The organism is Neisseria dentiae (genome assembly GCF_014055005.1).
GTDB lineage: Bacteria > Pseudomonadota > Gammaproteobacteria > Burkholderiales > Neisseriaceae > Neisseria > Neisseria dentiae.
Genome location: NZ_CP059570.1, coordinates 2,417,487 through 2,532,829, shown reverse-complemented (window position 1 = coordinate 2,532,829; position 115,343 = coordinate 2,417,487). Strand labels below are relative to the sequence as shown.

Below are 115,343 nucleotides of genomic sequence, written 5' to 3'. Positions count from 1 at the left end.
GAGAGAACATACCGTATTTTGGGTTGGGATGCTGCGGGCATTGTCAAAGCCGTAGGAAAGGAAGTACGGCATTTCGCAGTTGGCGACGAAGTTTACTATGCAGGCACAATCAACCGCCCCGGCTCATATGCCCGCTTACAGGCCGTTGACGAACGTATCGTTGCTAAAAAACCCGCCACACTTACCTTCTCCCAAGCCGCCGCCCTACCCTTAACAACCATAACCGCATGGGAAACCTTGTTTGACCGCCTGAATGTAGGCATGCCCGTTGCCGGAGGCACAAACGCCTTATTATTAATCGGTGGCGCCGGCGGTGTCGGCTCAGCCGCGATACAGCTTGCCAAACAATTAACTGATTTGAAAGTAATCGCCACCGCCTCCCGCCCTGAAAGCCAGCGATGGTGTTCGGATTTGGGTGCAGATTTCGTAATTGACCACAATAAACCGCTAGCAGAGCAAATGGCCGCACTCGATATCGGTTCGCCCTCTTTTGCCTTCTCCACCAACCATAGCGAAAGCTATTTGGAACAACTGGCCGGACTGGTCGCCCCGCAAGGACGCATCGCCCTGATTGACGACCCTGCCAAACTAGATGTTGCTCCCCTCAAAGGCAAAAGCCTGTCGCTGCATTGGGAATTTATGTTTACCCGCCCCATGTTTCAAACGGCCGATATGGCGCGGCAGGGCGACATTCTGCGGGAGGTGGCCGCTTTGGTAGATTCAGGCAGAATCCGCACCACACAAACCCGGGAAATCGCCGGTATCAACGCCGCCAACTTACGTTTGGCACATGAAATAATCGAGCGTGGCGACATGATCGGGAAAGTAACCCTGTCCGGCTGGTAATCCGCTGCACACAAACATCGAAATATTTCCGGCAACTCAGCAACGGCAGCAATGGCTGCCGTTTCGCATGATACGCACCACTTGGCACGGCAGTATGGTTTGGCGTTAGAATCAAGGCTTGCTTATCTCGACAGGCCGTCTGAAACGGTTTTTTATCGCGATTCAAAATAAAAATGATGCGGCTTTGCTCTTTTTTATTTTGAACGACTGCACACACCACTTTGAGGAGAACACCATGACCAACGTCCGCCCTTATCTGGAGCATTATCCGCAAATCGACGAAAGCTGCTATATCGACCCGGCCGCCGCCGTTATCGGCGAAGTGTCGCTGGCCGAGGGTGTGTCGGTGTGGCCGTTTGCGGTGTTGCGCGGCGATGTGAACAGCATCACCATCGGTGCGCGCAGCAATGTGCAGGATTTGAGTATGCTGCACGTTTCGCACAAAACCCCGGCCAAGCCCGAGGGTTCGCCGCTGGTTATCGGCGAAGACGTAACCATCGGCCATAAGGTGATGCTGCACGGCTGCATTATCGGCAACCGCGTGCTGGTGGGCATGGGCACGATTATTCTTGACGATGTGGTAATCGAAGACGATGTAATGATAGGCGCGGGCAGCCTGGTGCCGCCGCGCAAGCGGCTCGAAAGCGGCTATCTTTATGTAGGCTCGCCGGTGAAGCAGGTGCGCGCGCTCACCGATGAAGAGAAGGCGTTTTTGGTGTATTCGGCCGAGCATTATATGCGGGTGTCGGCCAACCATAAGAAAACGCTGAATCCGGCGGAATAACGGGCTTCAGGATTTGCGTTTGTTCGGGCCGTCTGAAATACCCGGCCGGTGCCATGCCCGGGCTTGGCCCGGGCATCTGTTATTCCGTTTTGTGCAATGAGATGCTCGGGTCTGGCCCGGGCATGACGCAGAGGTTTAACATACCGAAACAACTGGCAAAGGTCTCAGCCTGAAGTTTCTGCAAAATCGGCAACGTATCTGAAGTGTTATGCACAAACATGGCGTAAAGCCGGTATGTTCAAGCTCCGAGCCAGTTTTCCTGCCAAGCCTATCTGTATAAGTTTTTCATTTTCAATAGATTAATCAAAATCCTGCGTAAAAATTTCGCTATTTTCGTAAAGGCTATATTAGAATGCGCCCTGTTTTCAGACGGCCTGTTGCCGCTTGATAAAAACATCAAAAGAAAGAAGAGCTTTTATGAATACACAATCGCTTCATGATTTGGTTAACGCCATCAGCGGCCCTTTGTGGGAAGGATTGATTTTCCTGCTGGTCGGCACCGGCCTGTTTTTTACGCTGGCCACCGGCTTCGTCCAATTCCGCCTGTTCGGGCGCAGCATTAAAGAAATGCTGGGCGGCCGCAAAGCGGGCGACGACCCGCACGGCATCACGCCGTTTCAGGCTTTCGTTACCGGTCTCGCCAGCCGCGTGGGGGTGGGCAATATCGCCGGTGTGGCGATTGCGATCTCGCTGGGCGGCCCCGGTGCGGTGTTTTGGATGTGGGTAACGGCGCTGATCGGCATGAGTTCGGCCTTTGCCGAATCTTCGCTGGCGCAGCTGTTTAAAATCCGCGACCATAAAAACGGCCATTTCCGCGGCGGCCCCGCGTATTACATCACGCAGGGTTTGGGGCAGAAATGGTTGGGCGTGCTGTTTGCCTTAAGCCTGATTTTCTGTTTCGGTTTGGTTTATGAAGCGGTGCAGGCCAATTCGATTGTGGCCGCTGCCGAAGTTGCCTGGGGCTGGAACAAACATGCCGTGGGCGTGGGCTTGGTGATTCTGACCGCGCCGATTATTTTCGGCGGCATCCGCCGCGTGGCGCACGTGGCCGAGGCGATGGTGCCGATTATGGCAGGCTTTTATCTGTTGATGGCGCTGTATGTGATGGCGGTGAATATCAGCGAAGTGCCGCGCGTGTTCGGCCTGATTTTCAGCACGGCGTTCGACTTTAAAGCGGCCGGCGGCGGCCTGCTCGGCTCGATGATTTCTGCGGCGATGATGAACGGTATCAAGCGCGGCCTGTATTCCAACGAGGCAGGCCAGGGTTCTGCGCCGAATGCGGCAGCGGCGGCCGATGTGAAGCACCCCGTGTCGCAAGGTATGATTCAGATGCTGGGCGTGTTTATCGACACTTTAATCGTGTGTTCGTGCACCGCGTTTATCCTGCTGCTCTCCGACGTTCATACCAGCGGCTCCACACTCACCGGCGTGCAGCTCACCCAAGCGGCGCTGGTTTACCATGTGGGCGCATGGGGTGCGGATTTCTTGGCTGTCGTGCTGTTTTTGTTTGCCTTCTCAACCATTGTCGGCAACTATGCTTATGCCGAATCGAACATCCAATACCTCAACAACCACTGGCTGGTGTTGGCGGTGTTCCGCATGGCGGTATTGGGTATGGTGTATTTCGGCGCGGTAAACAGCGTGCCGCTGGTGTGGGATATGGCCGACCTGACCATGGGTACGATGGCCTTAATCAACCTGATTGCGATTCTGGCGCTCAGCCCGCTGGTGTTCCTGCTGCTGAAAGACTATTCGGCCAAGCTGAAAATGGGCAAAGACCCGGAATTCAAACTCTCGGAACACCCCGGCTTGAAACGCCGCATCAAATCGGATATTTGGTAAACCAGCCGCTGCTTATAAAAAACCGCCCGTTTCGGGCGGTTTTTTATAAGCGGGCACGGCAGAATCCAAGCATTTCAGACGGCCTGAGACCTTTGCAGAATTTATAGTGAATTAAAATAAGAATTCCGAACTTTACTCCCCCTTACCAGCAGAAAAAAATGGCCTACCCGATAGAACTCCGACAAAAAGCAATCGAATATTACCGGCAATGCCAAAATGCAAGCCAAGTCTGCCGTGTATATGGTATCAGCGACAAAACGCTGAGCAGTTGGCTGCGACTCTATGAACAAACAGGTTCACTGGCGCATCAAGTCAAAGGTGGTAATGCCACAAAAATAGACAGGCAACAGCTTTCAGACTATCTCGAACAGCATCCTGATGCCTACCTGCACGAAATCGCAGAACATTTAGGGTGCAGCGCCCCAAATGTCAGCTACCTGCTCAAAGTCATGGGCATCACACGAAAAAAAAGACCACCACATACAAAGAACAAAAACCCGAACAAGTAGCCGCTTATCAACAAGCATTGAGCCAATATACTGACTATCAAGCAGTTTTTCTTGATGAAACAGGGTTCGACACCTTTTTTTACCGCCCTTACGCTTACTCGAAAAAAGGCGTACCCGTCAAAGCACAAATCAGCGGCAGAAAATACCAACGTATTTCATTGGTTGCGGCACAAATCCAAGGTAAAGGCAGCCTGATTGCCCCCATGACCTATTGCGGCACCATGGACGGCAGCCTGTTCGAAGCATGGTTTGAGCAAATGCTGCTGCCCGAACTGACGGAGAAATCCGTCATCATTATGGACAATGCCCGTTTCCACCGTATGGCGGTTTTGACTGAAATGGCGCAGAAGCAGGGACATAAAGTATTGCCCCTTGCTCCTTATTCACCCGAGCTTAATCCGATTGAAAAGGTATGGGCGAATATTAAAAAGCATTTACGGAAAGTTTTACCTGCCGTGGGAGATTTTATGACTGCACTGCTACGTAGTTCTTATTTTAATTGACTATATTTAGGCCGTCTGAAACATCTGATTATCGTCATTCCCGCGTAGGTGGGAATCCAGCCTTTAAACCATCAAGTATTTTATTTCAATAGCTTACAAAAAAACGACTGGATTCCCACCTACGCGGGAATGACGATAATCAGATGTTTCAGACGGCCTAAATAAATTCTGCAAAGGTCTCGGCCTCAAAATGTTTTGCACAGGCCCTGGTTTTCAATTTCCGCCATCGCCGCCGATATGGTTCAGCAAACGGTATTGCACGCGGATAAACTCGTCCAGCACCGACTGCTGGATTTCCAGCCGCCGCTGCACCGGCGAAGCAAAACGCACCACGATGGTGTAAACCTTGTCGTCGTGCGGCACGCGGGTGATGCGCGGCTCGGCGGCGGGCGTGATAAACAGCTTTTGTGTCTGCACCGCCTCCAAATGCCGTTCGATAACCTTGATATAGGGAGCGCACAGGCGCTCGAGCAGTTTGCCGAGCACGGGTACGATGGCGTCGGAATCCAAATGAATCGGCACGGGGATTTCAAACGTGTGAATCACATAAATATCGAGCACGTTGTCGCGCTGCACCGAATGCGACAGCAGCAGGCTGTTGGGAAACGACACGGTTTTGCCGCTCAACTGCCCCACCAGCGGGTTGGGGCCGATCTGCATCATCAGCGTGTTGAGCAGGTTGATATCGACCACCCGCCCGCGCAGGCCGTTCACTTCGATGTAGTCGCCCACCGAATATTGTTTGGTCGAAGCCCGCAGCAGGCTGCCCGACAGGCACATAATCAGCTCTTTGGTGGCTAGCACAATCGCGGCGGCCACGGCAAACATCGACAGCGCCAGCGTTTGGATTTGCGCCGCCCAGATAATCGCCAGCCCGAACACCACCATAATCAGCGTAACGTTGCGGCTGGTTACCACCCAACGGCGTTTGTCTTCGATTTCCATCGCGGGGTGGCTGCGGAAATGCGCCTGAAGAATCACGCCGCGCAGGAGCAGTATGGCGACAATCATGATGGCGGATTCGAGCACTTCCGCTTTCACGGGGCCGTTTTGGATATATTGGTTGAGCGTTTCCCACATTTCCGGTCGGTTTTCCATAATTTATGCTTTCAGACGGCCTTTATTATAAGGCCGTCTGAAAAATAATGAAGCGGCAAACTTATCGGCTATAATGCTTTCTTTTTGCAGGCGGCCCGCCGCCCGCGATTTCAAAAGGAACCGCCATGCTCAGCCCCGAACAAGTCAAAGCTATGATCGAAGCCGTGGTGCCGTGCGAATATGTGGAAGTGGAAGGCGACGGCCACCATTTCTTCGCCCGCATCGTTTCGTTTGCCTTTGAAGGCAAACCGCGCCTTGCCCGCCACCGCCTGATTAAAGACGGCCTGGCTGAAAAGCTCGCCAGCAACGAGCTGCACGCGCTCTCGATTGCCGCCGCCGCCACGCCCGCCGAATGGGCGCAACAGCGGTAACAACCGGAAACCTTTGCAAAAATACCGCAAGGCCGTCTGAAATATTCAATTGTCGTCATACTCTGGTCAAGCCCGAGTATGACGGAGGTTTTTTTGAATGGAAGGTATGAATGCTGCAAGGCTTCAGGCCGAGACCTTTGCAAGTCGTTCAGGCCGTCTGAAAATGAATTTCGCTTTTCAGACGGCCTTTAAGGTAGTTTTGCAAAGATCCCAACCGGTTTTATGCCGTTTTAAATAAAGGCCGTCTGAAATATTATTTTCAGACGGCCTTTCTCATCGATACAACCGGTTATTGGGATTCGAAGCGTTTGGCGGCTTCGTCCCAGTTCACCACGCTCCAGAATTCTTTGATGTAGTCGGGGCGGCGGTTTTGGAATTTCAGGTAGTAAGCGTGTTCCCACACGTCCAAACCGATAATCGGGTAGCCTTTGCAGCCGGCAATGGCTTCGCCCATCAGCGGGGTGTCTTGGTTGGGGGTGGAAACCACTTTCAAGCGGCCGCCGTCCAACACCAGCCACGCCCAGCCCGAGCCGAAACGGCTGGCTGCGGCTTTTTCGAATTCGGCTTTGAACGCGTCAACCGAACCGAAATCGCGCTCGATGGCTTCCTTCAGCGCGCCTTTCAATTCGGTGCCTTTTTTCAGGTTTTTCCAGAAGAAAGTGTGGTTGACGTGGCCGCCGGCGTTGTTGCGCAACACGGTTTGCTTGTCGGCGGGCAGTTCGTTCAGGCGCGAAATCAGCTCTTCGGGGCTGAGTGCGGCGAATTCGGGCAGCGACTCCAGCGCGGCGTTGGCGTTGTTCACATAAGCCTGATGGTGTTTGGTGTGGTGGATGTTCATGGTCATTTCGTCGAAATGCGGCTCCAGCGCATCGTAGGCATAGCCGAGTTCGGGCAGGGTGTAGGCCATTGTGTTCTCCTTGAGATTGGAATACGGGGACTGTGGGCTTGGAAACGTGCGGGCACGCTCCGGCGAGCTGTTGATACTAGTAATTATCGGGCGGTGCTGCAAGCGGGAAAGCCCTTATGTTTTACAGGGTTTTTCCGGCGGCCTGCGGTGGCGGCTGTTTTCAGACGGCCTGCTGCCCCAAAGCGGGTTTTATGCACTGATCTGTTTATTTTTGTTTAAATTCAAAGTGATACGGTTAAAATAACATGGCGGTGTATTTATTTTTGTTTACAAATCGTTCATTCCATTATAAAAAACACCCGTAGTCTTTCCGGCTTCCGCATAAAAATAACGATACGCCGCTTCAGGAAGCACTCAACGAAAACCGACATTGCACTCACGAAATAACCAAACTAAGGAGCCAACATTGTCTGTTCAACATCAAAACCAACCCGATTCCGAACGCATCAAATTCCGCTACAAACCCGCGCACCAGAGAATGTCTTACCGGCATTTGGGCATGTTTGACGCCGACAAAAACTTCCAACCGCACGGCACCACCGACTCGCCCGACACGCGTATCGACAAATTCACGTTTTTCGGCGTGCTGTTGATTCTGTTTGCCATTACCGTGCCGCTGGTGGTGTTTCCGCAGCAGGGCGCCGACTGGGTGGCGCTCACCAAATCTTTCGTTACCGGCAAACTCGGCGTGGGCTATCTGGCTTTCGGCGTGCTGGCGTTTATTTTCGTGGTTTACATTTCGTTTTCCGACATCGGCAACATCAAACTGGGTAAGCCCGAAGACGATGTGGAATTCAAAACCGGCTCTTGGGCCGCCATGATGTTTTGCGGCGGCATCGGCTCGGGCGTGATGTATTGGGGCATCGTCGAATGGGTGTATTACTGGCAGGGGCCGCCGTTCGGGCTGGAACCCGGCTCGCCCGACGCCGTGCGCTGGGCCAGCACCTACGGCCTGTTCCACTGGGGGCCGGTGGCTTGGGCGATTTATCTGGTGCCTTCGGTGGCCATCGCCTATTTCGCCCATGTGCGCAATTCGCCCGTGCTCAAAGTGAGCCAGAGCCTGATGCCGCTCTTGGGCGAACGCTTTACCAAAAGCAACTGGGGCAAAATGATAGACGTGTTTTTCGTGTTCGGCATGATAGGCGGCGGCGCCACCTCGCTGGGCCTGGCCTCGCCGATGATAGGCGAAGGGCTGTATGAGCTGTTCGGTATTCCCAACGGCCTGCTGATGCAGCTGGCCGTGCTGCTGGTTACCACCTCCATCTTCGCTTATAGCGCCTATCAAGGCTTGCGCGGCGGCATTCAAAAGCTCTCGAACATCAACTTTTATTTGGCCATCGCCTTTTTGGTGTTCGTGCTGGTTGCCGGGCCTACCGTGTTTATTTTAAACGTTGGACTGGAAAGCCTCGGCCGCTCGCTCACCCAGATGGCCACCATGATGACGTGGACGGAATCGTTTGCCGGCTTTGAAAAACAAGGCTTCAAAAACACCGGTTTTCCCAAAGACTGGACGATTTTCTACTGGGCATGGTGGCTGGTGTTCGCCCCCACCATCGGCCTGTTTATCGCCAAAATCTCCAAAGGCCGCACCATCCGCCAGATGACCGTAGGCTCGATGTTTTACGGCTCGCTCGGCTGTGCGGTGTTTTTCATCATTTTGGGCAACTACGGCATGTATCTGCAATTAACCGGCGCGCTCGATGTGGTGTCGGTGTTGAACGATAAAGGCGCCACCGCCGCCATCTTCGCCGTGTTGAACACCCTGCCGATGGCCAAAATCGCAATCGGCGTGTTCGTGGTATTGGCCGTGCTCTTTACCGCCACCACCTTCGACAGCATTTCCTATATTCTCGCCTCGGTAGTGCAGCACGAAGTGGACGGCGAACCGCACCGCTGGAACCGGCTGTTTTGGGCGTTCACCCTGTGCATCTTGCCCGCCGCGCTGATGTTTATCGGCGGCCTCAACACTCTTCAGACGGCCTCTATCTTCGCCGGCGCGCCCCTGCTGATTATTATGAGTATGCTGATGCTCTCGGTGATTAAGGCCGCCAAATACGATTTGTATTACCAGCCCGACTATTCGCTAAAAACCATCCACATCGAAGAAATCCCCGCCAACGCCCCGTGGGAACACGGCGAAACCACCCAGGCGCCCGAAGGATCGGTGTTGGCTCAGCAGGCGGTGTATGAAGAATTGCGGCAGGGCGGCGAAGAAGAAACAAAAGAAACAAGCGCCTGAATCCGCACGGCAGAAACCGCACTTTAAATGACGGGACTTAAGCATTTCAGACGGCCTCAGAGTAGTTTTACACAGGTATCGGGCCGTCTGAAAACAAAACAGGCCGCAATTGCTTGCGGCCTGTTTTGTTTATGTTGGTGGGTCGTGAAGGATTCGAACCTTCGACCAACGGATTAAAAGTCCGCTGCTCTACCAGCTGAGCTAACGACCCGAAAGAGTGCGCATTATAAAAATGCCGTTTCGGGCTGTCAAGCACTTTTTGGCGGTTTTTTTGATTTTATTCGGGCAATATCCGGAATGTGGTTTTAACCGGCGGCGGATATGCTATTATTTTGTCCATTCCGGCGCACGGTGCCGGTAGATTCCGATATTTCAAACACAAGGATAAACCCGAAATGAAAAAATTTCTGATTGCCGTTGCAGCCGTTGCCGCCCTGGCCGCCTGTTCGCAAGAAACCAAACAAGCGGCCCAAGCCGTGGCTTCTGATGTGAAAACCGATGCGGCCGCCGCCAAAGCCGAAGCTGCCTCTGCCGTGAGCGGTGCCGTGGATGCGGCCAAAGAAGCCGGTGCGAAGGTGGAAAATGCTGCCTCTAATGCGGCGGAAGCGGGTAAAGAAGCGGCCGCTGCCGGCAAGGATGCGGCCGCCAGCGCGGTAAACGCGGCTAAAACCGCTGCCGAAGATGCGGTAACCGCGGCCAAAGAAGCGGCCGCCAAAGCGAAAGAAGCAGCCAAATAAACGGCAACCGCTGCTTATTGGTAACAACAAAAGGGCGGGCGCGGTTGCCTGCCCTTTTTGCCGTTTGAGGCCGTCTGAAACCCCGCCGGCCCAAACCTTGGCGGTTGGAGCCGCTATACCCGGTTAATCAATGCGCCGTATAAATCCTGTACAATTGCGTTTTCCCGTTCTCCAGCCCGCCAATGCGGATGCCGTTATGCGCACGCCAGCCGTCAATCCTAAAATCATTGCCACGCTGCCGATTTTTTTCAGCGTGTTTATTGCCACCACGTTTATTTGGTATTTCAACGTGCCGAAACTCACCACACCGTTTGTGCTGGGCATTATTGCCGGCGGTTTGGTGGATTTGGACAACCGTTTGACAGGCCGTCTGAAAAATATCGTGATAACGGTGGTGTTGTTTTCGATAGCCTCGCTCTCGGCACAAATCACCTACGGCGCGGGCTTGCAGTTTATTCTCACGATGACGCTGCTCACGTTTGTGTTTACGCTGCTGGGGGCGGTGGGCCTGCGTTACCGCACGTTTGCGTTCGGCACGCTGGCGGTGGCCACCTACACAACATTGTCGTACACACCCGAAATGCCGTGGGTGGTCAACCCGTTTATGATTTTGTGCGGCACGCTGCTATACAGCACCATGACGCTGATTCTGCATATTGTTTTCCCACACCGCCCCGTGCAGGAAAACATGGCGGCGGCCTACTCGGCGCTGGGCGGTTATCTGGATGCCAAGGCCGAGTTTTTCGACCCCGACGAAGCCGAACAGTTGGAAAACCGCCAGATTGACCTGGCGATGAAAAACACCGCCATCATCGAAGCCTTCAACCGCTGCCGCAGCGCGCTGTTTTACCGTATACGCGGCCAGCACCGCCACCCGCGCACCAGCCGGATGCTGCGCTATTACTTCACCGCGCAGGATATCCACGAGCGCATCAGCTCCGCCCATATGGATTACCGCGAGCTGGCCGAAAAGTTAAAAAACACCGATTTGATCTTCCGCATCCACCGCCTGCTCGAATTGCAGGGGCAGGCCTGCCGCGATGTGGCCGAAAGCCTGCGCAGCGGCCAACCCTACCAATACAGCAAGCGCTTGCAACGCGCCATCGAAGGCTGCCGCCAATCGCTGAAACTGTATGCCGAAACCCACGGCGGTAGCGAAGTGCATACCCTGCAAAGGCTGTTGGAAAACCTGTTCAGCGTTGATTACCAACTCTGCCACATCGAAAGCGGCGATAAAGAAGCGGAAGAAACGCCGTCTGAAAAACACCGCATCGCCGGCATGGAAAGCGGCGGCCTGCGCAACGTTTGGCGCACCGTGCGCAGCCAGCTCAATTTCGAATCGGCGGTATTCCGCCACGCCGTGCGGCTGGCCATCGTAGTGTTTACCGCCTGCACCATCGTTGAGGTGTTCCATATCCATTTCGGCTATTGGATTCTGCTCACCGCCCTCTTCGTGTGCCAACCCAACTATTCGGCCACCAAAAGCCGCATCAACCAGCGTATCGCCGGCACGGTTTTGGGCGTGCTGGTCGGCTCGCTGGTGCCCTATTTCACGCCTTCGGTCGAAACCAAACTGTGGATCGTGCTGGCGGCCACCACGCTGTTTTTCTTTTTCCGCACCTTCAAATACAGCTTTTCCACCTTTTTCATCACCGTACAGGCGCTCACTGCGCTGTCGCTGGCGGGTGAAGACGTGTTTTCGCTCACCTGGCAGCGCGTGGCCGACACCTTAATCGGTTCGGCCATCGCCTGGGTGGCGGTGTCGTATCTGTGGCCCGACTGGCGTTACCTCACACTCGAGCGCACCGCCGCCCAGGCCGTGAGCCGCAACGGCGTTTACCTACGCCACATTCTCGGCCAACTGCAAAACGGCGGTTCCGACGACATGGCCTACCGTGTTGCCCGCCGTCAGGCACACGAAGCCGCCGCATCGTTGAGCAGCACGCTTTCCGACATGAGCGGCGAGCCGAAAAAATACGGCGCCAAGCTGCAAGACGGTTTTACCCTGCTCAAAACCAGCCATGCCCTGATCGGCTATATTTCCGCCCTCGGTGCCTACCGCAGCCAGATGGCGCAGGGGTGCGCGCCCGAATTCAGCGAAAATTTCTACCGCACCGCCTACCAGACAGCCGATATGCTGGAAAATCTCGCCGCACAACCGCCCGAAGTGTTTCAGACGGCCTTGGCACAGGTGCGGCAGGAGCTGGCGCAACTGCACGGCCAAATCGGCGACGACCGCCAAAGCAGCATACTTTGGCAGCAGCTGAGCCTGATCGCCCGCCAACTCGAACCGTGCTACCGTATGCTGCACAACACCCAAGCAAGCGGTTTGGAAACGGCGGCGGCCTAACGAAAGGCTTTTATATAAAGAAACTTTTGGTGATGTTTTTTTGAATTTTGCAAATACCCCGGGCCGTCTGAAAAGATTGAACTGCACCCCAAAAATTGGACACCCCCTCCAACTTTAAAAGGTGCAGTTTTCTTATGTCCAAATATAACCTACACTTCAAATACCGAGCCGTACTCCATTACCACCAAGTGCACAGCCAACAGCGCACCGCAGAGCACTTCAACGTCTCACGCACCCACCTGCGCCGTTGGATAGCCGCCTATCGGCAAGGCGGTATTGCCGCACTTCAACACCCGCAGGCTACGTTTATGAAGACTATGAAGACCAAACGCAAAAACCCGTTTATCGTCGACAAACCCGACCACGAAAAAACCCAGGCGGAACTGATTGAAGAGTTACGTTACATGAGAGCGGAGAACGACTACCTAAAGCACATGAAAGCCCTCAACGAAAAGAACGCCGCCAAAGCTGCGAAACCGTTCAAACGTTGAGGGCGAAACACCCGCTGAAATATCTGCTGCACAGTGCCGGCATTCCCAAAAGCAGCTTTCATTACCATATCGGCAAAGCCGATCCCGATGCGGCGGCCAAAACCGCAGTGAGTGAAGTCTATCGCCGACACAAAGGCCGTTACGGTCATCGGCGGATTGCCGCCGTATTGTCGTGGAACAAAAAGAAAGTGCAGCGCATTATGGGTTTGTTGGGACTAAAAGCCAAAGTCCGCAGTAAAAAAACCTACCGTCCGCAAGCAGTAGGAGAGGCTTCGGACAATATTCTCAATCGAGAGTTTACCGCCGGCAAACCGGCAGACAAATGGCTGACCGATGTGACGGAGTTTAAATGCACAGACGGGAAGCTGTACTTATCGCCGATATTGGATGTGTTTAATCGGGAGATTGTGGCCTATTCTTTAGGCCGCAGAGCAAACAGTAAAATGGTGGCGCAAATGTTGGACCAAGCATTCGGCCGTCTGAAAGGCCAAACGCCGCTGCTGCATTCCGACCAGGGTGTGCTTTACCGCACCGAGGCTTATCGAACGAAATTGGCTGAGAAAGGGATTGTGCAAAGTATGTCGCGCAAAGGTAATTGCTGGGACAATGCGCCGATGGAGAGTTTTTTCGGTACACTGAAAACGGAGAGTTTCTATCAGGAAGGTGCGCTGTCGGTGGCGGAGCTGACGGAGGTAATAGATGATTACATACATTACTACAATCATGAACGGATTAGTTTAAACTTGAAAAAGCTGAGTCCTGTCGGCTACAGAACCCAGCTTGAAAAGGCTGTTTGAGAAAGATTCTTAACTTGTCCAAGTATTGGGGGACAGTTCAGATTTTTCAGACGGCCCGGGGTATTTGCAAGTTACATCGGTATGTTAAAGCTTTGCGTTATGCTCGGGCTTAACCCGAGCATGGCGATGGTTGGATATTTCAGACGGCCTCAATGAATTTTGCAAAAGTTTCGGCCCGATTGGATATTGCCAATTCCCCCCGCACAAACCGCCGTCTTTTCCCACCCTAGCGCATGATTTTCACAAACACATCTTCCAAATCCGTTTCCGGCAGCGCCAAGTGTTTTACTTCCACCCCGGCATATTTCAACGTTTGCAAAACGAAAGCCAGCTGGTCGTAGCCATCGAGTTTGAGCAATATCCTGCCGTTTTCTTCCTCTGCAACCCATTGCCGCAGGTTTTCGGGCAGGGCGCCGCCAAGCAGCAGCTCCGCGCGCACGCCCTGCTCGCTGTGCAACAGGTTTTCGGTTTGGTCCAACGCTGCCAGCCTGCCCTGTTTGAGCATGGCGATGCGGTGGCACAGGCTTTGCGCTTCTTCGAGATAGTGCGTGGTTAAAATTACGGTGTGGCCTTCGCGGTTAAGTTCGGCGATAAACGCCCACAGGCTTTGGCGCAGCTCAACATCCACCCCCGCCGTCGGCTCGTCGAGCACAATCACGCTCGGGCGGTGCACCAGCGCCTGCGCCACCATCAGCCGCCGCTTCATGCCGCCGGAAAGGTTGCGGGTGTTGGTGTCGGCCTTATCGGCCAAACCGAGCTTGGAGATGATTTCGTCTATCCACCGGCCGTTGTTGCGGATGCCGAAATATCCCGACTGAAAACGCAGGGCTTCGCGCACGGTAAAAAAGGGGTCGAACACCAACTCTTGCGGCACCACGCCCAAACTCATGCGGGCAGCATAGGTGTCGCGCACCACATCGTGCCCCATCACGGCGATGCTGCCCGACGTGAGGCGGCTGAGGCCGGCCATGGCGGAAATCAAGGTGGTTTTGCCGGCGCCGTTGGGGCCGAGCAGGCCGAAAAATTCGCCCTGCGCCACATCGAAGCTGACATCGTTCAGGGCGGTGAAGCCGTTTTTATAGGTTTTAACGGCGTTGCGGATGCTGAGTGCGGGCTGCATGGTGGTTTCCGTGGGTTGCAAACAAACGGGGATAACAAGGCCGTCTGAAAATAAAAAGCCGATTATATAGCGAAAAAATGTTATCTATCGCAACCTGTTGCGGCCGCCTCCGTTTTCAGACGGCCTGTGCGGCAATCGGCACGATTTATGATGAAAAAACAGCAATATCGGGCGGATATGTTAGAATGCCGCTTTTTTCGCAACCCTCACATTTTTAGGAATCCAACAATATGGTCGAACACCCTTCAGTCGGCACACCCTTGTTTTACGGGGTATTTTTCGCCGCCATTTTAGTGATGATTGCCGTCGATATGCTTTCGCTCAAGAAAACCGGCGCGCACAAGGTCAGCGTGAAAGAGGCGCTGGCATGGTCGTGCGTGTGGGTGGCGGTGTCGTGCGCCTTTGCCGGCTGGCTGTATTTCGAGCTGGCGGGCAACCCGCTCTACGGCCACGATATCGCCAAACAGAAAACGCTGGAATTTTTCACCGGCTACGTGCTGGAAAAATCATTGGCGGTAGATAATATCTTCGTGTTTCTAATGATTTTTTCTTATTTCAAAGTGCAGCCGCAATATCAGCACCGCGTGTTGCTCTACGGCGTGTTCGGCGCTATCGTGCTGCGTATGATCATGATTTTTATCGGCGCGGCGCTGGTGAGCCGTTTCGAGTGGATTCTGTATGTGTTCGGCGCCTTCCTGCTCTACACCGGCGTGAAAATGATCAAATCTGGCGGCGACGACGATGAAGAAGATTTATCGAAAAACAAACTGCTCAATTGGGTAAAAGGCCACATTCGGGTGAGCGAAAATTTCCACGGCGAAAAATTCTTCACCGTTGAAAACGGCAAACGCATCGCCACTCCCATGCTGCTGGTTTTAATGATGATCGAAATGAGCGATGTGATTTTTGCGGTGGACAGCATTCCGGCGATTTTTGCCGTCACCACCGATCCGTTTATCGTGCTCACTTCTAACATTTTCGCCATTCTCGGCCTGCGTGCCATGTATTTCCTGCTGGCCGACATTGCCGACCGCTTCGTGTTTTTGAAGTTCGGCCTGGCTTTCGTGTTGAGCTTTATCGGCATCAAGATGCTGATTATGCACTGGGTGCATATCCCCGTGGGCGTATCGCTTTCGGTGGTGTTCGGCGCACTGGGCGTATCGATACTGATTTCGCTGATGTATAACCGCCGCAAAAAAAACGGCCAAGCCTCCTAACCGGCCTTGCGTCCGAACAAAAAAAGCAGATGTTTTGAAGCATCTGCTTTTTTGTTTTCTCAGGTTCAGGCCGTCTGAAAAAGAAAAAACGGCTGCGACCTTTGATATTTGAAGAGTTATAACGGCCCGCCCCCGGCCAAAACCGAACGCAACGCCTCCTGCGCCTCCGCCCCCAGCCTCGGCGCAGCCAATGCCAGCGTGGATAGCGCAAACATACGGTATAACTGCCGCTCGTCGCCCGACAGCGCAGCCAGGTGCGCCGCCACGGTAGAATCATCGCCGCGCACCACCGGGCCGGTTAGCGCCTGCACCGGCGGCAGGCGCGAGAGATTGTCCACACTCTGCCGCAACAGATTGCAAACCAAATCGCGCGCCAGCGGCTCGGGCAGATTTAAAGGCCGCAGCAAATCTTGGGCAAATGCCGCCAGTGTTACCGAAAAATTGGAAGCCGCCGACAGCGCCGCATGGTAACGCGCCTTTTGTGCCGACGGTATTTCAAACGCCCGCAGGCCGGCCGCATCGGCCAAGTCGCGCAAAACCGCCATCGCCGCCGCACCGTCCGCCTCCAACGCACACAGATTCCCGCGCAGCAGCCGCACCGACTGCGCCACATCGGCAAATGCGAAAACAGGGTGCAAACTGCCGATTGTCGCACCGCATTTGACAACGGCATTTAATGCGCCTATTGTTTTCGCACCGCTGAAATGCACCACCAAAGTTTGCGCAGAAAGCCACGGCAGCCGCGCCAATTCCGCCGCCGCCTCTTCGATGGCATTGTCGGGCGTGCACACCAGCACCGCGTCGGCACGCGGCAGCAAGCCGATACGGGGAACTATCGGGCAGACGGCATGGTCTTCCCGCACACCGCCGCCGCTTCGCGACACCGCGCAAGCCAAACGCCAGCGGCCGCTTTGTGGTATTACGGTTGCAAAAGTCTGCCCCACGCGCCCCAAACCGATTATGTGGAAGCTTTTTTTCATTTCAGACGGCCTTAACGGATTGAATAGCTAAGATTAACACGGTAAACTTAGCCCCATTAAATTTTTTTATGACTGTCTTACCAAAAATGAAACCAGCTTTTGATGTGAAATCGGCACGCTTAGACGTGCTTTCGGTGCAGTTGCATACTGCTGATTTAGGGGAATTGGAAGAATTTTTACAACAGCGCGTGAGCCAGCACAAAGAGCTGGGCAGCATGCTGTTTTTATTGGATCTGCAAGAATTCGCCAACCCCGGCGAATTGAGCATCGCCGCCATCGTGTCGCTGTTTGCCCGTTACGGCCTGCAAATCATCGGCCTGCGCCATGAAAACGAAGCATGGGCGGCGCACGCCGAGGCCTACCATTTGACGTTCAGCCGCAACGACCCGAAACCGGAGGCGCCGGCCAAACAGGCGCCGGCTCCCGAGCCGGTGGCCACCGTAATCAGCAAACCTACCGTGCTGATAAACACCCCCATCCGCACCGGCCAGCAGGTGTATGCCGAAAACGCCGACCTTATCGTAACCGGCATCGTCAACGAAGGTGCGGAAATCATTGCCGACGGCAATATCCACGTTTACGGCGCCATGCGCGGCCGCGCGCTGGCCGGCGCAACCGGCAACCGCAACGCACGGATATTCATCCACTCCATGCAGGCGGAGCTGGTGTCGGTAGCGGGCATTTACCGCAATTTCGAACAAAGCCTGCCGGCACACCTCAACAAAAAGGCCGTGCAGGTGTCGCTTCAAGAAAACCGTCTGGTTATCAGCGCCATCGACGGAGACTGACCGTTTTGGTTTTAAACGATTTTTAAAAGGAAACATCGTGGCAAAAATTATTGTAGTAACTTCAGGTAAAGGCGGCGTAGGCAAAACCACCTCCAGTGCCAGCATCGCTTCAGGCTTGGCCATCCGCGGCCACAAAACCGCCGTTATCGATTTCGACGTAGGCTTGCGCAACCTCGACCTGATTATGGGTTGCGAACGCCGCGTGGTGTACGACCTGATTAACGTAATCCAAGGCGAAGCCTCGTTAACCCAGGCTCTGATTAAAGACAAACACTGCGACAACCTGTTTATCCTGCCTGCTTCGCAAACCCGCGACAAAGACGCCCTCGACCGCGACGGTGTAGGCCGCGTGCTCAAAGAGCTGACCGACGAAATGAACTTCGAATACGTTATCTGCGACTCACCCGCAGGTATCGAACAGGGTGCGCTGATGGCCCTGTATTACGCCGACGAAGCCATCATCACCACCAACCCCGAAGTGTCCAGCGTACGCGACTCCGACCGCATCTTGGGCATTCTGCAAAGCAAATCGCTCAAAGCCGAAAAAGGCGAAACCGTGAAAGAGCACCTGCTGATCACCCGCTACTCGCCCGAGCGCGTCGAAAAAGGCGAAATGCTGTCGGTGCAGGATATCTGCGACATTCTGCGTATCCCGCTGATCGGCGTGATTCCCGAATCGCAAAACGTGTTGCAGGCCTCCAACTCAGGCGCCCCCGTTATCCACCAAAACGACGTGGCCGCCGCCGAAGCCTATAAAGACGTGGTATCCCGCCTGCTGGGCGAAAACCGCGAAATGCGTTACCTGGAAGCCGAGAAAAAAGGCTTCTTCAAACGCCTGTTCGGAGGTTGATCATGTCATTGATTGATTTACTGTTCGGCAGAAAAAACAAAACCGCCGCCGTTGCGCGCGACCGCCTGCAGATCATCATCGCCCAAGAGCGTGCCAAAGAGCAGGCTCCCGACTACCTGCCCACCCTGCAAAAAGAGCTGCTGGAAGTGTTGTCTAAATATGTGCATGTATCTTTGGAAGACATCCGCATTTCCCAAGAAAAACAGAACGGCTTGGACGTGCTTGAACTGAACATTACCTTGCCGGAGCAGAAGAAGGCCGAAGAAGCATGACCTTAACCGAATTGCGCTACATCGTTGCAGTGGCGCAGGAGCGCCATTTCGGACGCGCCGCCCGCCGCTGCTTCGTCAGCCAGCCCACCCTTTCGATTGCCATTAAAAAGTTGGAAGAAGAGCTGGCCGTATCGCTGTTTGACCGGAGCAGCAACGACATCATCACCACCGAAGCGGGCGAGCGTATCATCGCCCAAGCCCGCCGGGTGTTGGAAGAGGCCGATTTGATCAAGCATCTGGCCAATGAAGAGCAGAACGAATTGGACGGCGCCTTCAAACTCGGCCTGATTTTCACCGTTGCCCCCTATCTGCTGCCCAAACTGATTATGTCGTTGCGCCAGAGTGCGCCGAATATGCCGCTGATGCTTGAAGAAAACTATACCCAGATTCTCACCGAATCCCTCAAGCGCGGCGATTTGGATGCCATCATCGTGGCCGAGCCTTATCACGAGCCGGGCATCGTTACCGAGCCGTTATACGACGAACCGTTTTTTGTGATCGTACCCAAAGGGCACCATTTCGAAGAGCTGGACACCGTTACCCCCGCCATGCTGGCCGAAGAACAGGTACTGCTGCTTACCGAAGGCAACTGTATGCGCGATCAGGTTTTGGCAAGCTGCTCCGAACTGGCCTCCCGCCAAAAAATACAGGGGCTGACCAACACCCTGCAAGGCAGCTCCATCAACACCATCCGCCACATGGTTGCCAGCGGCCTTTCCATCAGCGTGCTGCCCGCCACCGCCCTCACCGAAAACGACCATATGCTGTTCAGCATCATTCCGTTTGAGGGCAGTGCCCCGCACCGCCGCGTAGTATTGGCCTACCGCCGCAACTTCGTGCGCCCCAAAGCCCTGTCGGCCCTGCGCAATGCCGTGCTGGCATCGCAGCTGAACGGCGTGAGCTTCGTAGAAACCCAAGCCGCCTGAAACCGGCTGCTCCCGCAAACCGAAAACGGCTGCCTGCTTCAGAGCAGCCGTTTTGCTTACGAAAGCAACTTAACGTTTACAGTTTGATATAGCGGAAAACCGACTTAGACACGAAACAGTAAAATCCCCTATCCCGATTTTCGCACGATAACCCGACAGCCCGGCGCCGTATCATTCCTAACTGGGCAAATATAAATTTCAGGCCGTCTGAAACATTAACCGATGCTTTCAGACGGCCCCAACCACCACCATACCGCATACCGAAATGACCGGATTTTCCACCCTGTTTAAAAAAGAAATTCTGCGCTTTTGGCGGGTAGGCATACAAACCATAGCCGCCCCGATGCTGACCGCGCTGCTCTACCAACTGATTTTCTCGCATGCCGTCGGCAGATATGTGGAAGCCCTGCCCGATGTGCCGTATCACGCCTTTCTGATTCCCGGCCTGGCAATGATGAGTATGACGCAGAACGCATTTGCCAACACATCCAGCAGCCTGATCCAATCGCGTATCACCGGCAATTTGGTGTTTATCCTGCTGCCGCCCATTTCCACTTCGGCCTTTTTCTCGGCCTATGTCGGCGCATCGGTAGTACGCGGCCTGCTGGTCGGCGCGGGCGTGGTGGCCGTTACCGCCCCGTTCGGCCTGCCGATGCCGCACAATACACTGTGGATACTCGTTTTTGCGCTGTTGGGCTGTATGATTATGGGTATGCTGGGGCTGTTGGCGGGCATTGTGGCCGAAAAATTCGATCAATTGGCGGTGTTTCAAAATTTCCTGATTATGCCGCTCACTTTTTTATCGGGCGTGTTTTATTCGATCAACAGCCTGCCCGAATTTTGGCGCGGCGTGAGCCACCTGAATCCGGTTTTTTATATGATTGACGGCTTCCGCTACGGCTTTTTCGGGGTAAGCGACACATCGCCGTGGCTGTCGTTCGGCGTGGTCGGCGGGTTTACCATAGGGCTGGCCGTGTTGGTGTTGGGCATTTTGAAGTCGGGCTGGAAGCTGCGCAGTTGATATAAATTGTATTTGAATTTGAAATAACAATCCTACAAAGATTTAGAGGCATCTGAAAATTTTTTCAGATGCCTTTATGCTATCAATTAAACCTACCAAATCAAGTGCTGCGGATCCGCTTCAACACTTCTTCTTTGCCGATTAGGGCCAACACCGCGTCCACGCTGGGGGTTTTGGCCGTGCCGCATACGGCCAGGCGCAGGGGCATGCCGAGTTGGCCCATTTTGATGCCTTCGGCTTCGCAGAAGGGTTTGAATAAATCATGGATGGCCTCGGCATTCCAATCGGGCAGCGCTTCGAGCAGGTCGGCGAAGCGGCGCATACGCGCGGGGGCTTCTTCGCTCCAGTGCTTCTGCACATCTGCTTCGGCGGGCACGGCTTTTTGGTAGAAATACACGCATTCGTCGGCCAGCGTATTCAAATCTTGGGCACGGTCTTTCACCAATGCCAGCACGTCTTCCAGCGCGGGTTTGTCGAGCACTTCCACGCCGCGCACTGCCAAGCGGGGTTTCACCAGCGCGGCGAGCGTGTCGTTGGGGGTGATTTTGAGGTGTTCGCCGTTAATCCAATAGAGTTTTTTTAAATCCATGCGGCTGGGAGAGGGGGAAACGTCTTTCAAATCAAACCATTCGACAAATTGCTTCATGGTAAAAAATTCGTCGTCGCCGTGCGCCCAACCCAAGCGTGCCAGATAGTTGAGCATGGCTTCGGGCAGAATGCCCATTTGGCCGAAATCGGTGATGGCCACGGTGTCGCCGCTGCGTTTGGAGATTTTTTTGCCGTGCTCGTTCAAAATCATCGGCAGGTGGGCATATTCGGGCAGCTTGGCGCCGATGGCTTTTAAGATGTTGATTTGCTTGGGGGTGTTGTTGACATGGTCGTCGCCGCGGATAACATGGGTGATGCCCATGTCGCAATCATCCACCACCACGCAGAAGTTATAGGTGGGCGTGCCGTCGGCGCGGGCGATGATGAGGTCGTCGAGCGCTTCGTTGGGGATGCTGATTTCGCCTTTCACCAAGTCGTGCCATTTGGTTACGCCCTCCAACGGGGTTTTGAAGCGGACAACCGGTTCGCGGCCGGCGGGGATTTCGGGCAGGGTTTTGCCAGGCTCGGGGCGCCAGCGGCGGTCGTAGGTGGCGGTGCCTTCTTTTTCGGCTTTCTCGCGCATGGCTTCCAGCTCTTCTTTGCTGCAATAGCAATGGTAGGCGTGGCCTTGCGCCAACAGCTCGGCAATCACTTCTTTATAGCGGTCGAAGCGGCGGGTTTGGTAGATAACGTTGTCAGCGTTGTCGTAATCGAGGCCGACCCAGTTCATGCCGTCTAAAATGATGTTGACCGATTCGGCGGTGGAGCGCTCCAAATCGGTATCTTCGATGCGCAGCAGGAATTCGCCTTTGTGTTTTTTGGCAAAAGCCCATGAAAACAGGGCGGTGCGCACGCCGCCGATGTGCAGGTAGCCGGTGGGGCTGGGGGCGAAACGGGTTTTAACAGTCATGATGTGGCTCTCGGTTATTTCGAAAAGCTTTATTGTAATGTAAGGGGCTTGGAGGCGCTATAAGTTAAAGGCCGTCTGAAAACGGGCGGTGCGGCAAAGGCTTTTCAGACGGCCGGAGACCTTTCGGTTTGAGCAGCATCATGGTATCCCGCCGACATTTGCGGCTATAATATGACGGATAACCGCCGTTTCGGCAGGTTTGATTTTTAAGAAAGGAATGCCTTATGAAATTAGCTACTGTTTTAGCAGCTTCGGCTTTAACCCTGCTGGCGGCCTGCGCACAGCCCGGCCACCACAAACAGCAGCCGCACGACAACCGTGCGCCTGCCGCTGCGGCCGCGTTCGATTGCGACAATATCGGTTTAACCGCCCAAGTGCGCCGTTTGAGCAACGACCGGATCGAAATCCGCATTGATGACCGCACGGCCGTTTTATCGCAGGTGCCTGCCGCATCGGGCGAACGTTATGCCGGCAGCACCGGCCTGTGGGGGCACGGCGGCGAGTGGCATCAAAAGGGCGACACGGCCGTCTTTTCCTACACCGGGCTGCACGGCAACCAAGCCGAAGTGGTTTGCCGCCGTGCCCGCTAACCCCGATTGAAAACCGATTGAAAGGCCGTCTGAAAACATATTCAGACGGCTATTTCTTTATTTTTAATAAAAATCAATAAATTGGTATGTGTTTTGAGCGTTTTCAAAACGGTTCGCCCGCCACCTGCTGCTTGCGGAGTCAGATAACTGTATTGGCGGCTCTCCGCCTACGGTTGTTGTTTTTACCCGATAAAATACCTGTCTGAAAACTTTCAGCCAGACCCAAGTTCGTTTATTACAGTAAAAAAGGGAACCAAACCCCGCTCATGCCCACTTACTTTAAAACATTCGAAAAGCGCGCCTCCTAATGAACATACTCCTGCAAACCCTACTGGAACGTAAAACCGAATTGCTCGATGCCACGCTGGAGCATTTGCTGATTTCACTGGCTGCGCTCGTGTGTGCGGTGGCGGTTGCCGTGCCGCTGGCGGTATGGTTTTCCGGCCGCCGCAAGCAGGCGGAAACGGTGTTGCAGTTTACCGGCGTGTTGCAAACCATTCCTTCGCTGGCCATGCTGGGTTTGCTGATTCCGTTTGTCGGCATCGGTACGCCGCCGGCGCTGATCGCGCTAACACTTTACGCCCTGCTGCCGATTTTTCAAAACACCTACCTCGGCTTTTCCGAAATCCCTCCCTCGATTAAAGAAGCGGCCACCGCTTTCGGGCTGTCGCGTTGGCAGAAACTGGTGCGGGTAGAGCTGCCCTTGGCGCTGCCGGCGATGATTTCCGGCATCCGCACCGCCGCCGTGCTGATTATCGGCACCGCCACGCTGGCTGCATTGGTGGGCGCGGGCGGCTTGGGCAACATCATTTTGCTGGGCATAGACCGCAACAATACGGCGCTCACTTTTATCGGCGCGGCCGCTTCGGCCCTCCTGGCGGTGGGGGTGAGCGGGCTGGTTTATTGGATGCAACGCAAAAAAGCCGGCCATGCGCTGGGCGTGGGCGTTGTGCTGGTGGCGCTACTTCTCGGCGCGCAATGGTGGAACAGCCAAGCCGGCGGCCGCCAAGTGGTGATTGCCGGCAAACTGGGCAGCGAGCCGGATATTTTAATCAATATGTATAAACTCTTGATTGAAGCGGAAAACCCGGATGCTCAAGTGGTGTTGAAGCCGAATTTCGGCAAAACCAGTTTCCTGTTCAACGCGCTCAACAGCGGCGAAATCGATATTTATCCCGAATTCACCGGCACCGTATTGGAAAGCCTGGTCAGGCGGCCGGCCGGGCAGGAGGGTCGGATTCTGAATCCGCAAGAAACTTATCTGCTGGCCAAAGACTTGTTGGCCGAACAATATCAGATGGTATTTCTGGCGCCGATGAAATATCAGAACACCTATGCGCTGGCGGTGCCGCAGGCTTATGCGCAACAGCATAGGCTGGCCGCCATTTCCGATTTGGCCAAAGTGAAAGATAAGATACGCGCCGGTTTCACGCTGGAGTTCATCGACCGGCAAGACGGCTACAAAGGCCTGTCTGAAACCCATCGTATCCCCTTGAAAAATGTTTCCAGTATCGAGCCTGCACTGCGCTACACCGCACTTTCAGACGGCCGCATCGATTTGGTCGACGCCTATTCCACCGATGCCGAAATCCGCCGCTACCGCCTGCAACTGCTGAAAGACGATTTGCAGCTGTTCCCCTATTATCAAGGCGCGCCGCTGATGAAGGCCGAATTTGCCGAGCAACACCCGCAAGTGGTGCAAGCGCTCAACCGGCTGGCGGGCAAAATCAGCGAAGAAGAAATGTCGGAAATGAACGACAGGGTGAAAAACAACGGCGAAGCGCCGACCAAAGTCGCCGCCGAATACCTCGCCGCCCACCAATTGCTAAACAAGAAGGAGGCTCCATGAATGCGATTGTCGAATTTCGCGAAGTCGGCAAGCACTATGGCGACAAACACGTCATCAGCGGGCTGAACCTCAGCATTCGCGAAGGCGAGTTTTTCGTGATGGTCGGCCCCTCCGGCTGCGGCAAAACCACTACCCTGAAAATGATTAACGCGCTCACCGAGCCCAGCGAAGGCGACGTATATTTCAACGGCCGGCGCATCAAGGATTACGACATCCGCCGGCTGCGCCACCGCATCGGCTACGTTTTGCAGCAGATCGCCCTGTTTCCCACCATGACCGTACAGCAAAACATCGAGCTGATTCCCGATATTTTGGGCTGGAGCAAAAGCGAGCGGCGCCGGCGCAGCGGCGAACTGCTCGAAATGGTCGGCCTGCCGCCGGCGAAATACGCCGCCCGCTATCCGCACGAACTATCCGGCGGCGAACAGCAGCGCATCGGCATTTTGCGCGCGATTGCCGCCAAACCCGACGTGTTGCTGATGGATGAACCCTTCAGCGCGCTCGACCCGCTCTCGCGCAACGCCTTGCAGGAAATGGTGGCCGACATCCACCGCCGCCTCGGCACCACCGTCGTTTTCGTTACCCACAACATGACCGAGGCCCAGCGCCTGGCCAGCCGCATCGCCGTATTGCAAGGCGGAAAATTGCAGCAATTGGACACGCCCGAAGCATTGCAAACCCAACCGGCCAACGAATTCGTCCGCTCGTTTTTCCAAAGCGAAAACGCCGACTACGGCAAAATCAGCCAGATTACCGATTTTCTGCCGCTCAGCGGCGATAATCTGCCGGAATTGCAACCCGATGACAACGTAGCCGAACTGTTTCCCCTGCTCGGCCGCCACCCGAGGGTACGCATCCGCGGCTTGGGCGAAATCGACGGCAGCCGGGTGTTCGATTATCTGCACAACCGGCAAAATTAAAGACCGAAACCTTTGCAAACCTCCAGATGCGGATGCCGTTCAAGGCGCAGCAGCGCAGCGAGTTGTAGACACAAGCACAAGGCTAAGCGAGCGAACAGCACCCTAAAGGGCATAAACGCACAACGCAGGAATACGCCGCAGATGAGAGGTTTTTGCAAAGGTCTCAAACTGTCTTGGCGCGCTACACACCGTGAATCAACTTGATTTCCGTCACGGCGTTACTGTGCCTTGCCCATACCGATATACCGCCAGCAGCTTGCCGCCGCGTTCGTTAACCCCGATTGAAAACCGATTGAAAGGCCGTCTGAAAAATCTTTTCAGACGGCCTTTGCGCATAGTAAAAACAGCCGAAAGCGCGTAGAATACCGCCCAAAATTCAACAGCATCAGGCCGCGCGTGCCTGCATTTTTTTGGAAACTCCATGAGCGAACAACATACTCCCCACACCGAAGAGCCGCAGTTGAGCGAAAACCAAATCATCGCCCTGCGCCGCGAAAAACTCAACGAAATCCGCAAACAAGGCATCGCCTTCCCCAACCAATATCAGCGCGACGCCTTTGCCGGCGATTTGCAGGCGCAATACGGCGCGCTGGAAAAGGCCGAACTCGACCCGCAGGAAATCCCCGTCAAAATCGCCGGCCGCATGATGCTGCAACGCGCCATGGGCAAGGCCAGCTTCGCCACCGTGCAAGACGTGAGCGGCCAGATTCAGGTGTATGTGAACAATCAGGGCGTGGGCGAAGAGGCGCACAACGCCTTCAAACATTGGGATTTGGGCGACATCATCGGCGTGGAAGGTACCTTGTTCAAAACCAACCACGGCGAATTGACCGTGCGCGCCGCCAAGCTGCATTTGCTAACCAAATCGCTGCGCCCGCTGCCCGACAAACACAAAGGCTTAACCGACCAAGAGCAGAAATACCGCCAGCGCTATGCCGACCTGATTACCAACGCCGATTCGCGCGACACCTTTATCAAACGCAGCCAAATCATTCAGGCCGTGCGCAACTATATGGTGGGCGAGCGCTATCTCGAAGTGGAAACCCCGATGATGCACCCGATTCCCGGCGGCGCCACGGCCAAGCCCTTCGTTACCCACCACAACGCGCTCGATATGCCGCTTTACCTGCGCATCGCCCCCGAGCTGTATCTGAAACGGCTGGTAGTGGGCGGCCTGGAGCGCGTGTTTGAAATCAACCGCAGCTTCCGCAACGAAGGCATGAGCACCCGCCACAACCCCGAATTCACCATGATGGAATTCTACGAAGCCTTCTGCACCTACGAGCGCATGATGGAAATGACCGAAGGCGTGATCCGCCATGCCGCAAAAGCCGTGTGCGGCACCGCCAAAATCAGCTACAACGGTAAAGAAGTCGATCTGGAAAGCCCGTTCGAGCGCCTGACCATTCTCGAAGCGATAAAAAAATACAACCCGCACTACACTAACGAGCAATTGAACGATGCCGAATGGCTGAAACAGGAAATCGTGAAACACGGCGAAAAAATCCCGCCATCGCCCGGCATCGGCAGCCTGCAACTGGCCTTGTTTGAAGGCTCGGCCGAAGGCAAGCTGTGGAACCCCACCTTTATCATCGACTACCCGGTGGAAGTATCGCCGCTGGCGCGCGCTTCCGACACCAAGCCCGGCTTAACCGACCGCTTCGAGCTGTTTATCGTCGGCCGCGAGCTGGCCAACGGTTATTCGGAATTGAACGACCCCGAAGACCAAGCCGCCCGTTTCAAAGCGCAAGTGGCGCAAAAAGACGCGGGCGACGACGAAGCTATGCACTACGACGCCGACTACATCCGCGCGATGGAATACGGCCTGCCCCCCACCGGCGGCAGCGGCATCGGGCTGGACCGCTTGGTGATGCTGCTGACCGACGCGCCGTCTATCCGCGATGTGATTCTGTTCCCGCAAATGCGCCCCGAGTAGGCAGCACCGCATTGCCGATAAACCGCAGGCCGTCTGAAATCTGTTTTCAGACGGCCTGCGGCCTTTGCAAAAATACCCTGAATGCCGTCTGAAATGCTTAAATTCCGTCATTCCCGCGTAGGCGGGAATCCAGCCTTAAAACTATCAAGCATTTTATTTCAATAACTTATAAAAAAAACGACTGGATTCCCGCCTACGCGGGAATGACGGGAAATAAATTTTTTGTGATGTTTTTTTAATTTTGCAAAGGTCTCGGCCTGCGGCCTTTGCAAAATTTCTGCCAACATCTTAAAACTCTGCGTCATGCCCGTGTTCAACCCGAGCATCTTTTTGCTTCAAAAGAAATAACAGATACTCGGGGCAAGCCCGAGTATGACGAAGTAAAATATTTTTAGGAATAAGCCGGCTTTGTGCAAAAGTCTCGGCCTGAATAACCTGCAAAAGCCCCAATCCGAAACCCGACAGAAACTGAATTTGATGCAGAATATGCCACCGCAACACAAAAGGCCGTCTGAAATGAGTGCACAAGATAAAGCCGGGCTGCGCCGCAGCCTGCGCCGCGCCCGCCAATCGCTGGGCAAAAACGAACGCGCCCGCGCCGAGCTGGCCGCCAACCGTTTTTTGAAACGCCATATCCGCCGCAACGGCCGCATCGGCATTTATTGGCCGATAGGCAGCGAGCTGCGCCTAAACGGCTTTATTCAGACGGCCTTAACGCGCGGCGCCAAGCTCTATCTGCCCTATATCGAACCGCACTCGCTGCGGCTGTGGTTCACCCCCTATCAGGCCGACGGCCGCAAGGCGGAACGCAGGCACAGCCGGGGCAGCTTGGCGATTCCGCAATTTAGCGGCAGCAAAATCCGCGCCCACCGCCTCAACGTTTTGCTGGTGCCGCTGGTGGGCATCGACCGGCAGGGCTACCGCTTGGGCCAGGGCGGCGGTTATTACGACGTTACGCTGGCGGCTTTGAAAGGCCGCTTGAAACCGCACACGGTGGGCGCGGGCTTTGCCTGCCAGTTGTGCGGCAGCCTGCCGCACGAAGCGCACGATATTGCGCTCGATGCGTTTGTGAGCGAAGCGGGCATCATGAGGTTTTCCGCCCAAACGCCCGCTTAACCGCCCTGCCCGCCCTATTTCTTCAAACTGCCGTAATCCACCAACAAATAACGCGCGCCGCGCTGTTTTTTCGCGCTGCCTTCGTCGCCCATCAGCAGCAGATAAGGCTTGCCGCCCACGTTCACCGGCGTTACCGCTTCGATGTTTTTCAGCTCCGCCGCTGCGGGCAGGTTGAGCATAACGGGCGCCGAGGCGGCGCGGCCGTTCCATGTCCACAATTGCAATTGGCCTTTGCCGTTGCTGCCGGTGATTTCGTTGGCGATCAGATAGGTTTCCAGCACGGGATCGTAGGCAAGCGAGCGGATGCCGCCGCCGTTGAGCTTCAACACCACGGTTTCGCCGAACTGGGGCGCGGCGCCTTTGCCGAACACCTCTTGCGGGTTATCCACCGCCACAATCAGCGGCAGCGGGTCGCGCAACGCCAGCAGCAGGCGTTTGGCGGCGGTGTCGTAATGCAGCCCTTCGATATTCATGGTGTGGAAATCAATCCGGCGGCCGCCGGTTTGGGCGGCGATACTGCGGTGCACGCTTTCGCTTTGCAGCAACGCATCTTTCAGGTTGGGCGCATAGCTGATCCCGGCGGCGCGGTTGCCTCGGATTTTAAAGCGCAGCAAATGCTCACGCCCGGCCTGCCGCTCGTTTTGTTTGGTTTCCGAATGCGAAGAAGCGGCATAAACCCAGCCTTCGCCGTCTTGGGCGAGCGCTTCCAAATCGCTCAGCTCGCGGTTGAACGAGGCCAGCAGCTCGGCATCGGCGGCTTCGTTTTCATGCAGGCTGCCGTTTTTAAGATCCAGCAGGTTGAAGGCGCGTGCCGCTTCGTCTTCCACCGCCAGCACGCGGCCGTCGGCAAGCTGAACCGCGCCCGAAGGCTCGAAAACCTGCCGCAACTGCTGCAAACCGCCCGTATCGGCGGCGCAGGCGGGCAACGCGGCGCACAACAGCAGTGAAGCGCAAAGGCGGCGGAACAATAAAGGTTGGGTCGTCATATCGGTTCTCTCTCACATATTTAGAACTTTGCAAAATCCGCTTGGGCCGTCTGAAAATATCCAACACCGTTTTTTCAGACGGCCTCATATGGTTTTCGGGTAAAACGCGAATGTACGTGTTTTTCTGCCGAACGGCGATAAAATAATGATAATGCGCCGATAGCGGATGCCCACGCCCAAAGGCGCAGCAACGCCGCAGCGCAAGCCAGGCAAACCCACCATAACTTCACCCACAGGCCGCCTAAACATGAAAAGCCGCGTTATCCGCGTAAGCGCCCGCAACACCGTAACCATACGCCGCATCATGATGCGGCAGAGCATGGCCGGGCGCATCGTGTCGGGCAGCAAAATCCTGCCGCAGCCCCAACGCGACATCCGCATCGCCGCGGGCGAAATATTCTGTTTCGAGCGGCGCAGCGAATGGCAGATTATCCAGCAGGCCGCGCTGGGCAAACCCTACACGGCCGAACTGCTGCTGATTAGCCAAAGCGACATCGACGCCTTCGCCGCGCAAAGCCCCGCGCCCCGCACCTTCGCCTTTCACACCCGCCCCGATGCCGCGCTGGCCGCCGTTTGGCAGAAACTGGTGCAGGCGGCCGAACCCGGGCGCGCCGACGTGCTCTACCTGCTCGCCCTGCTCGATGCGCAAGGCTGGCGGTTTTCGCAAGGCGAAACCCTCACCACCGCCGAAAAACTCGAACGCCTGCTCGCCGCCCAACTGCACCTGCCGTGGACGCAAACCCAAGCCGCCGCCGCGCTCGGCCTGAGCACCAGCACCCTCAAACGCCGCCTGCTCGCCGAACACACCAGCTTTGCCGTGCTGCTGCGCCAACTGCGCATGGAAAACGCCCTGTTTCTGCTGATGGGCCAACCGATTAGCGTCGGCAACGCAGCCACCGCCTGCGGCTACCGTTCCTCCGGCCGTTTTGCCGCCGCGTTCAAACAGCATTTCGGTTTTCTGCCTTCCGAATTGCAAAATTGAGCCAATCGGGCTAAAGGCCGTCTGAAAAAACACCTATGCTGCGGCATTCACTCTAACATCCGAAAATTAGCACGATATTAGGAAACCCATGCCAAACAACACCCCCAGCCAACACTGGCAGGCCGACGCCTATGCCCGCAACGCCCGTTTCGTAGCCGACTACGGCACACCGTTAATCGACCTGCTCGCCCCGCAGCCGCACGAACGCATCTTGGATTTGGGCTGCGGCGACGGCGTGCTCACCCAAAAAATCGCCGATACCGGCTGCGACACCGTCGGCCTCGACGGCAGCGCCGAACTGGTGGCCGCCGCCCGCACCCTCGGCCTCAACGCCGTGCAGGGCGACGGTCAAAAACTGGCGTTCAAACACGAATTCGATGCCGTATTCTCCAACGCCGCCCTGCATTGGATGACCGACGCCGAAGCCGTGGTGGCCGGCGTGGCGCAAGCCCTGAAACCGGGCGGGCGCTTCGTGGGCGAATTCGGCGGCAGCGGCAACATCGCCGCCTTTCAGACGGCCTTGCGGCAAGCCCTGCACGCACGCGGCCTGCAAGCGCGCGAATGCTGGTATTTCCCCACCGCCGAAGCCTACCGCGCTCTACTCGAACAACACGGCTTCAGCGTGCCCCATATCGCCTTGTTCCCCCGCCCCACGCCGCTGCCCACCGGCGCCGCCGGCTGGCTGGACACCTTCGCCGAGCCGATGCTGCCCGCCATGAGCAACGCCGAACACGCCGCCGTGCTGGCCGAAGCCGCCGCCACCGCCGAAACCCTGCTGCCGCACGAAAACGGCCAAACCATCGCCGACTACGTGCGCCTGAGATTTGTGGCGGTTTACGGCGGGTAGCGTCGGGTAAGGCCGACGGGGTTTGCCGAACCTGCAAATAACCCCGCCATATTCAAAACAATCCGTCATACCCGGGTTTGACCCGGGTATCTTTGTGGTTTTTCTTAAGTAAACACAGATGCCCGGGTCAAGCCCGAGTATGGCATGGGTATTAATTGTTAAGGCCGAGACCTTTGCAAAATTCATTTAGGCCGTCTGAAAAGCTGCTTGACAGGGTTTCAGACGGCCTTGTTGGATTTACAGGCTGGTTCGCATTGTGAGCGGTAGGATGTGTGGCGTAAGCCACGCACGCGGTGGGTGGAAAATCAAACAACGCGTGCGCGCCGAAGGCGCACACCCTGAGACCTTTGCAAAAATACCTTAAGGCCGTCTGAAATGTTTAAATCCCGTCATTCCCGCGTAGGCGGGAATCCAGATGGAAATATTGAAGCATTGATTAAACAAATACTTGGATGCCAAGCGTCTGGATTCCCGCCTACGCGGGAATGACGGAGTTCGGATTTTTAGATGGCAATTTGAATTTTGCAAAGGTCTCACCCTACATATGCAGGCTGCGCTGGCTTATACCGTTAGGAGCTATCGAAACGCCAAAAGCCCTCTCCCCAACCCTCTCCCACGGGAAAGGGAGCAGATTGCGGATGGGTTTAAGACGGCAGGCAGAATCAGGTGTTTGCCAAAACCCGCCAATGAAAACCCGACAGCCGCGGTGCGCCCTCCCCCGTGGGGGAGGGTTGGGGAGAGGGCGGCAAGCCGCAAGGCTTGTTTTGTTTGGCAAACGGCGGCTGTTTTTTCAGACAGACATTGCTTGTTTAAGACGGCTTTTTGTTGGCCAAATCGGCTATCTTATCCAACAGGTTAACGATTTTATCTGAGGCCATATCGTCTTCTCTGCCGTCGGCGGCCTGATGATGCTCTTGCGCCTGCGCCGACAGCAAACGGTTGCGGATTTGGGTAAAGGTTTCCTGCACATAACGGTCGGCTTTTTCAGGGTCGCCCATGCTGGCGGCGGCGTGTTGCGAGGCTTCGAGCAGGCCGCTGTATAGCTCGATTTGGTGTTTCATCATTGAGAAATGGCGGACTTCGTTGAGCAATTTTTTGGAGAAAATTAAATAATATAGTGGCTATCAACATCATGGAAAGAAAGGAAATAGTTCTGAAAATTTTCTTTAATTTTTCATTTCAATCCATTACTTACTATAATATTTTTCTAATGTACTTAACTGCAATTCTTCTAATTTTTATTAATCCTTCTACCTACGAAATTCACGCCCCATTTGGAAAGTATAGGCAAAAGGACTGGTGTTTAAAGGTGAATCCATAATGGGAGCACGAATCTGTTTTCTACTAAATGCAAGAATTGCCCCTGCTGTCATTTGAACATTAATACTTGGGACGTATGGTGCTAATGATGGTATTTGGTTCGCCATTCCTGCAATTGAAGATGGAAGACCAAAGAGGCTTAAGCGCTCTAGAATATCTTGAAAATAACTTTTCAAAGAGTCAAACCGCGTACGAATTTTATTCTCCTGGAATAGTCTATTCAAATCATATAAATCTTGATGTATCTCCTGAATTCTTTTTTGATATTCTTTCCCTGATTCCTCTGCATTAATTATAGAGATATAAATATCGTCTAAATGGTTTCGCAATTGCAATAATTCATCTTTTCTTCTATCCTTAAATTCAAGAATTTCATGAATAGGAGTTGAGTCAACTGGTACAGGCAGAGTATTAAAAAGATTAAACTCAACAACTCTTTTCATTTCTGTTTTATCTTGTGGTAAATATAAATCATCTATTTCTTGTGCAAGAGTCCATTGTCCAGGATTTTGTTTATCATGAAATTGAAAAGCTTGCAGCTGTACTTCCAGCATCATACTTGCCATATCAGAGTATCCACCTATCAGCTGGCAAAAAGTACGAGTTAATATGCCTTGCTCATGAAGTAATATTAAATCATCGTCAGCCAAGGCAGTACTTACAATATTATTATTTGGAAGATCTATTTTATCCCAATATACTAGATATTTAATAATATCTTTACCTGATAATAGTCCTTCCAAACGCACTCCACTTGCTACTCTTCGCTGCCTATAATCTAATAACTCTTCTACTATATTGCAATATTTTTCTTTAGGCAAAAATGAATAATTTGGTTTAAAAGGGTTAGATATAACCACTCCTCTTTCTTTTTGCATATTATTTTCCTTCTAAATATTTAAAATTCAATTTGTCCTTAATAAAATTAACCTACGATACCTAATTATAGTGGATTAAAATAAGAATGCCGAAGTAGGGTAAAACGATTCTTTAGCATATCGCCCAATTGCAAGTTTGAATGCAGTTATTTCATTTCGGAGTTTTTATTTGAATTCACTATATTTCGAATTCTTCAAGAATCCGACAATTCACATCTGAGGCCGTCTGAAAACAACGCATCAAACTTTCCAACTGCCTATATCTTTTTCAGACGGCCTCCAGCAAGCGTATCCTGCGTGCCTCTGCACGCACGCATTGTCAGAATCTTTGAAACTGCGTGCGTGGCTTGCGCCACACACTACCTGCAATAAACAATGAGGCCGTCTGAGAAACAGCACATCAAACCTCCCAACTGCTTATATTTTTTCAGACGGCATCGAGTAGGTCGGAGACTCGTATCCGACAACCTGCCCAAACTTCCCGCAACGCCCCACAATGTCGGATTCAAGAATCCGACCTACATCATTCGCATCTAAGGCCGTCTGAAAAATAGCGCATCAAACTCCCAAACTGCCTATATCTTTTCAGACGGCATCGAGTAGGTCGGATACTCGTATCCGACAATCTGCTTGCCGCAACGCCCCACAATGTCGGATTCAAGAATCCGACCTACATCATTCGCATCTAAGGCCGTCTGAAAAACAGCGCATCAAATCTCACAACTGCCTACCCTTTTTCAGACGGCCTTTTTTCAGACGGCCTCGAGCTTGGCAAACTTGGTATCCAGTTCTTTAATCCCTTCTTTTCCGAAATTCACGGTAAGCCGTGCGGATTCGCCTTTGTTGACGGCGTCGATGATGACGCCGGTGCCGAATTTGGCGTGGCGCACGTTTTGGCCGATGCGGAAGCCTGCGTATTCTTGCGGCAGGTCGTAGTGTTCGACGGCGGTGCGGTTTTTGGTTTTAGACACGTCGGTGAAGCTGTTGAAGCGTTTGGGCGGGGGCGAGAGGCGGTGCAGCACTTCTTCGGGGATTTCTTCGACAAAGCGCGAAACGATGCCGAAATGGGTTTGGCCGTGCAGCAGGCGATGTTGGGCCATGCTGATGTAGAGGCGTTTTTTGGCGCGGGTGATGGCCACATACATCAGGCGGCGTTCTTCTTCGAGGCCGCCGCGTTCGGCGAGGCTGTATTCGCTGGGAAACAGCCCTTCTTCCATGCCGGTGAGGAAAACGGCGTCGAATTCCAGCCCTTTGGCGGCGTGCACGGTCATCATTTGCAGGGCTTCTTCGCCGGCTCCGGCCTGGTTTTCGCCGGATTCGAGGGCGGCGTTGCTGAGAAAGGCGAGTATGGGAAACAGCGGGCTTTCGGCGGCGTTGTCGGGCAGGATTTCGAAGTTGCTTTCAGACGGCCTGAAGGCGACGGCGGCGCTGATGAGTTCGTCGAGGTTGTCGAGGCGGTCTTGGTGGTCGCCTTTTTGGGTTTTGTAGTATTCGACAAGGCCGCTGTCGCGGGTAACGGCGAGCATCATTTCTTGCAGGGATACGTTGGGGGCTTGGGCGCGCAAATCTTCAATCAGGCGCACGAAGGCGGCGACTTTGGCGGCTTTGGCGCCCATGCCGCAGGCGGCCTGCCAGAGGGATATGCCCTGCCCGGCGGCGGCGGCCTGGATATTTTCGATGGTGCGGGTGCCGATGCCGCGCGGGGGGGTGTTAATCACGCGCAAGAGGGCGTTGTCGTCGTCGGGGTTGACGGCCAGCCGCAGGTAGGCGAGCGCGTGTTTGATTTCCTGCCGTTCGTAAAAGCGCAGGCCGCCATAGATTTTGTAGGGGATACCGGCGGCGAACAGGGCTTGTTCGATGATGCGCGATTGGGCGTTGCTGCGGTAGAGCACGGCCATGTGGTCGAGCCGCCAGCCTTCGCGTTGCAGGGATTTGGCTTCGTCGATGATGAATTGTGCTTCGTCGAAATCGACGGGGGCGGTGTAGAAACGGATTTTGTCGCCGTTGTCGGCATCGGTGCGCAGGTTTTTGCCGAGCCGCTCGGCGTTGTTTTCGATTACGGCGTTGGCGGCGGTGAGGATGTAGCCGTCCGAACGGTAGTTTTGTTCGAGCTTAATCGGCTCTTCGATGTTGAATTCGCGCATCAGGGCGGTCATGTTGCCGACGTGGGCGCCGCGGAAGCGGTAGATGGATTGGTCGTCGTCGCCCACGGCGAACACGGCGGCGGTGTCGCCCGCCATTAATTTCAGCCAGGCGTATTGCAGTTTGTTGGTGTCTTGGAATTCGTCGACCAGAATATGGTTGAAGCGGTTTTGATAGTGGCGGCGCAGGATTTCGTTGGCTTGCAGCATTTCGTAGCTTCGCAGCATCAGCTCGGCAAAATCGACCACGCCTTCGCGGTTGCAGGTTTTGTCGTATTCGGCGTAGCACTCGATCAGGCGTTGGGTGTGCGGGTCGGGCGCGGTGAGCTGCGATGCGCGCAGGCCGTTTTCTTTTTGGGCGTTGATAAAGCCTTGCAGCGAGCGCGGGGCGATGATTTCTTCGGCGATGTTGAGCTGTTTGAGCAGGCGCTTGATCAGGGCGAGCTGGTCGCCGCTGTCGAGAATCTGAAAGGTGGAAGGCAGGCCGGCGTCTTTGTGGTGCAGGCGCAAAAAGCGGTGGCACAGGCCGTGGAAAGTGCCCAGCCACATGGCGCGCACGTTAACGGGAATCATGGCGCCCAAGCGGGTTTGCATTTCTTTGGCGGCTTTGTTGGTGAAGGTTACGGCCAAAATGCTGTGCACGCTTGCTTGCCCGCTTTGCAAAAGCCAGGCGATGCGGGTGGTGAGCACGCGGGTTTTGCCGCTGCCTGCGCCCGCCAACACCAGCGCGGATTGCGGCGGCCAGGTAACGGCGGAAAGTTGTTCGGGGTTCAAGCCTTGCAGCAGGCCGGCGGATGGGTTTTGGGAAAGCATAATCAGGCCGTCTGAAAAAATATTGAAGATGGGCGTTATTGTAAGGGATAAGGCCGTTTGAAAACGAAAAGGTTTGGTTTTCAAGCGGCCTTTCTGCCTGCAAACCCATCATCAACTTTAAACATTCCCGTCATACTCGGGCTTGACCCGAGTATCTCCCCTTTCTTGCGGAACCACCAAGATACTCGGGTCAAGCCCGAGTATGACGGCGGTTTTCAGACGGCCTGACGGTTTTCTAATCCCAAAGAACTAGCCCGCTAATTCAAACGCCCGCTTTTTCCTAGCCTTTTGCTGCGGCGGCAAACCCTTTCGGTGCATATTTTCCGGCGAGAGGCTGTTTTATATTCCAAAGTGTAAAAAATTATTTTTCAGACAGGCTATAGTGAATTCACTTACTTCGGTACAAGGCAGCAAGCCGAAGACAGTACAGGTAGTACGACAAGGCGCAGCAACACCGTAACGGAGTAAGTGAATTCACTATATGCCTGCCTGAAACGACAAGCCAAAGGAATACATCATGAGCCACTTTTTAGACCGCCTGAAATTCTTCAGCAAACAACACGAGCCGTTTGCCAACGGGCACGGTGTGTTAACCACCGAAGACCGCAAGTGGGAAAACGCCTACCGCAGCCGCTGGCAGCACGATAAGGTGGTGCGTTCCACCCACGGCGTGAACTGCACCGGTTCGTGCAGTTGGAAGGTGTATGTGAAAAACGGCCTGATCACTTGGGAAACCCAGCAAACCGATTATCCGCGCACCCGCCCCGACCTGCCCAACCACGAGCCGAGGGGCTGCCCGCGCGGGGCTTCTTACAGCTGGTATGTGTATTCCGCACAGCGCGTGAAATATCCGATGATGCGCGGTGTGCTGGCCGAAATGTGGCGGCAGGCGCGCAAAACCATGAACCCGATTGAAGCGTGGGCGTATATCGTGGAAGACGAAGCGCGCGCCAAATCCTATAAAACCCAACGCGGCTTGGGCGGCTTCGTGCGCGCTTCTTGGGAAGAGGCCAACGAGATGGTGGCGGCGGCCAATGCCTACACCATTAAAAACTACGGCCCCGACCGCGTAATCGGCTTCTCGCCGATTCCGGCGATGTCGATGGTGAGCTATGCGGCGGGCGTGCGCTACTTAAGCCTGCTCGGCGGCGTGGCCTTATCGTTTTACGACTGGTATTGCGACCTGCCGCCCGCCAGCCCGCAGATTTGGGGCGAACAAACCGACGTGGCCGAATCGGCCGACTGGTATAACTCGAATTATCTGATGGTGTGGGGTTCCAACGTGCCGATGACGCGCACGCCCGACGCACACTTCTACACCGAAGTGCGCTACAAAGGCACCAAAACCGTGGCCGTTTCTTCCGATTTCGGCGAAATGGCCAAGTTCGGCGACATTTGGCTCGCCCCCAAACAAGGCACCGACGCCGCCCTCGCGATGGCGATGGGCCATGTGATTCTGAAAGAATTCCACCTCGAAAACCCCTCGCCCTACTTCACCGACTACATCCGCCGCCTCACCGATATGCCGATGCTGGTGCGCCTGGAAGCCGACGGCAAAGGCTATGCGCCCAAATATTTCCTGCGCGCTTCCGAATTGAGCGGCAACTTCGGCGAAGCGCAAAACCCCGAATGGAAAACGCTGGTGTGGGACGAGCTTTCAGACGGCCTCGCCGTGCCCAACGGCTCCATCGGCTTCCGCTGGGACGGCAGCCGCAAATGGAACCTCGAAACCCTCGCGCAAGGCAAAGAGGCGCAGGCCGCGCTGTCGCTGAAAAACAGCGCCGACGAAACCGCCAGCGTGGGCTTCACCTATTTCGGCGGCGAACACGACGACATGATCTACCGAAAAGTGCCCGCCAAACGCATTCCGCTGGCTAACGGCGAAACCGCGCTGGTGGCCACCGTGTTTGATTTAATGGTGGCCAACTACGGCATCGACAACGGCTTGGGTTGCGAAAACTCGGCCAAAGATTACAGCGAAGACAAACCCTACACCCCCGCCTGGCAGGAAAAACACACCGGCGTGAAACCCGAGCTGGTGGTTCAGGTAGCCCGCGAGTTCGCCCAAAACGCGCACGACACCGAAGGCCGCAGCATGGTCATCGTGGGCGCCGGCCTCAACCACTGGTATCACATGGACATGGCCTACCGCGGCATCATCAACATGCTGATGATGTGCGGCGCCATCGGCAAATCCGGCGGCGGCTGGTGCCACTATGTGGGGCAGGAAAAACTGCGCCCGCAATCCGGCTGGATTCCGCTCACCTTCGCCACCGACTGGCACCGCCCGCCGCGCCAGATGAACGGCACCTCGTTCTTCTATGCCCACACCAGCCAATGGCGGCATGAAAAAGTGGGCGCCGACGAAATCCTCGCCCCCAATGCCGACGGCAGCATGGGCAGCATTTCGATGATCGACTACAACGCCAAAGCCGAACGCATGGGCTGGCTGCCCAGCGCGCCGCAACTGGGCGCCAACCCGCTCGACATTGCCGACGAAGCCGCAGCCGCCGGCGCCGATGCCGCGCAATATGTGGCAGGCCGTCTGAAAGACGGCTCGCTCGACATGGCCTGCAACGACCCCGACAACCCGCAAAACTTCCCGCGCAACCTGTTTGTGTGGCGCTCCAACCTGCTCGGCTCATCCGGCAAAGGCCACGAATATTTTCTGAAATACCTGCTCGGCACCCAAAACGCCGTGTTGGGCGACGAAAACGACGAAGACTGCATCAGGCCGTCTGAAATCACCGTGCGCCCCGCCGCCGAAGGCAAGCTCGACCTGCTCACCGTGCTCGATTTCCGCATGTCCACCACCTGCCTCTACGGCGACATCGTCTTGCCCACCGCCACCTGGTATGAAAAAGACGACCTCAACACCTCCGATATGCACCCCTTCATCCACCCCCTAACCGAAGCCGTGCAGCCTCTGTGGCAGAGCAAAACCGACTGGGAAATCTACAAAGGCTTCGCCAAAAAATTCAGCGAGCTGGCCAAAGACTACCTCGGCGTGCGCAAAGACATCGTCTTAACCCCCCTCATGCACGACAGCCCGCAGGAACTCGGCCAACCCTTCGACCCGAAAGACTGGAAACACGGCGAATGTGACCCCGTTCCCGGCAAAACCATGCCCGCCGTTACCGTGGTTGAGCGCAACTACGGCGCCGTTTACGAAAAATTCACCAGCATCGGCCCCCTGCTCGAAAAAGTGAACAACAACGGCAAAGGCATGGCGTGGGACACCAAACACGAAGTCGAATTTCTGCGCAAACTCAACGGCGTGCGCGAAGAAGGCGCCGGCGCCGGCCAGCCGAAAATCGACACCGCCATCGACGCCTGCGAAATGGTGCTCACCCTCGCGCCCGAAACCAACGGCCACGTGGCCAAAAAAGCCTGGGAAGCCTTGGGCAAAACCACCGGCCGCGACCACACCCACCTGATCAACAGCAGCGAACACACCGCCATCCGTTTCCGCGACATCGTCGCCCAGCCGCGCAAAATCGTAACCTCGCCGATCTGGTCGGGCGTGGAAAGCGAAGAAGTGTGCTACAACGCCGGCTACACCAACGTACACGAACTGATTCCGTGGCGCACCCTTACCGGCCGCCAGCAGTTCTACCAAGACCACAAATGGATGCGCGATTTCGGCGAACACCTGTGCGTGTACAAACCCGCCGTCGATTTCAAAACCACCCAAAAGCTATTGGGCAAATACCCCAACGGCAACAAAGAAATCACCCTTAATTTCTTAACGCCGCACCAAAAATGGGGCATACACAGCACCTATTCCGAAAACCTGCGCATGCTCACCCTCTCGCGCGGCGGGCCGCACGTTTGGATCAGCGAAACCGATGCCAAAAAAGCAGGGATTGTTGATAACGACTGGGTGGAAGTGTTCAACGCCAACGGCACCATCGCCTGCCGCGCCGTGGTCAGCCAGCGCATCCCCGAAACCATGATTCTGATGTACCACGCGCAGGAAAAAATCGTCCACACCCCCGCGGCCGAAGTTTCCAAAAAGCGCGGCGGCATCCACAACTCGGTTACCCGCGCCATCCTGAAGCCCACCCACATGATCGGCGGCTACGCCCAACTGGCCTACGGCTTCAACTACTACGGCACGGTAGGCTCCAACCGCGACGAATGGGTGATTGTGCGCAAAATGAAAAACATCGATTGGATGGATACGCCGGCGAAATAAGGCCGTCTGAAAAGCACAATGCCTGCCTGAAAAATATTTTTCAGGCAGGCATTTTTCGCAGGCAAGGCGCAGGGCAAAGCCGAACTTCCGGCAAATGTGCCCGCGTCGGCAAAATGACATTCAGCTAAAACATAAGTTATTGTTTTTAATTAGAAATTTTCTATTATTATACAGCCCTTTCGAATATCAAGTTCGAGGGCCGTGACGAACAAAATTATTTAGCTGTCAACCTACAAGGTGGTGTAGATTACTCTTTTCACGGGTAATTATTTTTAAGAAAACGGTGAAATTGTTTTTGACATGAAGAGCAATAGGGTAATAGGCATATATTTTTTCGATCATCTCACCCCATTGTTTTAGTTGGGCACGACGGCATCAGGGGTTTATAGAGATAAACTGTGTTAGCTTACTTAGGTTGGGGTTGATCACCCAAACAAAAATACCCGGGTTAAACCCGGGTATCGCGCATTTGGCGCGCCTGCCTCAACACTTCGCTTCGGCATTTTTTCGGGCGTAATACCACCAGTTCAACACCAAACACACCACATAGAAAACGATAAAACCGATTAATGCGGCGTTGACGCTGCCGGTTAAATCTATCGATGTTCCGTAGCTTTTGGGGATGAAAAAGCCGCCGTAGGCCGCGAAGGCGGCGGTAAAGCCGATGACCGCCGCGCCTTCTTTGGTGGCGTTCAGGCGCGCCTGCTCTTCGCTTACCAAGCCTTGTTGGGCGAATTTTTGGTGCATATTGAGAAAAATCACCGGCACCTGCATAAAGGTGGAGCCGTTGCCCAGGCCGGTGAGGGCGAATAAGGCGAGGAAACAGGCGAAAAAGCCCCAGAAACTGCCGCCTTCGCCGTTGGCGGGCAGAAAGGAAATCACGCCGATAACGGCGGCAATCATACCGGCGAACACGAGTTGGGTAATCAGCGCACCGCTTTTGATTTTGTCGGACAACCAGCCGCCGAGCGGGCGTGCCAGCGCGCCCACCAGCGGGCCTAAAAAGGCATATTTAACGGGGTCGATGCCGGGAAACTGGCTTTTGGTGAGCAGCGGGAAGCCAGCGGCGAAACCGATAAACGAGCCGAAGGTGCCCAGATAGAGTATGCACATAATCCAGTTGTGCTTGCGGCTGAAGATCACCGCTTGTTCTTTAAAACTGGCTTTGGCGCTGGCCAAGTCGTTCATGCCGAACCAGGCGGCCAGCGTGGAAAGAATGATGAACGGCACCCAGATAAAGCCGGCGTTTTGCAGCCACATCTGTTTGCTTACATCGTCTTTTACCCAGATTTGCGGCTCGCCGCCCAAGGCGCCGAACACGCCGGCGGTAATCACCAGCGGCACCACGAACTGCACCGCCGACACGCCCAAGTTGCCCAAACCGGCGTTTAAGCCCAGCGCGGTGCCTTTTTCGGCTTTGGGGTAGAAAAAGCTGATGTTGGCCATGCTGGATGAGAAATTGCCGCCGCCGAAGCCGCACAATAAGGCCAGCACCATCATGGTGATATAGCTGGTATTCGGGTCTTGCACGGCAAAGCCCAAGCCGACGGCGGGCAGCAGCAGGCTGACGGTGGAGAGCGCCGTCCATTTGCGGCCGCCGAAAATCGGCACCATAAACGAATAGAAAATCCGCAGGGTGGCGCCGGATAAGGCGGGCAGCGCGGCCAGCCAAAACAATTGGTTGGGGGTGTATTTGAAGCCGATATTGGGCAGGTTCACCACCGCCACGCTCCACACCTGCCAGATGGCGAATGCCAAAAGCAGCGCGGGAATGGAAATCCACAAGTTGCGGGTGGCGGTTTTTTTGCCGGTTTTCTGCCAGAAATCTTTGTCTTCGGGCTGCCAGTGTTCGATTAAATGCGACATGGTGTATTCCTTGTTGAGACTTTTTCAGACGGCCTTGATAAAGCGTTGGGGCCGTCTGAAAACATTCAGCCGTTGCGTTTGGCTTTAAACGAAAAGTGCATCCAAATCAGCGACACGCACACGGTGCCGTAGAGCAGCATAAAGCTGGTGGAGCGGATGCCGGTGAAGTCTTCGAGCGCGCCGAACATAATCGGCAGCAGAAAGCCGCCCATGCCGCCGGCCAGCCCCACGATGCCCGAAACCGCGCCGATGTTGTTCGGATAATCGTCGGCCACGAATTTGAACACCGAAGCCTTGCCCACCGCCATCGCCACGCCCACGGTAAACATCAAAATGGTGAACAGCGTCACGTTGAGGCCGATGTGCAGGCCGAGCGTGCCATAAGTGGTTTTAATCAGCATGTCGGTTTGCGGGTAGGAGAGCAGGAAAAAACACACCCAGCACACCCACATCACCGCCCAAGTTACCTTATAAGCGCCGAATTTGTCGGAAAGATAACCGCCGAGCGCGCGCAAAACGCCGCCGGGCAGCGAGAAGCAGGCAGCCAGAAAGGCGGCGGTTTTCAAACTCATGCCGTATTCGCCCACATAATATTTGGTCATCCACAAGGCCAGCGCCACATAGCCGCCGAACACCACCGAATAATATTGGCTGTAACGCAGCACACCCGGGTCTTTCAACAGCGCGAGCTGTTCGCGCAGGGTAACGCTCGAAGAAACCAGATGCTTGGGATCGTGATAGCTGGTGAACCAGAAAATCACCGCCATCGCCAGCATAATGGCCGAATACACGGTGGGCACAATCTGCCAGGTGCCGTAGGTGGTAATCAGCCAGGCCGCCAGAAATTTATTCACGGCAGAGCCGGCATTGCCCGCGCCGAACACGCCCATCGCCATGCCCTGCTGGTGTTTCGGAAACCAGCGCGCCACATAAGGCGTGCCCACCGAAAACGAGCCGCCGGCCAAGCCCATCAGCAGGCCGATAATCAGGAAATGCCAGTAATGGGTGGCATAACTCATCAGAAAAATCGCCGGCACCGAAATCATCATCAGCGCAAACAACACGACGCGGCCGCCGTAGCGGTCGGTGAGTATGCCCAGCGGCACGCGGATTAACGAGCCGGACAACACCGGCAGCGCAATCAGAATGCCGTATTGGGTTTGGTTGAAGCCCATTTCCTCCTGAACTTTGATGCCCACCACCGCCAGCATCATCCAAATCATAAAACACACGGTAAACGACAGCGTGCTGGACACCAGCACCGAATAGCGTTTATAGGTTTCAGAGGCCATGCGCCCCATCCTTTCTTTATCGTAATCGGGTAAACAAAAATATTTTCGGCTGAGCATACCTTACGCTTTCCGGCGCACACTGCGTATGCGCTTGAAGGAGAAAGCGCACAAAGCATTGGGCATAGGCGGCATAGGCCGAACAGTGCAAAAAGATAGTTATTTGGTAGTAAGCAGAAAAAAAGCACACCGTAAAGGTGTGCGGATAATGGGGAACACAGGATTTCAGACGGCCTATTCCCTCTCCTGAGGGAGAGGGCTTGGCAGAGTTTAAGCAACTGTTTCCCGAGCGGCAGGTGTTAAGCCCTCTCCCCGGCCCACCCCCGCAGGGGAGGGAGTACGGTTACCGTTGGGTATTAAATGAGTGGTAACGCCATGCGTTTGGGTTAAATATCAGGCCTGTCTGAAAATATTTTCAGACAGGCCTCAGTATTTATAAGCAAGCCGGGAAAGAACACCCGTTATCCCCGGGCTTGCCCCGGGCATCTTTATTGTTTGCAAAGAAACAGCAGATACCGGCAGGCTCGAGTATGACGGAGCTGTTGCCAAGTAGTTTGGCTATCCCGGCCTCAATCTGCCGCCGATGCGCGGGCAAACAACACCGTGTTTTCTAGTTCGATATGATCCTGCAAATCGCTGACCAGCGTTTGCAATGCGGCGTATAAACGCTGCCAGCTCGGGCAGGCTTGGGCCGGCGGGGTAAAATGATCGGTAAGCGCCAACAGGCGGGCGATGGCTTGTTCGTGCTCTTCGTGCTCGTGCATCATCACGCGGATAGGCATGGCGGCGTGCTGTTTCATACCGTTGGCCAGCATGGGAAACAACACCTGCTCTTCTTTTTGCATATGCGAGAGCAAATCGGCCTGCATGGCTTGCAGCAGGGGCAGGATTTCGACCGGAAACTCACCGGCGTGCACCGAAGCGACTTTTTCGGCCAACGGCAGGATTTCCAGAAACTGGTGGCGGTGGGTTTGGTGGTAGCGGGCGAGAATATGCTCGATTAGGGCGGCATCGCCGCTGTTTTGCCAAATAGAAAAATCTGCCACGGTAATTCTTTCGCTATCGGGTTTCAGACAGGCCTATTCTATAAAAACCATGCTTTTTTTGCGTTAGGATTAAGGGGTAAGCGCCATCGGCCGGAAGGATTATGGCGGCGGGGAAACGCAATCCGGCAGCCTGAAACCTTTGCGGAAATACCCTTAAGGCCGTCTGAAATGCTGAAATCCCGTCACACTCGGGCTTAGCCCGGGCATCTGTTATTTCTTTTGCAAAAAAAAGATGCCCGGGTCAAGCCCGGGCATGATGCGGAGGGTTTAAGATATTGGGAGAAATTTTGTAAAGTTCTCAGCCTGTCTTCCGCCGCGCTCAATCCTGCGGCTGCGGCACGTTGTGCTGCACGGCATACACCGCCGCCTGCACGCGGCTGGTGAGTTCGAGTTTGCGCAGAATGTTCTGCACGTGCACCTTGATGGTGGATTCGGCCAAATCGAGTTTGCGCGCAATCACCTTGTTGCTGCGGCCTGCGGCCAGATGGCCGAGAATTTCAAGCTCCCGTTGGGTGAGGCTGTCGAGCGCGCCGGCCACGGCGGGTGTGCCGGGGTTGATTAAAGACTGCACCAGCCGCGCGGTCATTTCGGGGGAAAACACATTGTCGCCGGCGGCGGCTTTTTTGATCGATTCGATTAAAAACTCGGCATGGATGTTTTTGAGCAGAAAACCGCGCGCGCCCAAGCGCATACATTCGGTTAAGTCTTCGCTGTCTTCCGAAACGGTGAGCATCACCACGGTTTGCTCGGGGCGGCTGCTGAGTATCTGCGCCAGGGCTTCGCGGCCGTTCATCACCGGCATATCCAAATCGAGCAGCACCACGTCGGGCGCGGCCTGTTCGACCAGCTTCACGCCGCTGAGGCCGTCCGAAGCCTCGCCGATCACTTCAAAGCCTTCCTGCCGCGCCAGCAGGGCCTTGATGCCGCTGCGAAACAGGGTGTGGTCGTCGATTAACACGATGCGGATGGGTTCGGTGGTGTGTTCGAGGGTCATAATAAAACTCTTTCTTGTTGCGGCAGGGTGAGGCGGATTAAGGTGTGGCTGCCGGGCTGCGAATCCAGCTCCAGCCGGGCGTTGATGCGCAAGGCGCGCTCGCGCATGATGCCGAGGCCGACGTGGTTGCCGGACAGTTCGTTCAGACGGCCTGTGTCGAAGCCTTTGCCGTTGTCGCGTATGCTCATGGCGAAATCGCGGCTGTTATCGAATTCTATATCCACTTGCGTGGCTTGTGCGTGTTTGCGGATATTCGACAGGCTTTCCTGCAAAATAAAAATAAACTGCAACTGCTGCTCGCTGCTCAGATCGGGGCCGTCGCCCCGCCAAACCGTGTTCACTTCAACCTGCGTTTGCTGCTCGAAACGTTTGCTCAGGGTTTGCACGGCTTCGGCGAATTCTTTGCGGCTGATTTTGGTGCGGAAGTTCAGCAGCAGCTCGCGCACGTCTTCATAGCATTCCTGCACGCCTTCTTTGATAAATTGCAGGTTTTCGCTGATTTGCGCCTGCTCCTGCGCCGCCAGCGCGCTCTCGAGCATCTGCACTTGCAGGTTTAGAAACGTGAGGGTTTGGGCGATGCTGTCGTGCAGCCCCTGCGCCATCAGGTTGCGCTCCTGCAAAACGGCAAGCTGGCGGCTTTCGTCGGCCAGGCGGATATTGCTCAGCACGCCGGCAAGCTGGTTGCACAAGGTGTCGAGCAGCTCGCGCATGCCCGGCTCGAGTTCGTAGGCTTCTTTGAAATAGAGCGTCATCAGCCCCAAGTCGACGCCGTTGTAGCGGATATCGAACACTTGAAGATAGTGGAAGCCCGATTTTTCGCAACCGGCCAGCTGCTGCCCGGCTTCGGCGGGGCGGGTGAAGGTAATCGGCTGCCAATCGTGCTGCGCCACCGCGCGGCCGCAGAAGCAGTCTTCCAAACGGCGGCAGGCTTCGGCGGTTTGCAGGTTTTCGGGCAGGCCGCGGTGGGCAACCAAATCCATGCGTTCACGCTCGAAATCGAGCAGGCGTATGCTGCCCGCGTCGGCGGGCACAAGGTTCATGATTTTCTCTAAAAAGGTTTCGCCCGCTTCGGCGGCCGTCTGAATGCGGTTGAGAAAGCGCGAGAAAAAATAAAGCGTGCCCAGCGTGTAGTTTTTTTCGGCCAAATCGCGGGTTTTTTCGGCCACTTCCTGCTCCAAATGGGCGTATAGCTGTTGCAGGCGCAGGCTCATCTGGTTGAAGCCTTTATCCACTTCGGCAAATTCGGCCGAGCCGTCTATCGGCACCTGCACGCCCAGTTTGCCGTCGTGTATGTCGCTCACGCCCTGCTGCAATTGGTCGAGCGGGCGGATAATCCACAAATAAAGCAGCACCACCATCACCATCGCACCGGCCAGCACCAGCACCATCAGCCCGCTTTGGAAAAAGCGCAGCCATTTGGTGTGGCGCGCGTTCACCGATTCGGCCGACAGCACCAGCGCGTCGATCGAATCGACAAACTGCTCCAGCCTCTGCTCCGGCACGGTACCGCCGCCCGCTGCCGCCCGTTGCAGCATCGGGCGGATTTCGTTTTGCCAGCGGCGGGTGAGCGTTTGCATCTGCTCCTGCACTTCGGGGGTGTCGGGCAGAAACAGCGGCCGCGCCGGATCGCCCTGCTTCAATTGCGCGAGCGTGCGGTCGAAACGCTCGATACGCTCCAGAGCCTCCGCGCTGCGGCGCTCGCTGATCAGCAGCCCCAAACGGTAGGTTTGCATGCGCAGGCTGCCCGCATCGTTAATCGCCGCCCCGCCGCCTTCCAAACGCCACGACAGCAGCAGCGTCAGCACAATCGAGCCGACCGCCGCCGTTACCCATAAAACGGTGAGCAGTTTGAGGCGGGACGACAGGCTTTTGGGGTGTTTCATAACAGCGCATAACCGGAAACGGGGTGATAGAAAGACTGCTTTCAAACAGAAAGGTTTTATTATCACTATGAACGAGTTTATGTTGAATGAAAATAGCCCGACTGTGCTTTCGGGCTAATTCTTTAGAACTAAAGGCAATCAAACAGGCCGTTTTTTTGCAAAAACACCTTACAAGGCCGTCTGAAATGCCCGATGCAACCATACCGTCATACTCGGGCTTGACCCGAATATCTCTTTTTTTAAATCTCTGAAACCAAAAAGATACTCAGGTCAAGCCCGAGTATGACGGAGCGGTGCTGAAACACAGTAGTGTCAAACAGGCCGTCTGAAACCTTTCAGACGGCCTGTCGCATGATTTCAAACAATCAAGGCATCAACGCCGGCGCACCACCTGCCAAGCCCGGCCCAAATAGGCCACGCTGGCAAAGCCGCTCCAAACGTGCACCATGCGGGTAAACGGGAAGATTAAGAAAAACGTCATGCCCATGAAAACGTGCAGTTTGAACAGGATATTGGCGTCGGCAATGTAGTTGGCCGCTTCGCCGCGGAAGGTAACGATGTGCTGTGCCCATTTCATCAGCTGCACCATTTCATGGCCGTCGGTGTGACCGAGGCTCACGAAGATGGTGGACAAGCCCAGCAGCAGGGTAATCAGAATCCAGATTAATACCAGTTTGTCGCGCCAGGTGCTGTTGGCGGCAAGGCGGTCGCTTTGGAAGCGGCGGCGGATTAAGATGATCAAACCGGCCAGCGTGATTAAGCCGAACACGCCGCCGGCCACGATGGCCACCATCTGTTTGGCGCTGTGGCTCACGCCGAGCAAGTCCCAAAACCACAAAGGTGTGAGCAGGCCGACCAAATGGCCGCCGAAAATCGCCAGAATGCCGGTGTGAAACAGGATATTGCCCAAACGCAGTTGGCCGCGGTAGATCAGCTGGCTGGAATCGCTCTTCCACGAATACTGCTCGCGCTCGAAGCGCACGAGGCTGCCGAACAGGAAAACCGAAAGGCAGATATAGGGGTAGATGCCGAAAAAGAATTGGTTGAAGGTGTTCATAATACTGCTCCTTTTTGCGCCGTATAAGCGTTCTTAGGATAAAACTGTACGGTTTCGACGGCCGGCTTCAGCAGCGGCTCGGTGCCGGCAATATCGGGGCCGAAGGTTTCCATCGCTTCGTCCATATCGCGCACCGGCGGCTCGACCAAGGGCTGCGGCGGCACGGGGCTGAGCGCGGCAATGCCTTGCAGCAGCACGGCGTAGGGCGAGCCGCTTTTTTCGAGTTTGCCGCCGATGTGGGCAATCACGTGCACGGCATCGCCCAGCAGTTTTTGCGCGTGGTCGGCGGGTACTTGGGCAAAATATTCCAGCAACACCGGCAGATAGTCGGGCAGCTCTTCATCGCCCAGCTCGAAGCCGCGGCTGCGGTATTCTTCGAGCAGATCCACCATCGCGCTGCCGCGGTCGCGGTCTTCGCCGTAAACGTGCTCGAAAAGATACAGCGCATGGTTGCGGTTGCGGTCGAACGTGGCCACATATTGTTCCTGCAATTCGCGCAGGCTGTGGCTTTGCAGATAATCGAGAAAACTTTTCAGACAGGCCTGTTGCGCGTTTAACTCGGGCCATTCGTTTAAGGCCGTCTGAAACTCGGGCAAAGCTTCGATTAAGTCGGCTTCGGGGTAGCACAGCAACGCCGAAAACCATTGGTAAACGGGGTTGGCATCCATCAGCGCACCCCTTCTTCGCGGTTTTTCTCGGCGTCTTTGCGCAGGCCGTGGAACACAATCGGCGTGCCTTTGCGTTTGCCGAACAGGCTCTCGCTGCTTTCGCCGCCCGAGCAGCCGTTGCCGAAAGTGAAGCCGCAGCTTGATTTGTCGTCGAAGCTGTTTTCCACCATTTCTTTGTGCGAGGTGGGGATTACGAAGCGGTCTTCATAATTGGCAATCGCCATGATTTGATACATTTCCTCCACCATCGCCGGGGTGAGGCCGGTGCCTTGCAGCGTTTGCTCCAAGGTTTCGCCGTGCACCACCTGGCCGCGTTTGAAGCGGCGCATGGCAATCATGCGCTCCAATGCAAACTTAATCGGCTCCACCTTGCCGGCGGTGAGCAGGTTGGCCAGATAGCGCAGCGGAATGCGCATTTCGTCCACGCTCGGGATAATGCCGTTTTCGCCCACCAGGCCGTTTTCGATGGCCGACTGAATCGGCGACAAGGGCGGGATATACCACACCATCGGCAGCGTGCGGTATTCGGGGTGCAGCGGAAAGGCCACTTTCCATTCCATCGCCATTTTGTAAACCGGCGATTTTTTGGCCGCATCAATCCAGCTTTGGCTGATGCCCTGCTTCAGGGCTTCGCGTTCCACTTCCGGGTCGTTGGGGTTGAGGAACAGCCCCAGTTGCTGTTCGTATAAATCCTGCGGGTTTTCCACCGATGCCGCCTGCTCGATTTTGTCGGCGTCATACAGCAGCACGCCCAAATAGCGGATGCGACCGACGCAGGTTTCCGAACACACCGTCGGCTGGCCGCCCTCGATGCGCGGGTAGCAGAAGGTGCATTTTTCGGCTTTGCCGCTCGTCCAGTTGTAATAGATTTTTTTATACGGGCAGCCCGAAACGCACATCCGCCAGCCGCGGCATTTGTCTTGATCGATCAACACGATGCCGTCGTCTTCGCGCTTGTAGATGCTGCCGGAGGGGCAGGAAGCGATGCAGGTGGGGTTTAAGCAGTGCTCGCACAGGCGCGGCAGATACATCATGAACGTCTGCTCAAACGCCGCGTGCATTTCTTTCTGAATGCCTTCAAACAAAACGTCTTTGCCGCGCTTTTCAAATTCTCCGGCCAAATCGTCTTCCCAGTTCGGCCCCCATTCGACTTTGTCCATTTTCTTGCCGGTGAGCACCGAAACCGGCCGCGCCGTCGGCGGCGTAGGCATCTGCGGCGCGTTTTGCAGATGCTCGTAGTCGTAGGTGAACGGCTCGTAATAATCGTCAATCTGCGGCATGTTCGGGTTGGCAAAAATATTCGCCAGAATCTTCAGCTTGCCGCCCTGCTTGGGCACGAGCTTGCCGTCGGGCTTGCGCACCCAGCCGCCGTTCCATTTTTCCTGGTTTTCCCAGTTTTTCGGAAAACCGATGCCCGGCTTGGTTTCCACATTGTTAAACCACGCATATTCCACCCCGTCGCGCGAAGTCCACACGTTTTTGCAGGTAACGGAGCAGGTGTGGCAGCCGATGCATTTGTCCAAGTTCAGAACCATGCCGACTTGTGCCCTGATTTTCATGATGGTGTTCCTTTTGGTTTACCGGTTTCAGACGGCCTGTTTTCGAATGAGCGGAAAAACTTAGTTTTGTCGCAAGGCGCAACAACACCGTGGCGGAAATAACGTTTTTCTGCGATAAGGCCGTCTGAAAGCAGTTTGTTCAGCGGTAGCGGTAGCTTTATTTCAAACTTTTTTACAGATAAAAGCTTAGTGGAGGGCGGGCAAGAAAAATATGCGCCGAAAGCGCAAAACCCGGGGGAAAAGTGAGGGGATGCGGCTAGCTGAAAAGACGGGGCGGGATAGTTCTTTGGGAGTATGACGCGCCTGCCCGGTCGTAACAAAACATGATCAGCTTGAAACACCCAGCATGAAAATATATACTGTTTATATATATTTTTTAAGAAGGAGTGGTGCCATGACCACCGCAAAATTATTTTGGAACGGCAATTCGCAAGCGGTCCGTCTTCCCAAAGAATTCCGCTTTGAAGGCAAAGAAGTCAAAATCAGTAAGCAAGGAAATCAAGTGATTATCGAACCTTTAGTTACCGATTGGGATTGGCTCGACAGCTTGGGTGAGCCGGATGCCAGTTTTGAAACCGCCGTTAATGAGATACGGGTAGAAGCAGCACAAGAGCGTGATTGGAGTGTTTTTGAATGAAATACCTGCTCGACACCAACGCTGTAATTGCCATCTTGAACCGCAACACTGATTTCATCCAACGCTTAAAACAACACACCCCTGCCGATTTCGCCCTTTCCGCGATTACTTGGTTTGAACTGCACTACGGTGCGCACAAAAGTCAAAAAGCGGCAGAAAATCTGGCCAAGCTGGAAAAACTTGCTTTCAATATCCTGCCGTTTTCACAGCAGGACGCACAAACAGCCGGAAAAATCCGCAGCGATTTAGCCAAACAAGGCACTCCCATCGGCAGTTACGACATCTTGATTGCCGCCCAAGCCTTATCAAATCAACTGGTTTTGATTACCCATAATGTGCGCGAGTTTGAGCGGGTGGAAGGGTTATGGGTGGAGGATTGGGAGTGAAGGCAAATGTTACTGAACATAAAATGCAAATTGAGAAAGAGGTTGGTTGTTTATGAATAACCAGAATATTACTGAATTTTTGGAATATTATTTAAATTTGCCTCAATCACCCGAATATGCAGTGATGATTGATGCGCCGTGGGGAGCTGGCAAGACTTATTTTATAAGGAATTTTTTGGAAAAATATTACGAAAATAAAGATTCTAAAAAGGAAAGATTTCTCTGGGTCAGCCTTTACAGATTGTCCTCTATTGAAGAGATTGAAGCCGCTATTTTTGCTCAATTACATCCTATGTTATCCCATAAAGGTATGGCATTAACAGGTAAGTTATTGAGAGAAGGTTTAAAAGCAGCTATTAATCTTGATTTATCGACTATCAAGATTCCAGACTATTTGAAAGATATAGACAATACTGTATTGATTTTTGATGATGTAGAACGCTGTTCAATAGAGATGAACAAGCTGCTCGGCTATCTGAATCATTTTGTTGAAAACCAAAATCATAAAATGATTTTAATCGCCAATGAACAAGAAATAGAAACTCATTCAGAGCAATATAAAAAAATTAAAGAAAAATTGATAGGAAAAGTTTTTAAATACGAAGCTTCTTCTGTTGAAAAGATTCTATCAGATTTCATAAAAAATTATTTTAATGATAAATCACCAATCACTCTGTTCTATATTAATCATATTAAGCTTATCGTTAGAATATTTAACTTGGCCGATTATTCTAATATACGCGTTTTGAAACAGGCTTTACAGGATTTCGAGAGGCTTTATAAAACTCTTGATCAAGAAATATTGGATCAACCTGAATTAATGAGTAGCCTGCTAAGGGTTTTCTTAATTTTATTTTTTGAAGAAAAAAGCTCCGGTTACTCGATTGAAAAGATTTTTTTTGATCGATCGCGATTCGTGAAAGAGTATAGCAAAAATGGGAAAGAAAGCCTTTCAGAAGAAGAGAATAAGCTGAAGAAAATCCATGATAAATATCAAGATATTGTAAATTTCAGTTGGTCGGATATCCTGTTGGGTAACGATATATGGTTGGCTATTGTCCAATCGAATATCATCAACCAAAAAGCCATTAACTTATCCTTAAAAAACAGCCGTTATTTCCAGTATGAAAACCGTTCCGGCTGGTATCGTTTGTGGGATTATCAGTTATTAGCAGAGGATGAATTTAATCAAACATTTAATAATTGTTTGCAAGAGATCGAACAGAATAAAATTTCCGAGTTGGGAGAGTTGCAACATTATTTTGGACTATTCTTATTTTTTTCAGAGAATAATATTAGAAAAGCTGAAGCTGAAGAAGCGATGGAGCAAATCCAGCATTGGATTGGAGAATTGGCAGAAGATAAGAAATTACCGGATACATCGGAGTATCCCTCTTGGTGGGGAGAAAGTTGGGATAATCGTAGAGTAACATCTAGTGAACAGGATAGATATAAGGAGTTTTTAGATTTTGTGAAAAATAAAATTCAAGAACAGGAAAAATCGATGTATCCGGATAAGGTAGCCGGCCTTTTAAAAGATATGGTCGATGATGTTCATGCTTTTTCAGAAAAATTAATTGCAGATACCAAAGGGACATCAATTTATCGGAAAAACCCGATCTTGGCGCATATCGATATTGAAGAGTTTTTTGATAAGTTTTACCTTGCGATTCCTGAAAACCGCTATCGGATTATTTCTGCTCTTGAACGTCGTTATGAATATTGGGGTCGAAACAAAGAGCTTGAACCCGAAAAGAAATGGCTTCAAAATTTATTGAAAAAGATAAACGGGCAAAAGCTAAAATTTCAAGATCATCAGCACCTGATTTTTCTGAATAGATTGGAGTTAGTGGTTGAAGAAATCGTAAAAAATTGGGAATCTTGATGCTTTATAACAAGGCCGTCTGAAAATAGTGGGCCGCACAAAAGCAGGACAAATTCCAGCTCAACTAAGGTTCGGTTTTCTTAATGAATCAATACAATCTACACACACTCTCCCTATTTACAAGATTTACAAATCTACCCCGTTACCCAATGCAGCAGGCGTGGATTTGTAACCCGAAATATTGCTTTTGCATTAAATCCCTTCTAACGCAAGCGCCGCCCCGTTTCGGCATCGATAATCCGGCTCGGCGCTTTCTCGCCGCCGATGCGCCCGCCGACCACCCGCACGCGGCGGCCGAACAACCGCCGCACCTCGTGTTCGGTCTTACACGGCCTGCCGCCCGAGCGGTTGCAGGATGTGGAAACCAGCGGCGTGCCCAACGCCCTGCACAACTGCTGCGCGCCCGTATGCGCGGGTACCCGCACCGCCAGTTTGCTGCGCCTGCGGCCGCGCAACAGCGGCGGCAGGCGGCGGCAAGGCAGCAGAAACGTGGTGGGCGCAGGCCATTCGTTTTCCAGCATGGCCATGGTGCTTTCAGACGGCCTGTCCAACAGATTGCGCAACTGCGCCAAACTGCTGCCAATCACAATCATGCCTTTGCTTTGCGGGCGTTTTTTCAAACGGACCAATTTATCCAACGCCCGGATATGGCGCGGCAGGCAACCGATACCGTAGCAGGATTCGGTGGGATACGCCACCAAACCACCCTTTTTAAGATGGGCAGACAATCCCGCGCGGGCAGCCGCCGGGAGGGTGCGGGCAGTTTTCATAACAGGCGGCGTGGTTTTGTTTTTCATTTATTATCAAATTGTTGCATGAAAATAATCTTAAAATGATTGTTTTGTCATGCTCAGGCTTGGCTTGAGTATCTTGAGTTTCAGCAATATGAGATACCCGGGTCAAGCCCGAGTATGACGCATGGGCTTTTTATTAAGCTTATTTGCTAAAAAGGCCGTCTGAAACCGTTTCAGACGGCCTGAAGCCGCATAAGGCAACACTTAACGGTTAACCGCCTTATCGGCAATATCCGTTCGGTATTGCATACCGTTAAAGCGGATTTTCTCCAAAGCCTGATAGGCCCGGGCTTTGGCTGCGGCCACACCGTCGCCCAAGCCGACCACGCACAATACGCGGCCGCCGTTGGTGAGGATTTCGCCCGCTCCGCCGGCGGCGGTGCCGGCATGAAATACTTTGCCGATCCGGTCTGCTTCTTGCAAGCCGTTGATAACGTCGCCTTTTTTCGGTGTTTCGGGATAGTTTTCCGCCGCCAGCACCACGCCGACTGAGGTTTGCGGGTTCCATTCGGCAGATACGGTATCCAGCCTGCCGTCGATGGCGGCGGCCACCAAATCCGACAAATCGCTGTCGAGGCGGCTCATAATCGGCTGGGTTTCGGGGTCGCCGAAGCGGCAGTTGAATTCGATGGTGTAGGGCGCACCGTCGGCAGCAATCATCAGGCCGGCGTATAAAAACCCTGTAAATTCATGGCCTTCTGCCTTCATGCCCCGCACGGTGGGCAGAATGATTTCGTTCATGGCGCGCTCGTACACGGCGGGCGTAACCACCGGCGCGGGGCTGTATGCGCCCATACCGCCGGTGTTGGGGCCGTTATCGCCGTCGAGCAGGCGTTTGTGGTCTTGGCTGGTGGCCATCGGCAGCACGTGTTCGCCGTCCACCATCACGATAAAGCTGGCCTCTTCACCCTGTAAAAAGTCTTCAATCACCACGCGTGCGCCGGCATTGCCTATTTTGTTGCCCAGCAGCATATCGTCGACGGCGGCATGCGCTTCATCAGCAGTCATCGCCACAATCACGCCTTTACCCGCCGCCAGGCCGTCGGCCTTAATCACAATCGGCGCGCCTTTTCGCTTGAGATATTCGTGGGCTTGTTCCGCGTTATCAAAGGTTTGGTATTGCGCGGTGGGAATACCGTATTTTTTCATAAAGGCTTTGGCGAAATCTTTCGAGCTTTCCAGTTGCGCGGCATAGCGGCTGGGGCCGAAGATTTTCAAACCGGCGGCGCGGAAATCGTCCACGATACCGGCGGCCAGCGGCGCTTCAGGGCCGACCAGCGTGAAGGCGATGTTTTCGCGCCGGCAGAAATCAATCAAATCGGCATGGTCGGTAAGGGCGAGATTGCGCAGCTTAGGTTCGGTTGCCGTGCCCGCGTTGCCGGGGGCGACGAAAACGGTTGCCACTTTGGGCGATTGCGCCAATTTCCAAGCCAGGGCGTGTTCGCGCCCGCCGCTGCCGATAACGAGTAATTTCATGATTATTCCTTGATTAAAAACAGAATTTTAAATAGGTTTGAGCATCGGATTATAACCGATTTGAGGCCGCTGCCGCAGCATAAAAGCCGGAATCTTTACCGCCAAAGACCTTTGAAAATATCTTACAGGCCGAGACCTTTGCAAAAATACGTTTTAATCCTGAATTTATTTATGTTTCGTCATACCCGGGCTTGACCCGGGTATCTGTTATTATTTCTTTTGAAACAAAAAGATGCTCGGGCCAAACCCGAGCATGACGCAGAAGTTTTAAGATACCGAAAGGAATTTTGCAAAAGTCTCCGTCCGCCAATATTTTCAGACGGCCTCTTCAAGCCGCACCTCAATCGCGCGCGTCTGCTCCCAAGCAGCCAGACAGGCGGTGTAATTTGCCAGCGGTATGCTCACTGTTAAGCGGCAGTCGAGCTGCAAATCCTGCGCCACCACTTCCGCCTGATGCTGCCGGGCGATGCGGATGGCGTCGTTCAGATGCGGGTAGCCGCAACGCAGCCAAACCGTTTTTTCAATGTTTTTTTCTAATTTTTCAGCCAGTTGCAACGCTTCGGCGGCGGAGGTTTTGTAGGCATGAATCAAGCCCGGCACGCCCAGCAGCGTGCCGCCGAAATAGCGCACCACCACAACCAACACATCGGTTAACCCCGCCGAATCAATCTGCCCCAAAATCGGGCGACCGGCGCTGCCGGAAGGTTCGCCGTCGTCGTTGGCGCGGAAAGTGTTGCCGTCGGTGCCCAACCGGTAGGCATAGCACCAATGGCGCGCCTTGTGGTGTGCCTCGCGCAGGGCATCGACATGTTTTTTGACGGCCTCGGCGGTTTTCACGGGGTAAGCGAAGGCGATAAAGCGGCTGCCTTTGTCTTTGAATTCGGCCTGCACAGGCGCCGCGATGGTGTGGTAAACCGTGGCGTTCATGCTTATACCGCCTCCGCCGCCTGCCGCACCGCTGCCAACAGCGCATCAACGTCTTCTTCGCGCGTGTCGAAACTGCACACGAAGCGCGATGTGCCTTGTGCGTCCCAATCATAAAAATAAGTATGCTCGCGTACCTTGTCTGCCGCGCCTTGCGGCAGTTTCACAAACACGGCATTCGCTTCGGTGGGGTAAACCAATTCCACGCCGCCAATGGTTTGCAGACCGTCTGAAAGCCTTTTCGCCATCTCGTTGGCCTGCTGCGCCGTTTCACGCCACAAATCCCCTGCCAACAGCGCAATAAACTGTGCCGAAATAAAACGCATTTTGGAAGCCAGTTGCAGATTGAGTTTGCGCAGATATTTAAGGCCGTCTGAAACCCTGTCGGGATTCAACACCACCACGCATTCACCAAACAGCAGGCCGTTTTTGGTGCCGCCGAACGAGAGAATATCCACCCCCGCATCCGTGGTGATTTCGCGCAGCGGCGCGCCCAGCGCGGCGGCGGCATTGGCCAGGCGCGCGCCATCCATATGCAGCGCCATGCCGTGTTCGCGGCAGAACGCGCCGATAGCGCGGATTTCCTGCGGCGTATAGACCGTGCCCAACTCGGTGCTTTGCGTGATGCTGGCCGCCAACGGCTGGGCGCGGTGCTCGAAACCGTAGCCGTATGCCTCACGAGCAATAAGCTCGGGCGTGAGCTTGCCGTTTTCCGCCGCAACCGTCCACAGCTTAAAGCCGCCCACCGCTTGCGGCGCCGTGCTTTCGTCTGCATTGATGTGCGCCGTTTCCGCACACACCACCGCGCCCCAGCGCGGCAGGCAGGCCTGCAAAGCCAACACGTTCGCGCCCGTGCCGTTAAACACCGGAAACGCCTCGACCCGTTCGCCGAAATGCCGCTTTACCAGCGTTTGCAGATGTGCGGTATAAGGATCGTTGCCATACGCGCCCACATGGCCGCCGTTGGCCGCCGCAAGCGCAGCAAGAATTTCGGGATGCGCCCCGGAATAATTGTCGGAAGCGAAAGTATGCGAGCGGGGATTGTGCAGTGGAATCATGATTGTGCCTTCATGGAACATAGAGATTAAAGGCCGTCTGAAACCTTTTCAGACGGCCTGTTTCGTTGGGGTGGATTTTAACAGATTATCTAAGACGATGCCCCTGACCGGAAATCCGGCCAGGGGCTCATACATTTCTGTATTTTACGTCGCGGCACGTCTTTTAGACGGCCTTATTGTAGCAACGGCTCTCATCTCGTAATGCGACAATGGTTTGAATTATAAATTCGACCCACATGACTGTCAAATATTTATTTGTTATGTTAATTAGTGTTATTATTTTGCTTGTTTGTTAACAGCTTTATTTACAAAGGGAAAAAATGAAAGCAACTACTCACAGATATATTCTTGGTTTGGATCTAGGCATTGCTTCGGTTGGTTGGGCGTTGGTGTGGGTGGATGAAAATGAGTACCCCATCGGCCTGCTGGATTGCGGAGTGCGGACGTTTGAGCGCGCAGAAGTGCCGAAAACCGGCGAATCGTTGGCATTGGCCCGGCGTACCGCGCGCAGTATCCGCCGTTTAATCCGCCGCCGGGCACACCGCCTGTTGCGCCTGCGCCGTCTGTTAAAACGCGAAGGGCTGCTGACGGCGGCAGATTTTGCTGCCGACGGCCTGCCCGTTGCCATGCCGGTAGATACTTGGCAGCTGCGCGTACAAGGGTTAGACAGAAAGCTGGCAGAAAAAGAATGGGCGGCAGTATTACTGCATTTGGTCAAACATCGCGGTTATCTGTCGCAGCGTAAAAGCGAGATGCAAACGGAAGATAAGGAGCTGGGCAGGCTGCTGGCAGGAGTGGCAGAGAATCACAAACTGCTGGCAGATAATCCCGGGCAATACCGAACGCCGGCAGAGTTGGCAGTAAAACTGTTTGCCGAGAAGAGTGGCCACCTGCGCAATAAAGGCGGCAACTATTCCCACACCTTCAACCGCCTGGATTTGCAAAAAGAACTGCATTTATTGTTTGCTAAGCAGCGCGAATTGGGGAATCCGTTTACTTCAGTAGAATTGGAGGCGAAAGTAGACAATTTGCTGATGACGCAGCGCAGTGCCCTACAGGGTGAGGCGGTGTTGAAAATGCTGGGTAAATGTACGTTTGAGCCGTCTGAATACAAAGCCGCGAAAAATACCTACAGTGCGGAGCGTTTTATCTGGCTGACCAAGCTGAATAATTTGCGCATTCTGCACAACGGCGAGGAACGGGCGCTAAACGAACATGAGCGGAAACTGCTATTGGACGAGCCTTATAAGAAAGCCAAACTAACTTACGCACAAGTACGCAAAATATTGGGGCTACCTGAAAGCGCAGTATTCAAAGGGCTGCGCTACGGTAAAGATTCAGACGGCCTGAAAACCGAAAGTGGTGCGCTGATGGAAATGAAGGCCTATCATAAAATCCGCACGGTTTTAGAAAAAGCGGGCTTGAAAGGCGAATGGGAAAACCGTATCCGCAATCCAGAAGTGATTGATGCGATTGGTACGGCGTTTTCACTTTATAAAACCGACAACGACATTCAGACAGCCTTGGCCGGCTGGGCGCTGCCTGAGCAGGTGTTGGAGGCTTTATTAAAAGGTTTGAGCTTTGATAAATTTATCGAATTATCTTTACCGGCATTGGCCAAAATTCTGCCGTTAATGGAACAGGGGTTGCGCTATGACGAAGCCTGCGCGCAGATTTACGGCAACCACTATGGCGCAAAAACACAGCAAGATAATTTGCTGCTGCCGGTGATTCATGCCGACGATATCCGCAATCCCGTGGTATTCCGTACGCTCACACAGGCACGCAAAGTAGTTAACGCCATTATCCGCCGCTACGGTTCGCCGCTGCGTGTGCATATTGAAACGGCACGCGAATTGGGCAAATCGTATAAGGACCGCAAAGAAATTGAAAAACGGCAGGAGGAAAACCGTAAAGAACGCGAGCGCGCAGTGGCCGAATTCAAAGAATATTTCCCTCACTTTACAGGCGAACCGAAAGGGCAAGACATTCTGAAAATGCGGCTCTATAAGCAACAGCAAGGCAAATGCCTGTATTCGGGCGTGCCGTTGGATTTAGGCCGTCTGAACGAAAAAGGTTATGTGGAAATCGATCACGCGCTGCCTTTTTCCCGCACTTGGGACGACAGTTTTAATAACAAAGTGCTGGTGCTCGGCAGCGAAAACCAGAAAAAACGCAACCAAACGCCTTATGAATACCTTGACGGAGCAGAAAATAGTGAGCGCTGGCGTGAATTTCAGGCACGGGTAGCAGGCTGCCATTTTCCGTATGCAAAAAAACAGCGGATTCAGACGGCCAAACTCAACGAACAGGATTTTATTGAACGTAATCTGAATGATACGCGCTATATCGCCCGTTTTTTGTGCACCTTTATCGAACACAACCTGCATTTGGAGGGTAAAGGCAAACGGCGGGTATTTGCTTCAAACGGACAGATTACCAGCTTGCTGCGCGGTTTATGGGGCTTGTGCAAAGTGCGTGAAGAAAACGACCGCCATCACGCCTTAGACGCTGTTGTAGTGGCATGCTCCACCGTATCAATGCAACAAAAAATCACCCAAGCCATGCAACGGCGTGAATCGCTGGAAATAGTGGATACGGAAACCGGCGAGGTCAAACAGCGTATTCCGCAACCGTGGGATTTTTTCCGGCAGGAAGTGATGATTCGTGTATTCAGCGACAATCCGCGTGAAGAACTGGCGGCAAAGCTCGATGCCCGTCCGCAGACGTTACACGAATACGTTACTCCGCTGTTTGTTTCACGCGCGCCGAACCGCAAGATGACCGGACAAGGACACTTGGAAACCATTAAATCTGCCAAACGCCTGTCTGAAAATATCAGCGTGGTTAAAAAACCGCTTACTTCTTTGAAAACCAAAGATATTGAAAAAATCGTCGGCTATCCGAACCGTGAACCAGCCCTGTATGCCGCATTGCAAGAACGGCTGGCCGCATACAATGACGATCCCGCCAAAGCTTTTTCCGAGCCGTTTTACAAACCGGCAAAAGACGGGCAACAAGGCTCGTTGGTAAAAGCGGTGCGGGTGGAAGATGTACAGAAAACCGGCGTGATGGTACGCAAAGACAGCAACGGTATTCCCCAAGGTATTGCCGATAATGCCACAATGGTGCGGGTGGATGTGTTCGGTAAAGGCGGGAAAAATTATTTGGTGCCGGTATATGCTTGGCAGGTGGCTAAGGGTATTTTACCGAATCGGGCAATAATAGCATTTAAAGATGAAATTGATTGGGAACTTATTGATGAAAGTTTTACATTCAGATTTTCTTTATATTCAAATGATTTGGTAGAGGTTATCACTAAAAAAGGTCGAATTTTTGGATATTTTGCTGGTTGTCATCGTGGTACGGGCAATATCAATATTCGTATTCATGATCTAGATAATAAATTTGGCAAAAATGGCGTTTTGGAAGGTATTGGTGTCAAAACTGCCCAGTCTTTCCAAAAATACCAAACCGACCCTTTAGGCAAAGAAATCCGCCTATGTAAACCCGAACAACGCCCTGTTTTAAAAATCAAAAAATAAAGCAATCTCCAGACTATCTGAACTGTTTCAGGTAGTCTGTTTTTTATCAAGGAGAATAATCCGATGACTTGGCGCAGTATTTTAATCAGCAAACCTGCCCGCCTGTCGTTACAACAAAATCATTTGCTGATTCAACAAGACGACATTATTCCCGTGCCATTGGAAGATATTGCCGTGATTGTGGTCGAAGCACGCGAAGTAGTGCTTACAGCCCCGCTTTTATCAGCACTGGCGCAATACGGTGTAACCCTACTCACCTGCGATGAACAGTTTCTACCCTGCGGGCAATGGCTGCCGTTCGCCCAATATCACCGCAGCCTGAAAATCCTGAAATACCAGATGGAAATGTCTCTGCCGCATAAAAAACAACTTTGGCAGCAGATTGTCAAACAGAAAATCCGCAATCAGGCTTGGCTGCTGGATTATAGCGGACACGATATCGCCGCAGGCCGTCTGAACGCATTGGCCGACGGCGTTAAATCCGGTGATAAAGACTTTGCCGAAAGTCAGGCCGCCGCACTGTATTTCCGCGTACTCTTCGGCGACCAGTTCGCCCGCAGCCACGACAATGCCGTCAATGCCTGTCTGAATTACGGTTACAGTATCGTGCGTTCCGCCGTTTCCCGATCTTTGGTTCAATATGGCTTTTTACCCGCACTCGGGCTTCAACACCGCAGCGAATTGAATGCCTTCAATCTGGCCTATGACTTTATCGAACCTTACCGCCCGCTAGTGGATTTACTGGTATGGGAAAGCCGGCTTGCAGACGAACTGCCAGGCATACTTACGCCGAAAATCAAACAAAAGTTAGTGTCGCTGCTGCATTGTCAAATCAAACTAGATGGTCGCAGTTACTCTCTCTTGGCAGCAATCGATCGTACCGTTCAATCTTTTCAGGCAGCCCTAACCGGCAACTCAAAAAACTTGAAACTCCCCGAGATGCTTCCTTTAAAGGTACAAGATTATGAGTGAGGCCAAATTTATGCGCTTAATCGTATTTTTCGACCTACCTGTAACCACTGCGGAAAAACGCAAAGCCGCCAACCAATTCCGTCAATTTCTGCAAAAAGACGGTTATCAAATGCTGCAATTATCCGTTTACTCCCGCATCGTACGCGGCCGTGATGCGTTGCAGAAACACCACAATCGATTGAAAGCACACCTACCCGAAGAAGGCCAAGTACGCTATTTAGAGGTAACTGAAAAGCAATTTGCAGGCATGATTATGCTGATTGGCGAGCCCAAACCCCGTGAAAAAAAGGTCAATGCCGACCAATTATTACTATTTTAGCGTGGTTTTAAAAACGATAAAAAAGCCTGAAATCCTTATCAAATAAGGATTTCAGGCTTGAGTATTGTAGCACTACGAGATGAGAGAGGAAGCTACAACGAAATGTGCAAAGACTACGTTAAAAACGGCATTGTAGCACTACGAGATGAGAGAGGAAGCTACAACGTAGCAGCAGTAGCAGGAGTAGCGGTAATAATTGTAGCACTACGAGATGAGAGAGGAAGCTACAACTAGCGGTTAAGTTATCTACCGTATCGGCGGATTGTAGCACTACGAGATGAGAGAGGAAGCTACAACTCGCACGAAACAGCCTGAAAAATACGCAAAATTGTAGCACTACGAGATGAGAGAGGAAGCTACAACGCCTATTACACCGTAACGCCCGAACCCGAAATTGTAGCACTACGAGATGAGAGAGGAAGCTACAACTCACCACGCCGCATATCATAGCGTCATCTGATTGTAGCACTACGAGATGAGAGAGGAAGCTACAACGACCGATAAAGGCTGGGTTGAAAGCAGGTAATTGTAGCACTACGAGATGAGAGAGGAAGCTACAACTCCACGTCTGCGGGGTCGGTAAACATATCGATTGTAGCACTACGAGATGAGAGAGGAAGCTACAACCGTAATCGAGCGCAATGGCATATCACGCAGATTGTAGCACTACGAGATGAGAGAGGAAGCTACAACGCATGACCGGCGCCACCCTGAAAATTCTGGATTGTAGCACTACGAGATGAGAGAGGAAGCTACAACTGATAACCATCAGCCACCCGGAAAAAGATGATTGTAGCACTACGAGATGAGAGAGGAAGCTACAACCCGAAAGGCATCAGCATGGAAACCAAAAAAATTGTAGCACTACGAGATGAGAGAGGAAGCTACAACGTAGTAGTAGTAGTAGCGGTAGTAGTAGTAATTGTAGCACTACGAGATGAGAGAGGAAGCTACAACCAGATTGAAGCGCGTATTGGCACTATACGAATTGTAGCACTACGAGATGAGAGAGGAAGCTACAACTTGAAACGCTTGCGAGCCGCCGAACAAAACATTGTAGCACTACGAGATGAGAGAGGAAGCTACAACGCTGGACGCAGCCGCAAACCAATGAAAGGAATTGTAGCACTACGAGATGAGAGAGGAAGCTACAACACCATACGCCAGATGGCAACTGCTGCCGTCATTGTAGCACTACGAGATGAGAGAGGAAGCTACAACGCCAGCTTGATATTTACAACGTGGATAAAAATTGTAGCACTACGAGATGAGAGAGGAAGCTACAACGGCCAACGCAACGATTTGGCCGAGTGGCAGATTGTAGCACTACGAGATGAGAGAGGAAGCTACAACGTGGCCGTTGGGGTGCAGCCAGCCCTTGTTATTGTAGCACTACGAGATGAGAGAGGAAGCTACAACTTACTCAGCGGCAGATTGCCCTTGCCCTCGATTGTAGCACTACGAGATGAGAGAGGAAGCTACAACACCTGCTATGCAAGGCAGCTGTGTCCTTGCATTGTAGCACTACGAGATGAGAGAGGAGGCTACGGCCAGTCGCTGTTGCGCCATCTGAAACTCATAGTTGCAGCACTACCAGATGAAAATTTTGTATACCAACTTGATTTCAATAAAAGCCGAGCATCTATTAACAACTGATGCTCGGCTTTTACAATAACATCTGGAATATATTGTTTCACGTGAAACGTTCAACTTTTTAGGGCTGTGGTTAATTGCGGCACGATGTCGAACAGGTCGCCGACAATACCGTAATCGGACACGCTGAAAATAGGAGCATCCGGGTCTTTGTTTATCGCTACGATTACTTTGCTGTCCTGCATGCCGGCGGTGTGCTGGATGGCGCCGGAAATACCGATGGCAAAATAGAGTTGCGGGGCGACCACTTTGCCGGTTTGGCCCACTTGGGCGTCGTTCGGGGCATATTCGGCATCGACGGCGGCGCGGGATGCACCGATAGCAGCGCCGAAAATATCGGCCAACGGCATAAGGAGGGCATTGAACTGTTCGGCGCTGCCCAGCGCCCGCCCGCCGGCCACTACCACTTTGGCTTGGGTGAGTTCGGGGCGGTCAGATTGGGTGAGTTCGCGTTTCACAAAACGGCTCAGGTTTTGTGCAGGCGCGGCTTCTACTGTTTGTATTTGGGCATTGCCGCCGTTTTCTGCCGCATCAAATGAGGTGGCGCGGAAAGTGAGCACCAGTTTCGGCGCATCGCTCTGCACGGTTTCAAAAGCATTACCTGCATAAATAGGCCGGATAAATGTTTTATTATCAACAACTTCGGTTAAATCAGAAATCTGCGGCGCATCGAGCAGGGCGGCAATGCGGGGAAGCAGGTTTTTACCGAAAGCGGTGGCGGTGGCGCCGATATACCGGTAATCTCCGGCCAGCTTTACCACCAACGGGGTAATTTCTTCGGCAAGCGCTTCGCCGTAATAAGGGGCATCTGCCAGCAAAACTTTAGTTACGCCGTTGATTTGCCTGGCAGATTCGGCTATTGCGGCAGCATTGCTGCCGGCCACCAGAATATGCACTTCACCGAGTTTGGCGGCAGCGGTAACGGCGTGCAGGGTGGCGGGGTTTAACTGTTGGTTATTGTGTTCTGCAATAATTAAAACGCTCATGTCTCACCCCTTCTCAAATAACTTTGGCTTCGTTTTTCAATTTTTCAACCAGTTCGGCAACGCTGCCTACTTTGATGCCGGCTTGGCGCGGCTTAGGCTCGGCAACTTTCACAACGTTGGTTTTCGGGCTGATGTCCACACCCAAATCGGCCAGCGTGGTTTTTTCGAGCGGCTTTTTCTTGGCTGCCATGATATTGGGCAGTTTTACGAAACGCGGCTCGTTCAAACGCAAATCGGCGCTGATTACGGCAGGCAGTTTCAAAGCCAGCGTTTCTTCTCCGCCGTCCACTTCGCGGGTAACCAGCACTTCATCGTTTTCCAGCACCACTTTGCAGGCAAACGTGCCTTGCGCGGCGCCGAGCAGGGCGGCCAGCATTTGCGCGGTTTGGTTGGCATCGTCGTCAATGGCCTGTTTGCCCAGCAATAAAAGCTGCGGCACTTCTTTGTCGGCAACGGCTTTCAGCAGTTTGGCTACCGCCAGCGGCTCCAGTTTGGCATCGGTTTCCACATGAACGGCACGGTCGGCACCCATTGCCAAAGCGGTGCGCAGGGTTTCTTCGCTTTTTTTGCCGCCCAACGACACGGCCACGATTTCGCTGATCTTGCCTGCTTCTTTCAGGCGCACGGCTTCTTCTACGGCCACTTCGTCAAACGGGTTCATCGACATTTTGACATTGTCGATATCCACATCCGAACCGTCGGCTTTTACGCGGACTTTAACGTTGTAATCCACCACTCGTTTTACGGCAACCAGTGCTTTCATAAACTCTCCTTGAGCCGGGCTTCCGGCAGTAATCGGTTAAACGGTTTTTGCAGAAAAAACAAAACGTCCGTTCTGCAAAAACGGCTCGCACCGCCAAACAGAATAGGGATTATACCCGAATTAAAGTAATTGCTCTCAAGCATTTATATGATGTATGGCAAATATCGGGAAACTACACAGGCCGTCTGAAAACGGCATGATGGCAGCCCTGCTTTCATTTTTCAGACGGCCTCGGATTTGGCCCGAATACATGATAACAAGCTCTGATACACATCTTCCGCATCAGGAATCTGCGCCACATTGCCGAGATTCACCGCCCACGGCGAAACCTGTACGCCGGTTTTTGCCGGGTCGGTATCGGTATAGATGCCGACAACAGGCGTATCCAGCGCATTGGCAAGGTGCAGCAGGCCGGTATCCACGCCGATCACGCCGGCGGCATTATCAAGCAGGAAGGCGGCCTGCAACAGGTTCAGTTTGTCGCACACGCGGGCAAACGGCAGTTTGGCAGCGATGTTTTCCGCCCGCAGTTTTTCCGCTTCGTTACCCCACGGCAGGTAAACGGGGCTGCCGCTGCCATCATACAGCTTTTGCAATAAGTTGAGCCAACAATCCTGCGGCCACAGTTTGCTGTCGCGGCTGGTGGCGTGCAGGGCAACGTAATAATGTTCGGGCAGATTGTTCAGACGGCCTTCCGGCGGCACTACCAAACCGAAACGCTGCTCGGCGGGCATTTCGTAGCCGAATGCCTGTGCAAACAAAGCGCGGTTGCGCCAAACGGCATCTCTGCCCTTGGGCACGGCATAAGTTTGGTTATAGGTTAGCGCCGCCCAACGTTCGCGCGCGCTGTTGAAATCCAAGCCTTTCACAGGCGCATTGGCAGTTTTCGCAAACAGCGCGCTCTTCATCAATCCTTGGCTGTCTAACACAAAATCGAATTGCTGCCGTTGCAAAACGTTTTTCAGACGGCCTATTTCGCACCATGTTTCCGCCCGGTTCAATTGTTTGCGCCATTGCCGCCAGCGCATCGCGTGCACTTCTTTCACAAACGGATGCAGACGGGCGATGTCGGCAAAACCCGCTTCGCTCAACCAATGCAGTTCCACATCGGGGCGCATACGCGATAAATCGCTCACCGCAGGCAGTGTGTGGATTAAATCGCCCATGCTCGAGAGCCTTACCAACAGTATTTTCATTGCGCCAAATCCGTCAATAACCGTCATGTTTCACGTGGAACACAATCAAACTATTGATTTTTAATATAATCTGAAATCGCATCGGCGTTTTCCAACACCACCGCGCCGGCATCTATCATTTCGTTCCATGCCGTTTCCACGGTTTCAGGCGCGATGCCCCGGCATGCTGCCGCATTCACGACCACTTTCCAGCCGCCGCCTTTTAAAAGCTGCAAAACCGTTGTTTTTACACAATAATCCGTGGCCAATCCGCCCACAATAATGATTTCTGCCCCTTTGCTGCGCAACCATTCGAGCAACCCCGTGCTGAGCTTTTCGCCGATATCGTGAAAACAGGCGCCGTAAGGGTGGAACTCGGGGTCGACGCCTTTCCATACGCAATAATCGTATTCTTTGGCCGAGGGCAGGCCGTCGAGCAGCTCGTAGCCCCTGCTGCCCACAATCGCGTGGGAAACCCAGGTAACATCGGCTTCGGGCAGGCCGGTGGGCTTGAGCATATCGGCCGCATCCGCCACCAGCCATTTGGCAGCGGGGCTATGCGCGTCTTTCGTCATCACCCGCAAATCCGCCAATGCAGCCTGCGCATTCAGCTCCGCCACAATCGTATCGCCTTCAACCACCGGCAGCTCATTCGGGCACAACGGCGAAAAGGTTTTCTGGGCATCAACGTCTATCGACACTATCATATAAACAGGCTCTCGGTTTTCAGCAGCCGCCATTATAGCAAAGGCCGTCTGAAACCGATAACGGTGTTATGATGCGCCTTTCCAACGGCTTTTCAGACGGCCTTATGCAACACACCATCACCCCCATCGCCACCGTGCATTCCCCCTACAAGCAGAAATTCGGCGTTGCCCGCCAGCCCGGCCTCGTGCCTGCCGCCGAAGTGTGCATCGAGCTTGAGCCGGCTTTTTCCGCCGACAGCGTGCGCGGTTTGGAAAATTTCGATTATGTGTGGATCAGCTTTATTTTCCACGACGTTTTAAACGAAGGCTGGTCGCCGCTGGTGCGGCCGCCGCGCTTGGGCGGCAAACAGAAAATGGGCGTGTTTGCCACCCGCAGCCCGCACCGGCCCAACCATCTCGGCCTGTCGCTGCTGAAGCTCGAACGCATCGAAACCGCCCGCCCCGTTCGCCTGTATTGCAGCGGCGCCGACCTGCTCGACGGCACGCCCGTCGTCGATATCAAGCCCTATATTCCGTTTGTGGAAGCCAAACCCGATGCCGCAGGCGGTTTCGCCGCCGCCAAGCCAAACGAATTGTCGGTAAGCTGGCTGCCCGGCTGTGGCGCGGAGCATCTCACCCAGGCCGAGCGCGACTTAATCGGTCAAAGCATCGCCCAAGACCCGCGCCCCGCCTATCAGGATATTCCCGAGCGGGTGTATGCAATGGATATTTCGGCCTACGGTGTAAAGTTTCAAATCAACGGCAACAACGCCGTGGTGCTGGCGGTAGAAAAGCGCGGTGCGGAATAAATCTACAACAAATTGATTCGTTTGAACTTTAACCTAATCAGGCCGTCTGAATACAATTAAGGCGGAACACCTGCCAAACACCGCTCCCCGCAGCCGGTTTAAAAAACAACACCGGCCCGGTCAAAAAACCGAGCCGTAAGTTTTACCGCTGCCGCCCGTCTAAACCGATGTCTTACACAACAGTTCGTGCCGGGTTCACACCGATCCGTTTTTATGAAACCGGCCCGCTACCCCAAACCGATAAGGAGAATCCCATGAAAAAACTGCTCGCCGCTTTACTTTGCGCCGCTTCTTTCGGCGCCTACGCCCAAACCGACATCATCGTGCCTGTGTCGCGGCTCGACATCGAAAAAGGCAACGCCCCGATCGGTGAAATCCGCATCAGCCAAAGCAAATACGGCGCGGTATTCACCCCCAAACTGCAAGGCTTGAAAGCCGGAATCTACGGTTTTCACGTTCACGAAAAACCCAGTTGCGCCCCAGCCGAAAGCAACGGCAAACTAACGGCCGGCATGGCCGCCGGCGGACACTGGGACCCGAAAAAAACCGGCGCCCACAAAGGCCCGTGGGATGACGGCGGACATTTAGGCGACCTGCCTGCATTGGCCGTGGCCGAAAACGGCCATATCCAACCCGTGGTTGCCCCGCGCATCAAAAACATCAACAGCCTGCGCGGGCACTCGCTGATGATTCACGCCGGCGGCGATAATTACAGTGACCAACCCGCCGCCTTGGGCGGCGGCGGCGCACGCATGGCCTGCGGGGTGATCAAATAAACCGCACAAGGCAAAACCATTTGTTTGGCAACCTTTTCGTCATACTCGGGCTTAGGGTATTTTTATTCCTTGATACCTTTGCGAAACCATCTTGAGGCCGTCTGAAATACCCAACCGTCGTCATACTCGGGCTTGATCCGAGTATGACATGTGTACTTTTTATTCAGTTGGTTCGTATGGCTTAGGCATAATTTTTACAAATATTTCAGGCCGTCTGAAAAATATTCAGACGGCCTGAAATATTTGATAAAGCCCTTACTGCAAAATAACTTAAACCCTCACGACACCCTGGCTTACCGCCGTTTTCCCATTTATTCCGGCAAACGCTCCACAATGCCCACACCCACGGCGTTTAGGCCCAAATAAGCGCCGACCACGGGCGAAACGGGTATGCCGTGTTCCAAATGCAGGCCGGTTTTGGCGTGCAGCTTGCGGGCGAAACGCTGATAGAGTTGGTAATCGCCGCAGTAGCCGCCCGACATCACCAGATGTGCGGGGTTTTTGTCGACCGTCATCACGATAATGGCTTCAATCAGGCGCTCTATCAATTGTTCGTCGTCCTGCACGCTGGCCAGATGCGACGTGCCTTTGTGGTTGAAACGCAAAACGGTTTTCAAACCCAGCCAATCGTTAAACGCCGCGCCCATACGCAGCAGGCCGCCGGTTTTGATGAGTTGTGTCAGCGAATGCACACCGAACAGGATTTCACAGCGCGGTTTCAGCCTTTCGAGATAATCCACCACTTCTTCGGCCGTTTTTCCCGCTTTGAGCAGGCGCACGGCTTCAAGGGCGAAGAAGCCTTCGGGCATACAAGTGGTGCCGGTGTCGACCACATGAATCTTCAGCGTGCCTTCCATTACTTCTGCCGCCCGGCGGATAACGGCGGCGCTTTCGCTTAGTTTGCCGCTGATGGTGGTAACAATGGCTTCTTCATAACCCTGCGATTTCAGATATTGGAAAGTATCGAGCAGGCTTTGCATATCGGGCGGCGAAGTGGCGATTTTTTCTTCGGGGTAGGCGCGCATCCGATCGTAAAACGCTTCGGCTTTCAAGTCCAAGCCTTCGGCATAAGTTTGCCCGCCTATCTGTACGGTCAGGCGCAGCATATGGATCGGGCTGTTGCGGTCGAGTATGCTGTCGAGCATGCTGCTGGAAGTGGCTAAAATGGCGCAGCGGTAGAGTGAATATGAACCGGCCACGGTATCTCCCTTTATTATCGTTGTCAAATAATCAAAAATGAATATAAGCGGTTTCAAATAATGATAAACGGTATATTTTATTCTGTCTATGACAATAAACAAATTGTTTATTTCAAATCTGATTATTTGGCGGCCGGCCGTATGGATTTTATGTTTTTCAGACGGCCTGATGCTTTGCAAAACTGTTTTGATGCCCTGCAAACACTTATTTGCCGTCATACTCGGGCTTGATCCGGGCATGACGGGATAATAGCCGAACAGCAGCGTTCAAACTAGATTCTGCGGCCTGCCCGCTGCAAAACGGTTGATGTTTTCCACCAACATATCAAACAGGCGGTGGCGGGCTTCGGTGCTGCCCCAAGCCATATGCGGCGTAACAATCAGGTTGGGCAGGCGCGCTTTGAGCAGCGGGTTGCCGTTGCGCGGCGGCTCTTCGGTGAGCACGTCGAAGCCCGCCCCGCCCAGCGTGCCGTATTTCAACGCAGCCATCAACGCGTGTTCGTCCACCAAGCCGCCGCGCGCGCAGTTCACCAAAACCGCGCCGGGCTTCATCTGTTGCAGCTCGGCTTCGCCTATCATGCCTGCGGTTTGCTCCGTGAGCGGGCAGTGCAGCGAAATAACGTCGGCACGGCGGATGGCTTCGTCAAACGCCACATATCCTTCGCGCACGCCGTTAGCGTGTTTGTGTTCGCCGAACAACACTTCCATACCGAATGCGCGGGCATAATCGGCCAGCGTGACGCCGATGCCGCCGCGTCCGAAAATCACCAGCGTTTTGCCGTTCAAATCGCGCATGGGCGCGCCGAAATGGCAGAAAAACGGCGACTGCTCCCACACGCCGGCGGCAATATCGCGCTGATAGGCGGGCAGGTTGCGCATCAGGGCAATCATCAGCATAAATGCGTGTTCGGCCACCGAATCGTTGCCGTAGGCACGGATATTGCACACCGCCACGCCCGCTGCTTTGGCCGCCGCCACATCAACGTTGTTTACGCCTGTGGCCGCCACCGCAATCAGTTTCAATTGCGGGTTGGCGGCGATGTGCCCGGCATCAATCACCACTTTGTTGGTAATCACAACCTGCGCGCCTTGAAGGCGTTTTGCCGTATTTTGCGGCTCGGTGTTGCCGTATTCGGCCAATTCGTGTTTGAAATCAAAGCCAAACGGCTTGTCCGCCAGTGTGTCGCGGTCGAGCGCAACAACTTTCAATGTTTCCATAATTATCCTTTGCTATTGAATATTTTAATCTGATTAAATTTAGCTAATTAAATATTGGCAGAATCAAATTTCTTAACCGCCGCCGCCCCGCTATGATGCTAATCAATATCATTTCAGACGGCCTCTTATTAGGCTCTTAAAGGAACCCACCATGTTGAAAACCATCACTTTCGCCATTCTACACTTCGGCGTGGCATTCGGCGTAGCCTACGCCTTAACCGGCAGCATCGGCATTTCGGGCGCGGTGGCGTTAATCGAGCCGCTGGCCAACACGTTTGTGTTTTATTTTCACGAAAAAGCGTGGAACCGCTACGAAAAAAAGAAAAACCTGCGCGCCGGCAAAAGCCGCTTTCCGCTGCACCAATGCGTGGGCAACTGACACCCGTTTTTATGTTATGCTTGCCGCCCCAATCCGATTATAGAAAGCACAACCATGAGCCTGATTATTGAAGATATCGAAACCGGCCACGGCAAAGAAGCCGTGAAAGGCAAAGAAATCACCGTGCACTACACCGGCTGGCTGGAAGACGGCACCAAATTCGATTCCAGCCTCGACCGCCGCCAACCGCTCACCATCACGCTGGGCGTGGGCCAAGTGATTGCCGGCTGGGACGAAGGTTTCGGCGGCACGAAAGAAGGCGGCAAACGCAAGCTGACCATTCCGCCCGAAATGGGCTACGGCGCGCGCGGCGCCGGCGGCGTGATTCCGCCCAACGCCACTTTGGTGTTTGAAGTGGAACTGCTGAAGGTTTACGAATAACCGGCGTGCGGTTCAAACAAACCGTAACCTTTGCAAAGCTTGAGGCCGTCTGAAAACTTTCAGACGGCCTCAAGCTTTGCAAGCCATATCGGTATTTTAAACTTCTGCCCCGTATCCGGGCTTGGCTCGGGTATGACGGCGGCCGGATATTTCAGACGGCCTTAAACCCCAAGCTAACCGGCCGGATTCTGCGTATCCTGCTGCTGCGGCGCATCCGCCTGTGCTTCGCGCGCCAGCTCTTCGGCATAGGCTTGCGCTTCGGCCTCGTCGAACGGCTTGAGTACACCGCTGTCGTTGCGCGGGTCGAGGTCGGCAATCACGGGACCGGCGGCGGCTGGCATGTTCACGTGCATACTGCGTTTGTCTTCCGGCACCGCCTGCTGCTGTTTTGCAAACACAGCCAGCAGCGCGGCAAACACAACAAAATAAGCATAAAAACCATAGCGTTCGGCCTGGTCCATCACCAAACCCAGCAATATCGGCGCCAGCATCGAACCCATGCCGTAGCTGAACAGCAGGCTGCGGCTCACTTCAACCGTGCTCATTTCGTTGGGCAGCTGGTCGTTGGCGCGCGCCACGCTCAAAGCATAAAGCGTAAACAGGCCGATGCCGAACATAAACGCCACCGCATACTGCACCCATGCGGCAGTGATGCCCGCCAGCATCAGCCCGATGCCCGCCGCCGCACCTGCGGCCGACACCAGCGAACAGGCCAAAATGGCGGCGCGGCGGCCGTAGCGATCGGAAAGTTTCGCCACCGGCAGCTGCGCGGCGAAACCCATCACCATCGCCGTCATCAGGTAAAACGAAATCTGCCGCACGTCAAAACCCTGCTTGAGCAGAAACACCGATGCCATCGTGAAAAAACCGTTCATCAGCAAACCCGCCGTAAAACTGCCCACCAGCGCCAACGGCGCGATAGCAAACAGGCGCGGCAGGCTGATGCGCTGGCGCGGCGGCAGCTCGGGCGCATGCAGCCGCGTGAGTGCCACCGGCAGCATGGCCGCCATCACCATCATCGCCGAAACCGTGAAGATTTCGTTGCTGGAAAGTTTGAAGCTCAACAGCGCGATACCGGCGGTGAACGAGATGTAATACACCACGTTATACAAAGCCAGCACCTTCGCCCGCGCCGCCGCGGTGCTGCGCTCGGCAAACCAGCTTTCCACAATCATCAGCAGGCTGTAATAGCAGAAACCCAGCACCACCCGCAGCGCGCCCCACACCCACAGATTGTCGGTCATCAAATGCCCCAGCGCCGCAATGGCAAACACCGCGCCAAACACGCTGAAGCTGCGGATATGCCCCACGCCCGACACCACGCGGTGCGCGGCCACCGCGCTTAACGCCGCGCCCACGAAGAAAGCGGCATTCAACACGCCGATGGCGGTGTTGTTCACACCCATTTGCGAAAGCTCCACACCCGCCGAGTTGAGAAACAGGCCGAAACCGGCAAACAGAAAAAATACCGAGAAAAAGAGCGCGTTGAATTTGTCGGATTGGGTGGTCATTCTGAAGGCTTTCGCATGGGTTGGAGGGCGGATTATACGGCGGGCGTGGTATATCCGGTTCAAAAAACGGGCAGGGCAAAACACGGTTTTCAGACGGCCCCGGGGTTTATTCACACATTCCCGCATTTAACGTCATATTTTTACACAATTTCTCAAAACAGCGGTTTTATTTCGTTAATCTGTTATTTATTAACCCGCCCTTAACCGTATGCCGAAAAACTCTCGCACTGGCCCGCCGTCAAACTACAGCTTATGAACAGATAAACCGAACCGAAAGGATGAATGATGAAAAAAACCGCTTTAACTTTCGCCGCTCTGGCCGCTGCCGCCGCTTCTTTTGCCTCTGCCGAAAATATGCCGCAAACCGGCGGCGAGCAGGGCGCGTTCCCCGGCTTGCAGGAAGTGCAATACCAAGGCGTGAAATTGTCTGCCAAAAAAGACGACCGCACGAAATTTGTTTATGTGGCCGACAGCGTAACCCCCGCACCGGCCGCCCCCGCTGCGCCGGCACCCGCTCCCGTTGATCCGATGGCCGCACCGGCCGGCGAACCCGCCCCCGCCGCCGCGCCTGCCGAAGGCACGCCGGTAGCACCGCTGCCGCAAGACCCCGCTGCCGCCCAACCGTAATACGCGCCGCATTAAACCGAGGCCGTCTGAAAAGTTTTCAGACGGCCTTTGTTTTTTGCGGCAAACCCTAACGCCCGCCCCACTCCGAATACGGATGTTTGCTCAGATAAGCATTGGTAAACTTGCCGTCAGAAGTGATTTCCTCGCCCAACCATTCCGGCTTGGCAAACGCCGCATCTTCGTTCGGCAATTCCAGCTCCGCCACGATTAACGGCGCGTTTTCGCCGAAATATTCGTCGATTTCAAACACAAAACCCCGATAGTCGATTTTATAACGCCGCTTTTCGAGCTTAAACGGACACATGGTCTGCATCATCGTTTCGGCGTGCGGCAGCGGGATTTCATATTCGAACTCGCTGCGGGCAACATCCGAAATATAGCCTTTGAGCGTGAGCCACGCACGGTTGCCGATGATGCGCACGCGTATGGTGCGCTCTTTTTCCACGCTCAGATAACCCTGCCGCATGGTTTCCGGCTCGCCCGCCAGCGCGCGCCAATTGTTGTTTTTTAAAAGGAAACGGCGTTCGATTTCGATAGTCATGTTTTTCAGACGGCCTCAACGGTTAAAACGGTTTGAACACCACCAAATACAGCGCGGCAACCATAATCACTACAGGGATTTCGTTAAACACGCGGAACCATTTGTGCGAATAGCGGTTGCGGTTGTCTTGAAAATCAAGCAGCAGGCGGTAGCAATAAAAATGATAGCCCAACAGCACCACGCCCAGCGTTACTTTGGTGTGCACCCAACCCATGCCCCACCAGCCGGTAACAAACGGAATCACAAAGCCTGTCAGCACCGCACCGATGCCCAGCGGCGTCATAAACTTAAACAAACGCTCGGCCATGCCCAACAGGCGCAAGTATTCGCCGCGGTTGCCCGCCTCGACTTGGGCGAGGTTCACATAAATGCGCGGCAGGTAAAACAGCCCGGCAAACCACGAAATAATGAAAAACACATGCAGCAGTTTGAACCACAAATACATTTCAGACGGCCTTTGGAAAATAACCGACATATTGTAGCCCTAAAAACCGGCCAAATAGTTAAGATTTGTTTAAAAAGCCATTATTTTTGCTAAAATGGCGCCGCATTTTACGGAAAGGAAAACCCAAATGATCAAACAATTCGAAATCCACGGTGGCGTGAAAAAAGAGCTGCAAGCCTATCTCGACGGCCAAAACACCGATTTGAAAACCGCGATGGACAATGAAGCGCTCAACCGCAACGTAGCCGCGATTATCCACAACGGCCTGCCCGCCATGGTGCGCAAAATCTACCCGCTCGAAAAAATGCAAACGTTTTTTTGGGAAAAGAAAGACTTAATGGTCGAATTCGTTGCCGCCCGCCTGGCCGCCGCCGATAAAAAGCCCAAAGGCAGCAAAAACACCAATCAAAAAAAACGCTGAATCACCCCCGTTTTCAGGCCGGTTTCGGCCCGAATCCAAATAACACAAACCACCAATCTGAAGATTAAAGGCCGTCTGAAATAGTTTCAGACGGCCTTTAATCTTTTTAATTATTCAACAAATTTTAGAAAATAAAAACTATTTGCATTAATATTAAAACAGGAATATAACTCAACCATCTACCGGCAAGAATATGTTAAGCCTATATCGCTTTTCTGATTATGTTGCGCGAAGGCATCGAAGCCGCGCTGATTGTGGGCATTGTGGCGGGTTTCCTGCACCAGTCGGGCAACGGCCGCCTGATGCCGAAAGTGTGGCTCGGTGTGGTTGCGGCAGCCCTGATGTGCTTGGGCCTGGGGTTGGCCATCCACACCGCCACCGGCGAGATTCCGCAAAAGCAGCAGGAATTGGTGGTGGGCGTTATCGGCTTGGTGGCGGTGGCCATGCTCACCTATATGGTGCTGTGGATGAAAAAAGCCGCCCGTTCGATGAAGCGGCAGCTTGAAGATTCGGTTCAGACGGCCCTAAACAAAGGCGGCAGCGGCTGGGCGCTGGTGGGCATGGCGTTTTTGGCGGTGGCGCGCGAAGGTTTGGAGAGCGTGTTTTTTCTGCTCGCCGTGTTCCAGCAAAGCCCCTCGTGGCGTATGCCCGCCGGCGCGGTGGCGGGTTTGCTGGCGGCCGTTGCCGTCGGCGCGCTGGTTTACCGCGGCGGTATGCGCTTGAACCTGGCCAAGTTTTTCCGCATCACCGGCGCGTTTCTGATTGTAGTGGCCGCAGGGCTTCTGGCCGGTTCGCTGCGCGCGCTGCACGAAGCGGGCGTGTGGAACCGCCTGCAAACCATTGTGTTCGACATTTCCCATATCCTGCATGAAGACAGCCCGCTGGGTGTGCTGCTCGGCGGCTTTTTCGGCTACACCGACCACCCCACGCAGGGCGAAGTGCTGGTGTGGCTGCTGTATCTGGTTCCCGTGATGTATTGGTTTCTGCGCGACGGCAAACCGGCGGTTTCCCAATAGCGAATCAAAATAATTTCTTTCAACAGAAAAGAGGTATCGATATGAAACAAAAAAACATTCTTGCTTTGTCCGTGTTGTTGGCGTTCGCTTTGGCAGGCTGCCAGCCGCCCGAAGCCGAGCAAACCGCCGCTGCGTCCGGCACATCGGCCGCGCCCGCCGTCAATGCCGACGGCTCGGTCAACGTGGCCGTGAACGATGCCGCCTGCGAACCGATGGAATTGAGCGTGCCCAGCGGCAAAGTGGTGTTCAACATCAAAAACAACAGCGGCCGCAAGCTAGAATGGGAAATTCTGAAAGGCGTGATGGTGGTGGACGAACGTGAAAACATCGCCCCCGGCCTCGGCGATAAAATGACCGTTACCCTCTTGCCCGGCGAATATGCCATGACCTGCGGCCTCTTAAACAACCCGCGCGGCAAGCTCACCGTAACCGACAGCGGCTTCAAGCAGGCGGGCGGCGAAGCCGATTTGACCAAACTCGCCCAGCCGTTGGCCGACTATAAAACCTATGTTCAGGCCGAAGCCAAAGAGTTGGTTGCCAAAACCACCGCTTTCGTTGCCGCCGTCAAAGCGGGCGAAGTGGAAAAAGCCAAATCGCTGTTTGCCGACACCCGCACCCACTACGAACGCATAGAGCCGATTGCCGAACTGTTCAACGAACTCGACCCCGCCATCGATGCGCGTGAAGACGACTACAAACAAGGCCCGAAAGACCCGGAATTCACCGGCTTCCACCGCATCGAACACGCCTTGTGGGTTGAAAAATCCACCGACGGCGTGAAAGAAACAGCCGGCAAACTCGAAGCCGACGTGAAAAAACTGCAAGCCGAAATCGACGCGCTCACCTTCCCGCCGAGCAAGGTTGTGGGCGGTGCCGCCGTGCTGATGGAAGAAGTGGCCGCCACCAAAATCAGCGGCGAAGAAGACCGTTACAGCCACACCGATTTGAGCGACTTCCAGGCCAATGTTGACGGCTCGCAGAAAATCGTCGAGCTGTTCCGCCCGATGATTGCCGAGAAAAATCAGGCGCTGCTCGATAAAACCGATGCCAATTTCAAGCAGATTAATGAAATTCTGGCGAAATACAAAACCGCAAACGGCTTTGAAACCTACGACAAACTCAGCGAAGCCGACCGCAAAACCCTGCAAGCCCCGATTAACGCCTTGGCCGAAGATTTGGCGCAACTGCGCGGTACTTTGGGTTTGAACTGATTTTTGTTTGATCCAACCTTTTCAGACGGCCTTTAAAGCAGCTTGAGGCCGTCTGAAACAGAGATCAGCCCGCATCATGGATTTAACACCCAAACAAACCGCTGCCCAACTGCGCTGCCCGCACGGCAAGGAAGCCGCGGCTTTCGGGCAGATAATGAACCTGCGCAATCTCGCGCAGATTTCGGCCTGCCTCGAAACCTTGCAAATCCGCGCAGGCAGCCAACTGCTGGAAATCGGTTGCGGCAACGGCGGCCTCTTGGGCTGGATATTGTCGCAAAACGAAAACCTTCACTACACCGGTTTGGAGGTTTCCGAAGCCATGCATCGAGAAGCCTGCGGATTTAACCAAGCATTCATCGAAGCAGGTTTGGCGCAATACTGCCTGTACGGCGGCGGTAAGCTGCCTTTTTCAGACGGCCGTTTCGATATGCTGTTCAGTGTCAACACCGTTTACTTCTGGCCCGATCCCGCCGGAATGTTGGCCGAATGCGCCCGCGTGTTGAAACGCGGCGGCAGAATGTGCCTGAGTTTTTGCGAAAGAGCCTTTATGGAAACGCTGCCGTTTGCCGCCTACGGCTTTTCTCTCTATAACGCCGCCGATATCCGTGCCGTTGCCGCCCCGCTGCCGCTTAAAACCGTAGCCGAAACCCGCCGCAGCGATTGGGCGGTAAGCAAAAGCAACGGCTTGGTGCAGCGCGAAACCGTGCACCTGCTGTTTGAAAAACGATAAGGCCGTCTGAAACCAACCGCCGCCAAATAAACAAGGAAAAACCATGCCGGACAACCAACCGCCCGCCCAACCCGGAAAACGCACCCTGTTGAAAACCGCCGCCGCCGCAGGCGCAGCCGGCATTGCCGCCGCCGCAGGCGGATTCGTGTGGGGCGAAAAACAGGGCAAAACCAAACAGGAAACCGTGCAACAGCAGCATTCCCAACAAAGCTACCCCTGCTACGGCACGCATCAGGCGGGCATCACCACCCCGCACCAGCAGTTCGGCATCATGGCCGCGTTTGATGCGGCGGTGAAAAACGCCAAAGAGCTGGAATACCTGTTCCGCGTTCTCACTTCGCGCATCGAATTTCTCACCCAAGGCGGCGAATTGAACGACGGCGACGCCAAACTGCCGCCCGCCGGCAGCGGCATACTCGGCAAAACCGTCCGCCCCGACGGCCTCACCGTTACCATCGGCGTGGGCGCCGGCCTGTTCGACCAACGCTTCGGCCTGGCAGACAAAAAGCCCAAACATTTGCAGGAAATGAAAAAATTCCCCAACGACCGCCTCCAACCCGAATGGTGCGACGGCGACATCAGCATCCAGATTTGCGCCTTTACCCCCGAAACCTGCCAAAACGCCCTGCGCGACATCATCAAACATACCGCCCAACTGCTCACCACCCGCTGGAGCATCGACGGCTTTCTGCCCAAAACCGAGCCGGGCACCGCCGCCCGCAACCTGTTCGGCTTTCGCGACGGCAGCGCCAACCCGAACGTGCAAGACTCTGAAATTGCCGGTGAGGTATTGTGGACGGGCATCGCCGCCAACAGCTCGGACGAACCCGCATGGGCGAAAAACGGCAGCTATCAGGCCGTGCGGCTGATCCGCCATTTCGTTGAGTTTTGGGACAGAACTCCGCTGCAAGAGCAGGAAGCCATTTTCGGGCGCGAAAAATACAGCGGCGCCCCGTTGGGCATGAAAAAAGAGCACGACACCCCCGATTACGCGCGCGACCCGGAGGGCAAAACTATCCCCAAAGACAGCCATATGCGCCTGGCCAACCCGCGCAACCCCGAATTTCTCAAAAAACACCGGCTTTTCAGACGGCCTTTCAACTACTCGCGCGGTCTGGCCAAAAACGGCCAACTGGATGTGGGGCTGGTGTTTATCTGCTATCAGGCCAACCTTGCCGACGGCTTTATCTTCGTGCAGAAACTGCTTGATTTCGAGCCGCTCGAAGAATACATCAGCCCGTTCGGCGGCGGCTATTTCTTCGTTTTGCCCGGCGTTGAAAAAGGCGGGTTTTTCGGGCAGGGGCTGTTGTTGGGCTGATGCCGTCTGAAAAACAAACGCTTCAGTGAATCCGCTTAAGAAAAAGTACACGCGTCATACTCTGGCCTGATCCGAGTATCTCCGTTTCCTAAAAATTTCTGAAACCCAAAAAAATACTCGGGCCAAGCCCGAGTATGATGATATTGTTACCAAACAAGTGGTTTAACGATAACCGCATTTCGCCCGCGCCTTGGCCAACGCCTGATCGAGCTTTGCCGCCGTAACCTCGCCCAAAACCGTTTGTTTATAAGCGCATTTCGGCGCTTCCACCACCGTAAAGGGCAGGCCGCCCACGGTGTTGCCCAAACCTTTCATAAAACTGCGGCTGTCGTTGCCGGTGTAGCGCCAAACCGGGTAGGCCACCGGCGTTTGTTTGAGGAATTTGGCGATGTTTTCGCGGCTGTCGAGTGCGATGCCCACCATATCCACGCTGCCTTTTTTCTGCTTTTGATACCATGCCGACATGGCCGGCATTTCTTTGCGGCAGGGCGCGCACCAGGTTGCCCACAGGTTGATGATGCGCACGGGCGCTTTGAGCGACGCGGTGTGCTGCGGCGCGCTGCCGTCCCAGCTTTGCAGTTCGGCGGCGGCGGCGGTGCCGCACACGGCGGCCAGTAACAGGGCGGATAAAATTTTCATAAGTATTTCCCGTTTTCAAAACCATTTCGGCAGCATTGTAACCTTTCAGACGGCCTATTTGCTTTTTCCTGCCAACTTTATGATTTCACTCAAAATGCGGCTGGAACAACGCGTAAAGATTGGTTTACAATCAGAAAAACCGTTCAAATGTTAAGGAACTGCCATGCTGAAAACCGTTACACTCTACCATAACAACCGTTGCAGCAAATCCCGCGCCGCCCTTTCGCTGCTCAACGTGCGCGGCATAGACACCGAAGTGGTGAATTATCTCGACACCCCGCCTTCGCTCGAAGAGCTGCAAAGCATTTTCGCCAAGCTCGGCGCCGATTCGCCCCGCAGCATGATGCGCGTGAAAGATGCGCTCTACCGCGAACTGGGGCTGGACAACCCCGCTCTGGGCAACGACGATCTGCTCAAAGCCATCGCCGAGCACCCCGCGCTTTTAGAACGGCCGATTGTGGTGGCGGGCGATAAAGCAGCGGTAGGCAGACCGCTGGAAAACATCGAAGCCTTGCTGTAAAAACCACCCTTTCAAACGGCCTGCCGTTTGAACCGCAAAGGCCGTCTGAAAAACCCGCCGGCTTTCGCCAACCTGAAAAACCAACCCGCAAACCCTATGCACACACCCGCCCTACGCAGCCGCAACGGCCTACGCTACCACTTTCTGCACGGCTTGGTTTTAAGCCTGCTGCTGGTGGCGTTTGCATTCGCCTGCTGCGTGTGGTCGGTTTACCGCACCGGCAACCAAACCCTGCCCACCTATGTGCACGCCGATGCCGCCGTGGTGTTGGGTGCGGCCGCATGGGACAAACGCCCCTCACCCGTGTTTCAAGAGCGCATCAACCACGGCATCGCCCTTTACCAGAGCGGGCGCGTGGAAAAACTGGTGTTCACCGGCGGCACCCCCAAAAAAGGCTTTATGACCGAAGCCGAAGTCGGCCGCCGCTACGCCCTCAAACAAGGCGTGCCCGCGCGCGACATCCTGTTTGAAAACAAATCGCGCAACACCTATGAAAACCTGTATAACGTGCGCCCGCTGCTGCGCACCAACGGCATCGGCACCATCATCATCGTCAGCGACCCCTACCACACCGCCCGCGCCGCCGCCATTGCCAAAGATTTGGATTTGAACGCCTACACCTCGGGCACGCCCACCACCCGTTACAGCGAATCGCGCAAAAAAACCAAGTTTTTATTGCAGGAAAGCTATGCGCTGTTTCTCTATTATTTCGAGCGTTGGGGCAACAGCGTGCTGGCGTTTTTCGGCTTGAGATAACCGCAGCGCACGGCCCGCAGCCTTTTCAGACGGCCTGAAATTTTTGCAAACCGCTTAGGCCGTCTGAAATGCTTAAACCCGTCATTCCCGCGTAGGCGGGAATCCAGACGCTTGGCATTCAAGTATTTGTTTAATCAATACTTCAATATTTCCATCTGGATTCCCGCCTACGCGGGAATGACGATAATTTGGATGTTTCAGACGGCCTAAGCGGTTTGCAAAGGTCTTGGCCTTTTTCATGTAACCCCCTGTAATCATGACGCAAATCAAGCCCGCAACCGCAGCGGCTTTACCCCAAACCGCTCTTCGCGCATAATAAACCCCGATTTTTCCCATTCTCCGCAAAGGAAACCGACATGGCATTTTTGAAACTCACCGAACAAAACGTGCAGGGCAAAACCGTATTGATCCGCGCCGACATGAACGTGCCGTTTAAAGACGGCAAAATCAGCGACGACACCCGCATCCGTGCTTCGCTCGCCTCGATTCGATACTGCCTGGACAACGGCGCGGCGGTGATTGTGATGTCGCACCTGGGCCGCCCCACCGAAGGCGAATTCCACCCCGAAGACGACGTCGCCCCCGTAGCCGCCCATTTGGGCGGCCTCTTGGGCAAAGAAGTGAAAGTGCTCAACGACTGGCGCGACAACAAGCCCGCGCTCAAAGCCGGCGAAATCGCCATGCTGCAAAACGTGCGCATCAACAAAGGCGAAAAGAAAAACGATTTGGAGCTGGGCAAAGCCTATGCCGCCCTGTGCGACGTGTTTGTGAACGACGCCTTCGGCACCGCGCACCGCGCCCAGGCTTCCACCGAAGCCGTTGCCCAAGCCGCACCCGTGGCCTGCGCCGGCGTGCTGATGGCGGGCGAACTCGATGCCTTGGGCAAAGCCCTCAAAGCCCCCGCCCGCCCGCTGGCCGCGATTGTGGCCGGCAGCAAAGTTTCCACCAAGCTCACCATTCTCGAAAGCCTGGCCGACAAGGTTGACCAATTAATCGTGGGCGGCGGCATCGCCAACACCTTCCTGCTGGCCGCCGGCAAGCCCATCGGCAAATCGCTGGCCGAACACGATTTGGTGGAAGAATCCAAAAAAATCATGGAAAAAATGGCCGCCAAAGGCGGCAGCGTGCCCCTGCCCACCGATGTGGTGGTGGCCAAAGCCTTCGCCGCCGACGCAGAAGCCACCGTTAAAGCCATCGACGACGTGGCCGAAGACGACATGATTCTCGACATCGGCCCCCAATCCGCCGCCGCGCTGGCCGCCGCCCTGAAACAGGCCGGCACCATCGTGTGGAACGGCCCCGTGGGCGTGTTTGAGTTCGACCAATTCGCCGGCGGCACCGAAGTGCTGGCCAAAGCCATCGCCGAAAGCCCCGCCTTCTCGATTGCCGGCGGCGGCGACACGCTGGCGGCGATTGCCAAATTCGGCGTAACCGACCAAATCAGCTATATTTCCACCGGCGGCGGCGCTTTCTTGGAATTCTTGGAAGGCAAAGAGCTGCCCGCCGTGGCCGTGCTCGAAAAACGCGCTTAAGCTGCGTTTGAACGCAAGCAGGCCGTCTGAAAGGTTTCAGACGGCCTGCTATCTTTATTATTCCCTCTCCTGTGGGAGAGGGCAAAGAAGGCGGATATTTCAGAAACATCTGTTTTAAAATGCCGGTGTGAATCTTGAAAACCCGACCATGCTCGAAATCCTCTACCGCGACAGCCTCTGCATCGCCGTCAACAAACCCGCCGGCATGCTGGTGCACAGAAGCTGGCTCGACAGCCGCGAAACCGTATTCGTGATGCAGACCCTGCGCAACCAAACCGGCTGCCATGTGTTCCCCGTCCACCGTCTCGACCGCCCCACCTCGGGCGTTTTACTGTTTGCCTTCAACAAAGAAAGCGCCCGCGCCCTCACGCAGCAGTTCGAGCAAAAAAACGTGCAAAAACGCTATTGGGCGGTGGTGCGCGGCCATTTGTGCGGCAGCGGCCACATCGACTACCCGCTCAAAGAAGAGGCCGACAAAATCGCCGACCCTTTCGCCGACCCCGGCAAACCCGCCCAAAACGCCGTTACCGACTACCGCTGCCTCGCCCTCACCGAGCAGCCCTTCCAATCGGCCAAACGCTACGCCACTTCGCGCTATTCGTGGCTGGAACTCACCCCGCACACCGGCCGCAAACACCAGCTGCGCCGCCACCTGAAACACATTTTCCACCCCATCGTGGGCGACACCACCCACGGCGACAACGCCCAAAACCGCGCCGTGGCCGAACACACCGGCGCCACCCGCCTGCTTTTGCACGCACGCGAACTGGTGTTCCAAAGCCCCGAAAACGGCCAAACCGTTACCGTGCGCGCCGATGCAGGCGAACAATGGCAGCGGGTGGCCGAAGCTTTCGGCTGGGCGGGTTTGCCGGTGAGATAACGATACAAAATCAGTTTGGAAGCTTGGCAAATCATGCCGGCATTTTCAAACCTCTACGTCATGCTTTAGCTGGGCAAAGTGTTCCGGATATTATTGTTTTGCTGCCTGAAAAGTCATTTCACCGGCCGCTTATTCCCTCTCCCGTGGGAGAGGGTTAGGGAGAGGGCTTGGCGGGTTTTAACCAACTGTTTTCCGGACAGCAGGCGTTTGGCCCTCTCCCCGGCTCTCCCCCACAGGGGAGGGAGCGCGGTTGCCGTTAGGTTTCGAATAACCGGCAATACCATGCGTTTGGGTTTATTGGGTGCTGCAAATATCAAGCCATACCCGGGTCAAGCCTGAGTATGGCGACGATTGGGTTTTCAGACGGCCTGCGGCAACATACAAAGCATGCAAAGATTGCCACTTCCAAAATCTAGCCCTTTGATTCTATGTTAGAATGCCACCGTTTCTGCTTCGGGGCAGGCCGAAAACCGCTTAAACGGGGAACCGCGCAGCGGCAAAAATGTCTGTCTTATTCCGAACTTTTTAAAACCACGCCGTCTGAAACCCGCCGTTTCAGACGGCCTTATCACACAACACATATGAACCGCAAAACCTTTTACCGCATCGCCCTGTTGGGCATCACCGCCGCCGTTTTAGCCGCCTGCGGCACCAAAAAAAGCAAGCCCGGGCCAAGTGTGCCGCCGGTGCAGCAACCGCCCGCCCCGCCGGTAACGCAGGGCCGGCCGCTGCCCGCCGGCATGCCTTCGCCGCAAGGTTTCGTGCACACCCCCGGCGGCGGTGCCAGCTACAAAGTCGTGCCCCACAGCGCCATGCCGCAATGGAACGAGCAAAACTTCGCCGACAGCCTGCGCTCGTTCCGCCTCGGCTGCGAAAAACTGCAAGCACAGCAAAACTGGCGCAACGTGTGCGCCCAAGCCGCGCAAACGCCCTATAAAAACGCCGAAGCCAAAGCCTTTTTCGAGCAATATTTCACCCCGTGGCAGGTAAGCGCCAACGGCAATTTGGGCGGCACCATCACCGGCTATTACGAACCCGTGCTCTTGGGCGACTCGAAAAGCACCGGCAAAGCCCGCTTTCCCATCTACGGCATTCCCAACGACTTCATTTCGGTCGATCTGCCCGCCAACCTGCGCAACAGCAAAAGCACCGTGCGCATCCGCCAAACCGGCCCCAACAAAGGCGTGATCGATGCCAACGGCCCATATTCGGCCAATCTCGGCCAGTTCCCCGTCAGCGAGCGCACCCGCGCCCTGAAAGGCCGTTTCGCAGGCAGCCGCTTCGTGCCGTATTACACCCGCGCCCAGATTAACGGCGGCGCGCTCGACGGCAAAGCGCCGGTATTGGGCTACGCCGAAGACCCGGTGGAATTGTTTTTCCTGCACATCCAAGGCTCCGGCCGTCTGAAAACCCCCGAAGGCAAATATATCCGCGTGGGCTATGCCGACAAAAACGAATACCCCTACGTTTCGATAGGCCGCTACATGGCCGACAAAGGCTACCTGCCGCTGGCGCAAACCACCATGCAGGGCATCAAAGAATATATGCGCCGCAACCCGCAGAAACTGGCCGAAGTGTTGGGGCAAAACCCCAGCTACGTATTCTTCCGCCCGCTGCCCGGCAATGACGACGGCCCCGTCGGCGCACTCGGCACCCCGCTGATGGGCCAATATGCCGGCGCCATCGACCGCCACTACATCACGCTGGGCGCACCGCTGTTCGTGGCCACCGTCCACCCCGCCAACAACTACGCCCTCAACCGCCTGATTATGGCGCAAGACACCGGCAGCGCAATTAAAGGCGCGGTGCGGGTGGATTATTTCTGGGGCTACGGCGACGAAGCCGGTGCAGTGGCGGGCAAACAGAAACACAGGGGCTATGTGTGGCAGCTGCTGCCCAACGGCGTGATGCCCGAATACCGCCCTTAAGGTTGCGGATCGATTAACTGATAAAGGCCGTCTGAAATATTTTCAGACGGCCTTAAAATTTAAAATAACAAATACTTACAAAATTTCGGCTTCTTATGAAATATCTCCCCCCGCTTCTTTAAATTTCTCCACAAACGCAGCGATTTTCTCAAAAACACTTTGTTTTTTGGTCAAATACTGTGGATTAAGTGGACTCATTTTCGGCAAGACCGCATTTAAATCCGCGCCGTTTTCGCTGACATATTTGCGTTTTAATGAAACGGTGATATAGCGTTTGGCCGCTTCTTCGTTCAGATTTTCCGATGCAATCAGCTCTGCTGCTTCGCGCTGCTGCTCGCGTTGGGCAAATTGGTAAAACTGCTCCATAAGCCCCGCTTTGTCGGGAATATCGTCCAAATCCGTTTGATTGATAAAATCCACAATCAGGCTTTCTTTGGCACGGTGGCCGATACTGGCGCGGATAATGCGCCGGATTTCTTCCGTTAATTCGCTTTTGTTTTTGATTTTTTTATTGTGTTCGAAAATCAACTCTAAAATATAGTCCAAATTGATTTCCTGAGATTTGAGCAAATCCACTTCGAAAACTACGTCATCCCAATTGATGGCGGATTGCGCGGTTTCATTGCCTGCTTTTTCACGGCGCAGCCATTCCCTGATATCGTTATAGGCCGAGCGGTAATCCTGAATTACCCGCGCACCGGGGATTTTCACCGCCTGCATAGCTTGCAGGTCTTCGTCGGTCAGATAATATTTTTCTTTGAATGCTTCAACCGCCGCATGGTCTCCCGTATCCAACTGCTGAAATGCCTGTAAGGCGGCGAACTCATCATAGTTTTGCAAAATATGGTCTGCGCGCAGAAATTCACCGAACAGCTTGGCAAAATCGCGTTTGTCTTTTTCGGTAACGATATTGCCGGGATCAGGAAAACGCTGCTGCAATTCCGCCGCCACTTCCAGATAGCCCCTGCGGGCTTCGCCGGTTTGTGCATCGGTGTAGCCTTCCATGTATTCCTGATAACTTTTTTCCAGCACCACGTTTCGGGTTTGGCTGTTGCCGAACAAAGTGATGGCATCAACCGTTGCCTGCTCCAAATCGCGGAAGGTAACAATATTGCCGAAAGTTTTAGTAGCGTTGTGGATACGGTTGGTGCGCGAATAGGCTTGCAGCAGGCCGTGATAGCGCAGGTTTTTATCGACAAACAAAGTATTGAGCGTTGGCGCATCGAAGCCGGTTAGAAACATGCCCACCACGATCAGCAAGTCCACTTCCTGATTTTTTACCCGCAGGGAAAGGTCGCGGTAATAGTTTTGAAACGCTTGGCTTTCCACGCTGTAATTGGTTCGAAAAGCCGCGTTGTAATCTTGAATCGCATAAGCCAGAAACTCTTTGGCGCTGGCATCCATCGCCGAAATTTCAAAACCTTCGTCGGCAATATCGCCGACAGCGTTTTGTTCTTCATTGGCTGCAAAAGAAAAAATCGTGGCAATCTTTAAAGGCTGCGCGGCATCTTGTTGCAACTGTTTCAAAGCTTCGTAATACAGCTTGGCCGCTTCCACACTACTCACGGCAAACATGGCATTGAAGCCTTTGCCCGAAGCATTGAGACGGTGGGTTTTCTGTTTGAAACAGTTGAGAATATATTGCGAGATTTCTCGGATGCGCTCGGGATGCAGCAGCGCCTGCCGGTTTTCGGCCGCACTTAATTTCTGCTCGTCGGTTTCCTGTTCCAACGATTTGAACTGCGGGCGCACATCGTTATAATCCACCTTGAATTTCAGCACTTTTTCATCACGGATGGCATCGGTAATCACATAAGAATGCAATTGCGTGCCGAACACGCTTTGTGTGGTTTCCGCGCCCAATGCGTTTTCGGGGAAAATCGGCGTGCCGGTAAAACCGAACTGATAAAATTTTTTAAACTTTTTCTTCAGATTTTTTTGTGCTTCGCCAAACTGGGAGCGGTGGCATTCGTCAAAAATAAACACCACCTGCTGTTGATAAACCGGCAAGCTCTCTTCACTTTTCATCAGGTTATTGAGCTTCTGGATGGTGGTAACAATAATTTTATTGTCGTCTTTTTCCAGATTGCGCTTCAGCCCCGCCGTGCTGTCCGAACCGTTGGCACTATCAGGCGAAAACCGCTGATATTCCTTCATCGTTTGATAATCGAGGTCTTTGCGGTCGACCACAAAAAACACTTTATCGATAAATTCCAGCCCGGTGGCCAAACGCGCCGCCTTGAAGCTGGTTAAGGTTTTACCCGAGCCGGTGGTGTGCCAGATATAACCGCCGCTTTTTTCTGCCGCATCGCGGTTACCCCAGTTTTTCGATTGGAAGGAACCGCGTATTTTCCACAAAATCCGTTCGGCGGCGGCAATCTGGTAAGGCCGCATGATCAACAGGTTATTGCCGGTATCAAACACCGAATAATGCAGCAGCACTTTCAGCAAAGTGTTTTTCTGAAAAAACGTGGCAGTAAAATCTTTCAAATCCTTAATCGGCGAATTATCGGATTTCGCCCAATTCATCGTAAATTCAAAACTATTTTTATCACGCTGCGTGGTATTGGCGAAATAACGCGTATCGGTACCGTTGGAAATCACGAATATTTGCAGATATTTAAACAGTGAGTTTTCCGCATTAAAACTTTCCTTCGTGTAGCGGTGCACCTGATTAAACGCCTCGCGCACCGCCACGCCGCGTTTCTTCAATTCGATCTGCACCAAAGGCAGGCCGTTTACCAACACAGTAACATCATAGCGGTTGGCGTAAACGCCCTGCTGCTCAAACTGATTGATTACCTGCAAGCGGTTATGCGCCGGATTTTTCTTGTCGACCAAATAAATATTGCGGATTTGCCCGTTATCAAACACAAAATCATAAATATGGTCGTGATGGATTTTGCGGGTTTTATCAATGATGTTTTCAGACGGCCTATCGATATACTCGTCTAACAGCCGCTGCCATTCGCCGTCTGAAAACTCCACATGATTCAGATTCTGCAAAGATTCGCGCAGATTGGCCAACAGCTTTTCGCGGCTGTTCAAATCCTTGCGGTATTCATAGCCCTGATTCTGCAAATCGGCGATTAATTCGCGTTCCAAATCGCTTTCGGTTTGATAGCCCGCGCCGGATTGGTCGATTTTTTCATATTGGTCGAGCACGATAAAATGATCGGTTTCGGCGATGGGGCGGGTTTCAATCATGATGCGTTTCCTGAATTCCAAAAGTGATAATTGTCTGTCAGATGAGTTAAAAGAAATTTTACAGTTTGTTTTTCCGGCTCTGTCGGCTCGGCAACAACCTCATTAGATAATGTTGAATGGCTGGTAAATTGGATAATTCGTTTGTAATACGCCGTTTTATCATCAGGTAAAAGCTCAGACCATCTGGGATAACCTAAAAAATTAGCTGTTTTTTCATAGAGATTACGCAATATCATAAAATTATATTTTTGAATGCCATTATTTTCGATAGCTTCTTCAATCATTTGCTTTAAAAACAGATGATATGAAAAACTTTTATTAGAGTCTCCCTGCTTCTCTTCCAAGTCGAATGTTCCATCCTCATTGCGTTTTAAAATATAACCGTTTCTCAGCTGAAGCTCATTATAGAGAACATTGTAGAATAAAGGATTATGAGTGGTAACCAAGAATTTTACCTTTTGTTCGGGGCAATTCTTAACCAACTGCGCCACATTGACTGCAAGCTCAATCAAATGATTTTCATCCAACGAACTGACAGGATCATCAATAAAAATACATTCCAAATCATTAAATTGGTCTGTTGAGCGCTCACTGGGTTCTGCAATCTGCAATTCTTCGATTACCTGATTCAATAAAGTATAAAACACACTCCAAATAAAATTGCTCTCTTCTCCCTTGGAAATTTTTATGTAATTTTCAGGCGTATCATCGCCACGCGTAAAAGAGAAAGTTACTTCTGAAAAGGCTGGAATGGTTATTTCACGCCCATGATCATCGTGAGTTTTATATTCCTTATTAAAACTCGGAGTCAGCTTCTCGTCTGTATAATGCTGGAAATTACTGATAACTTGTTGTTCCAAGCCTTGTTCTTCAAAAATCCAACGAGTAAATGAATTGGGCTGTATTTTCAGTTTTGGCTCAGCATCTCGATTCAAATCATTGTCCCAATAAAATAAATCCTCAGTAAAGGCATTGTAATAAAGAATTTTTTTACGGGTTTCCCCTACCTCATCATTTTCTTCTTTGGGCGCTACCAAATTTTGAAAAGCCTTGGATAAACGCGTTTTTCCTGTGCCATTAAAGGCATAAACCAATTGGACTTTCTTCTCTGAATTCTTAAGTTCCTGAGCAATTTCAGTAAGCGTTTTCGCCATATTTTTCTCTACAATATTTTTCAGACGGCCTAAATTTTTTCAGACAAGCATTAAGGATAATGCCTGTCTGAAACTCAAGCGGCAGGCGCAAAGTTGAGCAGTTGTTCGCGGTAATATTCATATTGCCGGCGGCGCAAGGCGATTTCGCACGGCAAGCCGTCTGAAATGGATTGGGTAAGGGTGTCGAACTGATCCAGAATGGCAACGATTTTGGCTTGGATTTCTAGGGGCGGGATGGGAATTTCAAATTTTAAAAAATTCTCGGATTTAACACGAATTACTTTAGTGCCCTGCGCATATTTTTCTTTGAATTTTTGAAATTTTTCGGTTTGCAGCATATAAGTTAGATACTTGGTATTGAGTTCTTTGCTTGGGCGAAATACAAACATATCGCCTGAAAAAACAATCTCCCCACCAAGCCAGCCAACAGGTGTCATTACGTCTTCAACATTTTCACTTGTTCCTGCAATCAATACATCGCCATATTGTGCTTTTTTCAACCTTTTTGCCAATTCTGGAGACACAAAAGACTTGGTTTCTGCCGCAAATGTACCGTAGTGGGTATAAATCTGACCGTAATGCACGGCTGGCACGCCTATCTCAGTAAAGTCTTTTTTCTGCATACCATTTCCGCGAATAAGCACCCCCACCTCCCCCAACGTTTTCCACGCCACATCTTTCAGGCAGTCAGGATAAAGTTTAGCTATTACCCCCCCCCCGCGATTGTCAAAATCTAACAGCGCATTGCGGTAATATTCATATTGTCTGCGGCGTTGGGATAGTTCCGCTTCCAGCGTAGCTTCCAGCGTAGCTTCCAGCTTGGTCATTTTGTCAAGTATTTTTACGATTTTTTGCTGGGTTTCTAAAGGTGGGATTGGTATAGCCACTTTTTCTAATGCACTTTGTGATAATGCAGGAATACCAGCACCATATTGACTATCCATAAAACTACGTTCATTATTTTTTAAAAAATGATATAAATAACGATTGATAATATTTGAGTGGGGTAGAACATAGTAACAGTGAGCATTAGCCCAAAAAGGTACTTTAATAAAATTAACAAAACCAGCAGACGCTCCACCTTGACTAATAATAATTGTATCTGCTTCAACATTAAAATTGTCTGTATAACCAGAATGTCCTTTTCCTCCATTATAAGCAGGATATAAGCCTTGATCTTTTAGCTCTGTCTTATTTAATTGTTTGCCTTTTTTAATTTGGCATACTTCCCCCAGCGTCTTCCACTCCACCTTTTCCGCCTGAATCATTTGCAGTAAGTTTTGTTGAATCATCCTGTTGTCCTTAAATATAGTGAATTCAAATAAAAACTCCGAAATGAAATAACTGCATTCAAACTTGCAATTGGGCGATATGCTAAAGAATCGTTTTACCCTACTTCGGCATTCTTATTTTAATCCACTATAACTTTAGAGGCTGCCTGAAACCGTTTTCAGACGGCCTATATGCTTATCGTTTTGGTTCTGCCTATGCGGCAATATCTTCCGCCGCCGCCCGAATGATGATGTTGCCGGCCAGCCGTAGGTCGGGCATAAATGCCCGACCTACGAATTGTCGTGTACTGTAAGGCTGTCTGAAAGCGTATGAACTTTATGACTTGCTTTTCTTTTCCGGCAGCTTGCGTAATGTTTTGGCATTGTCGCTGGTAATCACGCTTTTGCCGGTTTGTTTTTCCAATTCCTGCCGCGCCACTTTGGCAACATTGCCGCCTTGTTGCGCTATCTGTTTGCTTTGTGCAAAAGTTTCAGGATTAACGGCTTGGGAAATATCTTTGGTTGACGCTTCGGCAAGCATGTTTAAAATCAGTTCAGTGCTGGTCATATTGTCGCGCAGATTCTGTTTTTTTAATCCTTTGTGTTGCTTGTATTCTTTAACGGTTTTCCCCGACCAAGCTTGGCTGATGATATTGGTTAAAACGGCGAATTGCTGATCATGTACGCCGACACGCTGCCATTCGTCGGTAAGCTCTTTGCGGATTTCTATGCTTTTCAGCCGTTGGTTAATCCAATCATCGGAATAGCCGAGGTTGCGGTAATCCTGCAAAGCTTGCCGAATGCCTAGCTCCGGATCTTGAATCTGATTCAGGCGTTCGCTGCCTGTTTGCGCCAGCCATAGTTTGACCGGCTCGGCTTTAGGGCTGGGAACAGACTGGATAAGGCGCAAAAGCTGCTCTGTATCAGCAACATCGGTCAGCCGTTGTTTGCCGTCCGCAGCAAGCATTTTCAACCGGTTACAATTTGTAACCGTTTCATTTCCTTCTTTCAACAATCTGTTTTTTAATACTTTCCAATAATTTCGCGCACTTTGATAATCCTGCTGTTCGGTTAAAACAGCAATAATATCCACAATGGAGAAATACCATTTTTCTTGTTCGTCATCCCAATGCGAACGGATTTCTTGTTGTTCAAATAATCGGATATTTGTCATTTTAGTATTCCATGGTGTTTGTTTTCAGGCCGTCTGAAACCGTTTTCAGACGGCCTTGATTTACCCGGTGTTTTAAGTTATGCCGATATTCTATTCGGGCTGCTGCTGTTTTTTGCCTTCGGTGCGGTAAGTCGGAATATTTGGCACAGTTCAGGCTTCCAGCTCGGCAATAATCTCGTCAATGCTTTGGCGCAATTCGTCAATTTTGGCCACGGTGGCTTTAATCTCGGCATTGAGTGCGGCAATATCGACGATTTCGCGGGTGTCTTCCGCTTCTACATAGCTGCTGACGGAAAGGTTGTAATCGTTGGCGGCAATGGTGCTGTTTTCCACCGATTGGGCAAGATGGGGCACGTTAGCTTTATCGGCAAAGAGTTGGATGATCCGGTCGATGTGTTCGTCGGTGAGAATGTTGTTGTTGGTTTCTTTTTTGAAAAGCTTACCGGCATCGATAAATTGGGTTTTGCTGTCGGTTTTGCCTTTGGACAACACCAGGATGTTGACGGCGATACTGGTGCCGTAAAAAAGATTGGGTGCGAGTGCAATCACGGTTTCGACATAATTGTTGTCAACCAGATATTGGCGGATTTTCTGCTCCGCACCGCCACGGTAGAAAATGCCGGGAAAAGAAACGATGGCGGCGCGGCCGCGGGTGGAAAGGTAATTTAAAGCGTGCAGGATAAAGGCAAAGTCGGCTTTGGATTTGGGCGGCAGAATGCCGGCGGGGGCAAAACGCTCGTCGTTAATCAGAGTGGGGTCGTCGCTGCCCATCCATTTCACGGAATAAGGCGGATTGGATACGATGGCATCAAAGGGTTTGCCGTCTTTTAATTTGGGGTTGAGTAGGGTATCGCCCAATTCGATATGGAATTTATCGTAGTTGATGTTGTGCAGAAACATGTTCATGCGGGCAAGATTGTAGGTGGTGTGGTTGATTTCCTGCCCGAAAAAGCCTTCTTCGATCATGTGTTCGTCAAACTGCTTTTTGGCCTGCAACAGCAGGCTGCCCGAGCCGCAGGCCGGGTCGTAGATTTTGTTGATGCGGGTTTGCCCATATGTGGCGAGTTTGGCAATCAGTTTGGAAACGTGTTGCGGGGTGAAGAATTCGCCACCCGATTTGCCGGCGTTGGCGGCGTAGTTGGAAATCAGAAATTCGTAGGCATCACCGAACAGGTCGATCTGGTTGTCTTCGAATTTGCCGAAATCCAAATCTGCCACACCTTTCAACACGGCGGCCAAGCGTTTGTTTTTTTCGGCAACGGTGTTGCCTAGGCGGTTGGATGTGGTATCGAAATCGGCGAACAGGCCTTTGATGTCGTGTTCGGACGGGTAGCCGTTGGCGGAGCTTTCGATTGCATCAAAAATAGCTTTTAAATCGGTGTTGAGCTGCTCGTTTTGATGCGCTTTGGCGGCAACGTTTTTAAAAAGCTGGTCGGGATAGATGAAATAGCCTTTGGTTTTGACGGTATCTTCTTTAATTTGGCTGAGAATCGGGCTGTTTTCGGGAAAGGTTGAATAATCGACACTTTCGTCGCCTTGTTCGATATAGGCGGCGAAATTTTCGCTGATAAAACGGTAAAACAGCGCACCTAAAACATATTGCTTGAAATCCCAACCGTCAACCGAACCGCGCACATCGTTGGCAATCTGCCAGATGCGGCGTTGTAATTCTGCTCGTTGCTGGATGCCGGTCATGGTAATGCTTCCTATATATGTAAAAACATGAAGAATGTGAAATTATACATGAGCCGATAACCGTTTTTTCTTAAAAATTATTGATTCTTCTGCTCAAAAACTTGGGAAAGCATAAAGGCCGTCTGAAAAAAATCTTTCAGACAGCCTTTATGCACATTAGAAACTGGCCGCTAAACCACTAATGCTTACGTGCCGTAACAAATTCGGCCAATGCCCGCAAATATCCGGCTTTTTCGCCGAACGGCGCCAATAAGGCCACCGCTTCGGCAACCAAATCTTCCGCATAACGGCGGGCAGGCTCCAAGCCCATCAGTTTCACATAAGTGGGTTTGTCGTTGTCGGCATCTTTGCCGGCGGTTTTGCCCAGCGTGGCGGTGTCGGCTTCGCAGTCGAGCACGTCGTCTATCACTTGGAAAGCCAGGCCGAGTTTGCGGGCGTAACCGTCTAAGCGCTGCAAATCGTCATCGCCCAAATCGGGGCAGGCCAGCGCGCCGAGTGCCACGGCGGCGCGGATTAAGGCGCCGGTTTTCAGGCCGTGCATCTGCTCCAAGCCGGCTTGGTTCATGGGTTTGCCCACGTTGGCCAAATCGATGGCCTGGCCGCCCGCCATGCCGAGGCTGCCGGAAGCCTGTGCGAGCGTGGCAACCATCTTGAGCTGGCGCGCGGCGGGCAGGCCGGTGGGACGGCTCAACACGTCGAACGCCAGCGTTTGCAGCGCGTCGCCGGTTAACAGCGCGGTGGCTTCGTCGTATCGAACATGGCAGGTGGGTTTGCCGCGGCGCAGGCTGTCGTTGTCCATCGCGGGCATATCGTCGTGCACCAGCGAATACACATGAATCATTTCCACCGCCGCCATCGCGTGCTCCACCGCGGTTTGGTCGGCTTGGCCCAATTCCGCTGCGGCCAGCACCAGCAGCGGGCGCAGGCGTTTGCCGCCGCCGAGGGTAACGTAGCGCATAGCTTCATGCAGGGTTTGCGGCACAATGTGTTCGGGCGGCATCAGCCTTTCGAGCACAAGCTCGGTCTGCGCCTGCGCTTTTTGCTGCCACGCTTTCAGATCATTCGCTTTGCTCAATGTTCAGCTCCTTCAGTTCGCCCGCATCCAGCACTTGCAGTTTTTGTTCCACTTCGGCCAGCTTGGCCTGGCAGTATTTCACCAGTTCGTTGCCTTCCTGATAGGCGGCCAGCGCGTCTTCCAGCGGCATTTCGCTGCTCTGCATGGCCTGCGTGAGCGTTTCGAGGCGTTTTAAGGCTTCTTCAAAAGATTTTGGGGCGGCTGATTTTTTCATATTGGTAAGGGGTTTGCGCAAAGGCGTTATTGTATAAGGGGGCGGCTGGAAAAGCTATATTCGGGTTTCGCTGCAGCTGATAAATGTGATGCAAACGCCGTGATATTAAACATAGTGAAAGGCCGTCTGAAAATATTTCAGACGGCCTTTGCAGAAACAGGCTTTTACACCGGTTTAGATATCATAAGTGGTGGAAGCGGTATCGCCGCCCTTGCCCGTCCAATTGGTGTGGAAAAACTCGCCGCGCGGTTTGTCGGTGCGCTCGTAGGTGTGGGCGCCGAAGTAATCGCGCTGGGCCTGCAACAGGTTGGCGGGCAGGCGTGCGCTGGTGTAGCCGTCGAGAAAGGTCAGCGCCGATGCCATACACGGCATGGGAATGCCGCATTCTATGGCTTTGGCCGCCACTTTGCGCCACGCGGGCAGGCATTGTTCGAGAATGCGTTTGAAATAGGGATCGGCGCCGAGAAACACCAAATCGGGGTTGGTTTCGTAGGCATCGCGGATATTGCCCAAAAACGCGCTACGGATAATGCAGCCTTCACGCCATAACAGGGCGGTTTGGCCGTAGTTGAGCGCCCAATCGTTCACTTCGCTGGCTTCGCGTATCAGCATAAAGCCTTGTGCGTAAGAGATGATTTTCGAGGCCAGCAGGGCTTCGCGCAGGGCTTCCACCCATTCGGCTTTGTCGCCTTCCACCGCTTTAACGGTTTTGCCGAACAGCTCTGCGGCTTCGGTGCGCTGTTCTTTAAACGCCGACACGCAGCGGGCGAACACGGCTTCGGAAATCAGGGTGAGCGGAATGCCCAAATCGAGGGCGTTGATGCCCGTCCATTTGCCCGTGCCTTTCTGGCCGGCGGTATCGAGAATCTTCTCTACCAGCGGTTCGCCGTTTTCGTCTTTAAAGCCCAGAATGTCGGCGGTAATTTGAATCAGATAGGAATCCAGCTCGGTGCGGTTCCAGATGCTGAAAATTTCGTGCATCTGCTGATAGCTCAAGCCCAAGCCGTCTTTCATAAACTGGTAGGCTTCGCAGATAAGCTGCATATCGCCGTATTCGATGCCGTTGTGCACCATTTTAACGAAATGGCCGGCGCCGTCGCGGCCCACCCAGTCGCAGCAGGGTTCGCCTTGCGGGGTTTTGGCAGCAACCGCCTGCAAAATGGGTTTAACGTGCGGCCAGGCTTCTTCGTTGCCGCCGGGCATAATCGAAGGGCCGTTGCGCGCGCCCTCTTCGCCGCCCGACACGCCCGCACCCACGAAACGTATGCCTTTTTCGGCCAGCGCTTTGGTGCGGCGGGTCGAATCGGGGTAGTTGGCGTTGCCGCCGTCGATAATGATGTCGCCTTTTTCCAAAAGCGGCACGAGCTGTTCGATAAAATCGTCCACCACGCTGCCTGCGCGCACCATCAGCATGATTTTTCTGGGTTTTTCGAGTTTATCCACCAAATCTTGCAGCGAATCTGCGCCGATAACATTGGTGCCTTTGGCTGCGCCGTTGAGAAAATCGTTTACTTTGGAAACGGTGCGGTTGAATGCGACAACTTTAAAACCTTTGTCGTTCATGTTGAGAATCAGGTTTTGGCCCATTACGGCCAAACCGATTACGCCGATATCGCCTTTCATCGGGAATCCTTTTGTTTGTGAATTGCAGCCGCCTACTTTAACCGATTAAGCGCGGTTAAACAATGTTTGCTGCGGGATTTGTACGGCCGCACAAAAGGGCGGGCTAAAACATAAAAATTTAACATTTAAATAATAAAAAGACTTTGATTTTGAAGCCCTGACACTGCTGTGGATAACCTGTTTTTACCGTTTTTTTTCAAAAAATTAAACCTGGCAAAACCTTTTGGAAAACCCGCCCCGGGTGTTGCGGAAAATTGTGGATAGTTTGCCTTGCCAAGCATTATTTGTGGAAAACGGGCGGATTGTGCACAGTTTTCAGACGGCCTTTTGCCGATATATTATAGTGGATTAAAATAAGAATGCCGAAGTAGGGTAAAACGATTCTTTAGCATATCGCCCAATTGCAAGTTTGAATGCAGTTATTTCATTTCGGAGTTTTTATTTGAATTCACTATAAATCCGGCTTCAACCGGCAGGCCGTCTGAAAAATCAGGTATAGTGCGGTTGTTCTAAAAAAATTTTTCAGCCTGAAGGAGAAGATTATGCCGTTAAAGCCTGTTTTGCTCGGCCTCTTGGCCGCGTTTTCGCTAACCGCCCATGCCTATCAGCCCGCACCCGCCGCAGAAAACCATGCGCCCGAACAGGGCACGGGCAAAACGGCGCAGCAGCTGGTTGAAGCCAAAGAGTTTATGGCGGCATCGACCAACCCGCTGGCCACCGAAGCGGGTTACGAAGTGCTCAAGCGCGGCGGCAGCGCCATTGATGCCATGATCGCCATGCAAACCACGCTGAGTTTGACCGAACCGCAGTCTTCGGGTTTGGGCGGCGGCGCGTTTTTGGTGTATTGGGACAACCAAGCCAAAAAGCTCACCACCTTCGATGCGCGCGAAACCGCACCGCAGGCCGCCACGCCGCAGCTTTTTTTAGATGAAAACGGCAAACCGCTCGAATTTATGCAGGCGGTGGTGGGCGGCCGTTCGGTGGGCGTGCCTGGCGTGCCCAAGCTGTTGGAAGACGTGCACAAACGCTACGGCAAACTGCCGTGGAAAACCCTGTTTGCCAAGCCGGTGGCTCTGGCCGAACGGGGTTTTGCCGTGTCGCCGCGCATGGCGAAATCCATCGAACAAAACCGGCAATATCTGCAACGCTACCCCGAAACCGCCGCTTATTTTCTGCCCGGCGGCAAACCGCCGGCAGCGGGCGACGTGTTGAAAAACCCGAAATTCGCCGCATCGGTGAAACTTTTGGCGGCCAAAGGCAGCGCGCCGTTTTACCGCGGCAAGCCTGCCGAAAACATTATCAAAGCCGTGAACGGCGCGAAAGACAACCCCGGCAAAATCACGGCGGCCGATTTGAGAAACTACCGCATTATCGAGCGCGAGCCGGTTTGTGCGCCTTACCGCGAATTTGAAATCTGCGGCATGGACGCGCCCAGCTCGGGCGGCATCGCGCTGGCGCAGATTTTCGGTGTGATGCGGCATTTCGACATGAAAGCCATGGGCGCAGGCAATATCCAAAGCTGGCGCGTGCTGGGTGATGCATCGCGCCTGGCGTTTGCCGACCGCGATTATTATGTGGCCGATCCCGCCTTTGCCGATGTGCCGGTGCGTGCCATGCTGCACCCCGAATACCTGAAACTGCGTGCCGGTTTGATTGCAAACAGCTACGGCGCGCTGCCGCAGGTAAGCCCCGGCGGTTTCGCCCGTACGCAGGGCAAAGGGCAGGGCATGGAGCTGCCTTCCACCAGCCATATCGCGGTGGTGGATAAAAGCGGCAACGTGGTTTCGATGACCACTTCCATCGAAAACGCTTTCGGTTCCACCCTGATGGCCAACGGCTACCTGCTCAACAACGAGTTAACCGATTTTGCGTTCAACCCCGTTGATGCAGAAGGCAAAACCGTGGCCAACAGCGTGGCCGGCGGCAAACGCCCGCGCTCTTCGATGGCGCCCACCATCGTGATGAAAAACGGCGAACCCTATATGGCCGTAGGCTCGCCCGGCGGCAGCCGCATCATCGGTTATGTGGCCAAAACCCTAACCGCCCACATCGACTGGGGCATGGATATCCAAGCCGCCATCGACCTGCCCAATATGCTCAACCGCGGCAGTGCCTATGAGTTGGAGGAAAACAGCGCAGCCGCCGCCAAAGCCCCCGATTTGGAAAAACTGGGCTACAAAGTGCAGGTGCGTGATTTGAACTCGGGCGTGCAGGGCATCGTAATCGGCAAAACCGGCCTGCAAGGCGGCGCCGACCCGCGCAGGGAAGGCCAGGTGATGGGCGATTGATGTTTGGATTAATTGATTGTTTTTAAAAAATAAGCAGGCCGTCTGAAACCATTTCAGACGGCCTGAGACCTTTGCAAAACCGCCATCTGCGGCGCATTTCTGCGTTGTGTGCTGCTCGCTCGCTTGCCTAACTCCATGTTATGTCTGCGCTCGCTGTGCTGCTACGCCTTGAACTGCATCCACATCTGGAGGTTTTGCAAAGGTCTCGGCTGTTTGCATTATTGTTGACAGCTAAAATTTAAATAATATAAAATTTAAAATATATAAAAAAGTTTTTATATAAAATAATAAGGAGAAGAACCATGAAACAAAACGTAGGCGGCATCGATAAAGCCATCCGCATCGCGGCAGGCGCATTATTAATCGTTTTGGCGGCTGCCGGCATCATCGGCTGGTGGGGCTGGCTGGGCATCGTGCCGCTGGCTACCGGCCTGCTGTCGAACTGCCCCCTGTATCGGATTTTCGGTATCAACACCTGCCGCTTGGGTAAGAAATAAATATCTGAGACCTTTGCAAAAAATACCTTAAGGCCGTCTGAAACATCCGATTATCGTCATTCCCGCCTACGCGGGAATGACGGAATTTAAGCATTTCAGACGGCCTGAAGGCAGTTTTGCAAAGGCCTCAAACCATCAGAATAAAAAGGAACATCATGAACATCCGCACCATCAGCATTGCCGACGCCCAAACCAAACTGAAACAGGGCGCGGTGTTGGTCGATATCCGCGCTGCCGACGAATACCGCCGCGAACACATCGAAAACGCCCTGCTGCGGCCTTTGCCGCAATTGCAGGCGGAAGGTTTGCCCGATGCGGCGCAACAGGCGCCGTGCGTGATTTTTCACTGCAAATCGGGTATGCGCACACAAAACGCAGCAGCAGCGCTGGAGCAGGCCGCCGGGGGAAGGGAAGCGTTTATTTTGGAAAAAGGCTTGGACGGCTGGAAAAGCGTGGGCCTGCCCACCCTGATCGATCGTTCGCAGCCTCTGGAGCTGATGCGCCAAGTGCAGATTGCCGCCGGTTCGCTGGTTCTGCTCGGCGCATTGTTGGGCTGGCTGGTGTCGCCGGCGTTTTATCTTGTGTGCGCATTTGTAGGCGCCGGCTTGCTCACGGCGGGTTTGACCGGATTCTGCGGCATGGCGCGGCTGCTGGTGCATATGCCGTGGAACCGCCGTTTGCAATAAACCGGTTTTCCGCTTTATCAGGCTGAGGTTTTGCAAGTTGTTAAAGCCGTCTGAAATATCCAACCGCCGTCATACCCGGGCTTGACCCGGGTATCTCTGTTTCTTTCGAACAAAAAATGCCCGGAGCATGACGCAGGGCTTTAAAAATAACGAAACAACTTGCAAAGGTTTCAAACCGGCTTTTCTGTTTTACCGGGGCCGTCTGAAACCGGTGCACAAAACTTTCAGACGGCCTCAATTGCCGCTATAGCGGATTAACTTAACTTTTGCTACGGCGTTGCTGCGCCTTGCCATACTATTTGTATTGTTTGCGGCTTGCTGCTTTGTATCGAAAATTAATTGAATCCGCTATACAATCGTGCTTGAATGATTTGCCGAACGGAACGCCGCCATGCAAGAAGAAATGTCCGACAAATACGAACAGGCCACGGCTTTTTTGAAGCTGCTGGCCAACACCAACCGCCTGGCCGTGTTGTGCAGCCTGCAAGACACGCGCCGCAACGTTACCGAGCTGGCCGAAATGACCGGCCTGCCGCAGGCGGCCATGTCGAACCAGCTTGCGCTGCTGCGCGAAGCGGGGCTGATTAATTGCGAAGTGAAACACCGCGAGCGTTTGTATTACATCGCCGACCCGCGGGTAAACGAAACCATCGCGCTGCTGTATTCGTTTTTCTGCGCCGAAGACGAAGAGGGCGGCGAAGGGGATTGGGATAAGGTGTTGTAGTTTTATAACTATTTGATATTTTAAATAAATAATGCCGTCTGAAAAATATTTTTCAGACGGCATTATTTGTAGAAAAATCCAGCATTGTTTATACTTTTTATTTTTGCTTGAAAACCCATTTTGGGATTTTTGAGTATTCTCAAAAACTGTACGGATTAGAATTTCCTAAGATTTTTTCAGACGGCCTGATTATATAGTGAATTCAAATAAAAACTCCGAAATGAAATAACTGCATTCAAACTTGCAATTGGGCGATATGCTAAAGAATCGTTTTACCCTACTTCGGCATTCTTATTTTAATCCACTATATATTCGTAAAGCAAAGGAATCTTTATGAAACCCTTAGCCGCATTATTAACCGCCACACTGTTATCCGCCGCAAGCCTGACGGGCTGCGGCTGGTTGGAGGAACGCATGGATATTCAAAAACAGACGGAAAAACGTTTCCGTTTAAACCCCAATCCCAAAGAAGCCTACCGCATCAGGATTAAAATCGACGGCGCACCCGGGCCAATGAAGCTGATGACAGAAATGTACACAGGTTATAAGGCATGGAACTGTCAGTACACCATCAACCATTTCGAAGGTGCGGATACGGAACCCGCAAAAGACATTCAAACACCAATGCAGTCAATCGGAGAGAACGAATACGAAACGGTGGTTTATTTTGATGCGATGCTTGACGAAGACTATTTCGGTCAGGGTGTCTGCCATTGGGAGCCTGAGAATTTCGGCGTATCGTTCAAAGCGACGGGAAAGCCTGAAGAAACGGAATTTAACGTCAGCGATGTGATGGAAAACCTGCTTAAGGAAAAAAAGCTGGTTAAGTATTATTGGAAAGGTGCTTACCCTTATCTTCTTAAAGATGACGGTTCTATTTACAATGATAACGATACGGTTAGTTTCGGGAGCAATACCCCTGATGGCTATGCTCCGGACCGACAAAAAGATTTATTTACCATAACCCTTACCCTTGAGGAGATAAAATCATGAGCAATCCCTCCCCGCAGCAATATGCCGACCTTGCCGACGACGTATACAACGACCGCCAAGTTACCAAAGACGGCGAGTCAATCAATATCGGAGGACATCGTTATAAGGTGTTGGCTGTCCATGCCAACCCGCAAAACGGCTATTACGGCGCCGTCTATCAGGATATAAAAAACAACGCCGTGATCGTTACCCACCGGGGTACGGAACCGCTGCCTGCGCAACCCGCCCGAATGTATAATCAGGCCGTTTGAAAGTTTTTCAGACGGCCTGATTATATATTCGTAAAGCAAAGGAATCTTTATGAAACCCTTAGCCGTATTATTAACCGCCACACTGTTATCCGCCGCAAGCCTGACGGGCTGCGGCTGGTTGGAGGAACGCATGGATATTCAAAAACAGACGGAAAAACGTTTCCGTTTAAACCCCAATCCCAAAGAAGCATACCGTATCAGGATTAAAATCGACGGCGCGCCCGGGCCAATGAAGCTGATGACAGAAATGTACACAGGTTATAAGGCATGGAACTGTCAGTACACCATCAACCATTTCGAAGGTGCGGATACGGAACCCGCAAAAGACATTCAAACACCAATGCAGTCAATCGGAGAGAACGAATACGAAACGGTGGTTTATTTTGATGCGATGCTTGACGAAGACTATTTCGGTCAGGGTGTCTGCCATTGGGAGCCTGAGAATTTCGGCGTATCGTTCAAAGCGACGGGAAAGCCTGAAGAAACGGAATTTAACGTCAGCGATGTGATGGAAAACCTGCTTAAGGAAAAAAAGCTGGTTAAGTATTATTGGAACGGTGCGTATCCTTATTATCGAAATGATGACGGTACTGTTTATTTAAGAAGTGACGGAACAAATTTTACTGATTTTGGCGAGCCTTTAGAATGGTTTTCCCCTGAACGTCGCCAAGATTTATTCAGCATTACAATCACCTTTGAGGAGGTTAAACCATGAATTACCCCACCACACAGCAATATGCCGACCTTGCCGACGACGTTTACAATGACCGTCGAGTAACGCCACCCAATAAGACGGTCATTATCGGCGGTAATCACTACAAAGTCCTTGCCGTCCATGCCAACCCGCAAAACGGCTATTACGGCGCCGTCTATCAGGATATAAAAACCAACGCCGTTATCGTTACCCACCGCGGTACCGAACCGCTGACTCTGAAAGACTGGCAGACCAACTGGGGCATGGTGGCCGACAAAACCAACCGTCAGGCAAATGATGCAAATAAACTAACTGAATTGGCCTTTGATGAAGTAAACAAAATATACCGTAAAGATACGAGCCGTCCTACCCCCACCATTCTCCAAAACGGCCATTCCCTCGGCGGCAACCATGCCCAAACCCAAGCCTACCGCCACGGCCAGCGGGGCGTAACCTTCAATGCCTACGGCGCCGCCGCCATCAAGGGCATTCCCGAAGGCGGCGACCGCGTAACCAACTATATCAGGGCCTCCGACCCCGTGGCTGCGGCCGCCCCGCACTACGGCAGGGAAGTCCTGCTCGCCACCGGAAACGACATTTCCAGACTGAAACAGCAAGGCTACGGCAACAGCGGCGACAATATGGCCAGCCGCGCTTTTCTTACCTCGGGTCAGTCTGTGGGGGCGCACCTGATAGGTAACTTCACCGGCCCCGATTCTATTCTGTCCGAACCCAATTATTCCCGCGCCCGCAGGCTGGCCGACGAAAACAGGCATATGATCGAGGATTACCGCGGCGATGTCGAAAAAGTGCGCGGCGGGATACACCAAATCAAGCAAAATTTCGACAAAACGCAGGAAATGTATCACAAAACCCGCGAGCTGATAGACAAAGACCCGAACAATATGTCGTACAACGACCCGCTCCAGCCGGCCTTCCTGCTGGGCCGCGCGCCCGATATTTCCCAGCCGCTGCCGCCCAACGCCTCGGATGCCGAATTTATCGATTACGCTTTCGCCGCGCTGCTCTCCGACGATGAAGAACTGCACGACAAAGCCCTCGAAAGCCTGATGGCCTCCGACCAGGCCAAGCAGTTTGAACGCGAAAGCATGCAGGCCGCTATCGACTACGACCGCGAGCAGGAAATGCTGCGCCCGCGCGGGCCTGTGATGAGCCTGTAACGGCAAAAGGGAAAAGCAAATGAATTTGGAAACGAAAATCGACCGCCTGATTCAGAATATCGTTCTGCTTCAGGGTAAAAACGACCAGCGGCAAAAATTGATTGAAACGGCGCATTGGAAAGCCAAAAGTGCGATGGATGAAGCGGGCCGCTCGTTGGGCGATACGGCGCGCAGCATCAAAGGCCTGACCGCCGGCACGGTGGCTTCGGCCGTGGAAAAACCTTTGCAGGAATTTGAGCAGGGCGTTGAAAAACTCTGCCGCGAGTTTGCCGTTATTGCCGCCCATGCGGACAAACAGCAGCGTGAAGCCGCCAAGCGGCTGAAAATATTCCAGTGGACGGCATTCGCCGCCCTGGCTGTTGCCGCCGTTATCAGCATCGGCTCGGCTGTTTTTATGATGAAATACGCCCGTCAGGAAATGATCCGCTCCGAATGGATTGCCGACATCAATAACGCCGTCGGCAAAGGCAAACTGTCCCGCTGCGCCGACGGCAGCGGCGTTTGCGCCAAAATCAAAGGAAAAACCGTTCGGCTGGACAAATAATTTCTGCCGTTTCGGGTTGCTGAAAGGCCATCTGAAAAGATTTTTCAGACGGCCTTAAGGTATTTTTGCAAAGGTCTCGGCATTTTAGCCTTTTAAGCAGCCCGCACCAATCAAGCCGCGGTGGGCAGGCGGTGGAAGGCGGCGGGCAGGTCTTCGTCGTCGGCGAATTCCACCCATTCGTAGGCGGTTTCGTCGGCCAAAACCGCGCGCAGCAGGGCGTTGTTGATGGCGTGGCCGGATTTGTAGCCCTCAAACGCGCCGATAATCGGGTGGCCGACGATGTATAAGTCGCCGATGGCATCGAGGATTTTATGGCGCACGAATTCGTCGGGATAGCGCAGCCCTTCGGGGTTGAGCACGTCGGTATCGTCGATGACGATGGCGTTGGAAAGGTTGCCGCCCAGGCCGAGGTTGTGCGAGCGCATCAGCTCCACTTCCTGCATAAAGCCGAAAGTGCGCGCGCGGGCGATTTCGTCGATATAGGATTTGCCGGCGAAATCGATTTCAAACGTGGGGTTGCTGCGGTTGAACACGGGGTGGTCGAATTCGATGGTGAGCGTTACCTTGAAACCGTTGTAGGGGGTGAAGCGCACCCATTTGCCGGTTTCTTTCACTTCCACCGGTTTTAAAATCTTCAAGAAGCGTTTCTGCGCTTTTTGATCGACGATGCCCGCATCTTGCAGCAGATAGATGAAAGGCAGGCTGGAGCCGTCCATAATCGGGATTTCTGGCGCGTTCAATTCGATTAGCGCATTATCGACGCCGTAAGCGGCCAATGCCGACATAATGTGCTCGATGGTGCCCACGCGCACGCCTGCATCGGTTACCACGGTGGAAGATAAGCGGGTGTCGTTAATCAGGTAGGGGTTGAGCGCAATCACTTCGCCCTGTTCGCCGCCCAAATCGGTGCGGCGGAACGAAATACCGCTGTTTTCAGGCGCGGGGTGGAGCGTGAGCGCCACGCGTTCGCCGGAATGCAGGCCGACGCCGGTTACGCTGACGGGCTTTGCCAGGGTTCTTTGCAGCATAGTTTTGCCTTTCACAAAATACGTTTCGGATAATACGATAAAACAGAACTGCCGACATAATATTTTTAATAGTATTTACTTATCGTTATCTTGCATAGGCCGTCTGAAAAAATGTGGACGCTTAACTGTTTATCCACAGCTTGAAAGATTATTTCAGTTTTATCCTTATTGATTTCGGATTTATACCGTTTTGCCCCACAACTTCGATTAACTCTATCCTGATGTTTTAAAAACATAAAACGAGTTATCCACAAGATAGGTCGGTTTTCTTCAAAATAATCTTTTTATATTTTAAATCAGATTATTAAAATTTTTCAGACGGCCTTTATCCGCCGCTTACTTAATTTAAATCAGATTTTGTGTAGTTTTATGAAAGTAGTGCTAGGTAGTAATTTTATTTCATGGTAAAAAGTGCCCAATCAAGCAATCAACCCGAAACCTATTGTTTTAAGGAGCAAATCGAAATGAGCATTAAAGTTGCGATTAACGGCTTCGGCCGCATCGGCCGTCTGGCTTTGCGCCAAATCATCAAAGCCGAAGGCATCGAAGTAGTGGCGGTAAACGACTTAACGCCCGCCGATATGCTGCTGCACCTGTTTAAATACGACAGCACCCAAGGCCGTTTCGAGGGCGCCGCCGAGCTGAAAGACAACGCCATCGTGGTGGCCGGCAAAGAAATCAAAGTGTTCGCCAACCCCAACCCCGAAGAGCTGCCGTGGGGCGAATTGGGTGTGGACGTGGTGCTGGAATGCACCGGTTTCTTCACCAAAAAAGACAAAGCCGAAGCTCATATCCGCGCCGGCGCCAAAAAAGTGGTGATTTCCGCACCCGGCGGCAACGATGTGAAAACCGTGGTTTACGGCGTGAACGAAAACATTCTCGACGGCAGCGAAACCGTGATTTCCGCCGCTTCGTGCACCACCAACTGCCTGGCGCCGATGGCCGCCGTGCTGCAAAAACAATTCGGCGTGGTCGAAGGCCTGATGACCACTATCCACGCCTACACCGGCGACCAAAACACGCTGGACGCGCCGCACCGCAAAGGCGACTTCCGCCGCGCCCGCGCCGCCGCGCTCAACATCGTGCCCAACAGCACCGGCGCCGCCAAAGCCATCGGTTTGGTGATTCCCGAGCTTAACGGCAAACTCGACGGCTCCGCCCAGCGCGTGCCCGTGGCCACCGGTTCGCTGACCGAGCTGGTTACCGTGCTCGAGAAAACCGTTACCGTTGAAGAAATCAACGCCGCCATGAAAGCCGCGCAGAGCGAGTCTTACGGCTACACCGAAGACCAAATCGTATCTTCCGACGTTATCGGTTTAGAAGCCGGCTCATTGTTTGACGCAACCCAAACCCGCGTGATGACCGTGGGCGACAAACAACTGGTGAAAACCGTGGCTTGGTACGACAACGAAATGTCGTACACCTGCCAGCTGGTGCGCACTTTGGAATATTTCGCCAAACTGATTAAGTAATTTTACTACTTAATTAACTTGGTGTTTTACGCTTCACAATAATCAAACCAAAATAAAGCAGGTCGTCTGAAATGTTTCAGACGGCCTTTTGTTTGGTTTTGTCGGTTTTCGAATGATTGGCAACGCCATGTGTTTGAGTATTTCAAACCGCCAAACCGCCGTTTATCCGATTCTTTTAAACGGCGGCAGGCAGGCGAGCATTTGGCGGCCGTAGTTTTGGGTTTTGACGCGGTTGTCGAGTATGGTTACGCGGCCGTAGTCGCTTTCGGTGCGGATGAGGCGGCCGACCGCCTGCACCAGCTTAATGCTGGCTTCGGGCACGGTGATTTCGATAAACGGATTGCCGCCGCGCTGTTCGATCCAGCGGTTTTGGGTTTTTTCGACGGGGTTGTCAGGCATCGCAAACGGCAGTTTGGCGATAATCACCTGCACGCAGGCTTCGCCCGGCAGGTCCAGCCCTTCGGCGAAGCTGTCCAGCCCGAAAATAATGCTGGCGCGGCCTTCGCCGATGGCCTGATGGTGTTTTTGCAGCAGCGTCGCCTTGGGCAATTCGCCCTGCACCAACAAGAGCGGCAGATAGGCTTCGGGCAGACGCAAAGCCACTTCCTGCATTTGTTTGCGCGAAGAAAACAGCACCAGCGTGCCAATAGCTTCTTCGGTAGAAACCAGTTTGGGCAGCCATTCGACGATGGCGGCGGTGTGGGCGGCGGGGTCTTTGGGGCTGGCGTGCACGGGCGGGATATACAGCTCGCCCTGTGCGTCAAAATCAAACGGGCTTTGCAGGGCGAGTGTGGTGGTTTCGGGCAGCCATTGCAGGCCGGTTTGGCGCAGAATCAGGTTGAAGCTGCCCAAGGATTGCAATGTGGCGGAAGTGAGCACGGCGCCGGCGGCGCGCCGCCACAGGTTGTTGGCCAGATGGGAGGCGCTGCTGATGGGGCTGGCGTGGAAGATGTAGTCGTTTTTGTCGTCGAGGCGGCGGGTAATCCATTTGGCCAGCGGCTCTTCGCCTTCGGCGGGCACGGTGGCGAGCAAATCCCAAGCGGCGGTGATTTGCTCGATGCGGGCGCGGAATACGCCGAATTCGCTGCTCAAGCGGTCGATTTGGGCGCTGTTTTGGTCTTTGTCGCGGCGGGCGGCGGCCAAAGCGTCGTTGAGGCTGTTGGCGTGTTTGTAGAGGCTGCGGGCGGCAACGGCGGTGTTGGATACGGTGAGTTCCAAGGCTTCGGGGATTTTGCCGTCCTGCCACAGCCACACCGATTCGTTGTTTTCAGACGGCCTCAATTCTGGCTCTTCGGAAAGGTGGAACTGCCATTCGTGCAGGCTTTCGAGCAGGGCGGCAGCGGCTTCGTCGGCCAAGTTCGCCAGCTCGGCTTTGTCGGTAAGCGCGGCGATTTTGTCGGTAACGGCGGGGAGTTTTTCCAGCGCCCACACGGCTTGGTTCCACGAGTGCTCGGCGGCGAACTGGCTGAGGGCTTTTTTGGGCAGGTGGTGCGCTTCGTCGATGCAGTAAAAGCTGTTTTCGGGTGCGGGCAGAATCACGCCGCCGCCCATGCCGATATCGACCATCAGCAAATCGTGGTTGGCCACTACCACGTCCACATTTTCGAGCGTGTCGCGTGCGAGGTAAAACGGGCATTCCGAGCGGTTGGGACAGGCGGCTTTGAGGCAGCCGTAGTTGTCGTTGTTTACCTTCATCCACACCGCATCGTCGATTTTTTCCGGCCAGGTGTCGCGGTCGCCGTTGAAACGGCGGGCGGCGAATTCGTCGGCCATATCGCGCAAGAGTTTCAATTCTTCGGGCTTGGGTTTGCTGTCCCACAGCACGGTGGGAGCTTCGAAGCCGAGCAGGTTTTGCTGGGCGTTGCTTTGGGTGAGCTGGTAGAGTTTGTAGGGGCAGAGATAGCGGCCGCGCCCTTTGGCGAGTGCGAAAGTCAGCTCCAAACCGCTTTTGGCCACCAAAAACGGCAAATCGCGGTTAACCAGCTGTTCCTGCAAGGCCACCGTTGCGCTCGACACAATCAGCCGTTTGCCGCGCGTTTGCGCCATGATGCCGCCGGCCAGCAGATAGGCCAGGCTTTTGCCCACGCCGGTGGGGCCTTCCACCACCACGATGCTTTCGCCCTCGCGCTTGGGCGCTTCTTCGCCTTCGGCGCGGGTTTGGCTGCGCGAAAAGGCGTTGGCAATGGCCGCAATCATTTCCCGCTGCGCGGCTCTCGGGCGGAACTGCGGCAGGTTTTGCGAAATGGCGCGGTAGTGGTCGCGGATGGCGTTTTTTTCTAAATCGGTGAGCATAAAGGCCGTTTGGATAAGGCGGGTTGGGCGGGAAACCGCTATTTTAGCATTTATCTGTGTAAAGGCCGTCTGAAAGCATTTATCAAACTTTCAGACGGCCTATCCGTGAATAATCTGTTTAAATTAAAATCAACGCTTACGGATTACCCTGTATTCTCCCACCTTGCCTTTTCCCAATCTGGCACATATATCGTCGCCGCATTTTATCCAATCCGCTTCGTTTATCGACTTCATCAATTCGGCATTTATTTTGTTTTGTTGGATAACCTTGGCATAATGCGTCGAAATCCAGATACCGCCCGCCAACAGCAGCAGCAGGCTTACAGAAACCGCCAACCAGCAGCGGAACACCAACTGCTTGTTTTTCTTATTTACATCATCCAAATATCTGTTGAATTCACCGGTTTGAGAAATCATCTTATCGCGGGCATTTTCCATATCCGCCACATATTTTGCCACCACTGCCTCGGTTGATTTTTTAATATCCCCGCACACCTGCTCAACAATTTCCTTTCTTTGCTCCCGCAAAGAAGCGTCTAATTTTTTCTGTACATTTTCCACCAGTATGGTGCTGGTTTGCCGGTATTTTTCTGTTAACAGCGATAATTGCGCGGCCGTTTGTTCTATAGTGGATTAAAATAAGAATGCCGAAGTAGGGTAAAACGATTCTTTAGCATATCGCCCAATTGCAAGTTTGAATGCAGTTATTTCATTTCGGAGTTTTTATTTGAATTCACTATATTTTATCGAAACCGTTCGGAGAAAAGTTCATACGTTTCCTTTCTGAGAATACCCAAATACACTTACCAAACAATCAGGAGAAAAACGAGCGCTGGTGAAAACTTCTCACTTGTTCCTGCGCTTCCCGCTCTCGGGCCAACTGTATTTCCCTTTCCTGCGCGATTCTCTGCTCTTCTGCAAACAACGCTTTGCCCAAAGCATCGATGGCCTTGGCAGCGGGGTGGTTTTCGGCGATTTCCCTGTGGTATGAGCCGTCTTCATCGTTCAGAAGCCTGTCTAGCATGGCGCTCACCCGCTTGAAATCCCGATCGAAATTGCCATCCGGTTCGTTTGCAAACGGCTTTTCTGAGCCGGATAAAGAAGCGGCATATCGGTGCGGCTGCTCTTGTTCGTTTTCGGAAAGCAGCCGCTGCAAAAGCGTGCGGTCGGGCATTTTGCCGCGTAAGGTGCGGTTCAGAGGGCTGTTCATCTGGTCGGGCATTTTTTCCAGTACGGGGATGTTTTCCAGCACGCGCAGGGCGGCTTTTTCATATACCGTAACGGTGCCGATTTTTACCCCCTCTTTATGGTAATCGATCGGGCGGCCTTTATAGATGCCGCTTTCTTTCAGCGCCTTAAAGGTAAAGTCGATGCAGCTGTTGGTGGCTAGGTTGTAGGTATGGCGGTTGAAGCCGAAATTTTCGGGACTCCTACCAAAATTTTGCAAAGCGGTATATTGCTGCTCGGTGATTTCCATGGTGCGGGCATAGTACGGGTTCCGATATTTTTTATGCTCTTCTTCTTGCATTTTCCCCGGCATATCCAGCGAATGCCAAGCTGTTCTTTCGGCATCTTCCTTAGGTGCAAACCCATAGGCGGTTTGGGTGCGCCCGCCATCTGTGCTGATAGCATAAAACATATACCCGGGCAGGGAAGTTTTCTGTTTGTTGGTTTCTTTATCAATGTCCGGCAGCCCTGTTTGGTGGTTAAACAAAGGCGTACCCGGTGCGGCCGCATAAACGGTTACAGTGTATTTTTTACTGCTCATTTCATTTCCTCTCTGTAAAAAATCAGATTATTTAGGTTCGGACGGCCAATCAACGCCGATGTCCATACTCAGTTCGGGATACTCGGGGTATTGCTGCAAAGGCGTAACCATCAGCTTGTAATAACCGCCCTGCTCTTGCACGGGGAAACTGGCGGCGATGACGTTATGAGCCAGATAAGTTTCGCCCTTGACCTGCCGCGTATCACGGGTGTCGCGATAGTCGGCAACAAAATACTGCTCATCGCTTTCAAAGCGCGCGGGCTTGCTTTTGTCCTGCCTGTTCTGCTGCAAATGATAGTACACATAATCAAGGCTGCCGCCTTCCCTCAAACCTACGGCGGTTTCTTTGCCGTTGTCGTCATAATGCCGCAGCACCAGTTTGAACTTCAGCCTTTTTTCGTCAATCAGCTTTCTATCCAATTCATCATATTTCTGATATTCGGGAATAGGCTTGCTATTATTATCAAGAGAATTTGGAAAAATAGGGGAGGCAAAAACGCTGACGGTTTTTCCCATATCCTGCGGCTTTTTAAAGCGGAAATAAAACACCTGCTCCTTATCGGGATTGATTTCCAAGGGCTGGTAGAACGGCACGGTATGGACGGGTTGGCCGTCAACATACATAGGGGGCAGTTCCTGCGGTGTTTTTTGGCAGGCGGCCAGCGGCAGCATCAGCAGCAAACAGGACGCTACGCGTTTCAGATTGGATTTTTTAAAGTTCATCATGATTGCCTTTTATCGATTTTTATGGCGGCTGTCTGAAAGTTTTGGTTTTTCAGACGGCATGATTATGGGCGGCCGCATAAACGGTTACAGTATATCTTTTGCTGCTCATTTTCATTTCCTTTCTGTAAAAATTGAATTACTTGCCTCTTGCAGGCCAACTGACACCAATATCCAGATTTAGTTCGGGATAATCGGGATACTGTTGCATAGGGGTAATCACCAGTTTGTATAGTGAATTCAAATAAAAACTCCGAAATGAAATAACTGCATTCAAACTTGCAATTGGGCGATATGCTAAAGAATCGTTTTACCCTACTTCGGCATTCTTATTTTAATCCACTATAATAGCCACCTTTTTCTTGGACAGGAAAACTGGCCACAGTTAGTTTATTGGCTAGATACCATTTTCCATTTATCTGCCGTGCATCACGAGTGTTAATACCTATTGCATTAAAATACTGCTCACTACTTTCAAAACGCGCAGGCTTGCTTTTATCCTGCCTCTGCTGCTGCAAATAATAGTAGATATAATCAACATCGCTTCCTTCCCTCAAACCGACAGCGGTTTCTTTGCCGTTGTTGTCATAATGCCGCATCACAAGTTTGAACTTCAACCTTTTATCATCAATCAGCTTACTGTCCAAATCTTCATATTCTTGGTATTCGGGAATGGCCTTAGCATTATCATCAAGATAATGAGGGAAAACTGGTACGGCCAAAACGGTAATTGCCTGTCCCATATCCTGCGGCTTTTTAAAGCGGAAATAAAACGTCTGCTCTTTATCGGGATTAATCTCCAAAGGTTGATAAAAAGGCACGGTATGCACGGTTTGGCCGTCGACATACATCGGGGGCAGTTCCTGCGTTTTTTTTTGGCAGGCCGCCAGCGGCAGCATCAGCAGCAAACAGGACAATGCGCGTTTCAGCTTGGATTTTTTACGGGTCATCATGATTGGCTTTTATGGATTTTTAAGGAGGCCGTCTGAAAGTGCCGGTTTTTCAGACGGCATGATTATGGGCGTTTGTATAAACGGTTACTGTGTATTTTTTGCTGCTCATTTTCATTTCCTTTCTATAAAAATTACATTATTTGCCTTTTGACGGCCAAGTAACGCGGATATCCATACTCAGTTCGGGATAATCGGGATATTGCTGCAAAGGCGTAACCATCAGCTTGTAATAGCCGCCCTGTTCCTGTATGAGGAAACTGGCAACAATGATATTGCTAACCAGATAAGTTTCCCCCTTTACCTGCCGTGTATCACGGGTATTCGGGCTGGTAGCATCAAAATACTGTTCATCGCTTTCAAAGCGCGCGGGCTTGCTTTTGTCCTGCCGCTGTTGCTGCAATTGGTAGTAGACGTAACTGATGTCGCTTCCTTCCCGCAAACCTACGGCGGTTTCTTTGCCGTTGTCGTCATAATGCCGCAGCACCAGTTTGAACTTCAGCCTTTTTTCGTCAATCAGCTTTCTGTCCAAATGCTTATACGGCAGATATTCGGGAATGTCTCCGTTTTTGTCAAAATACGATGGGAAAATAGGGGAGGCAAAAACGGTAACGGTCGTGCCGATATCCTGCGGCTTTTTAAAGCGGAAATAAAACGTC

Annotated in this window: 102 protein-coding genes, 1 tRNA gene, 1 pseudogene and 1 CRISPR repeat array (2 of these 105 cut by a window edge); of the genes and pseudogenes, 56 read left to right on the top strand and 48 right to left on the bottom strand. The window is 53.2% G+C overall.

The features are described from left to right. The 4 genes from H3L92_RS11830 to H3L92_RS11815 all read left to right on the top strand — a co-directional run. Positions 1 to 846, top strand: partial view of a zinc-binding alcohol dehydrogenase family protein gene (locus H3L92_RS11830; RefSeq protein ID WP_085367170.1) — the 3' portion only. Its footprint begins 168 nt before the window's first position; only the last 846 of its 1,014 coding nucleotides appear in the window; its start codon lies beyond the left edge, outside the window; its stop codon occupies positions 844 to 846. Positions 847 to 1,081: 235 nt separating this feature from the next. After that, complete coding sequence (locus H3L92_RS11825) at positions 1,082 to 1,630, top strand: gamma carbonic anhydrase family protein (RefSeq protein ID WP_085367169.1); 549 nt, start codon at positions 1,082 to 1,084, stop codon at positions 1,628 to 1,630. Positions 1,631 to 2,047: 417 nt separating this feature from the next. Continuing rightward, entirely contained in the window at positions 2,048 to 3,472 is a 1,425-nt protein-coding gene (locus tag H3L92_RS11820) for an alanine/glycine:cation symporter family protein (RefSeq protein WP_085367168.1), read from the top strand. A gap of 158 nt (positions 3,473 to 3,630) precedes the next feature. Beyond that, a protein-coding gene (locus H3L92_RS11815; protein WP_115336200.1) for an IS630 family transposase occupies positions 3,631 to 4,484 on the top strand; the annotation gives its coding sequence in 2 pieces (ribosomal slippage) (positions 3,631 to 3,946 and positions 3,946 to 4,484; 855 coding nt in all). A gap of 213 nt (positions 4,485 to 4,697) precedes the next feature. Here the strand turns inward: H3L92_RS11815 and H3L92_RS11810 are convergent. Further along, positions 4,698 to 5,564 (bottom strand): mechanosensitive ion channel family protein, encoded by an 867-nt coding sequence (locus tag H3L92_RS11810; RefSeq protein ID WP_085367144.1) that lies wholly within the window; start codon positions 5,562 to 5,564, stop codon positions 4,698 to 4,700. A gap of 143 nt (positions 5,565 to 5,707) precedes the next feature. On the opposite strand from H3L92_RS11810, the gene H3L92_RS11805 reads away from it, so the two are divergent. Continuing rightward, positions 5,708 to 5,953 (top strand): BolA family protein, encoded by a 246-nt coding sequence (locus tag H3L92_RS11805; protein WP_085367143.1) that lies wholly within the window; start codon positions 5,708 to 5,710, stop codon positions 5,951 to 5,953. A 289-nt stretch (positions 5,954 to 6,242) separates the two neighbouring features. Here the strand turns inward: H3L92_RS11805 and sodA are convergent, their stop codons facing one another. After that, positions 6,243 to 6,860: a superoxide dismutase [Mn] gene (gene sodA, locus H3L92_RS11800; protein WP_085367142.1), complete on the bottom strand. Its 618-nt coding sequence runs from the start codon at positions 6,858 to 6,860 to the stop codon at positions 6,243 to 6,245. 406 nt (positions 6,861 to 7,266) lie between these two features. Here sodA and H3L92_RS11795 point away from each other — a divergent pair, with 406 nt between their 5' ends. Beyond that, a complete protein-coding gene (locus H3L92_RS11795; protein ID WP_245945439.1) occupies positions 7,267 to 9,099 on the top strand; it encodes a BCCT family transporter in 1,833 nt (610 codons plus the stop codon). A 135-nt stretch (positions 9,100 to 9,234) separates the two neighbouring features. Here H3L92_RS11795 and H3L92_RS11790 read toward each other — a convergent pair. Then, positions 9,235 to 9,310: transfer RNA gene (locus tag H3L92_RS11790), tRNA-Lys, on the bottom strand. A gap of 184 nt (positions 9,311 to 9,494) precedes the next feature. On the opposite strand from H3L92_RS11790, the gene H3L92_RS11785 reads away from it, so the two are divergent. The 4 genes from H3L92_RS11785 (at position 9,495) to H3L92_RS11770 (ending at position 13,474) form a co-directional block, all read left to right on the top strand. Next, the gene (locus H3L92_RS11785; protein WP_085367141.1) at positions 9,495 to 9,836 is read left to right on the top strand and encodes a hypothetical protein; all 342 of its coding nucleotides are present in this window, start codon (positions 9,495 to 9,497) and stop codon (positions 9,834 to 9,836) included. Positions 9,837 to 10,032: 196 nt separating this feature from the next. Next, positions 10,033 to 12,186 (top strand): YccS family putative transporter, encoded by a 2,154-nt coding sequence (yccS, locus tag H3L92_RS11780; RefSeq protein ID WP_085367145.1) that lies wholly within the window; start codon positions 10,033 to 10,035, stop codon positions 12,184 to 12,186. A gap of 134 nt (positions 12,187 to 12,320) precedes the next feature. Beyond that, on the top strand, positions 12,321 to 12,677 hold the full coding sequence (locus H3L92_RS11775) for a helix-turn-helix domain-containing protein (RefSeq protein ID WP_085367208.1): 357 nt from the start codon (positions 12,321 to 12,323) through the stop codon (positions 12,675 to 12,677). Continuing rightward, positions 12,674 to 13,474, top strand: a complete 801-nt coding sequence (locus H3L92_RS11770; protein WP_085366301.1) for an IS3 family transposase — start codon at positions 12,674 to 12,676, stop codon at positions 13,472 to 13,474. The genes H3L92_RS11775 and H3L92_RS11770 overlap by 4 nt, the downstream gene beginning before the upstream one ends. 226 nt (positions 13,475 to 13,700) lie before the next feature. On the opposite strand, the gene H3L92_RS11765 is transcribed toward H3L92_RS11770, so the two are convergent. After that, the gene (locus H3L92_RS11765; RefSeq protein WP_085366799.1) at positions 13,701 to 14,594 is read right to left on the bottom strand and encodes an ABC transporter ATP-binding protein; all 894 of its coding nucleotides are present in this window, start codon (positions 14,592 to 14,594) and stop codon (positions 13,701 to 13,703) included. Between the two features lie 230 nt (positions 14,595 to 14,824). Here H3L92_RS11765 and H3L92_RS11760 point away from each other — a divergent pair, with 230 nt between their 5' ends. Further along, positions 14,825 to 15,811 (top strand): TerC family protein, encoded by a 987-nt coding sequence (locus tag H3L92_RS11760; RefSeq protein WP_085366800.1) that lies wholly within the window; start codon positions 14,825 to 14,827, stop codon positions 15,809 to 15,811. Between the two features lie 116 nt (positions 15,812 to 15,927). On the opposite strand, the gene H3L92_RS11755 is transcribed toward H3L92_RS11760, so the two are convergent. Next, the gene (locus tag H3L92_RS11755) at positions 15,928 to 16,791 is read right to left on the bottom strand and encodes a Rossmann-like and DUF2520 domain-containing protein (RefSeq protein ID WP_085366801.1); all 864 of its coding nucleotides are present in this window, start codon (positions 16,789 to 16,791) and stop codon (positions 15,928 to 15,930) included. A gap of 86 nt (positions 16,792 to 16,877) precedes the next feature. On the opposite strand from H3L92_RS11755, the gene minC reads away from it, so the two are divergent. The 5 genes from minC to H3L92_RS11730 all read left to right on the top strand — a co-directional run bounded on the left by minC (position 16,878) and on the right by H3L92_RS11730 (position 20,648). Beyond that, on the top strand, positions 16,878 to 17,579 hold the full coding sequence (gene minC / locus H3L92_RS11750) for a septum site-determining protein MinC (RefSeq protein WP_085366802.1): 702 nt from the start codon (positions 16,878 to 16,880) through the stop codon (positions 17,577 to 17,579). A 37-nt stretch (positions 17,580 to 17,616) separates the two neighbouring features. Then, positions 17,617 to 18,429 (top strand): septum site-determining protein MinD, encoded by an 813-nt coding sequence (gene minD / locus H3L92_RS11745; RefSeq protein WP_085366803.1) that lies wholly within the window; start codon positions 17,617 to 17,619, stop codon positions 18,427 to 18,429. A 2-nt stretch (positions 18,430 to 18,431) separates the two neighbouring features. Continuing rightward, positions 18,432 to 18,701, top strand: coding sequence for a cell division topological specificity factor MinE (minE, locus tag H3L92_RS11740; protein ID WP_085366804.1), 270 nt, complete (start codon positions 18,432 to 18,434; stop codon positions 18,699 to 18,701). Next, positions 18,698 to 19,627, top strand: a complete 930-nt coding sequence (locus tag H3L92_RS11735) for a hydrogen peroxide-inducible genes activator (RefSeq protein WP_085366805.1) — start codon at positions 18,698 to 18,700, stop codon at positions 19,625 to 19,627. Before minE ends, H3L92_RS11735 begins: the two co-directional genes overlap by 4 nt. Positions 19,628 to 19,892: 265 nt before the next feature. Continuing rightward, the gene (locus H3L92_RS11730) at positions 19,893 to 20,648 is read left to right on the top strand and encodes an ABC transporter permease (protein WP_085366806.1); all 756 of its coding nucleotides are present in this window, start codon (positions 19,893 to 19,895) and stop codon (positions 20,646 to 20,648) included. A gap of 100 nt (positions 20,649 to 20,748) precedes the next feature. Here the strand turns inward: H3L92_RS11730 and gltX are convergent, their stop codons facing one another. After that, positions 20,749 to 22,146: a glutamate--tRNA ligase gene (gene gltX, locus H3L92_RS11725; protein ID WP_085366807.1), complete on the bottom strand. Its 1,398-nt coding sequence runs from the start codon at positions 22,144 to 22,146 to the stop codon at positions 20,749 to 20,751. A 224-nt stretch (positions 22,147 to 22,370) separates the two neighbouring features. Here gltX and H3L92_RS11720 point away from each other — a divergent pair, with 224 nt between their 5' ends. The 5 genes from H3L92_RS11720 to H3L92_RS11700 all read left to right on the top strand — a co-directional run bounded on the left by H3L92_RS11720 (position 22,371) and on the right by H3L92_RS11700 (position 28,557). Further along, on the top strand, positions 22,371 to 22,736 hold the full coding sequence (locus tag H3L92_RS11720) for an MliC family protein (RefSeq protein ID WP_085366808.1): 366 nt from the start codon (positions 22,371 to 22,373) through the stop codon (positions 22,734 to 22,736). Positions 22,737 to 23,043: 307 nt separating this feature from the next. Next, positions 23,044 to 24,585: an ABC transporter permease/substrate-binding protein gene (locus H3L92_RS11715; RefSeq protein WP_085366809.1), complete on the top strand. Its 1,542-nt coding sequence runs from the start codon at positions 23,044 to 23,046 to the stop codon at positions 24,583 to 24,585. Then, positions 24,582 to 25,505, top strand: a complete 924-nt coding sequence (locus H3L92_RS11710) for an ABC transporter ATP-binding protein (protein WP_085366810.1) — start codon at positions 24,582 to 24,584, stop codon at positions 25,503 to 25,505. Before H3L92_RS11715 ends, H3L92_RS11710 begins: the two co-directional genes overlap by 4 nt. 421 nt (positions 25,506 to 25,926) lie before the next feature. Further along, the gene (gene lysS, locus H3L92_RS11705; RefSeq protein ID WP_085366811.1) at positions 25,927 to 27,441 is read left to right on the top strand and encodes a lysine--tRNA ligase; all 1,515 of its coding nucleotides are present in this window, start codon (positions 25,927 to 25,929) and stop codon (positions 27,439 to 27,441) included. Between the two features lie 516 nt (positions 27,442 to 27,957). Continuing rightward, the gene (locus H3L92_RS11700) at positions 27,958 to 28,557 is read left to right on the top strand and encodes a 5-formyltetrahydrofolate cyclo-ligase (RefSeq protein WP_085366812.1); all 600 of its coding nucleotides are present in this window, start codon (positions 27,958 to 27,960) and stop codon (positions 28,555 to 28,557) included. A gap of 14 nt (positions 28,558 to 28,571) precedes the next feature. On the opposite strand, the gene H3L92_RS11695 is transcribed toward H3L92_RS11700, so the two are convergent. Continuing rightward, entirely contained in the window at positions 28,572 to 29,543 is a 972-nt protein-coding gene (locus tag H3L92_RS11695) for a hypothetical protein (protein WP_085366813.1), read from the bottom strand. 84 nt (positions 29,544 to 29,627) lie between these two features. Next, positions 29,628 to 29,777 carry a hypothetical protein gene (locus tag H3L92_RS11690; protein WP_160149162.1) on the bottom strand — a complete coding sequence of 50 codons (150 nt, stop codon included), beginning with the start codon at positions 29,775 to 29,777 and terminating at the stop codon, positions 29,628 to 29,630. A gap of 13 nt (positions 29,778 to 29,790) precedes the next feature. Between H3L92_RS11690 and H3L92_RS11685 the strand changes: the two genes are divergently transcribed. Next, complete coding sequence (locus H3L92_RS11685) at positions 29,791 to 30,525, top strand: helix-turn-helix transcriptional regulator (RefSeq protein ID WP_160149161.1); 735 nt, start codon at positions 29,791 to 29,793, stop codon at positions 30,523 to 30,525. An 88-nt stretch (positions 30,526 to 30,613) separates the two neighbouring features. After that, positions 30,614 to 31,372, top strand: coding sequence for a class I SAM-dependent methyltransferase (locus H3L92_RS11680; protein WP_085366815.1), 759 nt, complete (start codon positions 30,614 to 30,616; stop codon positions 31,370 to 31,372). An 809-nt stretch (positions 31,373 to 32,181) separates the two neighbouring features. Here the strand turns inward: H3L92_RS11680 and H3L92_RS11675 are convergent. From H3L92_RS11675 to H3L92_RS11665, 3 genes are all read right to left on the bottom strand, one after another. Then, a complete protein-coding gene (locus H3L92_RS11675; RefSeq protein WP_085366816.1) occupies positions 32,182 to 32,436 on the bottom strand; it encodes a hypothetical protein in 255 nt (84 codons plus the stop codon). 186 nt (positions 32,437 to 32,622) lie between these two features. Beyond that, on the bottom strand, positions 32,623 to 33,570 hold the full coding sequence (locus tag H3L92_RS11670) for a DUF6236 family protein (RefSeq protein WP_115336243.1): 948 nt from the start codon (positions 33,568 to 33,570) through the stop codon (positions 32,623 to 32,625). Positions 33,571 to 34,322: 752 nt separating this feature from the next. Next, the gene (locus tag H3L92_RS11665; RefSeq protein WP_085365328.1) at positions 34,323 to 36,524 is read right to left on the bottom strand and encodes a UvrD-helicase domain-containing protein; all 2,202 of its coding nucleotides are present in this window, start codon (positions 36,522 to 36,524) and stop codon (positions 34,323 to 34,325) included. 517 nt (positions 36,525 to 37,041) lie between these two features. On the opposite strand from H3L92_RS11665, the gene H3L92_RS11660 reads away from it, so the two are divergent. After that, positions 37,042 to 40,722 (top strand): nitrate reductase subunit alpha, encoded by a 3,681-nt coding sequence (locus tag H3L92_RS11660; RefSeq protein WP_085365246.1) that lies wholly within the window; start codon positions 37,042 to 37,044, stop codon positions 40,720 to 40,722. A 483-nt stretch (positions 40,723 to 41,205) separates the two neighbouring features. On the opposite strand, the gene H3L92_RS11655 is transcribed toward H3L92_RS11660, so the two are convergent. The 8 genes from H3L92_RS11655 to narH form a co-directional block, all read right to left on the bottom strand. After that, positions 41,206 to 42,588, bottom strand: coding sequence for a NarK family nitrate/nitrite MFS transporter (locus tag H3L92_RS11655; protein WP_085365247.1), 1,383 nt, complete (start codon positions 42,586 to 42,588; stop codon positions 41,206 to 41,208). Between the two features lie 65 nt (positions 42,589 to 42,653). Beyond that, positions 42,654 to 43,880, bottom strand: coding sequence for an MFS transporter (locus tag H3L92_RS11650; protein ID WP_085365248.1), 1,227 nt, complete (start codon positions 43,878 to 43,880; stop codon positions 42,654 to 42,656). A 566-nt stretch (positions 43,881 to 44,446) separates the two neighbouring features. Next, positions 44,447 to 44,923 carry a hemerythrin domain-containing protein gene (locus H3L92_RS11645; RefSeq protein WP_085365249.1) on the bottom strand — a complete coding sequence of 159 codons (477 nt, stop codon included), beginning with the start codon at positions 44,921 to 44,923 and terminating at the stop codon, positions 44,447 to 44,449. 319 nt (positions 44,924 to 45,242) lie between these two features. Continuing rightward, positions 45,243 to 45,917: a response regulator gene (locus tag H3L92_RS11640; protein WP_085365250.1), complete on the bottom strand. Its 675-nt coding sequence runs from the start codon at positions 45,915 to 45,917 to the stop codon at positions 45,243 to 45,245. Beyond that, positions 45,914 to 47,800 (bottom strand): type IV pili methyl-accepting chemotaxis transducer N-terminal domain-containing protein, encoded by a 1,887-nt coding sequence (locus tag H3L92_RS11635; protein WP_085365251.1) that lies wholly within the window; start codon positions 47,798 to 47,800, stop codon positions 45,914 to 45,916. The genes H3L92_RS11640 and H3L92_RS11635 overlap by 4 nt, the downstream gene beginning before the upstream one ends. Before the next feature lie 373 nt (positions 47,801 to 48,173). Then, positions 48,174 to 48,857 (bottom strand): respiratory nitrate reductase subunit gamma, encoded by a 684-nt coding sequence (gene narI / locus H3L92_RS11630; RefSeq protein ID WP_085365252.1) that lies wholly within the window; start codon positions 48,855 to 48,857, stop codon positions 48,174 to 48,176. Continuing rightward, positions 48,854 to 49,525 (bottom strand): nitrate reductase molybdenum cofactor assembly chaperone, encoded by a 672-nt coding sequence (gene narJ, locus H3L92_RS11625; RefSeq protein WP_085365253.1) that lies wholly within the window; start codon positions 49,523 to 49,525, stop codon positions 48,854 to 48,856. Before narJ ends, narI begins: the two co-directional genes overlap by 4 nt. Beyond that, a complete protein-coding gene (narH, locus tag H3L92_RS11620) occupies positions 49,525 to 51,084 on the bottom strand; it encodes a nitrate reductase subunit beta (RefSeq protein ID WP_085365254.1) in 1,560 nt (519 codons plus the stop codon). The genes narJ and narH overlap by 1 nt, the downstream gene beginning before the upstream one ends. A 394-nt stretch (positions 51,085 to 51,478) precedes the next feature. Here narH and H3L92_RS11615 point away from each other — a divergent pair, with 394 nt between their 5' ends. Genes H3L92_RS11615 through H3L92_RS11605 form a run of 3 tightly spaced genes read left to right on the top strand, consistent with a single transcriptional unit; the run spans position 51,479 to position 53,992 of the window. Continuing rightward, on the top strand, positions 51,479 to 51,721 hold the full coding sequence (locus tag H3L92_RS11615; protein WP_085365255.1) for an antitoxin: 243 nt from the start codon (positions 51,479 to 51,481) through the stop codon (positions 51,719 to 51,721). After that, on the top strand, positions 51,718 to 52,107 hold the full coding sequence (gene vapC / locus H3L92_RS11610; protein WP_085365256.1) for a type II toxin-antitoxin system tRNA(fMet)-specific endonuclease VapC: 390 nt from the start codon (positions 51,718 to 51,720) through the stop codon (positions 52,105 to 52,107). Before H3L92_RS11615 ends, vapC begins: the two co-directional genes overlap by 4 nt. Positions 52,108 to 52,159: 52 nt before the next feature. Further along, positions 52,160 to 53,992, top strand: a complete 1,833-nt coding sequence (locus H3L92_RS11605; protein ID WP_085365257.1) for a P-loop NTPase fold protein — start codon at positions 52,160 to 52,162, stop codon at positions 53,990 to 53,992. A gap of 203 nt (positions 53,993 to 54,195) precedes the next feature. Here the strand turns inward: H3L92_RS11605 and H3L92_RS11600 are convergent, their stop codons facing one another. The 4 genes from H3L92_RS11600 to H3L92_RS11585 form a co-directional block, all read right to left on the bottom strand. After that, the gene (locus H3L92_RS11600) at positions 54,196 to 54,789 is read right to left on the bottom strand and encodes an L-threonylcarbamoyladenylate synthase (RefSeq protein ID WP_085365258.1); all 594 of its coding nucleotides are present in this window, start codon (positions 54,787 to 54,789) and stop codon (positions 54,196 to 54,198) included. A gap of 201 nt (positions 54,790 to 54,990) precedes the next feature. Beyond that, on the bottom strand, positions 54,991 to 56,262 hold the full coding sequence (gene purD, locus H3L92_RS11595; RefSeq protein WP_085365259.1) for a phosphoribosylamine--glycine ligase: 1,272 nt from the start codon (positions 56,260 to 56,262) through the stop codon (positions 54,991 to 54,993). Between the two features lie 315 nt (positions 56,263 to 56,577). After that, complete coding sequence (locus H3L92_RS11590) at positions 56,578 to 57,189, bottom strand: IMPACT family protein (protein WP_085365260.1); 612 nt, start codon at positions 57,187 to 57,189, stop codon at positions 56,578 to 56,580. 2 nt (positions 57,190 to 57,191) lie between these two features. Continuing rightward, positions 57,192 to 58,244 (bottom strand): threonine aldolase family protein, encoded by a 1,053-nt coding sequence (locus H3L92_RS11585; RefSeq protein WP_085365261.1) that lies wholly within the window; start codon positions 58,242 to 58,244, stop codon positions 57,192 to 57,194. Positions 58,245 to 58,564: 320 nt separating this feature from the next. On the opposite strand from H3L92_RS11585, the gene cas9 reads away from it, so the two are divergent. The 3 genes from cas9 (at position 58,565) to cas2 (ending at position 63,080) form a co-directional block, all read left to right on the top strand. After that, entirely contained in the window at positions 58,565 to 61,789 is a 3,225-nt protein-coding gene (gene cas9 / locus H3L92_RS11580) for a type II CRISPR RNA-guided endonuclease Cas9 (protein ID WP_085365262.1), read from the top strand. A 63-nt stretch (positions 61,790 to 61,852) separates the two neighbouring features. Beyond that, positions 61,853 to 62,761, top strand: a complete 909-nt coding sequence (cas1, locus tag H3L92_RS11575) for a type II CRISPR-associated endonuclease Cas1 (protein WP_085365263.1) — start codon at positions 61,853 to 61,855, stop codon at positions 62,759 to 62,761. Next, positions 62,754 to 63,080 carry a CRISPR-associated endonuclease Cas2 gene (gene cas2, locus H3L92_RS11570; RefSeq protein ID WP_085365264.1) on the top strand — a complete coding sequence of 109 codons (327 nt, stop codon included), beginning with the start codon at positions 62,754 to 62,756 and terminating at the stop codon, positions 63,078 to 63,080. Before cas1 ends, cas2 begins: the two co-directional genes overlap by 8 nt. Before the next feature lie 63 nt (positions 63,081 to 63,143). Continuing rightward, positions 63,144 to 64,631: direct repeats of the CRISPR family, unit length 36 nt; unit sequence ATTGTAGCACTACGAGATGAGAGAGGAAGCTACAAC. A 155-nt stretch (positions 64,632 to 64,786) separates the two neighbouring features. Here the strand turns inward: cas2 and H3L92_RS11565 are convergent. From H3L92_RS11565 to H3L92_RS11550, 4 genes are all read right to left on the bottom strand, one after another. Beyond that, a complete protein-coding gene (locus H3L92_RS11565; protein WP_085365265.1) occupies positions 64,787 to 65,719 on the bottom strand; it encodes an electron transfer flavoprotein subunit alpha/FixB family protein in 933 nt (310 codons plus the stop codon). A gap of 13 nt (positions 65,720 to 65,732) precedes the next feature. Further along, positions 65,733 to 66,482, bottom strand: a complete 750-nt coding sequence (locus H3L92_RS11560; RefSeq protein ID WP_085365266.1) for an electron transfer flavoprotein subunit beta/FixA family protein — start codon at positions 66,480 to 66,482, stop codon at positions 65,733 to 65,735. 221 nt (positions 66,483 to 66,703) lie between these two features. Next, the gene (waaC, locus tag H3L92_RS11555; RefSeq protein ID WP_085365267.1) at positions 66,704 to 67,678 is read right to left on the bottom strand and encodes a lipopolysaccharide heptosyltransferase I; all 975 of its coding nucleotides are present in this window, start codon (positions 67,676 to 67,678) and stop codon (positions 66,704 to 66,706) included. Positions 67,679 to 67,728: 50 nt separating this feature from the next. Beyond that, a complete protein-coding gene (locus H3L92_RS11550) occupies positions 67,729 to 68,364 on the bottom strand; it encodes a nicotinamidase (RefSeq protein ID WP_085365268.1) in 636 nt (211 codons plus the stop codon). Positions 68,365 to 68,468: 104 nt separating this feature from the next. Here H3L92_RS11550 and tsaA point away from each other — a divergent pair, with 104 nt between their 5' ends. Next, a complete protein-coding gene (gene tsaA, locus H3L92_RS11545) occupies positions 68,469 to 69,152 on the top strand; it encodes a tRNA (N6-threonylcarbamoyladenosine(37)-N6)-methyltransferase TrmO (RefSeq protein WP_085365329.1) in 684 nt (227 codons plus the stop codon). A gap of 254 nt (positions 69,153 to 69,406) precedes the next feature. After that, the gene (locus H3L92_RS11540) at positions 69,407 to 69,928 is read left to right on the top strand and encodes a superoxide dismutase family protein (RefSeq protein ID WP_085365269.1); all 522 of its coding nucleotides are present in this window, start codon (positions 69,407 to 69,409) and stop codon (positions 69,926 to 69,928) included. 311 nt (positions 69,929 to 70,239) lie between these two features. Here the strand turns inward: H3L92_RS11540 and H3L92_RS11535 are convergent, their stop codons facing one another. Further along, positions 70,240 to 71,127, bottom strand: coding sequence for a DegV family protein (locus tag H3L92_RS11535; protein WP_158088141.1), 888 nt, complete (start codon positions 71,125 to 71,127; stop codon positions 70,240 to 70,242). Between the two features lie 267 nt (positions 71,128 to 71,394). After that, positions 71,395 to 72,345, bottom strand: a complete 951-nt coding sequence (locus tag H3L92_RS11530) for a D-2-hydroxyacid dehydrogenase (protein ID WP_085365271.1) — start codon at positions 72,343 to 72,345, stop codon at positions 71,395 to 71,397. Positions 72,346 to 72,496: 151 nt separating this feature from the next. Here H3L92_RS11530 and H3L92_RS11525 point away from each other — a divergent pair, with 151 nt between their 5' ends. Both H3L92_RS11525 and H3L92_RS11520 read left to right on the top strand, forming a co-directional pair. Next, positions 72,497 to 72,724, top strand: coding sequence for a DUF2061 domain-containing protein (locus tag H3L92_RS11525; protein ID WP_085365272.1), 228 nt, complete (start codon positions 72,497 to 72,499; stop codon positions 72,722 to 72,724). Positions 72,725 to 72,778: 54 nt separating this feature from the next. After that, entirely contained in the window at positions 72,779 to 73,105 is a 327-nt protein-coding gene (locus H3L92_RS11520) for an FKBP-type peptidyl-prolyl cis-trans isomerase (protein WP_085365273.1), read from the top strand. Between the two features lie 173 nt (positions 73,106 to 73,278). On the opposite strand, the gene H3L92_RS11515 is transcribed toward H3L92_RS11520, so the two are convergent. After that, positions 73,279 to 74,616, bottom strand: a complete 1,338-nt coding sequence (locus H3L92_RS11515) for an MFS transporter (protein ID WP_085365274.1) — start codon at positions 74,614 to 74,616, stop codon at positions 73,279 to 73,281. Between the two features lie 282 nt (positions 74,617 to 74,898). On the opposite strand from H3L92_RS11515, the gene H3L92_RS11510 reads away from it, so the two are divergent. Continuing rightward, positions 74,899 to 75,243, top strand: a complete 345-nt coding sequence (locus H3L92_RS11510) for a hypothetical protein (RefSeq protein WP_176579719.1) — start codon at positions 74,899 to 74,901, stop codon at positions 75,241 to 75,243. A 67-nt stretch (positions 75,244 to 75,310) separates the two neighbouring features. Here the strand turns inward: H3L92_RS11510 and H3L92_RS11505 are convergent, their stop codons facing one another. Further along, on the bottom strand, positions 75,311 to 75,784 hold the full coding sequence (locus tag H3L92_RS11505; protein ID WP_085365276.1) for a CYTH domain-containing protein: 474 nt from the start codon (positions 75,782 to 75,784) through the stop codon (positions 75,311 to 75,313). 22 nt (positions 75,785 to 75,806) lie between these two features. Beyond that, positions 75,807 to 76,229, bottom strand: a complete 423-nt coding sequence (locus tag H3L92_RS11500) for a CopD family protein (RefSeq protein ID WP_085365277.1) — start codon at positions 76,227 to 76,229, stop codon at positions 75,807 to 75,809. Between the two features lie 127 nt (positions 76,230 to 76,356). Between H3L92_RS11500 and H3L92_RS11495 the strand changes: the two genes are divergently transcribed. From H3L92_RS11495 to efeB, 5 genes are all read left to right on the top strand, one after another. Next, positions 76,357 to 76,650 carry a hypothetical protein gene (locus H3L92_RS11495; RefSeq protein ID WP_085365278.1) on the top strand — a complete coding sequence of 98 codons (294 nt, stop codon included), beginning with the start codon at positions 76,357 to 76,359 and terminating at the stop codon, positions 76,648 to 76,650. A gap of 221 nt (positions 76,651 to 76,871) precedes the next feature. Beyond that, positions 76,872 to 77,666: an iron uptake transporter permease EfeU gene (gene efeU, locus H3L92_RS11490; protein ID WP_115336242.1), complete on the top strand. Its 795-nt coding sequence runs from the start codon at positions 76,872 to 76,874 to the stop codon at positions 77,664 to 77,666. Positions 77,667 to 77,707: 41 nt separating this feature from the next. Further along, positions 77,708 to 78,877 (top strand): iron uptake system protein EfeO, encoded by a 1,170-nt coding sequence (gene efeO, locus H3L92_RS11485; protein WP_085365280.1) that lies wholly within the window; start codon positions 77,708 to 77,710, stop codon positions 78,875 to 78,877. A gap of 76 nt (positions 78,878 to 78,953) precedes the next feature. Then, complete coding sequence (locus tag H3L92_RS11480; protein ID WP_085365281.1) at positions 78,954 to 79,607, top strand: class I SAM-dependent methyltransferase; 654 nt, start codon at positions 78,954 to 78,956, stop codon at positions 79,605 to 79,607. A 43-nt stretch (positions 79,608 to 79,650) separates the two neighbouring features. Beyond that, on the top strand, positions 79,651 to 80,925 hold the full coding sequence (gene efeB, locus H3L92_RS11475; RefSeq protein WP_085365282.1) for an iron uptake transporter deferrochelatase/peroxidase subunit: 1,275 nt from the start codon (positions 79,651 to 79,653) through the stop codon (positions 80,923 to 80,925). 162 nt (positions 80,926 to 81,087) lie between these two features. Here efeB and H3L92_RS11470 read toward each other — a convergent pair whose 3' ends face one another. After that, a complete protein-coding gene (locus H3L92_RS11470) occupies positions 81,088 to 81,564 on the bottom strand; it encodes a TlpA disulfide reductase family protein (RefSeq protein WP_085365283.1) in 477 nt (158 codons plus the stop codon). 163 nt (positions 81,565 to 81,727) lie between these two features. On the opposite strand from H3L92_RS11470, the gene arsC reads away from it, so the two are divergent. From arsC to mltA, 5 genes are all read left to right on the top strand, one after another. Next, positions 81,728 to 82,084 carry an arsenate reductase (glutaredoxin) gene (gene arsC / locus H3L92_RS11465; RefSeq protein ID WP_085365284.1) on the top strand — a complete coding sequence of 119 codons (357 nt, stop codon included), beginning with the start codon at positions 81,728 to 81,730 and terminating at the stop codon, positions 82,082 to 82,084. 96 nt (positions 82,085 to 82,180) lie between these two features. Then, complete coding sequence (locus tag H3L92_RS11460; protein ID WP_085365330.1) at positions 82,181 to 82,840, top strand: YdcF family protein; 660 nt, start codon at positions 82,181 to 82,183, stop codon at positions 82,838 to 82,840. A gap of 356 nt (positions 82,841 to 83,196) precedes the next feature. Further along, positions 83,197 to 84,372: a phosphoglycerate kinase gene (locus H3L92_RS11455; RefSeq protein ID WP_085365285.1), complete on the top strand. Its 1,176-nt coding sequence runs from the start codon at positions 83,197 to 83,199 to the stop codon at positions 84,370 to 84,372. A 148-nt stretch (positions 84,373 to 84,520) separates the two neighbouring features. Continuing rightward, complete coding sequence (truC, locus tag H3L92_RS11450) at positions 84,521 to 85,252, top strand: tRNA pseudouridine(65) synthase TruC (protein ID WP_085365286.1); 732 nt, start codon at positions 84,521 to 84,523, stop codon at positions 85,250 to 85,252. 581 nt (positions 85,253 to 85,833) lie between these two features. Then, the gene (gene mltA / locus H3L92_RS11445; protein ID WP_085365287.1) at positions 85,834 to 87,180 is read left to right on the top strand and encodes a murein transglycosylase A; all 1,347 of its coding nucleotides are present in this window, start codon (positions 85,834 to 85,836) and stop codon (positions 87,178 to 87,180) included. Between the two features lie 93 nt (positions 87,181 to 87,273). Here mltA and H3L92_RS11440 read toward each other — a convergent pair whose 3' ends face one another. The 8 genes from H3L92_RS11440 to gnd form a co-directional block, all read right to left on the bottom strand. After that, on the bottom strand, positions 87,274 to 90,390 hold the full coding sequence (locus H3L92_RS11440; protein WP_085365331.1) for a type I restriction endonuclease subunit R: 3,117 nt from the start codon (positions 90,388 to 90,390) through the stop codon (positions 87,274 to 87,276). Further along, the gene (locus H3L92_RS11435) at positions 90,384 to 91,541 is read right to left on the bottom strand and encodes an AAA family ATPase (protein ID WP_085365288.1); all 1,158 of its coding nucleotides are present in this window, start codon (positions 91,539 to 91,541) and stop codon (positions 90,384 to 90,386) included. Before H3L92_RS11435 ends, H3L92_RS11440 begins: the two co-directional genes overlap by 7 nt. Before the next feature lie 74 nt (positions 91,542 to 91,615). After that, positions 91,616 to 92,833, bottom strand: a complete 1,218-nt coding sequence (locus H3L92_RS11430) for a restriction endonuclease subunit S (protein WP_085365289.1) — start codon at positions 92,831 to 92,833, stop codon at positions 91,616 to 91,618. 316 nt (positions 92,834 to 93,149) lie between these two features. Then, positions 93,150 to 93,986: a BRO family protein gene (locus tag H3L92_RS11425; RefSeq protein ID WP_085365290.1), complete on the bottom strand. Its 837-nt coding sequence runs from the start codon at positions 93,984 to 93,986 to the stop codon at positions 93,150 to 93,152. Positions 93,987 to 94,136: 150 nt separating this feature from the next. Beyond that, positions 94,137 to 95,681, bottom strand: coding sequence for a type I restriction-modification system subunit M (locus tag H3L92_RS11420; protein WP_085365291.1), 1,545 nt, complete (start codon positions 95,679 to 95,681; stop codon positions 94,137 to 94,139). Between the two features lie 178 nt (positions 95,682 to 95,859). Continuing rightward, a complete protein-coding gene (locus H3L92_RS11415; protein ID WP_085365292.1) occupies positions 95,860 to 96,756 on the bottom strand; it encodes a polyprenyl synthetase family protein in 897 nt (298 codons plus the stop codon). Then, positions 96,740 to 96,970 (bottom strand): exodeoxyribonuclease VII small subunit, encoded by a 231-nt coding sequence (locus H3L92_RS11410; protein WP_085365293.1) that lies wholly within the window; start codon positions 96,968 to 96,970, stop codon positions 96,740 to 96,742. The genes H3L92_RS11415 and H3L92_RS11410 overlap by 17 nt, the downstream gene beginning before the upstream one ends. Positions 96,971 to 97,144: 174 nt before the next feature. Beyond that, the gene (gnd, locus tag H3L92_RS11405; protein ID WP_085365294.1) at positions 97,145 to 98,593 is read right to left on the bottom strand and encodes a decarboxylating NADP(+)-dependent phosphogluconate dehydrogenase; all 1,449 of its coding nucleotides are present in this window, start codon (positions 98,591 to 98,593) and stop codon (positions 97,145 to 97,147) included. A 542-nt stretch (positions 98,594 to 99,135) separates the two neighbouring features. Between gnd and ggt the strand changes: the two genes are divergently transcribed. The 10 genes and pseudogenes from ggt (at position 99,136) to H3L92_RS11360 (ending at position 106,451) form a co-directional block, all read left to right on the top strand. Further along, on the top strand, positions 99,136 to 100,881 hold the full coding sequence (gene ggt / locus H3L92_RS11400; RefSeq protein WP_085365295.1) for a gamma-glutamyltransferase: 1,746 nt from the start codon (positions 99,136 to 99,138) through the stop codon (positions 100,879 to 100,881). 71 nt (positions 100,882 to 100,952) lie between these two features. Further along, positions 100,953 to 101,123: pseudogene (locus tag H3L92_RS13455) on the top strand (lipoprotein signal peptidase). A 60-nt stretch (positions 101,124 to 101,183) separates the two neighbouring features. Next, positions 101,184 to 101,378 (top strand): YgaP family membrane protein, encoded by a 195-nt coding sequence (locus tag H3L92_RS11395; protein ID WP_085365296.1) that lies wholly within the window; start codon positions 101,184 to 101,186, stop codon positions 101,376 to 101,378. A gap of 155 nt (positions 101,379 to 101,533) precedes the next feature. Continuing rightward, positions 101,534 to 102,064, top strand: coding sequence for a rhodanese family protein (locus H3L92_RS11390; RefSeq protein ID WP_085365297.1), 531 nt, complete (start codon positions 101,534 to 101,536; stop codon positions 102,062 to 102,064). 391 nt (positions 102,065 to 102,455) lie between these two features. After that, positions 102,456 to 102,788: an ArsR/SmtB family transcription factor gene (locus H3L92_RS11385; RefSeq protein WP_085365298.1), complete on the top strand. Its 333-nt coding sequence runs from the start codon at positions 102,456 to 102,458 to the stop codon at positions 102,786 to 102,788. A gap of 333 nt (positions 102,789 to 103,121) precedes the next feature. Then, positions 103,122 to 103,781, top strand: a complete 660-nt coding sequence (locus H3L92_RS11380; protein ID WP_085365299.1) for a hypothetical protein — start codon at positions 103,122 to 103,124, stop codon at positions 103,779 to 103,781. Continuing rightward, on the top strand, positions 103,778 to 104,032 hold the full coding sequence (locus tag H3L92_RS11375; RefSeq protein ID WP_085365300.1) for a hypothetical protein: 255 nt from the start codon (positions 103,778 to 103,780) through the stop codon (positions 104,030 to 104,032). The genes H3L92_RS11380 and H3L92_RS11375 overlap by 4 nt, the downstream gene beginning before the upstream one ends. Before the next feature lie 49 nt (positions 104,033 to 104,081). Beyond that, entirely contained in the window at positions 104,082 to 104,747 is a 666-nt protein-coding gene (locus H3L92_RS11370; RefSeq protein WP_085365301.1) for a hypothetical protein, read from the top strand. Next, the gene (locus tag H3L92_RS11365) at positions 104,744 to 105,907 is read left to right on the top strand and encodes a Tle-like phospholipase domain-containing protein (RefSeq protein WP_085365302.1); all 1,164 of its coding nucleotides are present in this window, start codon (positions 104,744 to 104,746) and stop codon (positions 105,905 to 105,907) included. Before H3L92_RS11370 ends, H3L92_RS11365 begins: the two co-directional genes overlap by 4 nt. A gap of 19 nt (positions 105,908 to 105,926) precedes the next feature. After that, on the top strand, positions 105,927 to 106,451 hold the full coding sequence (locus H3L92_RS11360; RefSeq protein WP_115336241.1) for a hypothetical protein: 525 nt from the start codon (positions 105,927 to 105,929) through the stop codon (positions 106,449 to 106,451). Between the two features lie 110 nt (positions 106,452 to 106,561). Here the strand turns inward: H3L92_RS11360 and lpxC are convergent, their stop codons facing one another. Next, a complete protein-coding gene (lpxC, locus tag H3L92_RS11355; protein ID WP_085365304.1) occupies positions 106,562 to 107,479 on the bottom strand; it encodes a UDP-3-O-acyl-N-acetylglucosamine deacetylase in 918 nt (305 codons plus the stop codon). A gap of 464 nt (positions 107,480 to 107,943) precedes the next feature. On the opposite strand from lpxC, the gene gap reads away from it, so the two are divergent. Then, entirely contained in the window at positions 107,944 to 108,951 is a 1,008-nt protein-coding gene (gap, locus tag H3L92_RS11350; protein WP_085365305.1) for a type I glyceraldehyde-3-phosphate dehydrogenase, read from the top strand. 162 nt (positions 108,952 to 109,113) lie between these two features. Here gap and dinG read toward each other — a convergent pair whose 3' ends face one another. From dinG to H3L92_RS11320, 6 genes are all read right to left on the bottom strand, one after another. Continuing rightward, positions 109,114 to 111,243: an ATP-dependent DNA helicase DinG gene (dinG, locus tag H3L92_RS11345; RefSeq protein WP_085365306.1), complete on the bottom strand. Its 2,130-nt coding sequence runs from the start codon at positions 111,241 to 111,243 to the stop codon at positions 109,114 to 109,116. 129 nt (positions 111,244 to 111,372) lie between these two features. Further along, positions 111,373 to 111,804, bottom strand: coding sequence for a hypothetical protein (locus H3L92_RS11340; protein WP_085365307.1), 432 nt, complete (start codon positions 111,802 to 111,804; stop codon positions 111,373 to 111,375). A 253-nt stretch (positions 111,805 to 112,057) separates the two neighbouring features. Then, complete coding sequence (locus H3L92_RS11335) at positions 112,058 to 113,011, bottom strand: hypothetical protein (RefSeq protein WP_085365308.1); 954 nt, start codon at positions 113,009 to 113,011, stop codon at positions 112,058 to 112,060. Between the two features lie 27 nt (positions 113,012 to 113,038). Beyond that, a complete protein-coding gene (locus H3L92_RS11330) occupies positions 113,039 to 113,737 on the bottom strand; it encodes a hypothetical protein (protein ID WP_143824310.1) in 699 nt (232 codons plus the stop codon). Positions 113,738 to 114,063: 326 nt separating this feature from the next. Continuing rightward, on the bottom strand, positions 114,064 to 114,687 hold the full coding sequence (locus H3L92_RS11325) for a hypothetical protein (protein ID WP_143824311.1): 624 nt from the start codon (positions 114,685 to 114,687) through the stop codon (positions 114,064 to 114,066). Between the two features lie 136 nt (positions 114,688 to 114,823). After that, positions 114,824 to 115,343, bottom strand: partial view of a hypothetical protein gene (locus H3L92_RS11320; protein ID WP_143824312.1) — the 3' portion only. Its footprint extends 149 nt past the window's final position; 520 of the gene's 669 nt are visible here — the last part of the coding sequence; the start codon falls outside the window, past its right edge — the gene reads right to left on this strand; the stop codon is at positions 114,824 to 114,826.

What these genes read in the sequence shown, in the direction of transcription:
- H3L92_RS11825 (WP_085367169.1), top strand. Translation starts at nt 1,082, where the DNA reads ATGACCAACGTCCGCCCTTATCTGGAGCATTATCCGCAAATCGACGAA.
- H3L92_RS11820 (WP_085367168.1), top strand. Translation starts at nt 2,048, where the DNA reads ATGAATACACAATCGCTTCATGATTTGGTTAACGCCATCAGCGGCCCT.
- H3L92_RS11810 (WP_085367144.1), bottom strand. Translation starts at nt 5,564, where the DNA reads ATGTGGGAAACGCTCAACCAATATATCCAAAACGGCCCCGTGAAAGCG.
- H3L92_RS11805 (WP_085367143.1), top strand. Translation starts at nt 5,708, where the DNA reads ATGCTCAGCCCCGAACAAGTCAAAGCTATGATCGAAGCCGTGGTGCCG.
- sodA (WP_085367142.1), bottom strand. Translation starts at nt 6,860, where the DNA reads ATGGCCTACACCCTGCCCGAACTCGGCTATGCCTACGATGCGCTGGAG.
- H3L92_RS11785 (WP_085367141.1), top strand. Translation starts at nt 9,495, where the DNA reads ATGAAAAAATTTCTGATTGCCGTTGCAGCCGTTGCCGCCCTGGCCGCC.
- yccS (WP_085367145.1), top strand. Translation starts at nt 10,033, where the DNA reads ATGCGCACGCCAGCCGTCAATCCTAAAATCATTGCCACGCTGCCGATT.
- H3L92_RS11775 (WP_085367208.1), top strand. Translation starts at nt 12,321, where the DNA reads ATGTCCAAATATAACCTACACTTCAAATACCGAGCCGTACTCCATTAC.
- H3L92_RS11765 (WP_085366799.1), bottom strand. Translation starts at nt 14,594, where the DNA reads ATGCAGCCCGCACTCAGCATCCGCAACGCCGTTAAAACCTATAAAAAC.
- H3L92_RS11760 (WP_085366800.1), top strand. Translation starts at nt 14,825, where the DNA reads ATGGTCGAACACCCTTCAGTCGGCACACCCTTGTTTTACGGGGTATTT.
- H3L92_RS11755 (WP_085366801.1), bottom strand. Translation starts at nt 16,791, where the DNA reads ATGAAAAAAAGCTTCCACATAATCGGTTTGGGGCGCGTGGGGCAGACT.
- minC (WP_085366802.1), top strand. Translation starts at nt 16,878, where the DNA reads ATGAAACCAGCTTTTGATGTGAAATCGGCACGCTTAGACGTGCTTTCG.
- minE (WP_085366804.1), top strand. Translation starts at nt 18,432, where the DNA reads ATGTCATTGATTGATTTACTGTTCGGCAGAAAAAACAAAACCGCCGCC.
- H3L92_RS11735 (WP_085366805.1), top strand. Translation starts at nt 18,698, where the DNA reads ATGACCTTAACCGAATTGCGCTACATCGTTGCAGTGGCGCAGGAGCGC.
- H3L92_RS11730 (WP_085366806.1), top strand. Translation starts at nt 19,893, where the DNA reads ATGACCGGATTTTCCACCCTGTTTAAAAAAGAAATTCTGCGCTTTTGG.
- gltX (WP_085366807.1), bottom strand. Translation starts at nt 22,146, where the DNA reads ATGACTGTTAAAACCCGTTTCGCCCCCAGCCCCACCGGCTACCTGCAC.
- H3L92_RS11720 (WP_085366808.1), top strand. Translation starts at nt 22,371, where the DNA reads ATGAAATTAGCTACTGTTTTAGCAGCTTCGGCTTTAACCCTGCTGGCG.
- H3L92_RS11715 (WP_085366809.1), top strand. Translation starts at nt 23,044, where the DNA reads ATGAACATACTCCTGCAAACCCTACTGGAACGTAAAACCGAATTGCTC.
- H3L92_RS11710 (WP_085366810.1), top strand. Translation starts at nt 24,582, where the DNA reads ATGAATGCGATTGTCGAATTTCGCGAAGTCGGCAAGCACTATGGCGAC.
- lysS (WP_085366811.1), top strand. Translation starts at nt 25,927, where the DNA reads ATGAGCGAACAACATACTCCCCACACCGAAGAGCCGCAGTTGAGCGAA.
- H3L92_RS11700 (WP_085366812.1), top strand. Translation starts at nt 27,958, where the DNA reads ATGAGTGCACAAGATAAAGCCGGGCTGCGCCGCAGCCTGCGCCGCGCC.
- H3L92_RS11695 (WP_085366813.1), bottom strand. Translation starts at nt 29,543, where the DNA reads ATGACGACCCAACCTTTATTGTTCCGCCGCCTTTGCGCTTCACTGCTG.
- H3L92_RS11685 (WP_160149161.1), top strand. Translation starts at nt 29,791, where the DNA reads ATGAAAAGCCGCGTTATCCGCGTAAGCGCCCGCAACACCGTAACCATA.
- H3L92_RS11680 (WP_085366815.1), top strand. Translation starts at nt 30,614, where the DNA reads ATGCCAAACAACACCCCCAGCCAACACTGGCAGGCCGACGCCTATGCC.
- H3L92_RS11675 (WP_085366816.1), bottom strand. Translation starts at nt 32,436, where the DNA reads ATGATGAAACACCAAATCGAGCTATACAGCGGCCTGCTCGAAGCCTCG.
- H3L92_RS11670 (WP_115336243.1), bottom strand. Translation starts at nt 33,570, where the DNA reads ATGCAAAAAGAAAGAGGAGTGGTTATATCTAACCCTTTTAAACCAAAT.
- H3L92_RS11665 (WP_085365328.1), bottom strand. Translation starts at nt 36,524, where the DNA reads ATGCTTTCCCAAAACCCATCCGCCGGCCTGCTGCAAGGCTTGAACCCC.
- H3L92_RS11660 (WP_085365246.1), top strand. Translation starts at nt 37,042, where the DNA reads ATGAGCCACTTTTTAGACCGCCTGAAATTCTTCAGCAAACAACACGAG.
- H3L92_RS11655 (WP_085365247.1), bottom strand. Translation starts at nt 42,588, where the DNA reads ATGTCGCATTTAATCGAACACTGGCAGCCCGAAGACAAAGATTTCTGG.
- H3L92_RS11650 (WP_085365248.1), bottom strand. Translation starts at nt 43,880, where the DNA reads ATGGCCTCTGAAACCTATAAACGCTATTCGGTGCTGGTGTCCAGCACG.
- H3L92_RS11640 (WP_085365250.1), bottom strand. Translation starts at nt 45,917, where the DNA reads ATGACCCTCGAACACACCACCGAACCCATCCGCATCGTGTTAATCGAC.
- H3L92_RS11635 (WP_085365251.1), bottom strand. Translation starts at nt 47,800, where the DNA reads ATGAAACACCCCAAAAGCCTGTCGTCCCGCCTCAAACTGCTCACCGTT.
- narI (WP_085365252.1), bottom strand. Translation starts at nt 48,857, where the DNA reads ATGAACACCTTCAACCAATTCTTTTTCGGCATCTACCCCTATATCTGC.
- narJ (WP_085365253.1), bottom strand. Translation starts at nt 49,525, where the DNA reads ATGGATGCCAACCCCGTTTACCAATGGTTTTCGGCGTTGCTGTGCTAC.
- narH (WP_085365254.1), bottom strand. Translation starts at nt 51,084, where the DNA reads ATGAAAATCAGGGCACAAGTCGGCATGGTTCTGAACTTGGACAAATGC.
- H3L92_RS11615 (WP_085365255.1), top strand. Translation starts at nt 51,479, where the DNA reads ATGACCACCGCAAAATTATTTTGGAACGGCAATTCGCAAGCGGTCCGT.
- vapC (WP_085365256.1), top strand. Translation starts at nt 51,718, where the DNA reads ATGAAATACCTGCTCGACACCAACGCTGTAATTGCCATCTTGAACCGC.
- H3L92_RS11605 (WP_085365257.1), top strand. Translation starts at nt 52,160, where the DNA reads ATGAATAACCAGAATATTACTGAATTTTTGGAATATTATTTAAATTTG.
- H3L92_RS11600 (WP_085365258.1), bottom strand. Translation starts at nt 54,789, where the DNA reads ATGAAAAACAAAACCACGCCGCCTGTTATGAAAACTGCCCGCACCCTC.
- purD (WP_085365259.1), bottom strand. Translation starts at nt 56,262, where the DNA reads ATGAAATTACTCGTTATCGGCAGCGGCGGGCGCGAACACGCCCTGGCT.
- H3L92_RS11590 (WP_085365260.1), bottom strand. Translation starts at nt 57,189, where the DNA reads ATGAACGCCACGGTTTACCACACCATCGCGGCGCCTGTGCAGGCCGAA.
- H3L92_RS11585 (WP_085365261.1), bottom strand. Translation starts at nt 58,244, where the DNA reads ATGATTCCACTGCACAATCCCCGCTCGCATACTTTCGCTTCCGACAAT.
- cas9 (WP_085365262.1), top strand. Translation starts at nt 58,565, where the DNA reads ATGAAAGCAACTACTCACAGATATATTCTTGGTTTGGATCTAGGCATT.
- cas1 (WP_085365263.1), top strand. Translation starts at nt 61,853, where the DNA reads ATGACTTGGCGCAGTATTTTAATCAGCAAACCTGCCCGCCTGTCGTTA.
- cas2 (WP_085365264.1), top strand. Translation starts at nt 62,754, where the DNA reads ATGAGTGAGGCCAAATTTATGCGCTTAATCGTATTTTTCGACCTACCT.
- H3L92_RS11565 (WP_085365265.1), bottom strand. Translation starts at nt 65,719, where the DNA reads ATGAGCGTTTTAATTATTGCAGAACACAATAACCAACAGTTAAACCCC.
- H3L92_RS11560 (WP_085365266.1), bottom strand. Translation starts at nt 66,482, where the DNA reads ATGAAAGCACTGGTTGCCGTAAAACGAGTGGTGGATTACAACGTTAAA.
- waaC (WP_085365267.1), bottom strand. Translation starts at nt 67,678, where the DNA reads ATGAAAATACTGTTGGTAAGGCTCTCGAGCATGGGCGATTTAATCCAC.
- H3L92_RS11550 (WP_085365268.1), bottom strand. Translation starts at nt 68,364, where the DNA reads ATGATAGTGTCGATAGACGTTGATGCCCAGAAAACCTTTTCGCCGTTG.
- tsaA (WP_085365329.1), top strand. Translation starts at nt 68,469, where the DNA reads ATGCAACACACCATCACCCCCATCGCCACCGTGCATTCCCCCTACAAG.
- H3L92_RS11540 (WP_085365269.1), top strand. Translation starts at nt 69,407, where the DNA reads ATGAAAAAACTGCTCGCCGCTTTACTTTGCGCCGCTTCTTTCGGCGCC.
- H3L92_RS11530 (WP_085365271.1), bottom strand. Translation starts at nt 72,345, where the DNA reads ATGGAAACATTGAAAGTTGTTGCGCTCGACCGCGACACACTGGCGGAC.
- H3L92_RS11525 (WP_085365272.1), top strand. Translation starts at nt 72,497, where the DNA reads ATGTTGAAAACCATCACTTTCGCCATTCTACACTTCGGCGTGGCATTC.
- H3L92_RS11520 (WP_085365273.1), top strand. Translation starts at nt 72,779, where the DNA reads ATGAGCCTGATTATTGAAGATATCGAAACCGGCCACGGCAAAGAAGCC.
- H3L92_RS11515 (WP_085365274.1), bottom strand. Translation starts at nt 74,616, where the DNA reads ATGACCACCCAATCCGACAAATTCAACGCGCTCTTTTTCTCGGTATTT.
- H3L92_RS11510 (WP_176579719.1), top strand. Translation starts at nt 74,899, where the DNA reads ATGATGAAAAAAACCGCTTTAACTTTCGCCGCTCTGGCCGCTGCCGCC.
- H3L92_RS11505 (WP_085365276.1), bottom strand. Translation starts at nt 75,784, where the DNA reads ATGACTATCGAAATCGAACGCCGTTTCCTTTTAAAAAACAACAATTGG.
- H3L92_RS11500 (WP_085365277.1), bottom strand. Translation starts at nt 76,229, where the DNA reads ATGTATTTGTGGTTCAAACTGCTGCATGTGTTTTTCATTATTTCGTGG.
- H3L92_RS11495 (WP_085365278.1), top strand. Translation starts at nt 76,357, where the DNA reads ATGATCAAACAATTCGAAATCCACGGTGGCGTGAAAAAAGAGCTGCAA.
- efeU (WP_115336242.1), top strand. Translation starts at nt 76,872, where the DNA reads ATGTTGCGCGAAGGCATCGAAGCCGCGCTGATTGTGGGCATTGTGGCG.
- efeO (WP_085365280.1), top strand. Translation starts at nt 77,708, where the DNA reads ATGAAACAAAAAAACATTCTTGCTTTGTCCGTGTTGTTGGCGTTCGCT.
- H3L92_RS11480 (WP_085365281.1), top strand. Translation starts at nt 78,954, where the DNA reads ATGGATTTAACACCCAAACAAACCGCTGCCCAACTGCGCTGCCCGCAC.
- efeB (WP_085365282.1), top strand. Translation starts at nt 79,651, where the DNA reads ATGCCGGACAACCAACCGCCCGCCCAACCCGGAAAACGCACCCTGTTG.
- H3L92_RS11470 (WP_085365283.1), bottom strand. Translation starts at nt 81,564, where the DNA reads ATGAAAATTTTATCCGCCCTGTTACTGGCCGCCGTGTGCGGCACCGCC.
- arsC (WP_085365284.1), top strand. Translation starts at nt 81,728, where the DNA reads ATGCTGAAAACCGTTACACTCTACCATAACAACCGTTGCAGCAAATCC.
- H3L92_RS11460 (WP_085365330.1), top strand. Translation starts at nt 82,181, where the DNA reads ATGCACACACCCGCCCTACGCAGCCGCAACGGCCTACGCTACCACTTT.
- H3L92_RS11455 (WP_085365285.1), top strand. Translation starts at nt 83,197, where the DNA reads ATGGCATTTTTGAAACTCACCGAACAAAACGTGCAGGGCAAAACCGTA.
- truC (WP_085365286.1), top strand. Translation starts at nt 84,521, where the DNA reads ATGCTCGAAATCCTCTACCGCGACAGCCTCTGCATCGCCGTCAACAAA.
- mltA (WP_085365287.1), top strand. Translation starts at nt 85,834, where the DNA reads ATGAACCGCAAAACCTTTTACCGCATCGCCCTGTTGGGCATCACCGCC.
- H3L92_RS11435 (WP_085365288.1), bottom strand. Translation starts at nt 91,541, where the DNA reads ATGGCGAAAACGCTTACTGAAATTGCTCAGGAACTTAAGAATTCAGAG.
- H3L92_RS11430 (WP_085365289.1), bottom strand. Translation starts at nt 92,833, where the DNA reads ATGATTCAACAAAACTTACTGCAAATGATTCAGGCGGAAAAGGTGGAG.
- H3L92_RS11425 (WP_085365290.1), bottom strand. Translation starts at nt 93,986, where the DNA reads ATGACAAATATCCGATTATTTGAACAACAAGAAATCCGTTCGCATTGG.
- H3L92_RS11420 (WP_085365291.1), bottom strand. Translation starts at nt 95,681, where the DNA reads ATGACCGGCATCCAGCAACGAGCAGAATTACAACGCCGCATCTGGCAG.
- H3L92_RS11410 (WP_085365293.1), bottom strand. Translation starts at nt 96,970, where the DNA reads ATGAAAAAATCAGCCGCCCCAAAATCTTTTGAAGAAGCCTTAAAACGC.
- gnd (WP_085365294.1), bottom strand. Translation starts at nt 98,593, where the DNA reads ATGAAAGGCGATATCGGCGTAATCGGTTTGGCCGTAATGGGCCAAAAC.
- ggt (WP_085365295.1), top strand. Translation starts at nt 99,136, where the DNA reads ATGCCGTTAAAGCCTGTTTTGCTCGGCCTCTTGGCCGCGTTTTCGCTA.
- H3L92_RS11395 (WP_085365296.1), top strand. Translation starts at nt 101,184, where the DNA reads ATGAAACAAAACGTAGGCGGCATCGATAAAGCCATCCGCATCGCGGCA.
- H3L92_RS11390 (WP_085365297.1), top strand. Translation starts at nt 101,534, where the DNA reads ATGAACATCCGCACCATCAGCATTGCCGACGCCCAAACCAAACTGAAA.
- H3L92_RS11385 (WP_085365298.1), top strand. Translation starts at nt 102,456, where the DNA reads ATGCAAGAAGAAATGTCCGACAAATACGAACAGGCCACGGCTTTTTTG.
- H3L92_RS11380 (WP_085365299.1), top strand. Translation starts at nt 103,122, where the DNA reads ATGAAACCCTTAGCCGCATTATTAACCGCCACACTGTTATCCGCCGCA.
- H3L92_RS11375 (WP_085365300.1), top strand. Translation starts at nt 103,778, where the DNA reads ATGAGCAATCCCTCCCCGCAGCAATATGCCGACCTTGCCGACGACGTA.
- H3L92_RS11370 (WP_085365301.1), top strand. Translation starts at nt 104,082, where the DNA reads ATGAAACCCTTAGCCGTATTATTAACCGCCACACTGTTATCCGCCGCA.
- H3L92_RS11365 (WP_085365302.1), top strand. Translation starts at nt 104,744, where the DNA reads ATGAATTACCCCACCACACAGCAATATGCCGACCTTGCCGACGACGTT.
- H3L92_RS11360 (WP_115336241.1), top strand. Translation starts at nt 105,927, where the DNA reads ATGAATTTGGAAACGAAAATCGACCGCCTGATTCAGAATATCGTTCTG.
- lpxC (WP_085365304.1), bottom strand. Translation starts at nt 107,479, where the DNA reads ATGCTGCAAAGAACCCTGGCAAAGCCCGTCAGCGTAACCGGCGTCGGC.
- gap (WP_085365305.1), top strand. Translation starts at nt 107,944, where the DNA reads ATGAGCATTAAAGTTGCGATTAACGGCTTCGGCCGCATCGGCCGTCTG.
- dinG (WP_085365306.1), bottom strand. Translation starts at nt 111,243, where the DNA reads ATGCTCACCGATTTAGAAAAAAACGCCATCCGCGACCACTACCGCGCC.
- H3L92_RS11335 (WP_085365308.1), bottom strand. Translation starts at nt 113,011, where the DNA reads ATGAGCAGTAAAAAATACACTGTAACCGTTTATGCGGCCGCACCGGGT.
- H3L92_RS11330 (WP_143824310.1), bottom strand. Translation starts at nt 113,737, where the DNA reads ATGATGAACTTTAAAAAATCCAATCTGAAACGCGTAGCGTCCTGTTTG.
- H3L92_RS11325 (WP_143824311.1), bottom strand. Translation starts at nt 114,687, where the DNA reads ATGATGACCCGTAAAAAATCCAAGCTGAAACGCGCATTGTCCTGTTTG.